A 112,653-nucleotide genomic window follows, 5' to 3' on the forward strand; every position below is an offset into this window, starting at 1 on the left:
GGTGTGGACCGCGGGGTCACCGCCGGGGCCTACGCTCTGGGCGCAGGCATCTTCTTCATCGGCTACGCACTATTCGAAATCCCCAGCAACCTGCTCCTGACCAAGTTCGGTGCGAAGGTGTGGCTGGCCCGCATCGCCATCACCTGGGGCATCGTGTCCGCGTGCTTCGCCTTCGTCCAGGGTGAGACTTCCTTCATCATCCTGCGCTTCCTGCTGGGTGTCACCGAAGCCGGCCTGTTCCCGGGCGTCATCATGTTCCTGGCGGCCTGGTTCCCGAACAAGGTCCGGGTGAAAATGTTCGCGATCTTCTACCTGGCTCAGCCGTTTTCCCAGATGATGGGCGCACCGCTGTCCGGCTGGCTGATCAACATCGGCGACCAGGTTCCCGGCGTGGCCGGCTGGCAGGTCATGTTCTTCGTTGAAGGCATGCTCGCGGTCCTGGCCGGCATTGCCGCGTACTTCTTCCTGATCAACAGCCCCCAGGACGCCAAGTTCCTGAACACGGGCGAAAAGAAGGCGCTGCTGGATGTCATGGCGCTGGAGGACACCGTCAAGGAGGAAACCGGCCCCCGCGGCGTGCTCGCCGCAATGAAGAACCGCAAGGTCTGGTACTTCACGGTCATCTACTTCTGCCTCCAGGTGGCGGTGTACGGCGTGACGTTCTACCTGCCGCAGCAGGTGGCGCAGCTGACCGGCCAGAAGGTTGGCTTCGCCGTGGGCCTGATGGCGGCCATCCCGTGGTTCTTCGGCATCTTCGCCTGCTACTTCATCGGCAAGGCAGCCAACACCATCGTCCGCCGCCGGGTGTGGGGCACGGGGCTGTTCATCTCCACCGGGCTCTGCATCTTCGGCTCGGCCTGGGCCGGCGCCAACCATATCCCGGCACTGGGCATCATCTTCATCACCCTGGCGGTGTGCAGCTTCCTGTCGATCGGGCCCATCGCGTGGTCCTACCCGACGGCGTTCCTCACCGGCACGGCGGCCGCCGCGGGCATCGGCCTGATCAACTCGCTGGGCAACCTGGGCGGCTTCGTGGCCCCGATCCTGCGCACCACGGTCAACCAGGTCACGGCGTCCGACACCGGAACCATGGGCGTCTATGCCCTCGGCGTCCTGCCGTTCCTGGCGGCCGCCATGATGTTCGCGACCAAGAGGTTCCAGAACAAGGCGGACGAACTGCTCGAGAAGTAGAACAGCGTGAAAAGCAAAGACAACGCCGTCACGTATGTCGGCGTCAGCACCAAGATGTACCTGGGCTACCGGGACACCCTGGAGTGGCTGGAGCGACTGCGGCACGAAGTGGACTCCCGTCCGGCCCTCGCGGCCGGGCGGGTTGTCCCGTTTGTGATACCGGCCTTCCCGGTGCTTCCGGCGGCTGCCGCTCTTCTTGCCGGTTCGCCAATGCTGCTCGGCGCGCAGAACTGCGGCTGGGCGGACGGCCCGTGGACGGGCGAGGTGGCGCCGTCCATGCTCGCCGAGCTCGGCGTGCGCCTGGTGGAAATCGGCCATGCCGAACGCCGCGCGCACTTCGGCGAAACCGACTCCATGGTGGCGCTCAAGGTCCGGGCCGCGGACGACGCCGGGCTGACGCCCCTGCTGTGCGTCGGCGAGGACTCCGCGGCGGAGGCGTCCGACGGCGACACGGGCGCGGCGGCCCGGGACGCCGCCGGCTTTGTGGGCCGGCAGATAGAGGCCGCCGTGGGGGGCGACTGGGAACTGGCCTCCCGCCTCATCATCGCCTACGAGCCCGTCTGGGCCATCGGCGCTGCCGAGCCCGCCAACGCGGCGTACGTGTCCGACGTCGTCAATCACCTCCGCGGCCTGCTTGCCGCACACGGGTTGCAGGAGCTTCCGGTCATCTACGGCGGTTCAGCGAAGCCCGGACTCCTGCCCGGACTGGGCGGTGTTTCCGGATTGTTCCTGGGCCGCTTCGCGCACGACGCCGGGAACTTCGGCGCGGTCCTGGATGAAGCCCTGCTGAAGTCTGGCTCGGCTGTTTCTAGCGAGCCACCGACCGCTGGCACAGCCCGATAAAACCGCCCAGCTGTTCGAGGCCCTCGGGATGTGTCGGCAGGTAGTTGGTTAATTCCGGTGCCCGCACCACCACGGCGCGCCATTTGCCGCGGGACACCGCCACGTTGATCCGGTTCCGGGAGAGCAGGAATTCCATGCCCCGTGGAGCCTCGGCCACTGCTGAACACGCCATGGACACAATCACCACGGCGGCCTCCTGCCCTTGGAACTTGTCCACGGTGCCCACCCTGACCGCTGTGTGGCCGGCTGCGTCGAGGGCGTCCCTGACCAGGTTCACCTGCGCGTTGTAGGCCGCCACCACCAGGATGTCCTCCGGCCCCAGCGGGCGGTCCCCGTTTTCGTCGTGCCAGGTCAGGCCCAGGTGCCTGCCGACCTGGTTCACCACTTCAGCGGCTTCCTCCGGGGAAGACGTGATGTTGCCGCTATGGGCGACCATCACGGTTTCGATTCCGGCAGGGACGCCCGCCAGGAACCGCAGGTCCGCGGCGCTGGCGGACTGCAGCCTGCCCTCGTAGGAAAGTTCCGAAACGGCAGAGCACAGCGGCGACGCCATGCGCCAGGTGTCCGCCAGGAAGTAGCCCAGCTCCGGCGGAAGCGTGGCACGGCCTGCAGAGATCCAGCCCAGGGCGGATTCGTTGACCGGCTCAGGGTGGGTGCCCTGGCTAACCTGGGGAAGCTGTTGCGGATCGCCTAGCAACAGCAGCCGCGGGCTTGCCTGGGCGACGGCCAGGGTGTTGGCGAGGGAGAACTGCCCGGCCTCGTCGATCACCAGAAGATCCAAGGACCCGGCAGGCACGGTGGAGCCAGTCATGGTCCAGGCGGTGCCGCCCACCAGGGCGCCGCCCGGAGAACTGAGCAAGCGGTCCACGTCGGCGGCAGCGCGGTGGTCCCATGGCAGGGAACCGTCGTGCTTGACGTCCTTGGCGACCCTCCGCGGGTCCACCCCAGCTTTTTCCACGGCGGTGCAGAGCAGGTTCTCCACCACCGCGTGCGACTGGGCAACGACGCCCACCTTCCAGCCCCGGGCCACGAGCCGTGCAATGACGTGGGAACCCACATGGGTCTTGCCGGTGCCCGGCGGCCCCTGGACGGCCAGATACGAGTGGTCGAGGGCCTGCACGGCTGCCGTGATCGCATCGATGAAGCGGTCAGCGCCGCCCGCCGGTTCGGGAAGGGGCCCGCCTGTCGCCAGCCGCGGCGGAACCCGGCGCACCAAATCCAGTGCCGGATGCTTCCGGAAGACAGGCTCTCCAAGGTGCCCCGCAGAAGCGTCCGGAAGGCCCGCGGCGACCTGGTCAGCCAGCAGGGCCAGCGCCTCTTCCAGGCCCTTGGTGGCAACAGGCTGGTCTTCGGTGAGCGCGATGGGCAGGTTGTTATGCGGTTCGATCTTCCGGTGCAGCCGGTCCCGGATCACTACGGTATCCCTGCCGTCCTTATGGCCGAGCTCCAGAACCTCCGTCCCGAACCACCCGTTGCGGCCCGAGCCGTCGCTGCCGGTGCCCTCGAGGCCCGCGGGCAAAGGACGGTCATACATCCGGAACCATTTGCTGCCTTCGCGGAGGTCCGATCCGGCGCTGACTGTGCCGGTCAGCTGTACCCTGCGCTCGGGGAGCCTGGTGCCCACCTTGTGCCAGTCGTCGAGGATGCGGGCTTCCTCGACGAGGAAGATATTGCGGTCCTGCTGGTGGGTGTCAGGTCCGCTCTCGCAGCGGTCAAAGTGGGCCCACCAAAAGGCCTTGCGCTCGCGGCGGTGGTAGCTCACGGCCGCCTCCACCATGGCGACGGCTTGAACGTCGGCCTCCGCGCTGCCGAACTCCTTCCCGGCGGTGCGGAATTCCGCCGCCCGGTCCAGAAAAGCCCTGATGGCGAGTTCGGAACGCCCGAGCACGGCACCGTCGTCGGAATCAGGCGCCGCCCGGCCTAAATTTCCTGTGGGTCCTGAATGTCCCGCGGGTTCCAAGTTTCCGGCGGCCCCGCGTTCGGTTGTGCTGCCGCCCCCGCCCCCGGTGCCGTCCGGCCTGGCGTCCGGTGCGCCGCCGATTCCGCGCTCGGCAGCCAGCCGCAGCAGCCAGTCGCGGAGCCCCAGCGTGGAGAGGCAGTCATATTCGTTGTAATCCGAGATGCCGGCGAGGATGGCCGCTGCGTCCTCGGCAAGACCGGCGTCGCGCGCCTCGCAGTAATCTGCATACGCCACCACCGATGCACCTGCGTCCTTCACGTCTCCCGAGCGGAGGTTGCTGCCCATGTAGAGCGGCTCGAGCTTCTTGATGCTGTACGAGTTTTCCGAGATCCGGATGCTGTTCCGTACGGTCTGGTACAGGTCCACGAGGAGCCCGTCCCGCAGCCACGTGTCCACGGTGTCCTCACCCGCGACATGCATGACCGAGAGTTTGCGCAGGGCCGTCTTCTCGTAGGCGGCGTAGTGGTACACGTGCATGTCAGGGTACCGGCGCCGCCTGTCCTCCACGTAGTCCAGGAAATCGAGGAAGGCCTGCTTTTCCGCCGCGCGGTTGTGGGCCCAGAACGGCTTGAACACGGTCCGGCCATCCGGTTCCGAAGGCGCTTCGATAACCCCGAACAGATACTCCAGGCCCCAGATTCCCGTGGCGGCGTCCTGCCACAGCGGGTCCCCTTCGAAGTCGAAGAAAATATCTCCGGGGCTCGGCGGGGGCAGTTCTGCCAGCGTGTTCTCCGGGACGACCCGGTAGCTGATGCTGAGCTGTTCACCGTCCTTGACGTAGGTGACGGAACCCTCCGCCGTGCCCGCGTTGCTCTGCATCCGGGCCTGGTCCTGCATTCGCAGCAGGGACGGGGTGGCGCCGGGCAACGTCGCGTCGGCCAGCTGCCTGACGGTGAAGATCCCCTGCCCGTGGAGTTTCTTCCGCTGTGCCGAGTTCATCCGCGCCACCAGCAGGAGATCGTCCGTGGCTTTGACTTGTTCCTTGCAGTAGTCGCACCGGCCGCAGGCAACAACTCCGGGCGCACCCCAGCCGACGGTGTCGGGCTGGTTCCGGTGGCCGGCCGTGAGGGCCAGGAACCTTTCCCGCCGCTCGCGGAAGACGGGGAGAATGTCCGCCAGCTTGTGGCTGCTGCGGACATAGTCGAACCCGCCTCCGTCCGTCTCCACTGTGGCACCGAGGACCAGCGTAACTACCGGGTCGGGTTCGATTCCGGCGTGAAGCAGCTGGTCTCCGTAAGCGGCAAGCTGGAGCAGCGCCGTCACTTTGGCATGGCGGGCCAGTTTGGTGTCGTACACGGCGTAGCTGCCGTCGTCCTGTTTGACCAGGAAGTCGGAACGGCCGTGGAAGCGGCCGTCAAAGAACGCCGCCTGGAAAACGACGTCCGCCCCCGACCGCAGCGCCTCGATGGATTCGGCATGCTTGGCCTGCAGGGTGGCGCGGTCCATGGCGGTGGCGGCCGCGACGTCGTACACGCCGCGGCCGGTGGCGGGATTCCATGGACCGAACTCGTCAAGGAAATTGGCCAGGACTTTGTGTTCGTGGATGTCCCCGAGCTTCGCTGTGCGCGCCAGCATTTCGTCAGGCTCGAACTCGGCTTTGGGGGAGCGGCCCAGTTTTTCGTCCAGCTTGCGGAGCAACTGGTATTCGCACGTTGCGGCGATCACCAGATCGCTCGCGGAGAAGACCAGGTCCTGCGCCTGGTCCGGTACTTCCGGTTCAAGAAGAAACACTGCGCCTCATTGCCGTAGATATTGCGGTGCCGGTTGGTGGGGTTTGCCGCTGATGCCTTATTGCCAAGCTACCAAAGGGCCCTGACAATTTGGCTTGGGCCCTCCCCGTTCGGCTCTGCCGCGGCACGCCAGCCTCTGGCCGGGCAGGCACGGTCGGCGTAAGGTCTGAGGAACATGACTGAACAGCAGCCTTTTGAAGTCGTCCAACGCTTTCCGGATTTTGAAGTGCGCCGTTACCCGGCCCACGCCGTCGCCGAAGTGAAGGTCAACGCGCCCTTTGACAGTGCGGGCAACGCCGCTTTTCGGCTTCTTTTCGGCTACATCAGCGGTAACAACACCGCACGCGAGTCCGTGTCCATGACCGCCCCGGTCCTGCAAAGTCCCGCGCCATCCCGGAAACTGGCCATGACGGCGCCGGTGGTCCAGAGCGGTACCCCCGGCGATAGCGAATTCGTTGTTGCATTCGTTCTTCCCGCCGGTATCTCGGCGGCAACAGCTCCCGTTCCCAACAATCCCCGAGTGGAAATCCGGGCCGTGCCGGGCTCGGTGGCTGCGGTCCTGGGATTCTCCGGCAGGGGGACCGAAGCGGCGTTCGAGAAGCGGAACAGTGCCCTGCAGGAAGCCCTGGCGCAAGCCGGTCTCAGGCCAGTCGGAGCGCCGCGGTTCGCACGCTTTGACCCGCCGTTCAAACCCTGGTTTCTCAGGAAGAATGAAGTGGTCCAGGATATCGAGGAGTCGGCGGGACTTGCCGGCCACAGGGGAGGGCCGCATGAGCAACCCACAAGGTGACCACGCCGCCACCGGGGAAGCGGCCTTAGCCGCTGCCACGTACGATGAGGCAGCCTTCGAAGCAGCTGTCCGGGCCGCGGAACAGAGCCTCAGTGAGGGCGGCATCCCCATCGGGGCGGCCCTCGCGAGGGGGAGTGAGGTGATCGCCAGCGGCCACAACGAGCGGGTCCAGCACGGAGATCCCATCGCCCACGGCGAGATGGCCGCACTCCGTGCTGCCGGACGCCAGAAGAGTTACCGCGACACCACGCTGTACACCACCCTGGCGCCATGCGCGATGTGCACCGGGACGATCATCCAGTTCAAGATTCCGCGGGTGGTGGTGGGGGAGGCCAGGACATTTCCTGGCGAATTCGAGCTCCTGCGCTCGCGGGGTGTTGAAGTGCTGGTGCTGGACGACCAGCGCTGCGTGGACATGATGCTCGCTTTCCAGCGCGACTCCCCGGAGTTGTGGGCTGAGGACATCGCCGAGGACATCGCCGACGACGAACCCTCGGACGCTGACCGCGTTCCACGGATAGTTCCAGGGAAAGTTCCAGGGAAATAGGGCGAGACGGAACACGGACACGAGGCGGACACATGGACCGAGACCGCATGGCCTTGAGGGCAGTGAAGTCGTTTCACACGCTGGCCTGGTTCCTGATCGAAGCCTGCATGGCCTACGTCCTGTACGCGGGCATCCGCGGTCGCACGGACAGGCGGGCCGGGGTGGCGGCGTCCGTGGTGGCCGGCGAGACGCTCATTTTTGCCGCCTACGGGTTCCACTGCCCGCTGACCGCCGTGGCCAAAAGGCTTGGTGACGAGACGGGTTCGGTAACGGATATCTACTTGCCCAAGTGGTTCGCACGGAACCTCCCGGCCATTCACGTGCCGCTGATCCTCCTGGCGGTCGCCCTGCACCGCCGGAACATCGTCGCCGGGCGGGCGCGCGGACAGTCGGTCTTGCTGACCGGGCGGGCCGCCCGCTGATCAAGCCTGCAAGCTAGAGGAAGGCCTCGCGGCCCGTCCCCTCCCGCACCAGTAGTTTGCCGTCTTCGATGGACACCAGGAGGCTCTTGGGTTTGCCACTGAGTTTCACGCCCCCGGACAGGCCCCGGCTGGTCACGTCGACCCCGATGGTGGCCCCGCGCGCCGGAACCTCGATGGCGACTTCCTCGGCTATGCCAAGCAGCGGATTGGTGGAGAGCTCGGTGTCGCGCCTCGCCTGCTTGCCGTTGACGAAAACCGTGACGTTGTCCTCCTTAAAGCCGCCCTGAAGGATGATGAGCAACTCCTGCATCGTGGACCGCCTCCGTAGATCGCCGGGCTCCCCCAACTGCCACTACATCACTTCTTTCCCTTTGTGGATAGTCCCAGTTTTGGCCGGTTGGGGGTGGTTGAGGGAGGACGCAGCGACACAGTGTCGGTCCGGTAGGGCAAAATGTTCTGGGTGAACCACATCCCGCAGCGCCCTTCCCCGTCCCCCGCCAAAACTGCTGATTCCACGGCAGACCACATCGCGGCCCAGATCGCCGACGAACTGGGCGTCAAGGCGTGGCAGGTGAAGGCCGCGGTGGAACTGCTCGACGGCGGCTCGACGGTCCCCTTCATCGCCCGGTACCGCAAGGAAGCGACCGGGACGCTGGACGACACCCAGCTCCGCGACCTCGAGGAGCGGCTCCGGTACCTCCGCGAACTGGAGGACCGCCGTCGGACGGTCCTTGAAGCGATAGCCGCACAAGGCAAGCTGACGCCGGAACTGCAGGCCGCCGTCGTCGGTGCCGATACCAAATCCCGCCTGGAAGATATTTACCTTCCCTTCAGGACCAAGCGGCGGACCAAGGCGCAGATCGCCCGTGAGGCGGGGCTCGAGCCGCTCGCCGACGCGCTGCTCAAGCGGCCGGAACTGGACCCGGAGCGCGAGGCCGCCAAATACCTGAACGCTGAACATTCCATCGAGGACGCCGCGGCGGCGCTGGCGGGCGCCCGGTCCATCCTGGTGGAGCGCGTGGCGCAGGACCCGGACCTGGCCGCGACGCTGCGCGAACGGCTCTGGACGCAGGGCCGCATGGTGTCCCGCGTGAAGAAGGGCCAGGAAGCCGAAGGCCAGAAGTTCAAGGACTACTTCGAGTTTTCGCAGGCGCCGTCCGGGATGCCGTCGCACCGCGTACTTGCGCTGCTCCGCGGGGAAAAGGACGGGGTGCTGGAGCTGGACCTCGCCGAGGCTGAGCCGTCCGACGACGACGCCCTGGCCGCCGCCCGCGGCCGGTACGAATCCGCCGTGGCCAGGTTCCTCGGGGTTGCGGACCGCGGCCGGCCAGCCGATGAGTGGCTGCTGCAGACCGCGCAGGTGGCGTGGCGCTCGCGCGTGCTGGCCCGGCTGACCGCCGATCTGCGCGGGCGGATGTTCGCCGCAGCCGAGGACGAGGCGGTGCGGGTGTTCGCCGCCAACCTCCGCGACGTGCTGCTTGCCGCGCCGGCGGGCAACCGTGCCACCCTGGGGCTTGACCCGGGCCTGCGCACCGGTGTGAAGGTGGCAGTGGTGGACGGGACCGGCAAGGTAGTGGCCACCGACACTGTGTACCCGCACGCCCCGGCGCGGAAGTGGGACGAGGCCCTGGCAACACTGGTGCGGCTGGCGCGCCAGCACGCCGTCGAACTGGTGGCGATCGGCAACGGGACGGCCTCACGCGAGACCGACAAGCTGGCCCTCGAGCTGATCAGGAAGCTGTCTGCCGAGTCCCCGGCGGGGCAGGGCGGCGCCGGAACCCGGGCGCCGGAAAAGCTCGTGGTATCCGAAGCCGGCGCCTCGGTGTATTCGGCGTCGGCGCTTGCCGCGGCCGAGCTGCCCGGCATGGACGTCTCCCTGCGCGGCGCGGTATCCATCGCCCGGCGCCTGCAGGATCCGCTCGCGGAGCTGGTCAAGATCGAACCGAAGTCAATCGGCGTCGGGCAGTACCAGCACGACGTCACGGCCGCGAAGCTGGACCGCAGCCTGGACGCCGTGGTGGAGGACTGCGTGAACGCCGTGGGCGTGGACGTAAACACGGCGTCACCCGCGCTGCTGAGCAGGGTGGCCGGCGTCGGACCGCTGCTGAGCGAGAACATCGTGGCGTACCGGAACGAGCACGGGCCATTCGCCAAGCGCAGCGAGCTCAAGAAGGTGCCGCGGCTGGGGGCCAAGGCATTCGAACAGTGCGCGGGCTTCCTGCGGATCACCGGCGGAGCGGAGCCGCTGGACGCGTCCAGCGTGCACCCGGAGGCCTACCCGGTGGCACGGAAGATCCTCGCCGCCGCAGGCGGCAGGGCATCCGTAGGAGGGGCAGGTACTGGCAGCCTTGCTTCGCTCAACCCGCAGGACTTCGTGGAAGGCGCCTTCGGACTGCCCACGGTGCAGGACATTATTTCTGAGCTGGAGAAGCCCGGCCGGGACCCGCGACCGGCCTTTGCGGCGGCCAAGTTCTCGGAAGGGATCGAGAAGATCTCCGACCTCCGCCCGGGCATGATTCTGGAAGGCACCGTCACCAACGTGGCCGCGTTCGGGGCGTTCGTGGATGTCGGGGTGCACCAGGACGGACTGGTGCATGTTTCCGCGCTGGCCAACCGCTTCGTATCCGATCCGCGCGAAGTGGTGAAGTCCGGCCAGGTGGTGCGGGTGAAGGTTCTTGAGGCCGACCCGGAGCGGAAGCGCATCTCGCTCACGCTAAGGCTCGACGACGAACCGGCACCTGTCGGCGGCCGGCCGGCTGCTGCTGGTGCCAGGCCGGCTGCTGCCGGGCGGCCGGGGAACGGCGCACCGCGGCAGGAATCCGGCACGCCCCGGCAGGGGAGTGAGGGCCGCCAGGCGCGGGGTGAGGGCAACCAGGCGCGGAACGGCCGTTCGGATGCCAAGCGTACGCCGCCGCCCAAGCCCGCACCGGTCAACACCGCGATGGCCGAGGCACTGCGGAAGGCCGGACTGGGCAAGTAGCTGCACATCCGGCGCCGCTGTTAATCCGTTGTCCCGCTGCCGGCTGTGGCTACAGTGGTCCCCATGACTTTCACGCGGCCCGATCCGTTCACCACGCGCCCCACCCTCCGGGGAACCTTCGGGATGAGCGCTTCCACGCACTGGCTGGCCACCGCGGCCGCCCAGGCGGTGCTGGAACGGGGCGGGAACGCGTTCGACGCCGCCACCGCCGGGGCGTTTGTGCTCCACGTGGTCGAGCCGCACCTGAACGGTCCGGGCGGGGACATGACCGGAGTGTTTGTCACGGCTGAGGAACCTGGCAATCCGGTGGTCCTGATGGGGCAGGGTCCGGCCCCCGCCGCAGCGACGCCCGGGCACTACCGCTCGGAAGGGTTGGAGCTTGTGCCGGGTTCGGGCGCCCTGGCGGCGGCGGTGCCTGCCGCCGTCGACGCCTGGCTGGTGCTGCTGCGCGACCATGGAACGTGGGAGTTGCAGGCGGTGCTCGAGTACGCGATCGGGTACGCGCGGGACGGCCACCCGATGCTGGGAAGGGTTGGGGCGACGATAGCGGCAGTGTCCGAGCTGTTTACGGAGCACTGGCCCACGTCGGCCGAGCTGTGGATGCCCGGGGGAAGAATCCCCGCCGAGGGGGAACTGGTCCGGAATCCGGCCTACGCTCAGACTCTTGAACGGCTGGTGGAGGCGGGAGCCGCGGGGTCCACGCGGGAAGCGTGCATCGACGCCGCACGCCGGGAATGGGGCGAGGGTTTTGTAGCGGAGGCCATGGTGCGGTCCGTGCAGACGCCGCACCGCCATTCGTCCGGGACTGACCACCGTGGCGTGCTGGCAATGGATGACCTCGGGGGATTTGAAGCGGGCTACGAAGCCGCAGCCACTGTTGGGTTCAGGGGACACACCATCGCCAAGACGGGCCCGTGGGGACAGGGGCCGGCGCTTCTGCAGACCCTGGCGATCCTGGACGGGTTCGCGGACGAGTACCTTGATCCGTCCACCGAACGGGGCGCGCACACCATCCTGGAGGCCCAGAAATTGGCGCTCGCCGACAGGGAGGCCTACTACGGCGACGCTGACGTTCCGCTCGACTACCTGCTGTCTGCCGGGTACGCCGCGGAGCGCCGGCAGTTGATCACGGAACGGGCATCGCATGAGTTCCGGCCCGGCCGGGTTCCGGGACACGAACCGTTTATCCCGCCGCTGCGGACGGAGTACGTGCCGCCGGCGGTCGTGAACGACGACGACGGGCCGGGCCTTCGCGGGAGTGCCGGCGCCGGCGTGGGTGAGCCGACGGTCCTGGCTAGCGGCGAAATGCGTGGCGACACGTGCCACATCGATGTAGTGGACCGCTGGGGCAACATGATCTCGGCGACTCCGTCGGGCGGCTGGCTGCAGTCCTCCCCGGCGATCCCCGAGCTGGGTTTCTGCCTGGGCACCCGGCTGCAGATGACCTGGCTCGAACCCGGAACACCGTCCACGCTCACCCCGGGGAAGCGTCCCCGCACCACCCTGACGCCCACCCTCGTGCTGCACAACGGCGCGGCTGTTACAGCGCTGGGTTCCCCGGGCGGTGACCAGCAGGACCAGTGGCAGCTCCCATACCTGCTGCGGACCATCGTGGGAGGCTACTCTCCGCAGCAGGCCATCGACGCGCCGACGTTCCATACGACGTCGATGCCGGGGTCTTTCTGGCCCCGCACCTGGGAGCCCGGCGGCGCAGTGGTGGAGGACAGGCTGGGTGAGGACGTCATCGCCGGTCTTGAGCGCCGCGGCCACCGGATCACACGCGCCGGAGACTGGACACTGGGACGGCTGTCCGCCGTTGTCCGTGATCCCCGGACGGGAGTCCTGCAGGGTGCAGCGAACCCGCGCGGTGCGCAGGGGTACGCGGCGGGGCGGTAGGGTTTCCGCCCTCACGAAGGACCACCCATGCTTGGGTTCACTCTTTCATGACGATATCGACCGAGATTTCCACTGCCGGAACCGTCCCCCTGTTCTCGAGCCAGTGGGTGGTATTCCGGTCCTCGGGCCATCCCACTCCGGGCCCGTAGTCTGTAGCGACGCCGTTTCGATGGTCGGTGATCGTTCCCTGCAGGATGTAGACGGTGCCAGGGCGGCCCACGTGGTCGTGGATCGGGCCGAACACGCCGCCGGGCTCGATAGTCACCATTCGCGTTCGAAGCTGGCGCCCTTCCATGCCCTCGATCTCGGAGGCTAGGTCAACCGTTGAAAGTACCTCCACCGTGACACCTTTTGTCTCAGGTGCCGCCTGTTGGTTGCTCATGGTGCTCTCTTCTCTGTGCGTCCTTGCACGTTCGGGACTGTTGCTGGCGGTCCACGCCGGACCGTCATCGCCCGCACCCGCATGCGCCGCCCCTCCGGCTCCGTCCCCCCACATTAGGAAGTTAACAGGGCTCCGAACAGTCCCTGGCCCGAAAACCCAACGAAGTACCCAGTAGGACATCTCGTAAGAGCGTCGGGCCGGCATGGTGCAGCGTCAATCGAGTCTGAAGTAGTTGTTTCGTTGGGGTTTTTGGTGTGGGTCGATGTGGGGTGGCGGGATGAACCACGGGATCCCGGTTTTGACCTGGATCTGCCACTGTTCCTTGTGGATCAGGTGGTGGTGATGGGAGCAAAGCAACGTGCCGTTCTCGGTGCTGGTGGTTCCGCCGTGTGACCAGTAAGTGATGTGGTGGGCTTCGCACCACGGGGCGGGGATGGTGCAGCCCGGGAACGCGCAGCCTTGGTCGCGGGCGGTGAGGGCTTTGCGGATGTGGGGCGGGAAGATCCTGGTGGTCCGGCCGATGTCCAGGACGCGGCCCTCGCTGCCGAGGAGGACGGGGATGATGTCGGCGTCGCAGGCGATCTTCCGGACCGTGGCGGCCGTGACGGCCCCGGTGAACGTGAACGAGCCCGTGCCGGGGATGCCGGGGATGGTCCCGGTGCCCGTGGTGCCGGGGATGCCTCCGGTGCCGTTTGGCCTGTCGCTGTTCTGGTCGAGCCGGTCGAGGCGGTCCAGGAGGTCGCGGTAGTCGATGGTGACCATGACCTGGGGACGCAGACCGCCGGCTGCGGGGAGGTTTCCGGTGGCGAGTGTGGTTTTGGCGGCGCCGACGAGGCCGTCCAGGAGCTGCTGGGGCCGGGTCCGCCGGTCCAGATGTTGTTCGCCTGGTTGGGTGCGGGGGTTGGTGGCGGTGTTCATCACGGTCAGGAGGGGTTCGTATTGGTCCGGGGTGGCGAAGAATTCCACGTGGTGCAGTCCGCGGCGGGGTTTCCGGATGAAGACGCCCTGCCGGTGCCGGAGTTCCTCCTCGGAGGGTTCGCTGCCGTCCTGGTCGGCCGCCTCAACCAGTTGCCGGGCAACGCGGGCGAGGAAATCGGTGTCCTGTTCGGCCGCGGTGCGGGTCAGGGTGTGTTCCATCCTGGCCATGGTCTCCGCAGGGGCGTGATGCCGGACCCGGTCCAAGGCGACGGTGATGATCGTCGCGGAACGGGAACCCACCGACCCGGACGCCACGGCCGCGGCGAGCACGGGACGTTCCGGAGGCTGGGGGTGGCCGGTGATCCCGGCCCGGGGCAGCACGGCCTCGGCCAGGGCGAGCCGGCGGCGGTCTTCGCCGGCACCGATCCGCAGTCTTATACGCAGGAACTCGGTGGTGTTCCGGCACCCGTCACCGGCCGGATCCGGATCGTTGGACTTCGGCGGTTCTGGGCTTGGTCCGGGACCCGTGGCCGTCTCGACCTGGCCGGTCACCGTTTCATTGGCATGCGTCCCGGTCGCCCAGCAGATCGGCCCATGCACGGCCGTCTCTTCGCCCCACCCGGTGGTCCAGCCAACGGCCGCACCCGAACCCGAGCCAGCCCGCGCAGCAGCTGCAGCAGCACTGGCCTCCCGCCGCGACCGGTCCACTGCCCCGGCAGCAACCACCTGCAAATATTCAGCGGCCCGGGAGATGTCCTCCACCCGGGCGGCGAAGTCAGCAGCCTCCTGGAAACCCACCACTGCAACGTCCGTGACCGCCGTCGAGCTCAAAGCCGCCAGCAGCGCGAAGCACCGGTCCAGATCACCGGAACCACCGCCGTCGAACGCTGTGGCCGCCGGCTGAGGGGATACCGCGGGAACACTCCGCAGGCCACGGCCCGAAACGGGGTGACCGACAGCACCAGATGCGTCAGCGGCGGCGGGCATTTTGGCCCAGTGCAACGCCCGTCCTCCTGCTGCAAGTTCCCCCGTGACTTCCATGGGGTAACTCTGCCAAAGACCTACGACAAAATAGCGGCGTCACGAACGCCGCAGACTCCGCACTCGCCGAGGCAGCGACTGCCCTGGAACCCGGCCTCGCGCACCGCGGCGATGGACCCCGAGACAACGCCAATGGGCTGCTCCAGTGTCGCACCGCTGGATGCCGAAACCTTCAGGCCGACCTCCGTGGTGGCCCGGAAGATCGTTGAGCCGCGCAGCCAAGAGCGAACGAATACTTGCGCCCCTGCCGGCGGTGCTCCTCGAGGCGGCCCCCGAGGAGCGCCGCCCCCTATCCAAGCACCCGCGGCCGGCCAAACTGGGTCCGGACGCCGGGGGAGAACAGCACGGACTCCGGCGGACCTGCCACCTCGAGTCCGGCGGCGCTGATCAACCCGTCCTCCAGGACCGTCAGCTCAGCCCGGTACAGCGGCCAGGGTGAATGGGTGTTGGGGATGTACAGCGTGCGGCCGCGGAAGCGGGAGTGCAGGCCGAACCTGGCAGTGAGGTGGACGGACAGCGGATCAGCCGCGGCGTCGTCGAGTGCCGGAACCACCGCGAAGTCGCTTCGGGCACCGCGCCGGAACCGCCGCACCGAGTAGCCGGTGGACGGGCTTCCGGGATGGGCGGGACGGAAGCGGGCGTGCGACCATACATACGGAATTCCGGCTGCGCGTGCGGCCAGGACCACGGCCAGCCGGTCCGCGTCCAGGCTCAGGAAGACCACGCCCCTGGTGCCGTCCGGTTCCCGCGAGTACAGCCGGACGTTGATCTCGTTGAAGTCCCCGAAGAACGGCACTGCGGGGCCTCGTCCGATGCCCGCTTTCTGCATGCGGAAGCCGATCAGCCCCACCCACGCCGAGCCGTCGAAAACGTCCGGCGCCACCCCCGCCGGCATGAACGCTGCCGCCGCCGCTTCGGGGATGCGCCAGTGCAGGAACACCGCGTCGGTCCACCGCTGGTCCATGATCACCGGGGTGGGAAGCTCCGGCGGCTCGGGCCACGGGTCCGGCAATCCCACACCCTGCAGCTCCGGACCGGCCACTAGTTGAGTGCCCGTGTTCCCTCGGGCAGCGCGCCCCCGGCCAGGAGCCCGGCGGTGGCGTCGGCAAAGGCCGTCAGGGCAACCCGCTGGGTCCAGGGGCCGTAGGAAATGCGCGCCACGCCCAGTTCCTGGAGCTTCGCCGGGGCAAGCGATCCCGGAACGTTGATGACGGACACCTTGTTCCAGCCGATGCCGTCCACCAGGGCGGCAACGGTGGGCTCGTCCAGCAGGCCGGGAACGAAAACGGTGGTTGCTCCCACGTCGAGGAACGCGCGGCCCCGTTCGATGGCGTCGGCCAGTACGTCGGCGGGGTCGCGGTCCTTGCCCTTGAGGAAAGCATCGGTGCGTGCGTTGAGGACGAAATCGATGCCTTCGGCCTGGCCGGCCCGGGCGGCGGAGGCCATCTGGGCAACGGCGTCGGCCAACGGGCGCATCTGGTCTTCGATGTTGGCGCCAACGATTCCCACGCTGATCGCCTTCCGGATTGTCTCGCCCGGGCTGCCGTAGCCGGATTCGAGGTCCGCGCTGACCGGAAGGGTGGTGGACGCGGCAATGCGTCCCGCCGCTTCGAGCATGAGGTCCACGGGGATGTTCTCGCCGTCCTCGTAACCAAGCGAGGCCGCAATGGAGTGGCTGGCCGTGGCCAGGGCAGCGGTGCCCGGGACATCGGTGGCGACCTTGGCGGTGATGGCGTCCCAGACGTTGATGACCTGCAGGATTTCCGGTGCCTGGTGGAGGCGGAGCAGTTCAGAGGCTTTTGCGGCGTTGTTATGAGTCATCCTGCGAGCCTAACCGAGGGCGCTGACAGCGGAGAAGGCTTTCAGCCCTCAGATGATGAGCCCGACGCGCCGGCTGATGCTGCCGCGCCGGCGGGCTGTTTCTGCCAGGGCCAGCGGCCGGTGATCTCGAGCTCCAGCGAGAAACTCAGGAAGGTCCGGATGAGCACGATGATCGCCAGCACACCTACGCTCTCGAAGGTCGGCGTCACGGCGACCGTCCGGATGATGTCCGCTGCCACTAGAAGTTCAAGGCCCAGCAGGATGGAGCGGCCCAACAGCTGCCGGTAGGAACGGTATACGGAGAGCGGTTCGGAGCCAGGCGGCAGACGTCTCGGCTGGTATCCGCGCAGGGCCATGGGGATGGACACGACGGCGCCGATCACCATAACGGCGACGCCGGCAAAGTCCATGAACCGGCCAACCGACTCGATAATGTGCTGGAAATCCACTGGTCCCCCTACAAGGCGTCGGATACGGAAAAGGGCAGCGGCATCACGGGTGCCTGACGCCTTCGCCGGCGAGGATCGCGCGGTATCCCTCGCGGAAGGTGGGGTAGGCAAACTCGAACCCGGTGCTGCGGAGCAGGGCATTGCTGCACCGTTTGTTGCCGCCGCGGGACGGCTCCCCGCCGGCTGACCCGCCACCGCCCGAAACGTCCGACGACGGCCGCGGGAGTCCCAGTTCGTCGGCCAGGAAACGCTGGACCTCACCGAGCTCCGCGGGATCGTTGTCCACACCGAGGTACACGGGTCCGGGTTCGGCGGTCATGGTGCAGAGGTGCACGATTGCCGCCGCGGCGTCGTCCCGGTGGATGCGGTTGGTGTAGCGCGGTTCCGCGGGCGCCGTGGCCGCGCCGGAGCGGACCTGATCGATCAGCCGGGTCCGTCCCGGCCCGTAAATGCCGCCCAGGCGAAGCACCACGGGAGTGATGCCGGTGCCGAGCAGGCGCCGGTGCAGCAGATCCTCCGCCTCGCGGATGATGCGGCCGGAGAATCCGCCGGGTGCCGGCGTCGTGCTTTCATCCACCCAGCCGCCGTCCGCGTCGCCGTACACGGCGGTGGAGGAGACGAACACCACGCGCCGGAGCGGCGAAGGTGAGGCCGCGCCGTCGTGCTCCCGGTCACGCTCCAGCGCATCCAGGACGTTCGAGAGTCCGTCCACATAGGCGGCCCGGTAGGCCGCCTCGGTCGGGGAGCCGGCCGCAACAGCGATGACGACAGCGGTGGTGTCCGCCGGGACCGGCGGCAGCGGCGGAACGGTCAAGTCGGCAACGACACCCTCGATAGCGGGCGGAAGCTTGGCCGGCGACCGCCGCCACCCCACTACGCGGTGGCCGGCTGCCGCGAAACGCAGCCCGGCCTCGGTACCCAGATCGCCGCAGCCGGCCATAAGAACAGTCATACGGGCAAGTCTGCCAGAGCGGCGGCGTAGCCTTTGCCAGGCTTGGCGATTACGGCTAGGGCGCCGGAATCGGGAAGAACAGCCGCGGATCCTGCAGCAGGGCGGGGTAGTCGAACGAGGAGCGTTCCACGACGTCCGTCACCTGGAAGTTCCGGGCGAAACGGCCGTCCACCGTGATGGGGCGACCCTGGACCTTGCCGATCGCGAACGTGGCACCGCCATCGAACGGGACCGCTATGGCGGAATTGCCCGGGAGGGTGCGGAAGGCCTCCTCCTGCTGCTGGCGCTTCTTCGTGGGCTTCTTCACCAATTGCTTGGGCGGGCGCTTCTTGGGGTTCTTGGCAGGCCGCCGGGCACCGGAGTCGGCGTAGACGAACTCGTACTCTTCGGACTGGGCGGCGGCTTTCGCGGCGCGGCCAACCTCCGGCAGGCTGATGGTGTCGAGCTTGTCCGGGGCGGTGTCGCCCACCTGGGCACGCAGGATCCAGAGCCGGTCACCGACCGGATCCTCCGGAAGGAACTCATGCCGGGGTTCGGGCCAGACATACTCCAGGTCCGCCGGTGTGCCCGGGAATAGTTCGCTGTAAAAGCGCGGTTCCTTCTGCAGCAGCCGGGAGCGGTGGCTGAGGTGGACGTCGGGCTCACCCAGCCACGGCGGCATGGGGATCTTGGCGGCGTAGGCCGCGTGGTCCGCCTGCGGCGCGAATTCAGCGATCTTTGCCCGGGTGGTGTCCTCGCCGCCGCGGGCGATCCATTCATCGGCGATGGCCAGGCCGTACATGGTCAGCGCGGGGACGTAGCCCATCCACATGCGGATGGCCGGGTGCGACTGCCAGCCGTACTCCGGGATCACCAGCGCACGCAGGGTCTGCAGCGCCTCGACACGCTGCTTGCCGAGCCGCACGCGGTCAAGGACCGCGGCACTCTGCTGGAAATCTGGATAGGGAAGGAAAGTCTGCATCCTTCAAGTGTGGAGGTGCCGGGGTCCAAGACCAAATGGCGGCGGCCGCCACGCACCGCTGAGGCGGCGGTGTTGCAGCGGCAAACGCTGGTAGGCTGTGAGCGGCTTGAGGGCAGCGCGGCGTAGTCTACTGGACCGTATGCTGAGACGGGGGCGACAACACGGTCACAATTTCACTAAGATGACCCCAATCAAATCCCGCCTCAGTCACCCTCCGGAAGACACGAAATGACACTTACCCAAGCAGTTCCGTTCACGCCGAAGTTCGGACAAATGCTGAGCCCGGAAGCCAAAGGCATCCTGGTGCTTGATGAATTCACCATCGACCCGGAAGCGGCCCGCAAGGAGCAGCACGGCTTCCGCGCCGCCCTCGGGTCTGTTGCCCTGAAACTCCGGCGCATCGTTGCCCTCCGCCTGTTCATCGCGGTAGTGGCCATCGCCAACCTCCCCCTGTTCCTGCTGTCCACCGGTTGGTGGATCTACGCCGTGTCCCTCGCCGTTGTGGTCGGAGTCCACGCAGCGGTTTCGTGGCTCAACGCGCATGAGCCGAAGGTCCGCCAGCGCCACTCGCTGGAGCTGCACCTGCACCGCGAACGCAGCGACAACTACCGCAAGGTGCGCGATGCCGTGAAGTTTGTGATCGATTCGCCGGCGCGCATGAACGAGCACCTCTACCTCGAGCTCCTGGCAGCCAAGCGGGTGGCCCTGCACCTGCACATCGGCACTGTGGCCCTTCTGGACACCAGCGACGACTCCGCCTGGAAAGTCCGGATCGTCCGCGAACTGCCGCAGGCGGCCTGACCTAACTTAGGAAACAACACTTAAGAAACTACGACGCCGCAGCTCCCCGCCAAGGGGACGCTGCGGCGTCGTTGTCTAAAGCTCCGCTGCTTTGCCTTAGGCAGGCAGCTGCAGAACCTGGCCTTCAAGCACCAGGTCGGGATCCACGATGGTGTCCGTGTTGGCATCGGCAAGGGTCTGCCAGCCGCCGGCGATGTCCAGCTTCTCCGCGATGGTGCTGAGGGTGTCACCGGCCTCCACCGTGTAGGTTTCGCCGCTCAACGGAACCTGTGCGGCGTGGCGGGGTTCAGCCTGTGCGGGTGCCACTGCGGCAGAAGCGGCCTGGACGGGGGCTTGCGCGGCCTGTACCGGTACCTCGGCGGGGGCCGGGGTGACCGGGACGCTCGGTGCGGGTGCTCCGCCGCCGCCGCTTAGGCCCAGGCTGGCTGCACAGGCGGGCCAGGCGCCCCAGCCCTGGCTGGCCTGGACGTTCTCGGCGACGGCGATCTGCTGCTCGCGGGTGGCGTTTGCCGCCGAGCCGGTGCCGCCGTAGGCCGCCCAGGTGCTGTCGGTGAACTGGAGTCCGCCGCTGAAACCGTTGCCGGTGTTGGTGCTCCAGTTGCCGCCGCTCTCGCACTGCGCGAGGGCGTCCCACGTGCTGCCGCTCGTGGCGGTGGGGACGGCCGCGTTCGCGGCTGTGGCGGACAGTGCGAGTCCTGCCGCGGAAACGGCGGCCAGCGTCACCCCGCGGCGCGCGGCGGTCCCCAGTTTGGATTTGCCCATGGGGGTGTTCATGCGAGTGGAAGTGTTCATGAAAGTGGATGCTCCTGAGGGCCACCTGCGCTCGGTCCGTCCCCGGACGTTGTCGCGCCACTGCCCGCCCCTGACGAACTAGAGGTCATGTACGGTGTCTGCCGGCCGGGCAGTAACTGGTGGTGGCAGCACCGGGCATTCGTCGTCCCGCTCGGCGGGATCACGTTCCACGCTAGGACAGTGGCGGTGCGTTATCAAATCGAAATAGATATCCGCCACGGTGTCGCGATGTGCAGGTCGTGAATGCCGGCGCCAATCATTGATCCAGTGCCGTCGCCAGATACGGCGCCGTCCGGCTCCGGGCGGAACGCGCGACGGCGGCCGGCGTACCGGACGCCACAATCTCACCGCCGGCGTCGCCACCGGCCGGCCCGAGATCGATCACCCAGTCCGCGGCGGCCACCACGTCCATCTCGTGTTCCACCACAATGACCGTGTTTCCGGCGTCCACCAGGCCATGCAGCTGGGCCATGAGCAATTGGACATCCGCAGGGTGGAGCCCTGTGGTGGGTTCGTCCAGCAGGTAGAGGGTGTGGCCGCGGCGCGCTCGCTGGAGTTCCGTGGCCAGCTTGATCCGCTGGGCTTCGCCGCCCGAGAGCTCGGTGGCGGGCTGGCCCAGCCGGAGGTAGCCCAGGCCAACGTCGCGCAGGGTCTGCAGGCTGCGGGCAGCGGCCGGGACACCGGCCAGGAAGTCCGCGGCGGCATCCACCGTCATGGCCAGCACTTCGGCCACGTTCTTGCCGTTGTAGGTCACCTCCAGCGTCTCGGGGTTGTAGCGCGAACCCCCGCACTCGGGGCACGGGCCGTAGCTTCCCGGAAGGAAGAGGAGCTCAACGGCCACGAATCCTTCGCCCAGGCAGATCTCGCAGCGGCCGCCTGCCACGTTGAAGGAGAACCGTCCGGCGCCGAAACGGCGGGCACGTGCCTGCTCGGTGGCGGCGAATTCCTTGCGCACGGCGTCGAACAGCCCGGTGTACGTGGCCAGGTTGGACCGCGGCGTGCGGCCGATCGGCTTCTGGTCCACCCGCACGAGCCGGTCAATCCGGTCCATTCCGCTGGTTTCTGCAACGGCTTCGGAAACGATGAGCGGTTCGCCGGACCCGGCGTCCCCGGATTCCAGGTCCTCGGCGGTCACCTCCGCAGCGGCCGCAACGTCAGCCGCCTGCGGGTGCAGGTGCGCCCCCACCACCTCGGCCAGGACCTGGCTCACCAGGGTGGACTTGCCCGAGCCGGAAACGCCCGTGACCGCGGTCAGGATGCCCAGCGGGAAGTCGGCGTCGAGATCGCGAAGGTTGTGCCGGCTGATGCCTTTCAACCCAAGCCAGCCGCCCGCCGGGCGGCGCGCTCCGCCGTCGTTGTTCCCGCCGTCATTCTTATTGCCGCCGCGATTCGCGCCGCCGCCGTCCGGGAACAGGAAGGGCCTGGTAACGGACGACTCCACGTCTGCGAGCCCGGCCACGGGTCCGCTGTACAGGATCTCGCCGCCGCCTTCCCCGGCGCGCGGGCCAACGTCAACCAGCCAGTCGGCGCGCCGGACCACGTCCATGTTGTGTTCCACCACGAACACCGAGTTGCCGGAAGACTTGAGCGCTTCGAGCACAGCCTGCAGCGGTTCGGCGTCGGCGGGGTGGAGCCCGGCGGACGGCTCGTCCAGAACGTACACCACACCGAACAGGCCGGAACGCAGCTGGGTGGCAATCCGCAGCCGCTGCATTTCGCCGGGAGAGAGCGTGGGCGTGGCCCGGCCCAGGGCAAGGTAGCCCAGGCCCAGCTCCAGCAGCACGGTGATCCGCAGCAGGAGGTCGCGGGTGATGGCGACGGCCACTTCGTTGGTCTCGCCCGAGGCCGCACCACGGCTGGCCGTCCCGGCGTCCTTCAGCTCGCTGGTGGGCCGGATGACCTCGGCCAGTTCGGCCATGGGTACGGCGTTGAGCTCGGCGATGGTGCGTCCCGCGAAGGTCACCGCCAGGGCCTCGGGCGTCAGTCCGCTTCCGCCGCAGCGCTCGCACGGTCCCGTTTCCATGAACCGGAGAACGCGCTGGCGCATGGTGTCGCTCTTGGAGTCGGCCAGCGTGTGGAGCACGTAGCTCTTGGCGCTCCAGAAGCGGCCTTTGTAGGGTTTGGCCACCCGGTCCCGCTTCGGTGTCACCTCCACGACGGGCTGTTCCTCGGTGAACAGGATCCAGTCGCGGTGCTTCTTGGGCAGCTTCCGCCAGGGGATGGTGACGTCGTAGCCGAGGTGGCTGAGGATGTCGCGGAGGTTCTTGCCCTGCCACGCGCCCGGCCAGGCCGCGATGGCGCCGTCGGCGATGCTCAGCGAGGTGTCCGGGACAAGTGACGATTCGCTGACCGTGTGGGCAATGCCCAGGCCGTGGCACACGGGGCAGGCGCCGGCGGCCGTGTTGGGCGAGAAAGCATCCGAGTCCAGCTGGGCCGTGCCCGCCGGATAGGTACCGGCGCGGGAGAACAGCATACGCAGCGAGTTGGAGAGGGTGGTCACCGTGCCTACGGTGGACCGGCTGCTCGGTGTACCGCGCCGTTGTTGAAGCGCGACGGCGGGAGGCAGCCCCGTGATCAGCTCCACCTTGGGATTGTGGCCCTGCTGGATGAGGCGCCGAGCGTACGGGGCCACGGACTCGAAATAGCGGCGCTGGGCTTCCGCGAAGATGGTGCCGAAGGCGAGGGAGGACTTGCCGGAACCGGAGACGCCGGTGAACGCAACGATAGCGTCCCGGGGCACGTCCACGTCCACGTTGCGCAGGTTGTTTTCCCGGGCTCCGCGCACCCGGACGAATCCATCGGTGGGGTGGTCCGGGGTCAGGAAGGGCATATTGGAAGCCTGCTTGTTATGTTGCATTGCTTCGACTCTATCGGTGCCGGGGCGCTGCGGGCATATCCTTACCGGATGGAAACTTACGACGGCGCGCCCGAACCCGGCGGCGCGTCAGCACTCAGCGATGCTCCTGTAGACGCCCCTGACCAGCCTGTGGCGGCCCAGACCGACGCCGAAGGGGCCGTGGCGGCCCAGACCGACGCCGAAGGGGCCGTGGCCGATCTGCCCGTAAAACTTCTGCCGGTGGCGGAGCTGCACCTCCACATCGAGGGGACCCTGGAGCCGGAGCTGATCTTCGCGCTGGCCGAACGGAACGGCATCACGCTGCCGTACGCGGACCTGGACGAGCTGCGCGCCCGCTACGAGTTCACGGACCTGCAGTCCTTCCTGGACCTGTACTACGCCAACATGGCCGTTCTGCAGACGGAGCAGGACTTTGCGAACATGACCCGCGCGTACCTGGAGCGGGCGGCGGCCGCGGGAGTGCGGCACGCCGAAATCATGATGGACCCGCAGGCCCACGTGTCCCGCGGGATCCCGCTCCAGACCTGCGTGAGCGGTGTTGCCTCCGTGCTGGCGAATTCCCTGGAGGAGTTCGGGGTGTCCACCCTGCTGATCGCCGCGTTCCTGCGCGACCTGCCCGAGGAATCGGCCCTCGACGTCCTGGAGCAGTTGCTGGCCATGAACGCGCCCATCGCCGGCATCGGCCTGGACTCGGCCGAGGTGGGCAACCCTCCGGCCAAATTCGAACGGCTGTTCGCCCGGGCGAAGGAAGCCGGCCTGCACCGGATAGCGCACGCCGGCGAGGAGGGCCCGCCGTCGTACATCGTCGATGCGCTGGAACTACTGGACGTGGAGCGGATCGATCACGGCATCCGCTGCATGGAGGACCCCGATCTGGTGGAACACCTCGTGGCGGAGCGCGTGCCGCTGACCGTGTGCCCGTTGTCCAATGTGCGGCTCCGTGCCGTGGACACCCTGGCCGAGCACCCGCTTCCGGCAATGCTCGCTGCGGGACTGAACGTCAGCGTGAACTCGGACGATCCCGCGTACTTCGGCGGGTACGTGGACGACAACTTCGTGCAGCTGCAAACCGTCCTGGGGTTGTCCGAATTCGACCGGGTCCGGCTGGCTTCCAACTCCATCCGGTCCTCGTTCGCGGACGAGGAGCGCAAATCCGAGCTGCTCGCGGAGCTCGGTTACTCCTGAGTTGGCACGGGCCTGGCGGGTGGTTGCGGCGTCCATCCATAACTGCTAATCCTGAGGGCAGGTCCTGTCCGTGGGGACACCAGTTCGAAGCAGCACTGAGCAGCAAGTCCGAGTCAAGGAGGGCGCAGCATGCCCCGGAAGACCCCTCGTGTGGAAGAAGCAGACGAAAACAACCTTGAGGTGGGCAAGCCAAAGGAGTGGGCCGCGGGTTTCCCCGGCGTCTACCACTCCATGAAGCCTGCCATCGAAAAGATGGGCGTCGAACGGTCCCGCAAGACGTTGCTTGCCTTGAACCAGAAGGACGGCTTCGACTGCATGAGTTGCGCGTGGCCGGACCCCGGCCACCGCAAGACGTTCGAGTTTTGCGAGAACGGTGCCAAAGCCGTCACATGGGAGGCTACTCCCGTCCTTGTCCCTGCGGAATTCTGGCAGGAGCACCCGGTCAGCGAACTGCGGGGGATGTCCGAGTACTGGCTCGGGATGCAGGGGCGGCTGACCGAACCGGTCTACAAACCCGCGGGGGAGGACCACTACCGGCCCGTCAGCTGGGACGAAGCCTTTTCCATCCTGGGCGGCAAGCTGAAGAGCCTGGCGAGCCCTGACGAGGCCGCGTTCTACACCAGCGGCCGGACTTCGAACGAGGCAGCCTTCCTGTACCAGCTGTTCGTCCGGGCTTATGGAACCAACAACCTGCCGGACTGCTCCAACATGTGCCATGAATCCTCCGGCTGGGGCATGGGCCAGACCATCGGCATCGGCAAGGCCACCATCTCCTATGACGATTTCGCGCAGGCGGACCTGATCATCATCATGGGGCAGAACCCGGGAACCAACCACCCGCGCATGCTGACCGCCCTCGAAGAAGCCAAGGAAGCTGGTGGCGAGATCGTTGCCGTTAACCCGCTGCCCGAGGCCGGGCTGCGCCGGTATAAGAACCCGCAGAAGGTCAAGGGCATCGTGGGACACGGCACGCAGATTGCCGACCAGTTCCTGCAGATCCGGCTGGGCGGGGACATGGCACTTCTGCAGGCGGTGTCCAAGCGCGTTCTCGACGCCGAAGCCAGGAACCCGGGGAGTGTGCTGGACCACGCGTTCCTCCAGGAGCACTGCCAGGGGCTGGAGGAACTCAAGGAGCACCTCGCCGAACTGGATGAGCGCGAAGTGGTTGAGGCCACCGGACTGCGCCGCGAAGAAATCGACGAACTGGCCGAGCGCTACCTGAGGGCCGAGAAGGTCATCATCACCTGGGCAATGGGCATCACGCAGCACAAAAAGGGCGTGGCAACCATCAAGGAGATCATCAACCTCCTGCTGCTGCGGGGAAACATGGGAAAACCCGGTGCAGGAGCGTCCCCGATCCGCGGCCACAGCAACGTCCAGGGCGACCGCACCATGGGCATCTGGGAACAAATGCCGCCGGCCTTCCTGGATGCCTTGGGCAAGGAGTTCAACTTCGATCCGCCCCGGGAGCACGGCGCGGACGCCGTGGAAACCATCCGCAGGATGCGCGACGGCGACATTAGGGTTTTCGTGGGCCTTGGCGGCAACCTGGTGGGGGCCATCTCCGACTCCCAGGCAGCCGAAGGCGCCATGGAGAACACGGAGATGACGGTGCAGATCTCCACAAAGCTCAACCGCTCCCACACGGTGACAGGCAAGGAAGCCCTGATCCTGCCCACTATGGGACGCACCGAGATCGACATGCAGGCGTCCGGCCCGCAGTTCGTTTCGGTGGAGGACACCGTCTGCGCCGTCCACGCCTCCCACGGCACGGTACGGCCCGTGGCGCCGGACCTGCTCTCGGAAGTGGCCATCATCAGCAGGCTGGCCCGCGCCACGGTGGATGGGAAGATCGACGCCGACTGGGCCGGGTTCGAGCGCGACTATGACCTCATCCGCGACCACATCTCCCATGTGGTGGCGGGCTGCGAGGACTACAACCGGAAGATCCGCCAGAAGGGCGGCTTTGTGCTCCCCAACGGACCCCGGGACTCGCGCACGTTCCCCACGCCCACGGGCAAGGCCATGCTCACCGTGAACCACCTAGAGCACGTGGAGCGCCCGGCCGGCACTTTGATCCTGCAGTCCATGAGGTCGCACGACCAGTTCAACACCACCATTTACGGCCACGACGACCGCTACCGCGGCATCAGGAAGGGCCGCGACGTGGTCTTCGTCAGCCCCGAGGACATCGCCGAGCTGGGCCTTTCCGATGGCCAGCACGTGGACATCCACGGGGTCTACGAAGACAACGTGCAGCGAGTGCTCCGGAAGTTCCGTGTGGTGTCGTACCCCACGGCCCGGGGGTGCGCGGCCGCGTACTATCCGGAGGCCAACGTGCTGGTTCCGCTGGAAAGCGTGGCCGAGGGCAGCAACACCCCGGTGTCCAAGGCCGTTATCGTGCGGTTGGAGCCCAGCCTGGGGTAGTCCCGGGCGGGTCGGGTTACTGGGCGGTGCCGGCCCAGCCTTCGCTGTCCGGGCCGCCGTCGGCTCCGTGCTCGCACAGCTTCAGCGCCACTTCGGTGGCGGACTCGATGGCCTCGATGGGGCTCGCCTTCCCCTTGGCGGCGGACAGCCCGGCTGCATAGCCCACCACCACCGCGCTGATCGGACCGGCGTCGTCGTTGACTGCCTCGGAAGATTCCTTGGCCAGCCGGCGAATGAGCGCGTGGTCAAGCTCCAGGTCCAGGATCTGAAGGGCGTGGGTGAGCCTCCGGCTCCATTGGGCCAGGGCCAGGTCTTCTTCATTGAGTTCGGTCACTGTGTCTCCTTTATTGCGGTGATGGGCTCGCTTGGTAGTGGGGGGCGGCCGGGCCGGCCTTACACGTCGATCGAATCCATGTGCGGGTAGCGTGCTCCCGCCGCCACCCCGGCAGGGGCAAGCTCGTCGAGCCGGCTGAGGTCCTGGTCGGAGAGTTCAACGTCCAGCGCGCCGAGGTTTTCCTGAAGCCGGACACGCTTTTTGGTGCCGGGTATGGGGACGATGTGCTCGCCCTGTGCCAGCAGCCAGGCCAGGGCCAGCTGTGCCGGTGTGCACTTCTTCTCGTCGGCCAGTTCCTTCACCCGGTCCACCAGCTCGAGGTTGCGCGTGAAGTTCCCGCCTTGGAACCGGGGTGAGTGGCGCCGGAAATCGTCCGGCGCGAAGTCCTCCGGGGTGCGCAGCTGGCCGGTGAGGAAGCCGCGTCCCAGCGGGCTGTACGGCACAAATCCGATTCCCAGTTCCGCCAGCAGCGGGAAGACTTTCGTCTCCGGTTCCCGTTCCCACAGGGAGTACTCCGTCTGAAGTGCAGTGATCGGGTGCACAGCGTGGGCACGGCGGATGGTGTCGGCGCTGGCTTCGGACAGCCCCAGATGGCGTACTTTGCCAGCCTGGACCAGTTCGGCCATGGCACCCACAGTGTCCTCGATGGGCACGGCCTTGTCCACGCGGTGCTGGTAGTAGAGGTCGATGTGGTCCACCCCCAGGCGCTGCAGGCTCGCGTCGCAGGCAGCGCGGACGTATTCAGGACGGCCGTTGATGCCAACCCAGGTTCCGTCTTTCCGGCGCTCATTGCCGAACTTGGTGGCAAGGACAACCTCGGCCCGGCGCCCGGCGATGGCCCTGCCCACCAGTTGCTCATTGGTGAACGGCCCGTACATGTCCGCCGTATCCAGCAGGGTTCCGCCCGCGTCGAGGAAGGCCTGGATGGTGGCGGCGGATTCGGTGTCGTCGCCTGTGCCGTAGAACTCACTCATGCCCATGCAGCCGAGGCCAAGGGCGGATACGGTCAAAGCGCCAAGGGTGCGGGTCTCCATGCTGGTCTCCTCATTGAAGAAGGCGGGACTGGCGGTGTGGCTTCATGGGAAGATTGCTGACAAAAGGCAGGACGCCACTATAGGCAGGTACGTTCCGGGCCCACAACGGGTGGTCCGGAGGAGGAGGCTTCGCCCGTTTGTCAACGGGCCCAAAGTCCCGATGTTTCCGCCCCGTACCTGAGACCCTAGGATCACTTGCGCTGCATCCGGCGTCACAGTCGGTCACGACACACATTGTTAACGCCTATAGTCGCCTCCGGTTACAGTTCACTGGCAAAATGCTGAGTGATCACCTGCTCGAAAGGACAAATATGCCCACGGCTATTGCAGACACCACCACTGTTCGACTCAAATCAGTGCTCGACATCCTCGCGGAAAGCGTTCTGTCGGGCGAGACCCTCGGCGCAGGCGCGGTCCTGGCCCAGGCCACGGTCCGGGTACCGCTGAACGAGAAGGAAAGTGAACTGCTCAGCGGAGGCATCCCCCGGGGACACAAGGCACTGACCACCGCCACGAGCAAGCTCGTCAAGGCCGGCTGGCTCGTCAAGGGACGCAGCGGCTGGACCATCACCGAGGAGGGCCTCCGCGCAACGGTGGCGTTCCCGGATGCGGACTCATTTGCCACCGCACTCGCCGAGGGGACTCCGGTTCCCGCCGATGTTCCGGTCCCCACCTCGCTTCCGGCCAAGGCGGCGGCTCCGAAGGCGGCTGCCGCAAAGGCTCCCAAGGCTGCACCGAAGAAGAAGGCTCCCTCCAAGGCTGCCAAGGTGGTCGAAAAGGCCGCCGAGCTGATCGAAGACGCCGTGGCACCCGTGGCGAAGGCTGTGCGCACGCGCAAGGCTGCAGCCAAGCCGGCCAAAGCGAGCGAGGACACCCAGGCAGAGGCCCCCAGCGTGGAATCGATCGACCAGCCGGAAGCTGTGGCCATCGCCGGCGACTTCAACGTGCTGCTGGGAGCGCCCGCGAACTGGGCTCCGCAGTACGACGAAGCGCAGATGCAGCTGGATGCAGTGGACCAGCTGTGGAAGCTCACCACGGACCTGCCGGCCGGGCACTACAGCTTCAAGATCGCGCTCAACCGCTCCTGGGACGAGAACTACGGTGCATTCGGTGCCTTTGACGGCGCCAACCACGAGCTCCACCACCCCGGCGGCCGGATCACGTTCAACTACGATCACCGGACCCGGGACATCACCCTGGTCTAAGCCGCACTGGCCCAAGCGGCGCCGCGGATTATTCCTGTAGGCAGCTGACCCTGATCGGCCTAGAATCAGAGCCATCAGGGTCAGCTCCACTAAGGAGCGGTGCGGTATGGACACCGTTGAGATTTCAGGACTGCGAATCTGCTATCAGCGTGCGGGCCAAGGTCCTCCGCTGGTGCTTCTCCACGGTGCGTACGAGGACAGCCGCGTCTGGCGTCGCCAGCTGGAAGGTCTGTCCGGCGAGTTCACCGTCATTGCCTGGGATGCCCCGGGCTGCGGCCGGTCCGACGATCCTCCGCCGAACTTCTCCGGACGTGAACTGGGAGATGCGCTCGCGGGGTTCCTCCGTGAGGTGGCGCCGCGGAAACCGCACCTCCTGGGGTTGTCGTGGGGATCGGGCGTCGCCTTGGAGCTGTACCGGGGCCACCCGAACATGGCGGCTTCCCTGCTGCTGGTTTCGGCCTACGCCGGCTGGGCCGGTTCGCTGCCGCCGGAGGAAGTCGAGCGCCGGTACGCCCAGATACTCGCCGAGCTGGACCAGCCGCCCGAACAGTTCATCCCCGTCTGGATGCCCACGTTGTTCACGGAGCGGGCGGATCCCGCCGTCGTCCAAGAGGCGAGCGCAATCATGGCCGACTTCCACCCGGCCGGCATGCGGGCAATGCTGAGCGCAAGCGGCCGTGCAGACTACCGTGACGTGCTTCCCACCATCAGCGTCCCCACCCTGCTGCTCTACGGGGCAGAAGACGTGCGGTCGCCGCTGGCAGTGGCGCAGGAGATGCACCGCCAGATTCCTGGGTCAAAGCTTGTGGTGATTCCCGACGTCGGGCATTTGGTCGCGGCTGAAACGCCGGAGGCGTTCAACACCGAAGTGCGCCGGTTCCTTCACAGCATCGGCGATTAGCGTCCGTCAGCCGGATTTCAGAACCGCGTGGGGTCCGGACTCGGTGCAGGCGGCACCGGCGGCATGGGTCCCGGGTCGGGGATCGGCAGCGGGCCGGGCGCCGGTGATGGTTCCGGGCCCGGGTGCGGCCGGGGCTCTGTGGGATCGGGCCTGCTGGGCGGGAACGGGTTGTCCGGGTCAGGTGGTCCGGTGGGGCCCGGTTCCGGCGGGAACGGATCCGGCTCCGGCAGCGGTGGAATTGTCATGATGCTCTCCTTGCCTTGCTGGGTGTTGCCTTAGTTGTTGTGTTGCCGGCGGAAGACCTTCAGCTCCCAGGGCCGGAGGGGGATTTCAGCATGTGTCCCGGCTCCTTCTGACGGGTAGTTTCCCAGGATCAGCTCAGCCGGGTAGTGGCCAAGCTCAGGTTCGTCCGCGCCGGTTTCGGCATCGCCCCAGCCGCCGCCTTCGAGCTCCACGGTGCGGTCTTCCCCGGAGAAGTTGCCCAGCACCAGCAGCTGCACCCCCGGCGGCGCAGCCGCACCGACGGCCGCACCGGGCGCAGACCCCGGCAGTGACCGCCGGAAGGCGTAGACGTGTTCGTCGTCGGGCAGCAGCATGGTGAACTCACCTTCCGCCACCACGGGCTCGGCATGGCGCAGGGCGATGACCTGGCGGTAGAAGTTGAACACCGAATCCGGGTTGTCCTCCTGCTCCGCGGCGTTGATGTGGCTGGTGTTCGGGTTGACCGCGATCCACGGCGATCCGGTGGTGAACCCGCCGTGCCGGGTGGCGTCCCACTGCACCGGGGTGCGGGCGTTGTCGCGGTTCAGGGGCGCCAGGGCGGCAAGCACCTCGGCGTCGGTGTGGCCCAGGTGGGTGGTGGCTTCGCGGTGGTGGTTGAGCACCTCGATGTCGCGGTAGTCGCTGATGGCGCCGAATCTCATATTCGTCATGCCCAGTTCCTCGCCCTGGTACACGTACGGGGTGCCCCGGTGCAGGTGCAGGATGCCGGCCAGCATCTTGGCGGAAAGCTCGCGGTACTGCCCGTCGTCGCCGAAACGGGACACGGCACGGGCCTGGTCGTGGTTGCCCCAGTAGAGGCTGTTCCAGCCGCGATCGGCCAGGGCATCCTGCCAGCGGCCCAGGGACTGCTTCAGGTCGGTGAGCCGCAGTTTCCTGGGCCGCCACTTGTTGCCGTCCTCCTGGTCCAGCGCCACGTGCTCGAACTGGAAGACCATGTCCACCTCGCGTCGGGCAGGATCTGTGAAGAGAACGGCGTCCTCCACCGTGACGCCTGGCATCTCGCCTACGGTCAGCAGCGGTTTGTCCCGGCCGGCGAAGACCTCCAAGTGCATTTCGTGCAGGAACTCGTGGATCCGCGGGCCGGACATGAAGTGCGGGCTGCCGTCGCCAAACAGCATGCCGTCGGCCTTCGGCCCGTCCGGCAGGGCTGTGTCCTTGGAGATGAAGTTGATGACGTCCATCCGGAAGCCGTCCACACCGCGGTCCAGCCACCAGTTCATCATGTCGTAGACAGCGGCGCGGACCTCCGGGTTTTCCCAGTTCAGATCAGGCTGCTTCCGGGAGAACAAGTGGAGGTAATACTCGCCGGTGGCCTGGTCGAACTCCCAGGCCGGGCCGGAGAACGCCGAGCCCCAGTTGTTGGGTTCTGCGCCCGTACCGTCTTCCGGACTGTGCCGGGGCGGCCGCCACCAGTACCAGTCGCGCTTGGGGTTGTCCTTGGAGGAACGTGATTCCACAAACCACGGGTGCTCGTCCGAGGTGTGGTTGACCACCAGGTCCATCACCAGTTTCATGCCCCGCGAGTGCAGCCCGTCGGTCAGTTGCTGCAGATCGGCCAGGCTGCCGAAGAGGGGATCCACGTCGCGGTAGTTGCTGATGTCGTAGCCGTTGTCATCCTGCGGGGACGAGTAGATGGGCGACAGCCAGACGACATCCACCCCAAGCTTCTGCAGGTAGTCCAGCTTGCTGATGATGCCCGGCAGGTCGCCTATGCCGTCGCCGTCGGAGTCCGCAAAGCTGCGCGGATAGATCTGGTAGACCACCGCTTTATGAAACCAGCCGGGGTCCGTGGTTGCCTCGTCATCGTTGTCCTCGGCAGGACTGGCAGGGGGTTCCGTTGCGGGCTCCGCGTGGGTGGTCATGGCCTGGTCTCCTCAGTTGCTTGCGGCGGGTCTGATGATGGGGCTCGGTTTGATTATTGATCAGATCGGCCGGGCAGGAAAGGGTTGCTAGTTCCGTGCGGAGAGCGTCTTGTCGCGGTCTTCGAAGACTTCCTCGCCGGGGCCGGTGAACGCGCGGGACCGCTCGATCGCTTCTACGGAGCCGGTGAAGAGCTGGGAGTCCTGCGGGCCGGACTGCGGGCGGGCGTGCCCCGGGTGCCCCTGGTCAACGGACTCCACGGCGGCTTGCCGGGGAGCCTCGCGGGAGGGCGCGGGGTGCACGGGCTCCCACCGCACGTGCGGCAGCGACTCAGGATGGCCCTGCTGCAGGAAGGTCACCATGGCTTCGCGGATAAGGCAGCGCAGGTCGAAGAGCGCGGCGCTGTCCGCAGCACTCACAAGGATCCGCACCCGGACGTAGCCGTTGGTGGCATCGGTGATCTGCAGGATTCCCACGCGCCCGTCCCACAGTTCCGTTCCGTCCAGCACCGTCCGGAGTTCGGTGCGCATGTCCTCAATGGGCGCCCGCCAGTCGAGGTCGAATTCCACGGTGCCCATCACCTCGGACTGGCGGCGGGTCCAGTTTTCGAACGGCGTGGTGGTGAAGTAGGTGGAGGGCAGGATGAGCCTGCGGTCGTCCCAGATGTGGACCACCACGTACGTCAGGGTGATCTCCTCGATCCGGCCCCATTCCTTCTGGACCACCACGACGTCGTCCACCCGGATCGCGTCGGTGAAGGCGAGCTGCATGCCGGCGAACACGTTCACCAGCGACGTCTGGGCGGCGAGGCCGGCCACGATGGAGATCACGCCGGCGGAGGCAAGCAAACCGGCGCCGAGGGCCTGAATGGCGGGGAAGGTCAGCATCACGCTGCCGACCGCCAGCACCACGATCAGGGCCACGCCGATCCGGCGTGCAAGGATCATCTGGGTCCGCAGGCGCCGGGCGCGGCGGTTGTCCGCGACGTCCACGCTGTAGCGGCTGAGGACCAGTGCCTCCACGATCAGCAGCATCGCGACGGCGAGCCAGGCAAGGGAACCCATGAGGGCGATCAGCAGGAGATGGTCGACGGCGGCCCGCCATCCGCCGTCGTCCGTGGTCAGCACCAGCGCGATGCGGACGCCGATCAGGCAGAGGGCCAGGCGCAACGGAAGCCGCGCCACGCGGGAGGTGGCTTGGAGTTCGGGGCGGCGGCGGTTGAGCCGGAGGACCGTCTTGCGGATCAGCCAGGAGAGGATCAGGCCTGCTGCTACCGCGAGCGCCATGGCGAGGAAGGGCATTGCCGGGGTGAGGAATTCTTGCATTGGTTAAGCTCTATCAAGCTTCCGGGAAGCACTGAAATCCAGCCGGCCGCCAGCGTGCCGGTAACATTTGGACATCGATTGGATTTATTGCTTTAGCGGCGACCCGCCGCAGTCCACAATTGAGGAATTATTCGCGGTCTCATGAAATTCAGGAGTACAGATGCACCGCTCAGCACCCTCGGCCATCGCAGTCCCGGGGGCCCTATGCCTCGCGTTCCTGCTGGTAGCCTGCGGGCCGCCGGCCTCGTCACCGTCGACGAGTTCCCCGGCCGCCACCGCCACCTCCACCGCTTCGGCGTCGCCCACCTCCACGGCGTCGGCATCGCCGAGCGCCACACCGTCCACGTCCGCCTCTTCGAATCCCGAAGCCGGCTGGAAGTCCTACACAACGGCGGACGGACTGAGGTTCGATTACCCCGAGGAGTGGAAGGTTACCGATGCGGCCGGGGAAGCAGCCGCCGGCGGCGTGTTCGTGAAAATCACCAACGCCAACGGCAAGAATCTGGCCTCGCTCAGGACGAACATGGTCACGGGCTCCGAGTGCACCGTGAAGCAGCCGTTCGGCGTCTATGAGTCCCAGCCCCTTCCGGCACTGGAGCAGAACGGAACGGTGCCCCGGTACACCTTCGAGACCCGGACGGATACTGCCGCCACGGATCCCAAGCTGATGACCGTGTTTGCGTACGGCATCACCGCCGCGCCTGAACCGGCCGGAACGGAAGCGTGCCCCATCTTCCATTTCTTCAACTGGCCGCCCAGCGGGGCGATGTTCGGCGGCGTGTATGACCCCTTCGACACCACTCCCGGCAACGAGATGCATGTGGACACCCCCGAGGTGTACATGGGCACCCAGGAGTACAAAAACATCAAGAAGATGATCACCTCGCTGCGCCCCGCTTAGGGATCCAAGGCCACAGGGTGGACGTTGCGCACCGCGGACTGTCCGCGGTGCGCAACGTTTTGGCAGCAGATTGCCCCGCACCGCGCGGGGGGCTGCCCGCAGGGCCACAATTAATCCCCGGCTGTATGAGGAGGATTGCATGCGCCGATCAACGACGCCCGGCTGTGGATCATCCGGACCGGCACGTTCCCGCGCACCAGCTGCTGCGGGGGTATGCCTCGCAGTGCTCCTTGCGGCATGCGGGGCGCCTCCTGCTGCGCGGGAGACGGAGTCCGCGACCGCAACTCCACCCAATGGTTCCGCCAGCGCGACGTCGAACGGAACAGCGAGCGGAATCGCCACGGGTACTGCCGCCGGTTCGGACACCGGAACGACGGCCCCGCCCGGCGCGACGGCGGGCGGGGCGCCGGCTGAACCGGCGCCGTCGGGCACGTCCCCCAGCCGGCTACCATCTCCCACTGCGTCCGGCTGGAAGACATTTACGACGCCGGACCGGGACCTGGCGTTCGACTATCCGGGCGACTGGACCCTCAAGGATCCCGCTGGGAAATCGCCGCTAGGCGGAGCGCACGTGGAGGTGTTGAACGGTGCGGGGAAATCGATGGCTGTCCTCGAGACCAGGATCGTGACCGGCTCGGAGTGCGTGCAGCAGTATCCGTTTGCAGTGCTGGACTCCGAACCCATGACGGCCTTGGCCGAGAAGGGCGTGCCGGACGAGAACGCACCACGCTTCATGTTCGAGACCAGGGGCGATGCTTCGGCGCCCGCCCGGACGGCGGAAACCATTGCGGCCTACGGCATCACCATGATTCCGGAGGAGGCCGGGACGCTGGCGTGTCCCGTCTTCCTGCTGTTCCGGTGGCCGCCGAGCGGCGCGATGTTCGGGGCAGGCTACGACCCCGCGAACAACACCACCCCGGGGGACCCGTCGCTGCCGTACTGGGAGAAGGCGAAGCTGTACGTGGAGACGGGCGAGTACCGGAACATCCGGCGGATGATCACCTCCCTGCGGCTCGCGCGCTAAGGCGGCACAGGATTGCGGGGGCCGCCTGTGCGGGGGCTCCTTGAGGGGCTCCTTGACTGGCCCCGGGCGCCCGAGCAGACTCGAATCAGGACTCGGTCCGAACAGTAGTCGGGGTTCTGATGAACGCACTGGGGAAGCAGCGGCTCGCGAGCGGTGCGAAGGCTATGGCATCCGCCCTGAGTACGCTGTGCGTGGCCGTGTTTCTGGCGCTGGGTGTATTGCTGGGGCTGGGAGCCTGTACCCCCGTCCCGACTGCGGAGCCTACATCCACGGGCACCACCCCGCGGCCCACATCCGCGGGTGGACCGGCCCCAGGCGTTGACGATCCCACGGAGTGGAAACCCGGAGCGGGTCCCGGTCCTTTCCCGACCAAGTCTCCGACCACAACGCAACCCTCTGACGGCGAAGCGTCAACTCCGCCGTTCCCCACCTCAACCGCCTTCGAGCGGGCCAGACGGGCCAAGGAGATCCTCGAAACCTGTGTCAAGGGCGAGCTGACGTTCCGGCCGCCATCGCCCGTGCGCCAGGGTGAGACCCGGGAGTTCGTCCTGCACGTCACGATGGGTGATCCGGGCGCGGGCCACGAGAAGAACATTCCCGGGCCCAACCCGGTGGAGACCCGTGCGCCGATTGTGTGCGAGGAGATGCGGGCGGACCTCTCCGGCCCGGGCATGACGATTGAGCGGGCCGGAAACCCGAGCGGCGAGATGCTGGTCCCGGAACAGGGCGTAGCGGAGTGGCGTTGGTGGATCACGCCGAAGGATCCGGGACGGAAGACCATGACCCTGCAGCTCTTTGCCACTGCCGAGGAGGGGCCGGACCTGAGCCTGGAGACGTTCCGGGAGGACATCCAGGTGGAGATTGAGCTGGGCTACGTCCTGAACGCGCTGGTGAAGGACTGGGCGCAGCCGCTGGGGGTAACCATCCCGGTGCTCATCGGAGCCATTGGCGCCATCCTCGTGTGGTCGCGCTCCAGGCGCCGCAAGGCAAAGCATGCCGCCAACACAACCCCTGCAGGTTGAGCCTGCCCCGTGGCTGAGCCCCGGGGAGCGAAATCCTTGGTCGCCGCACTACATTGGAACCATGGCTGATGCTGCAGATCAGGACTCGGGGCCGGACGTCCGCCTGCGGGCGCGCGTCGAAGGTGTGGTCCAGGCGGTCGGGTTCCGGTACTGGACCGTACGGAAGGCCGAGGAACTCTCATTGACCGGAACGGTGAGGAACGACGACGACGGCACGGTGGCCGTCGTCGTCGAAGGTCCCCAGGCGGTGGTGCTGGAATTCCGCCGCTGGCTGAGGTCCGATGAAGCGCCGGGGCGCGTGGACCACGTGGAGGAGTCGGTGTCACCGGCGACCGGGGAGTTCAGCAGTTTCGACGTGGTGTACTGAGCCGGACGCCGGCTGCTGACCTTACGTGAGGCCTTCCCGTTGCAGGGCTTCGTCATGCTCGGCGTGGGCCTGCTTGATCAGGTCCATGAACTCGGTCTCGTTGCGGATGAGCCGCTTGTATTTCTCAGGGAGCTTCCGGAGCTCCGCTTCCTCGCGCACCATCTTGTTGAAGATTTCCTCGCGTTCGGCGATGCCCGTCTCATAGTTCAGGTCCACGTATTCAGTGGCGTGCCGCTTGGCGCCGGAGACCATGTTCTTGGCCTTGCCCTTGGGGCTGTAGATCGAGGCAAGGACGGTGACCACCAGGACGCCGATAATCACGGTCAGGGAGAGCCCGGTGCTGATCTCGACCACGGTCACGTGCTCGCCGCCGTTGATGAACGGCAGGTTGTTTTCGTGCAGCGCATGGAGGATGAGCTTGACGCCGATGAAGCCGAGGATCGCGGCCAGGCCGTAGGAGAGGTAGATCAGGCGGTCCAGCAGTTCATCGATGAGGAAGAACAGCTGGCGCAGGCCCATGAGGGAGAATGCCGTTGCGGTGAAGACGACGAAGACGTTCTGGGTCAGGCCGAAGATTGCCGGAATGGAGTCCAGGGCGAACAGGATGTCCGTTCCGCCGATCGCCACCATCACCAGGAGCATGGGGGTCAGGACGCGTTTGCCGTTTTCCACCGTGAAGAGCTTGTCGCCGTCGTAGTGCTGCGACGCCGGGAGGAACTTCCTGGCGAGCCGGACTACCAAGCCCTCGGAGTCGTCGTCGTGCGAATCGGGCTTGAGGAGGTTGCCGGCCGTGATCAGCAGGATGAGGCCGAAGATGTAGAACACCCAGGCAAAGCTGTTGATCAGGGCGGCGCCCAGGAAGATGAAGCCGGTGCGGGCGATCAGCGAGAAGACGATGCCGAACAGGAGTACTTTTTGCTGGTCCGCCCGGGGGACCTTGAAGCTGGCCATGATGATTAGGAACACGAAGAGGTTGTCCACGGACAGGGCCTTCTCCGTGACGTAGCCGGCGAAGTATTCCGTGCCCATGGTGGGGCCGCCGAAGACCAGGACACCGATTCCGAAGACCAGGGCAATGCCTACGTAGATCGCCGACCAGGTGGCCGACTCCCTGAGCTTGGGGGAGTGCGCCTTGCGGACGTGGAAGAAGAAGTCGAAGGCCAGCAGGCCCACAATGCCGATAATGGTCAGAATCCATACGTATAGGGGGACCTGCATGCTGCGTGCCTTCCAGTCGGTGGGGTTGATATCAACCCTACCGGGCAGTTATTACCGGGCGGTGCCGGCTTACGGGCGGTGTCAGTTACTGACCGGCGTCAGCTACTGGGCGGTGTCGGCCCAGCCTTTGCTGGACGGTCCGCCGTCGGCTCCGTCCTCGCACAGCCGGAAGGCCACGGCCGCGGCCTGGGCGACCGCCGCGGCGGAAACTTCCTTGGACCCCGCCCCTCCGGCGGCAGTGCTTGTGGTTTCCGCGCTTCGAGTTCCGGCGGCGAGACCCGCCGCGTAGCCCACCATCAACGCCGTGATTGGGGCCGCTGCGTGGGTGACCGACCGTGCGGATTCACCGGCCAGGTCAAGGATCAGTTCACGGTCGAAGTCGAGGTCCAGGAGCTGCAGTGCCTGGGCGAGCCGGTGGCTCCACTGATCCAGGATCCGTGCTTCGTCGTCGTTGGCGGCCATGTTCTCTCCTCGGTCAGAAATAACGGCAGATGCCTCGAGGTTAGGCTGTAGCGAGAGCCGCTATCAAGGAGATCCCGATGACTGATGTGACCATCCGCCACAACCCGGACCGCGAGCGTTTTGAAGTTGTGGTTGCCGGCAACGTGATCGGCAAAGCCGCGTACAAAGCGTACGACGCCGGCGATTCACCGCAGCGGATTTTCTACCACACGGTGATCAACGAGGAATACGGCGGCCAGGGGCTCGCGGGCAAGCTCGCCACCGTTGCCCTTGACGAAACCGTGGCCGCGGGGCTGGGCATTGTGCCGGTATGCCCGTACATCAAGAAGTTCCTCACCAAGCACCCGGAGTATGCCGCCGCCACCGTAGCGACGACGCCGGCCCACCTCGAGTTCCTCAGTTCGGCGCTGGCGGCCCGCGCCCGGGCGTAACCGGCGCGAAGCATGCCTAGCCGGGGCGGGGGTGAGCCTGCCCGGCGCGGGGACGCGGCGCCAGCCTGTCTGAAAACGCGGTCAAGCCGCGTAGCTAGGCGGCGATCCACGATTCCCAGTCCGGGAACGGGTCGACGGGCAGGCCTGTATCGGGACCATAGCCAGCGCCAGGGGTGTGCTCCGGCGTCGCAGCAGTTTGCACCACGTCGGGTGGCCAGTGGTTGGCAGGTGGCATCCAAGGTGCTTCCCAGTCATGCTGTTCGCCGGGGTAGTGGCGTCCTGAGGGTGATTCCCAGCCGGGTGGCGCGTCGTGGCTGGCGTTGACCGGTTTCCAGCCGGTGGTGTGCCGGAGGCGGTGGTGTTTGCGGCATGGTTGGCCCAGGTTGGAGACTCCGGTGGTGCCGCCTTCGTGCCAGGGCGTGATGTGATCTGCTTCAGTGTCCAGGGACTGGTTGTTGCATCCGGGGAACGGGCATTTGCCGTCCCGGAGGCGAAGCCATTGGCGCATGGCCGTTGGAATGCGGTAGCTGGCGCGTTGGATTTCCAGCGGTGCCCCGCTGCCGGGGTCGGTCAGGACACGATGGAAAGAGGTGGCGCCGTCTGCGATGAGCCGGCGGGCCATGCTGGGTGGGATGGGCCCGTAGCCATCCATGTGGGCAGGTTCCTCCGTGGCGCCCAAGAGCGACAGCACAGGCACTGTGACCAGGACTTGCGCCTTGGGCGACGGGATGCCGTCAGCGACGCCGCCGAGTAGCCAGGCGGCCGCGGTGTCGGCCCGGAGTTGGGAAAGGTTTCGGGGTTCGGCCGGGTTTTGGAGGTCCCTGGCTGCGGCAGTGGCGCGGTTCCAAATGGATGCTGCGGTGTCCGCGGGCAAGTAGGCGGAGAGCCAGGCCATGCCGTCGCGGTCCGGAGTGTATTCCAGTCGCCGGTCCTGGGCGCTGGTCCTGTGGCGCTGTTCGATGCTGACCGGATGGTGGCGTTCCCGCCAGGTGCGTGCTTTGGCGCGGAATCGGGAGGGCACGAGGTCCCCGGGCGGACAGCCCCGGGCCGGGTTCACAGCATCGGGGTCCAGAAAATGCGCTTCCAGCGTGGCGGCTGCGGCGGGGGTCAGGCCGGTGGTTTCGTCGACGAGGACCCGGGCATGCTGCCAGGAGATGGTCCCGGCCTCCAGGGCAGCAAGCGTCAGGGGGAGTGCCTCAGTGAGCTGCCGGGTTTCCTGCAGGAAAGCTCCCGCCGTCCTTTCGGTGACGGTCAGGGCACAGGCCAATTCGGCCACCAGGCCCATCTCCGCGGCGCACCGCTCCTGGGGCGAGGCAGCGGGGGATGCCATGGCCTGGGTCGCCGCGGCGAACGTGTCGGCCAGCCTGACCTTGAAGGCGGCGGTGTGTGCTTCGATGCGGCCCACCTCGGTGAAGGCATCCAGGCAGTCGTCGGCAAGCTGCCGGAGGGGATCCGCATCCGGCCCTCCGGCGAGCCGTGAAACATCGCAGAGCCGATGCAGCGCAGCAACGGACGCCGCTAAGGCGTTGACTGCGTCGGATAGGGCGGTGCTTTGCATAAACACAGTCTGGTGGGAGGGCCTGACATTTAACGCTGCCGCGGCGCCCACCGGGCAGTGGCGTCGCCGTCGTGAGTTTTATTCCTGTCCCGCACCAAACCGCCCGGCTGGCGGCAGGTGAGCCGTGGGGCAGAATGGGGGCGTGACCTCACCGAACGTAACCGTGAACCGTAAGTCAAAACTGAAGCCGTGGGGGATGGGGAGCCTGGTGGTGACCGCGCTGGTCCTCTGCCTCGGCCCGGTTCTAATGGTGGTCGGCACGCTCCAGATCAATGCCGACGAGGACTTGGTGCGGACCGGCGAACAGGTTCCTGGAACGATCACGGAATTCCACGACAGGTCGAAGGCTTCCGATCGCAGGATGAAAGTGGAGTTCCAGTCATCCGGCGGTTCGCTCCACTATGAGTGGATCGCGGTGGACTATGAACAGCACCCGGTAGTGGGCGAAGAGGTTACGGTGGCCTACCGCGAGTCCGACCCGGGCCACGCAACAGTGCTGGGGTATGAAAGCGACGGCGTGTTTTTGAGGGGAGTCGGCACCGTCCTGACCTGTATTTTCGGGGGAATCGGAATCTTTCTCGTCATCTGCTACCTGCTGGGCGTTCGGCAGGACCGGAAGAAGCTCGACGAACAGCGAAACGAAGGCAGGCACGGAGTTAGGCTGAAATGATGGACTACCACATCCGCCAGGCCACTCCCGAGGATGCCGAAGCCGTGGTACGTATGCACACCCTGGCCCACGAAGAGTGCTACGGGCGCCAGTTATCACCGGAATTCTTCCGGGCCCGCAGGGCGAGTATTCCCGAGCGGGTTGAGCAGCGCCGACAATTCCTGGCGGCCCCTGACCCGCGGCTCATTGCCCTGGACGACAGCAATGAAGTGGTAGGGCTGGCAGACGCGGGCCCCGGCCTCGACGCGGACGGGCCCGAACAGCTGGAGGTGTATGCGATCTACATCCTCCGACGCACGTACGGCAGCGGCCTTGGCGCCGCGCTGCTGCACGCCGCCGTCGGCGATGCACCGGCGTACCTCTGGGTGCTCGAGGACAATCCCCGGGCCCGGGCCTTCTACCTCAAACACGGCTTTCGGCCCGACGGTGAACGCAAATTGCTTCCGCCGGAGTGGGAGGAGCTCCCCGTGATCCGGATGGTTCGGCCACACACGCCCTAGGCTAGCCTGCCGAATCAGCCCGCCGGTGCGGTCAGCCGCAATCCGGCCCGCCGGAGCAATGCCGTGGTAGCCTGCCGACGATGGCTGTGGATCCTACCCTGCTCGACTGGCTGCTCGACTCCGACCCGGCGCTGCGCTGGCAGGTGGAGCGTGACCTTGCGCGCGCCCCGCGTGAAGTGTGGAGCGCCACCCGGATGCGGCTTGCGACGGAAGGGTTCGCGGCCCGGCTGCTTGCGCTGCAGGATCCCGACGGCCAGTGGGCCGGCGGAGCCTTTTTCCCGCGCGATTTCGACTTCCATGGCCCCGAGGCGGCTCCTGATGCGGGTCAGCCGTGGACCGCAACGACGTGGACCCTCAACACTCTCCGCGACTGGGGCCTCGCTGCGGCCGCCCTCGCCGGCACAGCCGAGCTCCTCGCCGTCAACAGCCGCTGGGAGTACGACAACCTGCCCTATTGGGGTGGCGAGGTGGACTGCTGCATCAACGCCTACACTCTTGCCAACGGGGCGTGGCTCGGTGCGGACGTCGCCGGAATCGCCCAATGGTTCCTGGACCACCAAATGGCCGACGGCGGCTGGAACTGCGAGTGGGTGGAAGGCTCCACCCGTTCGTCATTCCTTCCACGCTCAACTCCCTGAAGGGGCTGCTGTACTACGAGGCGGCCACCGGCGGAAGTGACGGGCTGAGCGCCGCCCGCCGGGCCGGCGAGGAGTACCTGTTGCAGCGCCGGCTTCTCCGCACCCTCTCCACCGGCGAGTTTGTGGCGCCGTGGGTGACGCATTTTGCGTACCCCTTCCGCTCGTTCTACAGCGCGCTCAACGCTGTGGACTACTTCCGGGACGCCGCACTCCACGACGGTGTCCGGCCCGATCGGCGACTGTTCGACGCGATCGAGGTGATCAGAGCCGCCCGCCGCCCTGACGGCACGTGGCTGCAGGAGCGCCGCCACCCGGGACGGGTGTGGTTCGAGGTCGACGTGGGCCCCGGCGAGCCGTCGAAATGGCTGACCTTCTTCGGCACCCGGGTGCTCCAGTGGTGGGACGGGGCGGACGCGGTCTCGTAGCCGCGGGCCTCAAATGTCCGTTCGCGCTCTCCTCGACCCGCGCTGTCCCGGATGCAGGACCACCGGCCTATATCGCCCGGGAGTCCTGATGGGTACCGTGGCCTCATGCAGAAGATATCGATCGAGGCCCTGGCCCGGCAGCAGCTCGCCGCGGCGCTTGCAGCAAACAACGGGCGTGCTGCGGACACCGTCTACGGCGGCCACGAGAAGGTGCTCCGCCAGACCGTCATGGCACTCAAGGCCGGCACACAGCTGAGCGAACACCAGAACCCGGGCGATGCCACGGTCTTTGTGCTCCAGGGCAGCCTCCGCCTGCGCGCCGGCGAGAACTCGTGGGAGGGGAAGCCCGGCGACCTGTTGATCGTTCCGGACGGCCTGCACAGCCTGGAAGCCGAAGAGGACTCGACGTTTCTTTTCACCGTCGCGAAGGGCGCGAAGCAGGGGCCCAACTAGCTGGCAGTTAACGTCGTCAAAAGCGCTTTTGACGACGTTAACTGCGACCCAGTTGGGGGAGGCGCAACCTGGCCGCACCGGCACACCGTAACCAAGTTCGGACTCCTGCGCCGACATAGGCAAGACTGTTTCCGTGAGCAACAAACCCCGGACAGCCCTCGCCGTTGCCGGCCTCAGCCTGGGCACCTCGCTGAACCCGCTGAATTCGTCCATGATCGCCGTCGCCCTGGTGGTGCTGCGCGCGGATTTCGGGCTCGACGTCGCCACGGTCACCTGGGTGATCACCGCCTTCTACCTCACCTCGGCGGCGGGCCAGCCGCTGATGGGACGGCTGGCGGACCGCTTCGGGCCGCGGCGCCTGTTCAGCTTTGGAATGATCCTCGTCGCGGTCACCTGCGCGCTGGCTCCGTTCGCTCCCAACTTCGCCCTGCTCTGCGTTGCCCGGGCACTCATGGCCCTGGGCACGGCCACAGCGTACCCGAGCGCCGTCGTCATTGTCGGGGCACTGGACCGGGCCGCCAACGTGAAGTCCACCCGGCCGCTGGGCCGGATCCAGATGGCCAACACCTCCGCGGCGGCCGTCGGACCCGTAGTGGGCGGGCTGCTGGTTAGCCTGGTGGGCTGGCAGGCGCTGTTCCTGATCAACGTCCCGCTGTCCCTCGCGGCGCTCCTCATCGTCCGGAAATTCGCCCCGGTGGACGAGGACCGGGAACGCGGCAGCGCCTCCGAACTGCTGCGCGACTCCGACATCCCCGGCATCCTGGGCTTCGTGGGATCCCTGACGCTGGTCATGATGGCGCTCCTGAACGTCCTGCCGGACGCGCGCTGGTGGCTGCTGGCCGGCGGCACGGTGCTGGCAGCCCTCTTCGTCTGGCGCGAATTGAAGTTCAGCCCGCCGTTCCTGGACCTGCGCCTGCTCGGACGGAACCGGCCGCTGCTCCTGGTTTACCTGGGCTTCGCGGTGTTCAACGGCATCTACTATTTCGCTTTCTTCGGCCTGCCCCAGCTGCTGCAGGAAGCGGGCGGTTACGATCCCGGCGTCGTGGGTCTCCTGATGCTGCCGCTGGCAGCGATGTCCGTGATCGCGACGCCGTTCGCGGTCCGTGCGATCGATCGTTTCCGGGTGCGGCGGGTGCTGATTGCCGGGGTGCTGTTCCTGGTGGTTGCCGCGGCAGCCATGTGGCTGTTGACAGCCTCTTTCGCCATCCCGCTGGTGCTGGCGCTTACCGCGCTGATGGGCATTCCGTGGAGCGTGGTGAGCATCGCGTCCAGCCAAGGCATGTACATCTCCACCCAGCCGCAGGAGCGCGGGGTGGCCGCCGGCATCTTCCAGACCTGTCGGTACCTGGGCGCCATCACGGCAACGGTGATGATCGGCATCTTCTACGGCACCGGCGTGAACCAGGCCAACTGGGGCCTGATGGTGCTCACCATGCTGGTGCTGGGCGCGGTGGCCTTCGGCGTGACACTGCTGTGGCGCGAACGGAAATGAACTGTGGGGCGCAGCCCAAAATAAGCTCCGAAACGAGCGACAAATTGGCCTCCGAGGGGCCACCATCAGCATCCTCGTTCCTTGTTCCCACGCCATATTGACACCCGGATTGCGCGGGAATACTGTCTGCCTTAACGGGGTCTTCCACCCCGTTTCTCATCATTTTCGGCGCTGACTCTGGGCCGCTTCTGCTTGGCGCCGGCGCCAGCGAGGAGGGTCCCATGTCTTGGGAAATTTCCGGAAAATACGTTGGCAACTGCACTTGCTCGTTGATCTGCCCGTGCCCGGTGGACGGCGTACCCACAGGCCCGGACGGCCAGTGCCGCGGCCTCAACGTTTTCCACATCGCGACCGGGGCAATGGATGAAACGGACCTGTCCGGCGTCGACTTCGCGTTCTTCAACTGGTTCCCCACCCACCTGGCCGCAGGTGGCTGGAAAGTAGGGGCCGTCGTCGACGACGGCGCTTCAGATGCCCAGGTGGACGCCTTGGAGCGGATTCTCCGAGGCCAGGCCGGCGGGCCGTTCGGTGATCTGGCTGCGCTGTACGGCGAATGGCTGGGGCTGGAACGCGCGGGTGTCTCGTTCTCTGACGGGGAGACTCCGTCCGGCTCGGTGGCGGGCCGCGTAGTGGTCACTTTCGAGCCGTTGCCCGGGCCCGACGGCGGCGTGACCACCGTGAAGAACGCGATGTTCGGCTTTGCCCCGGAGTTCCGGATCGGCAAGGGGCCAGGGCATCCGGAACGTTTTGGCATGGAGTTCGACGGCGTGTACGGCGAGACGTCCGACTTCACCTTTGCCAGTGAAATGGCCGAGGGCGCTCCCAAGGGCCGCGGCTAGGGCCGGCCGATGTATCACCGGAAGCCGTTCAGGAAAGCGGGCATGCCCGCATCGGCGCATGCCCACCCTCGGGCATACGCCGGTGCGGGCTCCCGGACCGACCCCCGGGAGGCCGGGCTTGTCGCCGCCTTGCTGGTCCTGGCAGCGGCCAGCTGGATCTTTACCTCAACCCAGCTGAACGGGATGGACATGGGCCGCTGGACGGACCCGGGGCCGCTGGGGTTCTTCGTCGCCACATGGGTGGTGATGCTGGCGGCCATGATGTTCCCGTCAGTGGCGCCCATGGTGGTGGCCTATGACCGGATCCAGCGGCACCGGAGAACAACGGGGCGGTACGCGCCTGCCGGGGCAACAGCGGTGTTCGTGGCAGGCTACCTGCTGGCATGGACCGCCTTCGGTCTGGTGGCCTACTCGCTGTACATGTCCGTTACGGCGCTGGCTCCCGGGCTTTTCGGTGCGGACCAAGGCGGCCGCTACCTGGCAGCGGGGGTGATCCTGCTGGCGGCCGTATATCAGTTGACGCCCGCCAAGAACGTCAGCCTGATGAAATGCCGGACGCCCTTGGACTTCATCCTGCACCGCATGCGGCCCGGCTACCGGGGCGCGCTGGTGATGGGCGTGGAGCACGGGGTCTGGTGCGTCGCGTGCTGCTGGGCGCTGATGGTTGCCCTTTTCGCCCTCGGGGTGATGAGCATCGGCTGGATGGCGGTGATCGGTGCCTTCATCGCCGCCGAGAAGATGCTGCCCTGGAAACGGTTGGCCAACCGCTCTGTTGCGGTGGCGCTCGCCGTGATTGCGCTCGGGGTTGCCCTCACACCCGCGGTGGCAGGCGGGATGGGGATGTAACCTGCCGTCTCCGCCAGAGCGTGGGCGGCCATGGACCGGGGGATTCTTGACTGGTCTCATCCGAACAAAGGAGCCGAAAATGGCCGAGGGAACTGGACTCCTCAGGCGGTTCTACGAAGAAGTGCTGGTGGGCGGAAACCTTGCCCTGATCGATGAATTCGTGCTGGACGACATTCAGGACCATGTGGAACCGATGCCCGGGCAGCCGGACGGAAAGGACGGCGTGAAGTTCTACACCAACGTCATCCGCACGGCGTTCCCGGACCTCAGCGTCAAACTGGAACCGGCATTCGCCGACGGCAACCTGGAGGCCTCCCACGTTGTGATGTCCGGAACGCACAAGGGGGAGTTCCTGGGTATTCCGGCAAGCGGCAAAAGCGTGCAATTCAGCAACACCGACATCATCCGGATCGATGACGGGAAGGTGGCCGAACACTGGGGATCCTCCGACACGCTGAGCCTCATGCAGCAGATCGGGGCAGCGCCGGCCTGAACGGACGCTGCCCACGCCGGCACCAGCCCGGCGCCGCTCCCGCCGGGCTAATGCCCGACGCCGGGGCTCACCACGTGCGGCACCGTCCTGTGGCGGTGCCGCACCCCTAGGCGTGCGATGCCACGGCAGGTGCCTCTGTCGACGCTGCAACAGGCGCAACGTACCCGGCTTCCTTCGGGCCGGGCGGGTAGGCGTGCCTGCGTCCGGTCACCATGATGACCAGCGCGGCGACGACCGGCACCGCAGCCGCAACGGGCACCAACAGCGGTCCGGCCGTGGTGAGGGCGGCCGCGCCGTACAGCGCGCCGATGGTGATGCCCAGCTGGATGGTCAGCACCGTGAGGCCGTTGGCGGCTTCGCGGTACTCCTTGCCGGCACGGAGGATGGCGGACTGATTGTAGATGCCGATCGCGCCGAAGGCCGCTCCCCACACCCCCATGAGCACCAGGGCTCCGGGGACCGTTCGCCCGCCCAGCGGAAGGAGGAGGAACGCGGCGGCGATGACCGCCGTCGTAATCAGCAGCGAGCGGCGCGGCCGCATGTCCACCGTGATGCCGGCGATCCAGATGCCCACCAGTCCGGAGAACCCCAGGACGGTGAGGGAGACGGTGATGCTGTAGTCGGGCAGGCCGGCCTCGCGGAGGAACGGCGCGATGAAGGTGAACAGTGCGAAGTGCGCCATGAGCATCAGCGGCCAGGCGATGGCCACCGATTTCACGCCGGGCTGGCCAATGGCCTTCCGCAGGGACGGCCGGGGGGCGTCCGGGAGCCGACGGACGGCGGGCAGCAGCCACATGGCAAGTCCCGCGAGGACCACGCCGGTGCCCGCCAGCAGCAGGAAGGATGCGCGCCAGCCAATCAGCCCGCCCAGCGCGGTGCCGAGCGGCGCGCCAATGGCGAGGCCCAGGCTGTTGCCGCTGAAGACGATGGCCATCGCCTTGCCTACCTTGTGGGCGGGGACAATGCGGGCAACGAAGGGCGCCATCGCGGTCCAGAGCAGGCCGTGCGCTATGCCGCCCACCAGCCTGGCGGCAAGGGCTGCGCCGAAGTCGGCCACCAGGCCCACCAGGGCGTTGCTGATGGCGAAGGTCAGCACGAGCGCCACCAGGAGTGTGTGCCGGGGGATGCGGGCCAGCAGCATGGCCACCGGGATGACCGTCGCAACGATGATGGCGGCGTACCCGGCGGTGAGATAGCCGGCCACGGGTTCGGACACATTGAGGCCGGCGCTGATCTGGGGGAGTAGGCCGGAGGGCAGCAGTTCGGTGGTGATGGCGGTGAAGCCGATCATCGACAGCACCAGCAGCGCGCCGAAGGGCATGCGGTCGCGTGCGGAAGCGGAGGTCGCGGGAGACACGGGTGTGGATCCTTATCAGGGAGAGGGGGAGGAACGCGGCGCCATTTGCCGGTGTCCTCCACTCAAATTACCTGATTTATTTGGCGTGAGGCAGGGTCTGCCAGACCCACCCTGACGGGAATATTTCGGCGTTGCCGGGCCACGGCAGCCGGGCAGTGACGAAGCCACCCAGGGAAGGGCATTGAGGTGGGTCTGTGGGCGCGGCGCCTATGGACTTTGCGGAACCCGTTGTTCGCGCGCGGATGAGAGCCTACGCTGTGCCCACGGCCCCACCCCGGGGACCGCTTCCAGACAGGAAAGACCATGACCAAGTATCTTTTTGAAGCGAATTACGTGGGCGAGGGAATCAAGGGGCTCATGCGCGAAGGCGGTACCAAGCGGCGTGAGGCGCTGGTCCAGGCCCTCGATTCCGTAGGAGGATCGCTCGAGAGCTTTTACTACGCCTTCGGGGACACTGACGTCCTTGGCGTGTTCGAGGTCCCCAGCTCGGCTGACGCCGCCGCCCTTTCGCTGATGATCAATTCGACGGGCAGCGTGAACGTCCGCCTGAAGCCGCTCATGACGCCGGAAGACATCGACGACGCAGCCAGGAAGACACCGGCGTACCGGGCCCCCGGGCAGTAACGCGGCGGCGCGCGGGGAAGCACGACGGCGGCACCGGCCCGGGTGCCGCCACCCGCCTCAGGTGGTAATCACCTCGGCTGCAAATCACCTCAGGTGTACATCAGCGAGCCGGGCGTGGTGAGGAGCTCGCCGGTTTCCAGCCAGGTCTTGAGGCCGGAGAGGATCATCGGCCAGCCTCCGAAGAGCTGGTCGTTGGCACCCTCGCGGAGCTGGTCGTGGGTGACCGTCAAGCGGCACGAATCGCCCACCGGCTCGATCTCCCACGTCACCCGGGACGTGCCCTCGGCCTTGACGTCCTCGCCCCAGAGTGCGCGCATGCTCTGGACGAGCCGGCGCGGCGGGTCCACTTCCAGGTTCTCGCCCTCGCCCAGGAGGTCGCCGGATTTGGGGTTGCCCATCTCGAAGCGGGACCCCGGCGTCCAGTCCGAGGTGATGACGGACCCGAACTGGTATTTGCTCCGGATCTCGCTGTCCGTGATGGCCTCCCAGAGCCGTTCCGGGGTGGTCTTGATATAGATTTCGAAGATCTTTTCCATGGGACTTTCCAATCTGGTTTTGAGGTCGCTGAGGCCAGCGGCCCATGGCTCGGCATATTTGCTCACCCACCGGTCGTGGACCAGGCGGATGGGTACCGGATTCAGGAAGTGGAGTTTCTCGCGGCCACGCCGGCGGGTCACCACCAGGCCTGCCTCCTCCAGGATCCTGAGGTGCTTCATGACGCCGTAGCGCGTCATGTCGAAGTGTGCCTCAAGGGCGTGGAGGGTCTGCCCGTCGTTCCGGAAAAGTTCGTCCAGGAGGTCGCGGCGGGTGGCGTCGGCCAAGGCCTTGAATACGGCGTCCACAACTCCAGAATAGGTGACTGATTGGTCACATGTCTAGGGGTTCCGCTAGCCCATGGCCGCCTTGGTGGCCTCAGCCGGCGGCGGGCTGCTCGCGCAGGATTTGCTCGCGCAGGATGTCCGCGTGCCCGCAGTGCTGGGCGAGCTCGCGCAGCATGTGCAGGTACACCCAGCGAAGCGGCAGCGGGCCGCGGCGGTTGCCGCGGAGCACGTCGTCGAGCTCCAGGACCGACGTGGCGCGGACGGATGCTTCCCACGCTTCGCGGTGGGCCCGCCGGACGGATGCGATGGTGTCCCGGTCATCGAGGATGAACGATTCATCCGGGGTGGCCGGGATGCCTATCTCGGCGCGGGACCGGCACGTGATGGCCTCATCGAACCAGACCTTCTCCACGAAGGTGGCATGCTTCACCAGGCCCAGCAGCGTGGTCCGGGACGGCACCAGGGAGCGGCGCGCCTGCTCCTCTGTCAGCCCGTCCAGGCAGGCATTGAGCATGCTGCGGTGCTCATTGATGAACGCCTCGAACTGGACGCGGGCTGGCTGGTTGATGACGTCTTCAGCGAAGGTGGCGGGGAGGGCAGGCATGTGTGAAGTATCGCAAGGCCGTCAAGGCGGGGCAACGGCCCGGCTGTTGTTCTCCGTGGACGACGGGGTCCTTCCGCCTACGAGGCTGAGCGACGGTTGCGTGCCAGGCGCACCAGCTGGCTGAAGGCAAAAACAAAGACGGCCTCGATCAGCATCATCAGCCCGAGCAGCAGCCACTGCCCCTGGCTGATGAACACGACGGCGCCGGTGAGGACCAGCACGGTTCCGAGGACCAGCGCATACACGGCGAAGCCGAAGGCCACCTTGGCGCTGCGCACGCCGGTGCGGAAGCCAAAGCCCATCGGCTGTCCGCCGGGCAGCCCCTCAACGCGGTCGGGGGCTGCGGGTTGGAGCTTGTCGAACTCTTCCCACGGATCCCGGCTCTGGTCCTGTTCGGTCATAACTCCATTATCCCGCGCGCCGCCCGGCCCTATGCCCTGGCGACCCTTCCGTGCAAGCATGGGCCTCACCGACACACAGCGAGGGGACCTGATGAAATCCAACGAATTGCTGCTGGACGCCTTCGGCCGGATCCGGGAGACGGTGGAAGCAACCCTTGACGGGGTGGACGACGCCGTCCTTGCCCGCCGCCCCGCCGGTACCGGGAACTCCATTGCGTGGCTGATCTGGCACCTCGGCCGGGTGGAGGACGCGCAGGTGGCCTCGGCCGCCGGGCTGGACCAGGTGTGGACGTCGCAGGGGTTTGCGGGGCGCTTCCAGCTGCCGCTGCGCGAGCATGACACCGGCTACGGCCATTCGAGCGCCCAGGTCGATTCCGTGAAGGCCCCGGCGGCGCTGCTGCTCGAATACTACGACGCCGTCCACCGGCAGACCGCGGACTTCCTGCATACCCTCGGCGACGACGATTTCGACCGCGTGGTGGACACCGGCTGGGATCCGCCGGTCACCCTCGGGGTACGGCTGGTCAGCACGATTGCCGACTGCTTGCAGCATGTGGGGCAGGCCGCCTACGCGAAGGGCCTGAAACACTGACGGATTGAGGGGAAGCGCCTATTTGGCGGTGAGGTTGATGCTGACCTGCCAGGTGTCTTCCAGATCCGGGTCCGGGTCGATGCACACCCTTGAGGTGCTTCCATCCTTCAGTTTGTCCTCAAGGCAGCCGCTGAACAGGCCCATGGGCGGCCCGGAGGTTTTCATTCCCAGCCGGGAGGCGGCGTCCGCCAGGCCAACCTTGTGGGGGACCGCCCAGGTCGCGCTCAGCCGGACGCAGGCGATATCGACCGACAGGCAGCCGCTCTCCACCTTCGGGTCAGAACGCCCTACGAGTTGCCAGTCACTTTCCGGCAGGTTGTCGGCCTTGGCCATCATCGCCCGGGCTTTGTCCTCATGGCTGCCGCCATTGTTGATGAGGCTCGCCACAGAGGCGCAGCCGGCGAAGAGAACGGCAATGATAAACGCGGTCGCAACTCCAATGCCACCAAGAACCCAGCCGAGCCTGCCCTTCTTCCGCGGAGGCTGGAACTGCTGCGGTGGCGGTCCGTACTGAGGGCCGTAGCCCGGCGGTTGTGCCATTTGTTGTCCCCCTGATTTCGCCTGACAGCCGGTCCTGACTCTACCGGCTGAGGCACACAGGCTGGGGCCACCCCTCCCCGGCATCCTGCGGACGCACGCGAAAGACGCACACGAAAAACCCACACGAAAAACCTGACCTACTGGTTGTGCGTCGCCCACAACTGCAGCCACACGAGCAGGCGCGTCTCGGGATCATCCAGGTCGATGCCGAAGAGGGCGTGCACCCGGGACAGGCGGTAGCGGACGGTGTTGACGTGCACGTCCAGCGCCTTGGCGGCCTCGATCGCGTTGCCGCCGCAGCTCAGGTAGGCATAGATGGTCTCTTCGAACGATTTCTTATGGCGTTCGTCGTACCCGGCGATCCGGAGCGCGTGGGTCCCGGGCAGCTGGCCGGACGCCGTCAAGGACGAGGCGATCTGGCGCAGCTGCAGGCGGGAGCCGAGGGAGTCGTCGTCGGCCACCACGTCGTCGGAGTCGGCGGATATCCGTCCCTCGACGACGTTGCGGACCAGCTCGGACAGGACCAGTTCCGCGTTGACCCGGGACTCCGCGAGCCGGTCGATCGTGGCCGCGGCGCCCAGCGCGGCCAGGACGGGGCGTGAGAGGAGCCGCCGCGCGTTCTGGACGATCTTGAGGAGCGCGCCGCGTTGGAACTGCAGGGACGATTCAGTGCTCTGTGGCAGGACGATATACACGATGCCGTCCGAAAGCCCGCAGACCGCGGAGGGCAGCCGGATGGCGCAGGCGGTCCGGATGGTGTCGAACAGCCGGAGGCGCGACTGCAGCGTTTCGGCAGCGATGGCGTCCGCCGGCCAGACGCTGAGCGCGGCCACGCGGATGGATGCCGCCGAAATCCCCAGCCGGATGGCGGCCAGTTCGGCGCGCTCGGGTTCGAACAGCAGCGGCTTGACCAGGTCCATCTGGCGCGTGAGGTTCGAGACGTAGGTGGTGCGCTTATGCAGGATATGAAGCGCGGCAACATTGGCGGCTTCACGCAGGATCCGGTTTGCGTCCTCGTTGTGGTGGTCGGCGCGCTCCAGCAGCCAGAGCGATCCCAGCACGGCGCCGCCGGCCCTGATGGCAATGGCCGTGCGCCGGAGCCGGGGGTCCTCCGTCGCCACATCCAGTGCGTCGCTGGCTGCATGGACGCGCCGGTAGTCCTTGTCCGTTTGCTCGGAATGCGGAACATGCAGGCGCAGGATAGAGCGCCGCCGCGTCTCGTCGATGGGTTGGTCCGGGAGGGTGGAATAAGCCAGGATCGTCTGGTCCGGATCGGCGATCGCAATGGCACCGCCGGCCTGGGCCGCAACGGTGTTGGCGAGGTCGAACAGGTCCCCGGGCCGGATGTCCACCAGGGTGCGGCCGGACTGCCGGTGGGGTATGACGGCGGCGTCCATGATCTCTGCCAGCTGGTTCCACGGCACGGAGTCGGAAGCGCGGAAGAGGGCCATCCCCGTGTCCCTGGCCGCTGCCCGGAGGGCGGTGTCCGCTTTGCCGTTGGTCTTGTAGACGATGGCCACGTAGCCGGCGTCCTTGAGCTCCTGGACCTTGGCCCGCAGGCGCTTTCCGGACAGCGAGAGGCCGATGGCCAGGGCAACAGCGCCGGGGAACGTGGCGGGAGCCGCCGTCGAGTCATACAGCACCGAGCCCGCGACGGCCTGCTGGTCATCGGCCGGCATCTCCACGACGGTGACGATTTCCGATCCGGCCGAGCGCGCCACGTCCGCGAGGGTGGGCTGGGATTGGCTCTGCGCCCCGGGGAACATCCCTGCGCCGTGACCAGGCATGACTGAGCTATCCACCGGACCTGCGGCGTCGGGGACTACGACGCACGTTGCTGGACACGGGCGGCCCGGAGCACGGTAACGGTCAGCCAGGTGACGGCGCTGCACACCCCGGCACCCCAGGCGATGTCAGTCACGGCCACCAGGACGGGGAAGTCCTTCAGCACGGCCAGGGCGGTCAGGGCCCAGGTTGCGTAGGTGAAGAAGCCGAACAGGGCGGCGCCCGTCACCCGTTGCCGCATGGTGGCGCCGGCATCGTTGGGCCGGATGCCGTAGTGCACGATACCCACGACAAAGATCAGGTAGAAGACGACGGCGCCGGCGAGGTTGACGCTGGGCGCCAGCAGGTCCCCGATCTGGCTTTCGTACTGCCTGTTCGCCACGGTGAGGATCCAGGCAACGTCGATGACGGCGAACACCACGGCGGCCGCCGCATAGGCGAGCAGCCACTTCTTGACTCGGACGTTCATGCTTGGCTCCTTGGCTGGGCGTACAGGGTCTCGACGATGTGCCGGGTGCGTTCGGTGAAGGCTGTGCGCTTGAGCTTCATGGTGGGCGTCACTATACCGTTGGCCTCACTGAGGTCGGTGAGCAGCAGCACGAAGCGGCGCACCTGCTCGGACTGCGCGATCTTCGCGTTGGCGGCACTGACGGCGTTGCCGACCGTGGCGAGAAGCCGCGCGTCCTCGATCCGGACCGCGCCGCCGTCGTCCGGTATCCGCAAGCCGGCCAGGTCCGTGATGCCTTCGCGCGCCGCCCAGGCCGCCACGGAATCCGGATCCAGCAGCACGAGTCCGCCGAGGTATGGTTTGCCCTCTCCCACCATGACGGCATGTGCCACCAGGGGGTCGCCCTCAACGTAGCCTTCCCAGATGGCGGGTGAGATGGTCTTGCCGCCCGCGGTGACAATGACGTCCTTGAGCCGGCCCGTTAGCGTAAGCCGGCCCGTGCCGTCGATCGCGCCGAGGTCTCCGGTGCGGAAGAACCCGTCCGCGAAGGCGTCCGTGTTGTCGGAGGGTTTGCGGTAGCCGGCAAAGACGCCCACGCCGCGGGCCAGCACCTCGCCCTGGTCCGAGATCCGCACAGTGGTTCCCGGCATGGGGACGCCCACGGACCCTGACAGGATCGCCCCGGGCATGTTCCCGGTCAGCGGAGCGGTGGTCTCGGTGAGGCCGTAGCCCTCGATCACCGGCAGGGACAGGCCGCGGAAGAACAGGGACAGTTCGGCGTCGAGGGCGGCCGCGCCGGACAGCAGGTAGCCGAGCCGCCCGCCCATCAGCTTCCGCAGCCGGGCATAGAACAGGCGGTCGTACAGGGCATGCTTCAGCCGCAGCCCCGGCGCGGCCTTGGCCCCGGGGCCGGCGTCGCGGGCTTCGGCAAACCGGCCCCACTCCACCGCTGTGCGCTGCGCCGAAGCCCACACGCGGCCCAGGTGCTTCTTCGCCGCGGCATCCGCAGCGGACGCCCTGATCTTCTGCAGAACGCGGGGGACCACCACCAGGAACGTGGGCCGCAGGACGCCCAGGGCGGGAACGACGTCACGGGGATCGGACAGGTGCGCGATGCGCATGCCGTTGGCCAGGCAGATCAGCTGCAGTCCGCGGGCCAGCACATGGGCCATCGGCAGGAAGATGATGGTGTTCCCGCCTTCGCGGACCACTTCCGTGTAGGCGGCCCCCACGTTCAGCACCTGGCCCACGAAATTGCCGTGGGTAATGAGGGCGCCTTTCGGTGCGGCGGTGGTGCCGGAGGTGTAGACGATGGTGGCCACCGAGTCGAGGTCCGCGAGCAGGCGCCGCTCTTCAACCGCGGCATCGGAGATCCCGGCGCCGCGGACCACGAGCTCAGCCAGGTCCGCGCCCGGTCGGGCGTCCATCGTCCAGACACCCAGGCCGGGCACGCCGGCCTGCTCGAATCCATGCTCGAGCAGGGCCGCGTGCCCGGCGGTGCCGGCAATCGCGAGGCGCACGTCTGCGTCGCCGAGGATGGCGGTCACCTGGGGAGCTGCCGACGTCTCGTAGACGGGGACGACGACGGCGCCGGCGAACCACGCTGCCATGTCGGCCAGCGCCCACTCGTAGCGGGTGGGGGACATGATGGCCAGCGATTCGCCGGGCTGGAGTCCGACGGCGATGAGGCCCTTGGCCAGGGCACGCACCTCGTCCACGAACTGGCGGGTGGTCACCCGGTGCCACGGTTCCGTGATTGCCGCATTGGCGGCGCGCACCTCGAAGGCGACGTGGTCCGGGGAGGTCCGGTACCTCTTCATGAGCAGCTCGGTCGCGTTCCGGTGAACGGACGGCTCAACGAGCAGCGGGGTGGTGAATTCTCTCATTGGCTGTCCCTTTCGGAAAGTGTGCGGAGGTGGTCACGCATCAGGTGCCGGGCGACGTCGAGGAAATCCGCCACGGCGCTCTGCTGGGCGTCGGGCAGGGCCTTGAGGTGCTGGTCCGTGGCGGTCATCAGGGGCCGCATCAGGGCCGTGATTCCTTTGGAGGATTCCGGGGTGGTGCTCACCTGGACCTGGCGGCGGTCGTCCGCGCCGCGGTGCCGGGCCACGTAGCCGCGGCTCTCCAGCCGGTTCACGATGGCAGTGGTGGTGGCCGGAGTTGCGCCGAGGTCCTCGGCGAGCTTGCCCACCGTGACCGGTCCGGACCGTTCGAGCGCCGACAGGGCGCGGAAGTCGGTCAGGTTGATCCCCATCCCGCGGGCGAGCTCGCGCTCGGTTTCGTTGGCGAGGCTGAACAGGCCCTGCAGTGCCACGGCGGCCGGGTGGTAAGGCGTTGCCCCGAGGCCCTCACCTGCTTGCATTTGCATGTATCCACCCTACTCAATAAAGTTATATGTTCAAACAGGATTGAATAGTAGGCTGGCTAGCGGATTGACTCCCGGGTGCTCTTGTCGGATTTCGTGCCGGCGTCTGAAAGGAAGCTTTGATGAAGGAATCGGACCGTAAGGCGCTCATCAGTCTCCCGGTGGTTGTGGTCATCGGGGCGTTGGTTGCCGTGGCCGGCAGCCAGGCCGGCGCAACACTGGGCGGTTTCCCCCTGTTCGCCGTGGGAGTCGGGGCTGCCTACCTCATCCAGTGGCTGGCGTTCATCCCCGCCTTCAAGGCGCAGACCGAGAAGTTCTACGACCTCACCGGCGCCCTGACGTACATCTCCATCACCCTCCTCCTGGTCCTGCTCACCCCGGGCGTGGATGCCCGGGGGCTTCTGCTCGCGGCAATGGTGGTGGCGTGGGCCGCGCGGCTGGGAAGCTTCCTGTTCCGCCGGGTCAGCAGGCACGGCAAGGACGACCGCTTCGACGAGATCAAGCCCTCGTTCCTCCGCTTCCTGAACACCTGGACCATTCAGGGGCTCTGGGTGGTCCTCACGGCGGCGGCTGCCTGGATTGCCATCACCAGTGCCACCCGTGTGGCGCTGGACGGGTGGGCCCTCGCGGGCTTTGTGGTGTGGGCAGCCGGCTTCGGCATCGAGATCGTGGCGGACAACCAGAAGGGCCGGTTCAAGGCGGACCCCGCCAATGAGGGCAAGTTCATCTCCACCGGGCTGTGGTCCAAGTCCCGCCACCCCAACTACTTCGGCGAGATTGTGCTGTGGATCGGTGTGCTCCTCATCGCCATACCGGTGCTGGAAGGCTGGCAGTGGGTGGCCCTGCTCTCGCCGGTGTTTGTGGCGCTGCTGCTCATCAAAGCCAGCGGCATACCGCTCCTGGAGAAGAAGGCCGATTCGAAGTGGGGCGGCCAGGCCGAATACGAGGCGTACAAGAAGAACACTCCGGTCCTGATCCCCAAGCTGTAGGAACCGGCGCCGCCAGCCAGCAAACCTGCATTGGTAGTTGCTGCCAAGAAATAACCCGGCAATTTGTCGTTTCCTCCATAGTGGCCCGGGGTCCCGCTTCGTACGCTGAACCACAACGTACGCACGCAGTGGGAAGGCCGTCATTGAAATTTAGCGAAGCCAGGCAGCTCGTCCAGGTCAAAGCCCCCGTGATATCCCGACGACGCCGAGTGCTGGCCAACGCTTTTAATGTGGAGGAATACCGGAAAGCAGCACAGAGAGTCCTGCCGGCCGGGATTTTCGATTATCTCGATGGCGGTTCCGAAGACGAGGTGACGCTCCGCCGCAACCGCGCGGTCTTCGATTCCTGGGCGCTCATGCCCAGCTGGGGCCCGGTCTCGGGGCCGGATACCAGCACCACGCTGCTGGGAAAGAGCAGTGCCCTGCCCCTGACGCTGACGCCCACCGGGGCTACGCGGCTGTTCCATCCCGAGGGGGAGCTGGCCGTCGCGGCGGCCGCCGACCGGGCCGGGATCCCGTACGGGCTGGCCGGGCTGAGCACCGTGTCCATGGAAGCCATTGCGGAAAGCCACCCGTCCCTCGACCGTTGGTTCAACTTCGGGCTCACCTCCGACGCCCAAGCCCTGAAGGACAAACTGGCGCGCTGCGAAGCCGCCGGATTCACCACCCTGATTGTCGGCGTCGACACCCGGGCGCTGGGTGCCAGGGAACGGGACCTGCAGAACGGCTTCACCGCGCCGCCGGCGCTGACGCTCTCCACCATCGCGGACATCGCCCGCCGGCCGTCGTGGTGGATCAATTTCCTGGCGGCGGACGGCATCAGCTTCCCCAACCTGGATCCGCGCAGTGCCGCGGCCACCTCGGTGGTCACCCCGTCCATGTGGCAGCACATCCTGGGCCACTCGGACGCCACCAGCGGCTGGAAGGAACTGGAGGCCCTGCGGCAGGCGTGGCACGGCAAGATCGTGCTCAAGGGCTGCGTCAACCCGGCCGACGTCGACAAGGCCGCACGGATCGGGCTGGATGCCGTCCAGCTCAGCAACCACGGCGGCCGCCAGCTGGACCACATGCTCAGTCCCATGGATGTGCTGCAGGAGTCCCGCCAGCGGGTGGGCGATTCGATGGAGATCTATGTGGACTCGGGCATCCGCCGGGGGAGCGACATCCTCAAGGCGCTGGCGCTGGGTGCCGATGCCTGCTCCATCGGGAGGGCCTACCTGTACGGGCTGGTGGCGGCGGGCTCGCCCGGCGTCGGGCGGATCATCGAGATCTTCTCGGATGAACTCCGGCGTACCATGACGTTAGTAGGCGTTTCCAGCATTTCCGAGGTGAAAGCCCGGGGCGGGGAGATTCTCCGGGACATCCGTCATTCCGGCGAAATCCTTGAAACAACAGCGTCAGGTACCACGCACTAACGAGTTCCCACCAAGTACACAGTGCACTTCTCCCGCGGCGTTGCGGGAGCTACCAGAAATCCCTGAACAGCTAAGGAAGCCATGCGCACCCGATACCTCATCCCCGTCCTCACCATAGCCACCGCGCTCACGCTCTCCGGCTGTGTCGACAACAGCGCGCCACCCGCCACCGGCGGCGCATCCGGCACCGCTGACACCATCGACGTGAAGAAGAACGATTCCGTTGCCGCGATGCTGCCGGAGAAGATCAAGAAGGCCGGCGTGCTGAACGTGGGCATGGCCAACAACTACCCGCCCAACGAGTTCAAGGATGACAACGGTGCCCCGGCAGGATGGTCCGTGGACCTCACCAACGCCCTGGGCAAGGTCATGGGCCTGAAGGTCAACTTCGACATCGGCACGTTCGACAACATCCTTCCGGCCGTGCGCGCGGGCAAGGACGACATGGGCATGTCCTCTTTCACGGACACACTGGAACGCGAAAAGCAGGTGGATTTTGTGAACTACTACTCCGCCGGCATCCAGTGGGCCGCGCCCAAGGGCAAGACCGTGGACCCCAACAACGCCTGCGGGCTGAAGGTGGCCGTGCAGGCAACCACGTATGAGGACACGCACGAGGTGCCCGCCAAGTCGAAGGCCTGCACCGACGCCGGCAAGCCCGCCATCACCATCTTCAAGTACGACGCGCAGGACCAGGCCACCAACGCCTTGGTGGTGGGACAGGTGGACGCGATGAGCGCCGATTCGCCCGTGACCCTCTACGCGATCTCCAAGACCAAGGACAAGCTGCAGACCGCCGGGGACGCCTTCGAAGTGGCGCCGTACGGGATCCCCGTGGCCAAGGGCAGCGAATTTACGCCGGCACTCCAGAAGGCGCTCCAGGCGCTGATCGACGACGGCACCTACACCAAGATCCTGTCCAAGTGGGGAGTGGAAGCCGGCGGCATCAAGGCGGCGGACCTCAACGTGGCAGCCAAGGGGTGATACGGCATGAGCGAGCCGGAACCCGGCCGGATGATTGAGGCGGAGCCCGCCAGGAAGCGCCGGGCCGGCAGGGCAGTGGACGACGACGGCGCGCCGCCGGAAGCGATCGTCGCCATCCCGCTGCGCCACCCGTGGCGGAACGTGGTGGCAGTGCTCCTCATCATCGGCTTGGCCGTCTTTGTGCTGGATGCCGCCCAGCGCCCGGACTATGGCTGGGCGGACGTGGGCAAGTACATCTTCGACCGCCGGATCAGCCAGGCCGCGTGGGTCACGCTGTGGCTGACGATCTATGCGATGATCGGCGCGATCGTGATCGGCCTGCTGCTGGCCATCATGCGGCTTTCGCCCAACCCTGTGCTGAAGAGCATCGCCTGGCTGTATATCTGGATTTTCCGGGGCACCCCGGTGTACGTGCAGCTGGTGTTCTGGGGCATCGTGGCGCTCATCTATCCGGTGTTCACGCTGGGCATCCCGTTCATGGACCCGTGGGTCACCATCCCGAACGAGGTGTTCACCAACCTCTTCATCACCGCGGTGATCGGCCTGGCCCTCAATGAGGCCGCCTACATGTCCGAGATCGTCCGCGCCGGCCTGCTGTCGGTGGACGAGGGGCAGGCGGAGGCGTCGACGGCGCTGGCCATGTCCTGGGGGCAGACCATGCGGTACGTGGTGGTCCCGCAGGCGATGAAGATCATCATTCCGCCTACCGGCAACGAGGTCATCTCGATGCTCAAGACCACCTCGCTGGTGGCCGCGATCCCGTTGAGCGTTGACCTCTACGGGGTGTCCCGCGGTATCTCCGCCGTGACGTTCACGCCGGTGCCGCTGCTGATTGTGGCGTCGCTCTGGTATCTGCTCTTCACCTCGGTGCTGATGGTGGGCCAGCACTTCATTGAAAAGCGGTTCTCGCGCGGAACCGGACGGGCCAAGACCGGCAAGGAAAGCACGACGGCGGGACCGGCGGCGGTTTCCGGCGTGCCGGGCGGTCCCGGCGCCCCCGGTGTACCCGGCGGACCGCTGGGCAATGACTTTGGAGGAAAAGGATGACGGACGCGCCGATGGTGCTCGCGGAGCGGGTGTCCAAGAATTTCGGCACCAACAAGGTGCTGCGCGGGATCAGCCTGGAGGTGGACCCGGGAGAAGTGCTCTGCATCGTGGGGCCCAGCGGCTCGGGCAAGTCGACGTTCCTGCGCTGCATCAACCACCTGGAGCGGGTTGACGGCGGCCGGCTGTCGGTGGACGGCCAGCTGGTGGGCTACCGCCAGAAGGGGGACAAGCTCTACGAACTGAAGCTCAAGGAGGCAGCGTTCCAGCGCCAGGAAATCGGCATGGTGTTCCAGCGGTTCAACCTGTTTCCGCACCTGACCGCGGTGGAGAACATCACCCTGGCACCGATGCGGGTGAAAGGGATCTCCAAGGCCAAGGCGACCGCCCGGGCCATGGAACTGCTGGAGCGCGTGGGCCTGGGGGACAAGGGTGATGCCTTCCCGGCGCACCTGTCCGGCGGCCAGCAGCAGCGCGTGGCCATCGCCCGGGCCCTGGCCATGGACCCGAAGCTGATGCTGTTCGATGAGCCCACCAGTGCACTGGACCCGGAACTGGTGGGCGAGGTGCTGGACGTTATGAAGGAGCTGGCCAAGAGCGGCATGACCATGATCGTGGTGACGCACGAGATGGGCTTTGCCCGCGAGGTGGCGGACACCCTGGTGTTCATGGATGAAGGAGTGGTGGTGGAGGCCGGGCCGCCGCGGCAGGTCCTCAGCGATCCGCAGCACGAACGGACCAAGGCGTTCCTGTCCAAGGTCCTCTGACAACGTTTTGCAGCCTTCCTGCTCGAATAGCACCGTGATCGTGTCCTCCTCGTGCGGCGTCGTCGTAATCCTCTGCGTAGCCGCGCATCAACTCGATAACGTGCGCGGGTCATTGAGGAGGGCGGGCAGCGGTGGGAAAATGGTCGGAGCACCGCACGTGAGCCGCAGTGGCTCCTCTCGACAGTTCGGCACGCTTGCCGGGCACCTGGGTTTGGCCGTTTCATGGAAGGGCCTCAGCTATGACCGTTCAGCCCCCGAAAAAGCGCCGCCTCCGCGTCACGGACGTCAACGTCGTTCACCATCCCACCCTGAGGAAGGCGCTGGGCGGCACCATCGTCGGCAACACCATGGAATGGTACGACGTCGGCGTGTTCGGTTATCTGATCACCACCATGGGCCCGGTGTTCCTGCCCGAAGCGGACAAGGCCGTGCAGAACCTGTTCCTCCTCGGAACCTTCGGTGCCACGTTTATTGCCCGGCCTTTGGGCGGCGTCTTCTTCGGCTGGCTGGGTGACAAGATTGGCCGCCAGAAGGTGCTGGCCATGACCCTGATGCTGATGGCGGCCGCGACGTTCGCCGTCGGCCTCCTCCCGGGCTACGCGGTGCTGGGAATCTGGGCCGCGGTCCTGCTGGTGGTCACCAAACTGGTGCAGGGCTTCTCCACCGGCGGCGAGTACTCCGGAGCCACAACGTTCGTGTGTGAGCATTCCCCGGACAAGCGCCGCGGCTTCTTCGCCAGTTTCCTGGACATGGGCAGTTACCTGGGCTTTGCCCTGGGAGCGGCGCTGGTCTCGGTCCTGCAGCTGACCCTGGGCCAGGACCAGATGGAGGATTGGGGCTGGCGCATTCCCTTCCTGATCGCCGGTCCGCTCGGCATTGTGGCGATCTACTTCCGGATGAAGATCGAGGAATCGCCCGTCTTCCAGGCAACCCTGGAAGCGGAGCAGGAATCAGCCCGGCACCCTGAGACGGGGGAGGTGCTCGGTGCCATGGGCCCGGCAGGAGTCTTCAGGACCTACTGGCGCAGGATCGTGCTGGCCATGATCCTCGTGGCGGCCGCCAATACGGTGGGCTACGCACTCACCTCCTACATGCCGACGTACCTGACCAGCAACAAGGGGTACGACGAGATCCATGGAACGCTGCTCACCATCCCTGTCCTGGTGGTCATGTCCCTGTGCATCCCGCTCACCGGCCATCTCTCGGACAGGATCGGACGCCGCCCCGTGCTGTGGATCGGCGCGGTCAGCACCGTGGTCCTGGCCATCCCCGCGTTCAGCCTGATCGCGGTGGGAACTGTCCCGGCCACCCTCGCGGGCCTGGCCCTGGTGGCCTTCCCCGTCACGTTCTACGTGGCCAACCTCGCGTCTGCTTTGCCGGCGCTGTTCCCGACGGCCCACCGTTACGGGGCCATGGGCATCGCCTACAACTTCGCCGTCGCCATCTTCGGCGGCACCACCCCGTTCATCATTGCCTCCCTCATCCAGGCGACCGGCAATGACATGATGCCCGCCTACTACCTGATGGCCACCTCGGCGATCGCCGTGGTCACCATCTACTTCCTGCCGGAATCCGCCCGCCGGCACCTGCCCGGGTCGATGCCAAGCGTGGACTCGGACGAGGCAGCCCGCGAGCTGGTGGCCACCCAGGACGAGAACCCGCTGCTGGACATGGACACTTTGCCTTTTGACAGCAGCTACGAGGCTGCGCGCGCGTCGCACGCGGGCCATACGGGAACGACGCCGGGCGGTTGAGCTGAGGGCCCTGGTGCCGCGGTCAACGGCCTCACCTCCCAGTGGAGGATGAGGTCACGGGGTGCCCCGAATACAAGCTGACTGCGGTCCGCCTGTCCGGGGCCGGCTGACGGCGTCCACACGGCGAGCGGTTACTAGTCCGAGGACAGCCCAACTGTCTTCCCGTCCGTCGGCGTCACCCGGATGCGGGCGATGCGGAGCCGGTCCATCGCGAGCACCGTCAGCATCTGGCCCGGCACCTCCACGCGATCCCCGACCACCGGCAGGCGGCCCAGACGGGAGATGACGAACCCGGCCACTGTCTCGTAGCGGCCCTCCGGGAGGGTGATGCCGGTGGCAGCCGCGAATTCCTGCAGGATCAGGCCGCCGTCCACGTCGACGGATCCGTTGGCCATGGTGACGCGGTCCTCGTGGTCGGCGCCGGTGTCGTACTCGTCGTAGATTTCGCCCACCAGTTCCTCCACCAGGTCCTCCAGCGTGACGATGCCGTCCGTGCCGCCGTATTCGTCCACCACCAGCGCGATGTGGTGGCCCAGCCGGCGCATCCGGGACAGTGTGGGCAGCACCCGGTTGGTACCCGGCAGGGGGAGGAGCGCGCGGACAATGTCCTTCACCATGTGCTGATCCTGCTGTTCATCCCGTGGCATCAGGTCGCGGATGTGGACGAAGCCCAGGACGTCGTCAGGGGTCCTGCCGATCACGGGGAACCGCGAATACGGGCCGTCCCGGACCATGCTGCGTGCGTCGGCGATACTCATGGTGCCGTCGATGAACGTCACTTCGGTGCGGGGGCGCATGACCTCCTGCAGGGTGCGGTCCCCGGCACCGAACACGTCGGTCAGGATGTGCCGGCTGCTTTCTTCCAGCAGGTCGCTCTCCGCCACCATGTCCCAAAGTTCCTCGGAGCTGATGCCCTCGCGTTTGGCATGCGGGTCGCCGCCAAAAAGCTTGACCACCGCGTCAGTGGAAACGGACAGCAGCCAGATGACGGGCCGCATGATTTCGGACAGGACCACCAGCGGCGGGGCCAGGACCCTGGTGAAGCCGACAGCGCTCTGCATGGCAAGCCTCTTGGGCACCAGCTCACCCAGCACCAGCGACAGATACGCCACCAGCAGCGTCATGCCGATAAAGGCCACCGGCTCGGCCGCGGCGCCGAACCCCACGCGTTCCAGGACGGGTTCGATGTCCGGTGAAATGGTGGACGCGCCGTACGCCGCCGAGAAGAAGCCGGAGAGCGTCACGCCGATCTGGACGGTGGAAAGGAAGCGGTTGGGGTTGCGGGCCAGCGCGGCAGCCCGGGCGCCGCGTTTGCCGGCCTTCTCGATCCGGCGCACCTGGCTTTCCCGGAGGGAAATGAGCGCCATTTCGGTGCCGGCAAAGACGCCGCCCAGCAGCACAAAAAAGAGAACCAAGGCGAAGTTGACCAACGTGCCGCTGTCCATAACCTGACATTACCGAACGTGGTCAACAACGGGTCACGTCGCGAGGGTCAGCAGTTTCCCGTCCGTCACGGCCTGGCGGGACAGCGTTTTGTAGCCCGCCGTCTCGAACAGGACCGTGATCGTGTCCTCTTCATGCCGCATCACCAGGCCCGGCCCCCATTCCTTGTGGCGGACGGCGGCCTGGAGCGGGAAGGGGTCACCGCCCGCGGCGGCTGCGGCGTCGTCGTCGTAATCCTCCTCGTAGGCGGAACCGTCGGTGCAGGTATCGCAGTTGCCGCAGGGCTCGGGGAGGTCCTCGCCGAAGTAGCCCAGCAGGAACTGGCGGCGGCAGGCGTCGGTCTCGGCGTAGCCGCGCATCATGTCGATGCGGGAGCGGTCCACGCGCTGGCGTGCTTCGGCGTGTTCGACGGCGCGTTCCACCACCGCGGGCAGTTTGGCGCCCGCGTCCAGCCGGATGCCGCGCTTGCCGGTGCGGACGGCCCGGGTTTCCTGGAGCTGGTTCAGCAGTCCGGTGAGCTTCCGCGGGGAGAAGCCGGTCTGCTCGGCGAGGACCTTCTGCTTCACGGGCCCGCCGGCGTCGCGCAGTGCCTGGAGAACGGCCAGGAGGGATTCCTTGTCCGGCGTGTGGGTGCCGAAGAACGTGCGGAGGCCCAGGTCCTCGGAGCGGTAGTGCAGGACGGCGGAGGCGGGCTGGCCGTCGCGCCCGGAGCGGCCGATCTCCTGGTAGTAGCTGTCCAGCGAGTCGGGGATGTCGGCGTGGATGACGAAGCGGACGTTGGGTTTGTCGATGCCCATGCCGAAGGCGGTGGTGGCCACCACCACGTCGAGCTCGTCGTCGAGGAACTGCTGGTGGACTCGGTCGCGCTCGCCCTGCTTCCGGCCGGCGTGGTAGGCCTCGGCGCGCAGGCCCAGGGCGGTGAGCTCCGCGGCGTAGGCCTCGGTGTCCTTGCGGGTGGCGGCGTACAGCAGGCCGGGCCCCTTCAGCTCGGCCACCTGCCGGGTCACGGCGCGGCGCTTGTCCTGGTCCTTGTGGTGGCGGATGACTTCGAGCCTGATGTTGGGCCGGTCGAAGCCGTGCACCAGGACCAACGGGTCCGTCATGTGCAGGCGCTGCTGGATTTCCTCGCGCACCGGGGGAGAGGCGGTGGCGGTCAGGCCGACGACGGGCGGGTTGCCCAGCTGCGCGCGGACCTCGCCGAGGCGCAGGTAGTCGGGGCGGAAGTCGTGGCCCCAGGAGGAGACGCAGTGGGCCTCGTCCACCACGAACAGCGGGATATCCAGGGCCGCGAGGCGGTCGACGGTTTCGGCCTTGGCGAGCTGTTCGGGGGCGAGGAACACGAAGACGGCGTCGCCGCTCGCCGCGGCGTCCCAGGCGGCGTTGTTTTCGGCATCGCTGTGGCCGGAGTTGATGGCGACGGCGGCGTGCCCGCCGAGGATTTCGAGGAGGCCGTCCAGCTGGTCCTCCTGCAGGGCGATCAGCGGGGAAACCACGACGGCGGGACCGCGGCTTGCGCTGTCCTGGTGCAGTTGGAGCGCGGCCACCTGGTAGATGGCGGACTTGCCGTAGCCGGTGGGCATCACGGCGAGGACGTCCCGGCCGGCGACGAGGGCGCGCATTCCGGCGAGCTGGCCGGCACGGAGATGGGCGAGTCCGAAGGTGTCCGCCGCGAGCCGGCGGAGTTCTGTGCTGGTGGGTTCTGCGGGGGCAAGCGCCTCGGCCATGATGGCAGCTCCGTGGGGTGGTGCGATCCGATGGCCGGGCGTCTTCAGCCGAGGGCTCCAGCATAACGCGTGCCGGCATTGGCGCCCCAGGAGCTGAGGAGTGCCAGTCCTGCTGCGACCGCTGCACTGAGCACCACCGCGCCCAGCCAGAGCGATACCGGCCAGCGGATCCCGTCCGCCACTGCGAAGGCCGCCAGCTGGCCCGTCCACACGAGGGCCGCGATTCCGGCTGCCACCGCGGGCAGCCGCCGGTCCAGCCAGTCCTGGGGCAGACGGGCCAGCAGCACGTCCGCCAGGATGGCGGCGGCCGTGGCCCCGGCAGCTCCGGCCGCCGCGACGGGGCGGAAGCCCACCATCGCGACGGGCAGCCACGCGGCAGCTGCCACCAGCATGGTGACAATCCCCCGGGCTGGGCGCCGGGCCGCGGAGAGCGTGAAGAGGAAGGGCGCCAGGATCAGCGCCGTTGTCAGCAGGTAACTGGTCAGGCCGATGACCACCGGCATCTCCGCCTGCAGGCGGCCAGGGGTGCCCACCGGCATCGGGATGAAGAGCGCAGTGGGACCGGGCCGGACAAAGGCGGAGCAATAGATGAGGAAGAACGCTCCCAGTCCCGTCATCAGGACGACGGCGAACAGTGCCGCCGGGGTCCACTCAAAGTCCCTGGCGCGGCGGCCTGTCCGGGCGCTTCGAACCGCGGTGCCCAGAATGAGGAAAAGACTGAAGCCAAGCAACAGGTGGGTGGGACTGACCAGCGCGTCCAGCGTGACCTCGATGCCCAGGAGTTCATGCCAGAGCAGGTCCAGGCCGCCGGCCACCGCGAAGAGGACGAGGCCCACAACGGTCCCGCGATAGCCGGGCGGCAGGGCCTGCGAGAGCGGCTGCCCGGGTTTCCGGTTCCGCCAGATCACGGAAGCCGTCCATAGCCCGGTGGCCACCATTCCGGAGTAGAGCGCAGCGTGCCACGGCGTAAAGAAGGTTTCCAGGCTGGGGAGGTTCAGGTGCGCCCAGCCGTCCAGGAAGACGGCCAGCACCAGCCAAACACCAAAGAGCTCTGTGATGAGGTCCCGGCGTCCGTTGATCACAGGGGTTTCTGCGGCATCGAGCATCATTGCCCACTTCCACGGAGGTGTTCGGTGATGGGATGGTACTGCTCCGGATGGGCGCCCACAAGCTATTTTGCGGGGGTAACCGTCGCTTCGTAGGTGAGGATTTCCGTGCCGTTGCCTTCTTCGGCATCGTCCGGCGCCACGTGCATGGTCAGGTGGTTACCTTCCGCCGTGAGCTTGAAGGGGTTCCGGGTGGCGGCGTGACCGGCCGTGGACCACTTCTGGAACGGCACATCATGCAGGGTCGTCTTCTTGGCAAGGTCGATCAGGGCCATGCCGCCCAATTCATAGGTGGCCGCCGTGCCGCCTGCCGCCGGAGTCTGGGGCAGATTGGCGACACCTCCGCACACGGCCTGGGATCCCGCCACGTACTGGCAGTCCTGGTAGTCGATGAAGTGGTTCGGGTTCTGCCATGTACTGAGCTGCTTGCCCTTGAGGTTCCATTCGGCGAACCGCCGGGAGCCCCAGGTGTTGCCGACCAGATGCCCGGTCTGCCGGTCCATGACGATGCCGCCAAAGTGGTCGGGGACCTCGAACTGCTTCTGCGCCTCGAGGGTTGCGGCGTCAATGCTGTAGATGATCGAGCTGCTGTTGGGCCGGTACTGCGCCACGCTTACCCAGATGTTCTTCCCGTCGAAGTCCAGCCCGCCCGGGTGGTACATGTCGCCTTCGCCCAGGGTGATGTCCTTCTGCAGGTTCCCGGCTTTGTCCATCACAAACAGGTGCCCGACGCCCTTCCCGGCCGTGCGGTCGTACCCGTCGCGCGGGGCAGGGTATTTGACGGTGGGCTCAGTTATTTCCACGGACGACAGGAAGATATGGTCCTCCGTGTAGGCGATGCCTTGGGGATGGAATGTGGGGAAGCCGAGCTTCAGCTTGCCCGTCATCTCCCAGTTGGTGGAGCGGTCCACCGCCTGGAAGCTGTCGGCCAATGCCGTGTCTGTGTGTCGGTCACTGTCGCCGGACTGGGGCGCAGCCTGCGCGGCAATGGCGCTTCCTGCAGCGATGACGATGACGGCAGCGGCGGCTGTCAGGGCGCCGCGGGTGCGAATGCGGTTCATGGGGATGCCTTTCAAAAGTGAGGTGCGGGACGGTGTGCGGGGCGTTCTTCCCTAGACGGCGCCCGGTTCCAGCGAGTACTGCTTCGGCAGCTTCATCGAGTGCTCGGCCATGACCTGACGCAGCCGGTCGGGATAGTCGGTGATGATCCCGTCAACGCCGGCGGAGATGAGGGCGCGCATGGTCGGCTTGTCGTCGACAGTCCACGGAATGACCTGCATCCCGGCGGCGTGGGCACGGTTGACCATGTCCGCCGTGACGTAAGGGACGTATCCCGGGTCCGCCACGGTTCCGTTTTGGGGTGTTCCGTGGACCGGGGAGATGGCGTCGAACCCCAGGTGGGAGGCGGCGTTGACCAGGTCTCCGCCAAAGTCGTCCGCGTCGATGCCGCCAAGCCACGGGGAACTGCCCGGCTGGCCGGCCTGCAGGAAGTCCTTGTTGGTCAGGGCGACGGTGCGGATCTGGGGGTCGGCCTCCTGGACCAGCCGCAGTGAGCCCCAGTCGAAGCTCTGGATGGATACGCGGTGCTGCATGTTGGCGGCTTTGATTTCCTTCAGTGCGACGGCCACAAACTGTTCACGGGGAGCTGTCTGCTCCGGGGCGCCGGCCTCCACCTTCGTTTCGATGTTGAATTTCACCTGGCTGGCCCGGTAGGAGTCCACCAGCGCAAAGACTTCCGCGAGCGTCGGCATCTTTTCGCCGGGGGCGGCCTGCTGCCCGGGGAACTGGGGGAGGGTGAGGCTTCCGCAATCGAGGGTGCGCACCTGGTCGAACGTCAGGTCTTTGACGTATTTGCCGGCGTAGGGAAACAACGGGTCACCGGGCGTCACGGGTGCGGTGTCAGCGCACTTCTTGTCGCTGATCTTGCGGTCGTGAGTGATGACTTCCCGGCCGTCCTTGGTTATCTGGAGATCGAGTTCAAGAGTGGTCACACCAGTCTCGAGCGCCTTGGCAAATGCAGGAAGCGTGGATTCGACCGTCAGCCCGATTCCTCCGCGGTGGGCCTGCAGGTCAAAGTGGTTGGCGGTGCCGTTCGGGTTGGTATCGGCAGCCTGCGCCGGAAGGGGTGCCCCCAGCGCCAGGCCTGCGCACATGGCGGCCACGGTCAGCAGCTTTGCGTTGTTCATTTTGTCGGTCTCCACATCGTTGTCATGCCAGTTGACGAGCGGCATCCAGTCTGGTCATCAACCGGAAACGAGGCACTTCCTGCCGGTGGAGAAGACATGACGGACTGGTGAACTCGGAAGTGAACTCTTAGTTCGGTTGGCAGGCACAAGATCGGCTCAAGACTCCATCAAGGTTGGACCAAGATCTCCGCAGATTCATCATTTGGCTGCCGCACGGGAAATACGCTTCTGGTTAGCAAGATTTGGCTTATGCAAAAGGCCCGGCTCATTGCCGGGCCTTTATTAATGGGGGAAAAGAATGTCGAACTATGTGACCCTCCCGGGGTCCACTTCTGCCGGGGAGGGCCCGACGCCGCCGCGCAAGCCGCGCGCTTCCACTTACGTCGTCGTCGCCATCACTGCGCTTTTTATGCTCCTGGGTGCGCTCAGCGGCGGTTTGGGTGGTGCATTGATTTTCCTGGCCATTACGGTGGGACTCACCGGGCTCTATGTCATGGCGACCGGCCGCCGTTCCTGGGCGTGGCTTCCGGCTAAGCGAAAGGCGGGGGCAATCGCCCTTGCCGTCTCCTTTGCCCTGTTTATCGGCGGTGCCGTCGCCTTGCCGCGGACTTCTTCCTTGAACGTTGAGGCCGCCTCATCGGAGAGCACCGCGTCCCAGGCTTCCGCTGCGGCGAGTGCTCCTGCCAAGGCGACACCGACGCCGTCGTCCACTCCAACCGCCCAGGAGGCGGGCGAACCGCTGGATCCGGAGAGCCCTTACGTCCTGGCGCAGGGCGTCAGCGCAACGGCCCCGAAGTCCCAGCCCGCCTTTGCCACCAAGGCGGTGGACCTGCTGGCCACCCTTCCGATCAAGGGCCGGGCACCCAAGACGGGGTATGACCGCGCCCTGTTCGGCCAGGCGTGGGCTGACGTTGACCGGAACGGCTGCGACACCCGGAACGACATCCTCAAGCGTGACCTGACGGGCATCACCTACACGAACAGCGTCCCGTGCAAGGTGCAGTCCGGAACGCTGGCGGACCCGTACACGGGCACCAGCATCAGCTTCCTGCGGGGGAGTGCGACCAGCAGCAAGGTCCAGATCGACCACGTTGTGGCCCTCAGCGACGCCTGGCAGAAGGGCGCGCAGCAGCTGACCACGGAACAGCGGACAGCCTTCGCCAACGATCCGCTGAACCTGCAGGCGACTGACGGGCCCACCAACATCAAAAAGGGCGACGGCGACGCCGCCACCTGGCTGCCACCCAACAAGGGCTTCCGGTGCGAATACGTTGCCCGGCAGATTTCCGTGAAGGCTACATACAGCCTGTGGGTCACCCAGGCGGAGCACGACGCCATGGCACGGATCCTGGGGGACTGCTCGGGCCAGTTGGCGCCCACCAACGAACAGGCGCCGGTCGCTGCCGCACCGGCGCCGGCACCTGCCGCCGTTGAGCCCGCGCCCTTTGTGGCAGTGCCTGCCCCGGCAGCGCCCGCTCCCGCTGTGGTTGCGCCGGCCCCCGCTCCTGTTGCTCCGGCACCTGTTGTCCAGGTGCCCGCACCCGTTGCGCCAGCCCCGGCCGCCGTCTACTACGCCAACTGCACGGCGGCCAAGGCCGCAGGTGCCGCTCCCATCTACGCGGGGCAGGCAGGCTACCGGGCCGCCCTGGACCGCGACTCCGACGGCATCGCCTGCGAAAGCTAACCAAACCCAATCACTCCACTGTTCCAAACTTTCCAAGGGGGAAAAATGAAAAAGATGTTGACATTAGTAGTGCTAACCGGCCTCATGCTGACCGGATGCGGCGGCAAACAGGCGGCATCGTCTGCGACCGCTGTTGCAGAGGTTGCGGACGCTGTCACGGTTCCCAGCGTGATGGGCCTGACCCTGGATAAAGCCACGGATCAGCTGGAAAGCCTAGGACTCAAGGTCAAGGCGGACGACACCGTCGGCGGCAAGATGATCATGGCCAAGAAGAACTGGCAGGTGACGTCCCAGGACCCCACGGAGGGCGCGAAGGTGGCGAAGGACTCCACCGTGCACCTCGGCGTCAAGAACCTTGAGAAGGAGGCGACGGAAAAGGCCGCCGCGGACAAGGCAGCTGCCGAGAAGGCTGCAGCAGCAAAGGCCGCTGCGGACAAGGTTGCGGCTGACAAAGCAGCGGCAGACAAGGCGGCAGCTGACAAGGCTGCAGCAGACAAGGCAGCGGCAGATGCGGCTGCGGCTGCCGCGAAGTTGGCGGCCGAGCAAGCTGCGGCTCAAAAGGCAGTCCCGCAGGTGCCGGTAGCTCCCGCGGCGCCCGCACCGGCCCCGGCAGTCCAGGCGCCGGCCGCCGCCTACTATGCCAACTGCACCGCCGCCAAGGCCGCGGGAGCCGCGCCGCTGTACGCGGGTCAGCCCGGCTACAGCACCAGCCTTGACCGCGATCGCGATGGAGTGGCCTGCGAGAAATAGTCGCCGGTTCCCGCATCAGCTGTTCTGCCGTGGATACCTTCTTTCGCTGGAAGGTAACCACGGCAGACGGCTTTAAGGACAAAGATTCTTTGTCGGACAAGGAAAACTAGTGCACAGTCTCCCTCTGCCGCGGCTCCGGTTCGCGCTCCTGAGGACTCAGGATCGAGTCAGACTTGAGCGCAAGCAGTCCTGAAAGCAGTGCTGCGAACAGAATGGACGCAAACGCCATGGATGACGAAACGCCCATGAGGTACGTGGCAACCGTGAGGCTGAGGGGGCTGGAGACCGTTTCAAGAAACTGGACGGCCGTCATGGTCTTACCGAGATCAGTGGAGGGAATCTGTTGGTGGATAAGGGACGTGCGCCCCACGGTCCAGGCAATGCCTCCAGTGCAGACGACAAAAAGAGCACTGGCCACGGCAATCCACGAAGGGACGAAGAAGAGCAACGAGCCCCCAGCCATGAGCCACGAGGAACGTTGCATGAGAATGTTGGGACGCCACGTGGAAAACAGGCCGGACAGGATTGATCCGCAAAACAAGCCTGCGGCCGCGGCTGCGCCCACAATCCCCACTTCGGTAGTTGAGCCACCCAGACCAACTGAGGTCTGGAAGATAGCCAGGGTTGAGAGAGGCGCGGACAGAAAGCCGATCAGGATAACTGTCCCGGCGAAACGCCACCAACCGCGCAGTTGAGAGAGTCTCCTGTACCCAGCGGAAAGTTCCTGAATAAAGCCTGGCCGATCTGGCACGCTGCCTGGACGGTCCGGCCACGGCAGGAAGTTCATGATCAACGCGATGACGGTGAAAGAGACAGCGTCCACGGCCAGCAACCACCAGGGACCCCAGACGGCACTCAAAGCTCCGCCGATGGCCGGCCCCACGATGGAAGCCGATGTCCATGCCGTAGAGACTGATGCATTGAACTTTGCTGTGCCGTCGCCATACATTTTCGGGATGGCAACGAAGGTTGCAGTTCTTGCGAACATGTCGAGGCTGCCGCGCAGGAAGGCACCGAGTACAAGAACCCAGAATGGCGTATGCCAGGGGCCGATAAGCAGCGCCATAGCTGCAACCACCAGCGCTTGACCCCAGTATCCAATGTGGGTCATGGTGCGCGGCGACATACGGTCGGCCAGTCCTCCGATGAGCACTCCGGGAAAGGCCTTCGGCAGCAGGGATGCGACGGCAACGATGGACATCTGGGCAAGGCTGCCGCTCGTTTGAAGCACGATGAGCGGCAGGGCGATGTTGTACGCGCCGCCGCCAAGCGAGTTAACCCACATTCCTGTCAGGTGCAGGCGCCGCTGCCATGGCTTTGCTGGAGACAATTTACTTTCCTTGGTACGCGCGGAGGATGGTGGCAAGATCGGTCTGCTTTTCTACTGAGGTCAGTAGCCATTGCATGGCGGGAGCCTGCCAAAAGCTGATGTTCCAGGTACGGGCAACCATCACGTGGAAGAGGGTGGTGCAGCATGGGACCAGGATCCGCCATCTTCCGGGAAGAATGAGGGCGAAGGGCAGGGCGAGTAATTCGAGGAAGGGAATTGCCCGGGTAATGACTCGAACGGGCCGGGCAAATCTCTCTTGGGCAAATGGGTGGCCGTCAGATGCCCCTAAATGCGAGTGGTAGATGTGATTCGCATCGCCGCGTCGGACCCAGGCGTCGAAACCGTGGATCAGTTTGGACAGGCCAGCCTGGGTGTAGGGCAAATACAGAGCCACACGTGACACTGAGAGCGGCAAGTTGGCGAGCCGCGGGTCGGTCGTGGCGGGGTGGGGCCACTGGCTTACGGCAAGGACCGCCTCGATAAACGTGTCATAGGGCCATCGGCCCGGAAGGGACCGGGCATCTGCGGCACGAGTTCCAAAAAAGACTCCCAGGGCCGCGCGCCGGAGCCAGGAAGAGTGCTTTGGATCGGAACTCTGGATTACCTCGCTCGCCGCTGCTGCCAGTAGCAGGCCGGCCGCTATTCGTTGAGCCCCCAGGACGTTGCGGGAAGTGGAATCACGATCCGAATTCGCGGCCGGAGGATCGAGGGCAGCCTTATAGTCCTGCATAGCAGCCGGGCCTGGTCGCAACGTGACTGCCACTGCAGCGACGATCCACAATGCGGCAGCGCGGGCCTGCCGCAAACTTGCTGGCTTACTGCGCATCTGATGGAACATAGGTATACACGACTTCCCTTTCTTCGGGCATCCCCCGCACAGTGGTCTCCACCCAGATCTCCATCCTGGCAAGGGGGACGCTGGGTAGATGTGCGGGGGATCTAACCTCGTCAAATGACCTCCACCGCTCGCTGCGCAGTCTGCGGAGAATCCTTTGGCACAGGACTTGTTTCGGATGGTCGTTTTCATCCATGAAAACGTCTGCGAACACGGCCCCGGCCCGGAAGAACTGGGTCGGAATGCAGTTTGCAGGCCCGCAGGCTACTACCGTTCCGTCTGACAGGTGGAACTCGACGGCGAAACGGGAGAGACGGTCGCCGAACTTCGCATTGAACATGTTGTTTGATGCGATGGGCCAGAAGTTCCTGTTGGCAACGGTCGACGCCAGCGATGCGACCGTAAACGCCCCGGCCAGTGCGACCAGTGCCTTGCTGCCGTTGACGTCAGGTGCACGCAGCACAGTGGATATTCCTGGCGAAGTCTTCAAATTCCGAGGACAGTTCCAGTGAGTCGAAGACCAGTCTCCGACCGTCCAGCTGCGTCGAGCCGGTGAGTAGATAGCGGAACACTTCCATGGCGGCAATGGACGCCACGATGGAGTTAAGGGGTCCGAAGCTGGGCGCCTGGTAGGCCGAGTTGAAATTTGTCGTAGTGAGGGACGCCGTGGAGTTCGTCCGCCCGTCGTTATCTGTTGCCCCGCACAGCAGGCAGGGAGTTTCGCCCGGCCTGACGACCGGCCCCACCACCCCGCGCGTGTCCTGGTAACCGGCGCAGGTAAACGGAGTTCCGGAGATAATGGACGCTTCGTTGGACCACTCGAGCACTTCCTGGGGAGTGTCCGCGGAAACAACCACGAAGTCTGAGTCGCGAAAGATTGGCAGGAGGTCGTCGACCCCTGAGATCATTGACGTGACTTCGATGGTGTTGATTCCGGGAGCCCGAAGCGAAAGATTCTTTGCGGCCGCTTCGATCTTCGATTTGCCGACGTCTTGGGCAGTGAAGAGATACTGCCGGGTGAGGTTGCTTTCCTCGACGGAATCTCCGTCCACCAGCACGAGGGAACCGACCCCGGCCGTCGCGAGCTGCATGGCCACGTTCGTCCCGATGCCGCCGACGCCGATGAGCGCTACCGTTCGGGTGCGGAGCAAGTCACTGGCTCCCGGTCCTGTGCCGTGAGCAAGCGCGAAGTACAGATCGTGGCGGCTGTATTTCCCTAGAAGGTCGATCCTGTAGGGCACCAATATTTCGGCGTCGATGAGTTCCTCAATGATTTGCCCGGAGCTTTCGCCAAGCAGTAGTTGGGCCTCGTTGCCCAGTTCGTCAAGCGTCCGCGGTTGCGATGCAAATCCAAGCAGTTCCGCCAGCCCGTCTGGTGCGTCTTCAATTTCGATTGCATTGGGTGGTGCCAAACCGATGTGCACGGAGGTGTCTGTTGTGACGACGGGAAGCGACTGCTTGAGGGAGTAGGTCGTGGCTGCCAATTCTTGCCTCCAATTAGGAGTGGGGACCACGCAATGCGTGGTCCCCACTAATTTTTCTTTGTTCAGTTGAACACGAAGTTCAGCTTGGAACGGCGCTTGGTCAGTCGCTTGAGCTTGAGCACGTGGATCACTCCTCTTGGTTTATCAATTTGGTGGACGGATTGAATCTACGACATCTGTCACAGAATTGACAAGTCTGTTGACTGAAAATTCTTTGAACGCTGATTCGTGTTACAAAAGCAGGTTGGATGGCGTATAGAGTCGTGTGCATGTTTGAACTTGTTGTCCCGGAGGCGTCCTTCTACCCGTCGTTTGCAGAGTCCCACCGCGAGTGGGGCGGCGTCCATCAGGACGGGGCCGGGCTAATGGCAGACGACGACGTCACCACCGAGGAGGGGTTCGCCGACTGGGTCCGACGGCTGGTGGCCGCTGAGAGGGCTGCCGAGACGGGCGGCATTGTTCCCTGCACGTATCGCTGGATCACAGAGGGCCCGCGGTATGTGGGGGCGATAGCCTTCCGCCACTACCTCACACCTGCCCTTCTGAACTCGGGCGGGCATATCGGATACGGGGTCCGGCCGTCCGACCGCGGGCGGGGGGCGGCGTCGTGGGCTCTGCGCGAAATGTGTGCCCGTTTGGCTGCGCAGGGAGAGCCTGACCGCGTCCTTCTGACCTGCGACGATGCAAATACTGCGTCAGCCAGGACCATCGAGCGCAGTGGCGGCCTGCTCGAGGACGTGAGGATGGGCGGGAACGGGCGGCCATTTCGGCGCTACTGGATTGATGTGGCGGGCTCCTGAGCCAGACGGGTCATGACGGCGCAGGAGTAAAGCGGGGTTGTAATGGCACGGAGAGGCTAGTTTGTGTCCGGGTTTCCCGGCCGCCGGTGTCTGTGGTGGAGCTCGTAGCTGTCGAACACATCGGCGGAAGTGGTGCCAACGTGGCCGAATTTGCCGCGAAGGACGTCCGCGAGTCCATCGAGCGCAGCGTGGAGCATCCGTCCGGCGAACTGGAGTTCAGCGCTTTCGCTTTGCTGGGCCTGGGATGCCATCTCCTGGGCGTAGGCCACTGTGGCGGGCAGCGAGCCGCGCTGCTCAATTTCACGGAAGTAGTAGGTTTCATGGAACGCCAGCAGGTCTATGCTCACCGAAGCCACGTTTCCGGCAATTGACTCCAAGAGACCGGCAGCGTGAGCGGGGTCCAGCGCCAGGACACCTGCCGGACCGGCCGCCTCCCTAAACAAGGTTAGCTGGTGGGCAAGGGCGCGGCGGCGGTTCAGGGCCGGGAATGTCTGAAGAATCCAGGTGACTGTTGCCGTCAGCAAGCCGAAGCCGGTGACGGCCTGGAGGGCAACAACCAGCCTGAGCACCGGATGGGCTGCCACGATATCGCCGAACCCGACAGTGGAAAGAGTGACCAGGGAGATGTAGAGGGCTTCGGCGAAGTCTGCCCGCAGCGGAACCCCCGCTCCGTAGATAAAGCCGTCCGTCAGGTGGGGCAGGTAGAGCAGTGCCCAGCCGATGGCCGCCAGGCCCGCCCAGGCGCCAATGACGGCGGCCATCGCCAAGGGTGCCGCGATGAAGGAGCCCCGGCCCCGCAGTTTTCTGGACACCAGCCAGAATCCGCGCATGATCGCCCGGCCCAGCGGACCGGAACCATGCGGGTACAGAAGGGTGCGAAAGACGTCCACGAGCATCAAAAGAACCAGCCCGGCCCCCAAAACCGTCCAGAGCGTGTCCTCGAAGTCCATGCCTCATCTTAGAAGCGGTATGACAAGAGTCGTGTGCATGTTTGAACTCGTTGTCCCGGAAGCGGCCATCTAACCGTGCGCCGACGCATCCCAGCTAAACCGTCCGCGCCAGGGAGCGCCCCACGGTCCTGCCGGTGAAGAGGCAGCCGCCCAGGAACGTGCCTTCCAGTGCGTTGTAGCCGTGAGCCCCGCCGCCGCCGAAGCCCGCTGCCTCCCCCGCAGCGTAGAGGCCGGGGATGCGCTCGCCGTCGTGCGAAATAGCCTGGCCGCTGAGGTCCGTCTGGATGCCGCCCAGGGTCTTGCGGGTGACAACGTGGAGCCGCACGGCAATCAACGGGCCGGCTGCCGGGTCCAGGATCCGGTGCGGTTTGACCGTGCGGAACAGCCGGTCGCCCAGAAAGCGGCGGCTGTTGTGGATGCCCAGGATCTGCGTGTCCTTTGAGTAGGGGTTGCGGATCTCGGCGTCCCGTTCCTCGATCTGCCGGCGCAGCCCGGAGTAGTCCAGCAGCGGCTCAGGGGTGATGCCGTTCATGCCGCGGACCAGATCCGACAGATTGTCCGCCACCACAAAGTCGGCGCCGTGTTCCTTGAACGCTTCGATGGGGGCTGCGGCGCCGCTGCCCAGACGGGACCTGAGCAACAGCTTCAGGTCCCGGTTGGTGATGTCCGGGTTCTGCTCGGAGCCGGAGAGGGCGAACTCTTTTTCGATGATCCGCTGGTTCAGGATGAACCAGGAGTGGCTGTACTGCTGGATGTCCGGGGTGGTCCGCAGCAGCCGCAGGGTTCCCAGGGTGTCGTAGCCGGGCAGCACGGGGGAGGGGAGCTGCCGGCCCAACGCGTCAAACCATAACGACGACGGCCCCGGCAGGATGCGGATGGCATGGTCCGGCCAGACGGGGTTCCAGTTCTGGATGCCCTCGGTGTAGTGCCACATGCGGTCACGGTTCACCAGCCTGACGCCTGCTTGATCGGCGATGTCCAGCATCCGCCCGTCCACGTGCCGGGGCACCCCGGTGATCATCTTCGCGGGCGGCGTCCCCAGCCGCTGCGGCCACCACCGGCGCACCAGTCCGTGGTCGCCGCCGATCCCGCCGCTCGCAATCACCACGGCCTGCGCGCGCATCTCAAACTCGCCAACAGTGTCCCGGTTCGAGGCAACGCCCCGCGGCGAGGCGTCCGGTGCCAGCACGGTGCCGCGCACCCCGGTGACCGTGCCGCCGTCGAACGTCAACCCGTCCACCCGGTGCCGGAAGTGGAACTTGACGCTGCCCGCGGAAGCGGCCGCCCGGGCCTTGTCTGCGAAAGGTTCGGAGACGCCGGTGCCCGTTCCCCACGGGACGTGGAAGCGGGGGACCGAGTTGCCGTGGCCGCCGGCCCTGCCGTCGCCGCGTTCGGCCCAGCCCACCAGCGGGGTGAACTTGATGCCGTGCTCGTGCAGCCAGGAGCGTTTCTCGCCGGCGGCGAACTCGACGTACGCGCGGCCCCACTGCTGCGCCCACTCGTCCTCAGGAAGCGGGCCGTCCAGCCGGTCCCACTGCGCCGAGCCCTGCCAGTCCTGCCAGGCCAGCTCGAAGGAATCCTTCACGCCCAGGCGCCGCTGCATCGGGGTGTCCACCAGGAACAGCCCGCCGAGGGACCAGAAAGCCTGGCCGCCGAGGTTGGCCGCGTTCTCCTGGTCCAGGATCGCCACGCGCTTGCCGGCCCGGACCAGCTCGTTGCTGGCCACCAGCCCGGCCAGCCCGCCGCCGATGATGATGACGTCCGCGTCCATCAGATAACCGCCCTGATTGAAGGTAAGTGGGAGTTCAGCATCAACCTACCGGACCGTTCGTCGTAAAGTCCCTACCGCTTGGCGCGCCAATAGTACGTTTGCTGATGATTTGGGCACATGATTGCTGGAGGCAACGGGCCGTGTGGGGGGTCTTTAGCCTCTGGATCGATCTGACATTGACGTCTTCGACACGCAAGGGAAGCAAACATGGGTTGGCTTGACCGTGACCGCACCATCGCCCCGCCGGGATTCAACCGCTGGCTGGTACCGCCCGCGGCGCTCGCCGTCCACCTCTGCATCGGCCAGGCCTATGCCACCAGCGTCTACAAGACGGCGCTGGTCAAACATTTCGGGGCCAGCCTGACGGAGATCGGCGTGATCTTTTCCATCGCCATCGTGATGCTGGGCCTCTCCGCCGCGGTCATGGGCACCTGGGTGGACAGGAACGGCCCCCGCAAGGCGATGTTCACCTCGGCCATGTTCTGGGCCAGCGGGTTCCTGATCGGCTCGCTCGGCATCTTCACCCACCAGCTGTGGCTGGTGTACGTCGGCTACGGCGTGGTGGGCGGAATCGGCCTGGGCATCGGCTACATCTCGCCGGTGTCCACCCTGATCAAGTGGTTCCCGGACCGGCCGGGCCTGGCCACCGGCATGGCCATCATGGGCTTCGGCGGCGGTGCCTTGATCGCCAGCCCCGTCTCCACCGCGCTGCTCAAGCTGTACGATCCCAACTCCGGCGCCAAGGGATGGGTGGCCAGCGGCGACTCGGTCGGCAAGCTCTTCCTGACCCTCGCCGTCGTCTATCTCGCGTACATGCTCTTCGGCGCCTCCACCATCCGTGTCCCGGCCGACGGCTGGCGCCCGGCAGGGTTCGACCCCGCCAAGGTGAAGGCCGCCAAGCTGGTCACCACCGAGAACGTCTCGGCCAGGAACGCGATCAAGACCCGGCAGTTCTGGCTGGTGTGGGTGGCGCTGTTCTGCAACGTCACCGCGGGCATCGGCATCCTGGAACAGGCGGCGCCCATGATCCAGGACTTCTTCCGAAAGTCCGACGGCGTGTCCCTGGTCAGTGCCGGGGTCGCCGCCGGTTTCGTGGGGCTGCTTTCCATCGGCAACATGGCCGGGCGCTTCGCCTGGTCCGCCACCTCCGACGTCACGGGCCGCAAGCGCATTTACATGGTGTACCTGGGCGTGGGGGCGGTGCTCTACACTGTGCTGGCGCTGGCCGGCTCCAGCACCACTGTCCTGTACGTGGCGCTGGCGTTCTTCATCATTTCGTTCTACGGCGGCGGTTTCGCCACGGCGCCGGCCTACCTGCGCGACCTCTTCGGAACCTTTCAGGTGGGCGCCATCCACGGCCGGCTGCTGACCGCATGGTCCGCCGCCGGGGTGGCCGGGCCGCTGATTGTCAACGCGTTCCTGGATGCGCAGGGCAAGCCCGGACAGCTGAACGCGGCGTCCTACCAGCCGGCCCTGCTGACCATGGTGGGGCTGCTGGTGGTCGGCTTCATCGCCAACCTGCTGGTCAAACCGGTGGATGCACGGTTCCACGAACCCCGCCCCGACCGCCGTCGGCCCGAACCTGCCTTGGAGGCCTGAGATGAACACCCAAAACACCGGCGCACAGGCGCCCGTCAAAGCGGCCACCGGCCTGCTCGTCCTGGCGTGGGCCCTGGTGGGGATACCGCTGCTCTACGGAGTCTTTGTCACGCTGACCGGCGTCGCGGCGCTCTTCGGGTGAGGGGCTAGGGGACCTCGGGGCGTTAGGGGCTGACCACCCGCCCGTCCTGAATCAACACGTCCAGGTGGTCGGCGATGTCGGCCAGCACCGCGATGTCGGCAAGCGGGTCAGCGGACAGCACCAGCATGTCGGCGTCCGCGCCCGGGGCGACGACGCCGACCTGGCCTTCACGCCCCAGCAGCTGGGCCGCCGTCGTGGTTGCCGAGCGGATGGCGTCGATAGCAGGCTGGACCTTCCCCAGAAGCCGGAACTGTTCGTTCTGGTGGCGGTGCATGCCCCCGAGGAGGTCGGATCCGAAGGCCATTTTGACACCGGCTTCGTGCGCGCGGGCGATGGCTTCAAGACCGCTGCTAAGCACTGAGTCCACCTTGGCCCACATTTCCTCAGTGAGTCCGAAGTCCTTGCCCTCTTCCTTCAGCGCCCAGTACGTGACGAGCGTGGGGACCAAGAAGGCGTCCTTTTCGAGGAACAGGCGGAGGCTCTCGTCGTCGAGCAGGTTGCCGTGCTCGATTGAACGGACGCCGGCCTCAAGGGCCCGGTTGATGGCACGCGCGGTGTAGGCGTGGGCCGCAACGTAGCGGTTGGCGGCCTCCGCTTCCTCCACGGCGGCACGCATCTCCTCCATCGAGTACTGGGTGGAATCGATGCGGTCGGTGGGCGACGAAACTCCGCCGGAAGCCATGATCTTTATGTGATGGGCGCCCTTGCGCAGTTCATCCCGCGCTGCTGCCCGGACGGCGTCGACACCGTCGGCCACGCGACCGATGCCACAGCATCCACGGCCGTTGGGCTCGTGGTCTTCACCGGGGAGGCGCATGTCGCCATGGCCGCCGGTCTGGCTCAGGGCGTGCCCGCAAAAATGGATCTTGGGGCCATCCAGGAGGCCTTCCTGCTGCGCCATGGCCAGGCCAAAGTCGGCCCCGGAAAGGTCCCGGACGGTGGTGAACCCACGGCGCAGCATCTGGCCCATGATCCGTGCCGTCTGTGCGTACACGTACGACGCCGGTGTCCAGGTCAGCGACCGGAAGTCGGCGCTGGCGGCGACCACGTGGACGTGGCAATCGATAAGGCCCGGAATGACGAACTTCCCGTTGCCGTCGATCACACGGGCACCCGAGGGCGCTTCGGCGTCCGGACCGATGCTGCTGATCTTTCCGTCAATACTGACGACGTCGGCAACCGAGTAGGTGCCTGCTTCAACGTCCAAAACGCTGGCGTTGCGGATCACCAACGCAGCGCTGCCGGTCCCTTCTCTGGCGCTGTTCTGGTTGTTCGGGGTGGTGCTCATTTAGATGGTGTCCTTCCCGGGGACTTCGGTGGGATGGGCTGCAAAGGCTTCCGCGAGGTCGGCCAGGTTCCGTTTGACGACGTCGACGGCGGTTTCCACACTGTGCTCCGAGTAGCGGCCCTCGGCGTCCAGCATGGCCAGGACGCCAACGACGTTACGGTGGTCGTCGAGGACGGGAACGTTGATGACGGCTCCGCAGCCGAGGCGCTGAATGAGTTCGGAATCGGCGAAGACTTCACGCAGCGAGGCCAGATCCGCGGCCATGAACGGCATTTTGTCGTCAATTACCGTGCCCAGCCAGCCCGGTGAGATTTCCACGGTCTTCTCGCCGCCCACCGGGTAGTCTGCCGGGTGGCTGGTGAAGAGCCGCCGAAGGCTGGACCGTTCGGGAATCCATTGGAGGACCGTGAAGAGGATGACGCCGGGATCCTGCCGCATGGCATCGAAGGTCTGCTGGAACGCTGTGTCTGCTTTCACGGAGTCTGTCATTGCGCTCATCGCTGTCCTGTTTCGGCCAGTGCCGGATCATGCTCGGCCCGGGCATTGATGTCCTCCAGCGATTTGCCAGCGGTGGAGGCGCCGAAGATGACGACACCAAGGACGCCGATGGTCAGCACCACCGTTGTCATGACAAACACTCCGCCGAAGCCAAGGGCCACCGAGAAGATGCCGATGATGGACGGTGCCAGGATGCTGCCGATCCGTCCCACGGCACTGGCCAGTCCCACGCCGGTGGCGCGCATCCACGTGGGGAACAGCTCCGGAGTGTACGCGTAGACCCCCGCATAGGTGCCGTTCAGGAAGAAGGACAAGGTTGCCGCGGCCACCAGAATCATCCCCGAGTCGCTGGACTGGCTCAGCCAAAACGCGCTCAGCGCCGATCCCGCAAGGTACAGGGCGATCGTGTTCTTCCGGTCGATCCGGTCGTTGAGCCAGGCTGCGGAGAAGTAGCCGGGGATCTGTGCGAGGTAGATGATGATCGAGTATTCGAAGCTCTTGGTGACGGTGATGCCGCGGCCCACGAGGAGGGTGGGGATCCACGAGAAGAAGCCGTAGTAGGAGAACGTAATTACGAACCAGATCAGCCAAATGACGGCGGTCCGGCGGCGCATGGCCTTGGACCACATGAACTTGAGGGCGTTCCAGATGCTGATCTTCTGTTCGTGCTTGGTGATCTCTTCGCTGGCCGGCGGGAACGCGTCGAGGTTCTTGCCGGTTGCCTTCACGACGCTCTGCTCAAAGCGCTCAACCACCTCTGTTGCTTCGGCAATGCGGCCGCGGCTGATGAGGAAGCGGGGGGATTCAGGCAGGCTGCGGCGCCACCACAGCAGGAGGAGGATCGGAACGGCTGTTACCACCTGGGCCCAGCGCCAGCCGTCTTCGCCCATGGGGACGATGAAGCGGCCGATCAGTGCCGCGCCCACGAAGCCGAAGGAGAAGAATCCGGCAAGGGTTCCGATGAACCAGCCCCGACGCTTGGGCGGGATGAACTCGGACAGGAACGGCGCAATGATGACGCTTTCGGCGCCGGCCCCCAAGCCTGCAAAGATCCGTGCAATCAGGAAGACTTCGAAGTTGGGAGCCATGGCGGCCACCACAGACATCAGGCAGTAGAAGGCCAGCGCCCACAGCATCACCTTCTTGCGACCGAAGCGGTCGCCCATCCATCCGGAGAGGATTGCTCCGAAGAAGAAGCCGAGCGGGGCGGCGGAACCTACCAGGCCAAGGCTTGCGTTGCTGAGGCCCCACAGTTCCTGGATGCGCGGAAGAAGGAAGGCGACCACTGCTCCGTCCATGCCGTCGAACGAGTAGCCGAGGCCTCCGATGAGGAGAAGCTTGTAGTGTGGACGACTGAGAGTCAGGCGATCCAAGCGTGCAGTGAGAGACATGATGATTCCTGCCAAAGTGGGCCGAGTTGTACATTTTGAGGAATATGCACAAGTCTGTGCAGATGCGATGTATCGAAGCTAAGGCCAGAGTGTGAGGTAGGTCAATAGGTGAAACAAGAAATTAACTCTTCGTCGGTCACCGAGTGGCTGGACAGCCGTGTGCAGGGACGGAAGCTGGCCGCCAGGCAAATGCAGGTTATCGGCATCCTCCGGTCACAGCCCAGGCTCGCCTCCTACGGGTCCGTCAGCGACATAGCGGCAGCGGCGTCGTCGAACGCTTCCACCGTGACCAGAACCGCGCAGGCGTTGGAATTCAAGGGCTGGGCCGACTTCCAGTTCGAGCTCCGCTCGCGGTTCCTGGCGTCGCTGAGCGCCCTCGAAGTCGCGGCCGAACACAACGGACACATCAGCAGCCCCGCCCAGGCCGCCGTCTCCACCGACCGTGCCAATCTGGCCCATCTGGAGCGCACTCTCGATCCAGGTACTGTCCGCTCCATCGCGGAAGCGATCGCCGGGGCACGGCAGACCCTGATTGTTGCCGCCGGAAGCTATGCGATCCCGGGCAAGGCGCTGGAGCATAACGCGGTCATTGCCGGCTACAACGTCCGGTTGCTCGACGCTGACGTCGCTGCGCTGACGAATACCCTCGCACGGGTGACCTCGGAGGACCTGGTGATTGCGATCAGCCTGTGGAGGGTTTACGACAGCACCATGCGCGCGGTGGAGATCGCCCACAACGTGGGCGCCACCATCGCCTCGATCACGGACAGCGCCGGCTCTCCAGTGGCCGAGCATGCGGAGCATCGGATAGTCGTTCCCACCGAAGGCGCGGGCTTTTTCCCGTCGCTAACGGGTGCCGTCGCCGCAGTGCAAGCCATCGCCGTCGAACTCGCTTCCCTGGACCGTGGCCGGTCAAACAAAAACATCGCCGCGTCCGAGCGGACCTGGGACCAGATGCGGATCATGCATCCCCGTTCAAGCTCCTAAGAAGAGGAAGCCTGGAGAACAAGCCTGACAAGGGTTCTGCAATGTGAATAACATGTCGCACGGGCTGTCCGAATGTGCGAGGAATTTTCGCGGCGGCGCCGCGATTAGGTAGCCCTTGCGTTCGGAGTCCGATCGACTCTGCCCAATTGCGCCGTTTTCTGTATCTGGTATCAGCTGGCGAAAGCACCGAATTGGGAGTTTGCTACTCATTGGCGTCGTTATAACAAAACAGGAGAGACCCATCTGGACAGAAGTCACTGCAAATGGTGATTATGTCGCGCCGCCAAGGATTTCCTCAAGATTGACGCAGAATCCCGGTGGTTATATCTGCTGGAGGATACGCTCATCTGGGGGATGATCAGCGGCCTAATAATGCGCCAATCGTGATACTCCAAAGCTTCGCAAGAATAGCTACTCATTAGGAGAATCATGAAATACCGCAGCATTGCAGCACCGCTACTTCTGCCCCTCATTACATTTGGTATTTACTCCTTGGTATGGAGCGTAAAAACAAAGAATGAGATGAATAAGTTCGGCACGGTGATACCCACCGCCTGGCTGCTGATTGTGCCGATCGCCAACATCATCTGGCTGTGGAAGTACTCGGTGGGCGTCGAGGTCTTCACGCAACGAGGCCTGGGACGTCATGCCGCTTTTTGGCTGATGCTCCTCCTTGGGTCGATCGGCTCAGCCATTGTGCAGCACGAGTTCAACAGGAAAGTTTCACCGGCCCCTCTTAGCATGCAGGTTTCCGCCTGAATACGGGCCTCAACAACCACGGAACCGGGCACAGGGAGGTATGACTTTGACAACTTCAGGAACAGACAATTGGCCGCAGGGCGATCCACGGCGGTCAGAGGAACTTCCAAAGGAACGCGGCAGCTTCGATGAGAATTCGATCGCTCCCGTGGTTCCAGAATCAAGTGATTCTCCGGAACCTCAGACCAAGGTCTGCAGGAAATGCAGTGTTCAAAGTCTGACCGTCGGTGGGTACTGCCCGAGTTGCGGCGCCCCTTACGTCGCCCGACGACGCTTCGCGAATGTGAACAAGCGCCTTCTGGTTATAGCTGCAGTCGTTCTCGTTGCTGTAATCGCGGGAATCGGCATTACAGCAAACATTCAGCATACAAACCAGGTCAACGCCGAGCAGGCTGCCGCAGCGTCAGCGGCTGAAGCCGAGAACAAACGGAAGGCAGAGGCAACACGGGCATCGGAGGCCGCGGCCGCCGCAAAACAAGCCGCTGATGCAACTAAGCGTGCACAGCGGAAGCTGATAGTGACGGCCCTGGAGGAATCAGTCAAGAAGGATGCAGAGTCGCGCGTCACAAAGGGTGTCCTCGATGGGCCGATCACCAGGGCTTCCTGCACTCCGCTGGGCGGAGGTTCGTCCGATGACTTAACGGCTATCACCGGGACGTTCCAATGCATCGCAGTCAACAAGACTGAAGGGGATGGCTCGTCCTCGGGCTACCGTTTCTCGGCAACTGTCAATTGGAATGACGCCAGCTATTCGTGGCACCTGGGTAGCTGATATAAGCCAGGCCTGTGCGGTTGCTGTGGTCCAAGCGTGTCTGGCGCTGCGACTAAGGTGCGAGTTCTGAACTCCTTAGTCGGATGCTGCTGGGGTGCTCTCAATACCGAAGTGCCATAGTGCAGCGTCCAGGTTGTCCGCGCGCCACGCACGTGAGTCCGCGGCAGCGCGGATCACGGCCGACATGTTGGCGTGAGAGGTGTCCTCGATGCCTGCGGCCGCGGCTACTTTCCGAATCCGCACATCAGTAGTTCCCTCGGTTGAGAGTCCACTGAGAACGTCGATGTAGTCCAGCGTCTTGGGACTTACATGACGTACACCTGCGAGGGCATCGCGAAAAACCGGCCTTTCGGCTGGGTCAGTGAGTCTGGCCCGGAGTTCCTCCACAGTTTCGACGCCCTGATCCTCAAACACACAGGTTGAGTCATCTATCTGAGCGAGGCGGCCCGGCGAGGGCCAATCGATGACTTCCGAGAGGGTTCCCGTAGCAAGACGCTTTCGGAACCCACTTGTGGATTGTGCATCTGGCCATGCGGCAATCAGAGCGTCAACGCGCGGCTTTACGGTTGTCTCGTAATTTTGGCGTCGCTGCAAAGAGGCATCGACAATGATCGCTCCGATGGAAGCCCAACCACGGCTAACCTGAGCCGAGGCGTCGATGCCGTGGGAGTTGATGAAGGCCAAGAGTTTGGCGGTGTCGCCCTCGATAGTCATAGGTGAATACTTCCACGGAAACAAGGCGGTCTCGGAGCCCCGCCATCGGGCAGTAAGGCGGCACCCGGTTTGGCCGGCGAGTTCAAGTCGGCTGCGTGGTCACCTGGCGAGGATCGGTTGCTGCCTGGTAAGGCTGCCCTCAAGGTGAGTGCGGTCGCTGAGGCGCGTTAGTCCGCCCACGCTACGTTTGACCCGCGGCCAGGACTTCCTTGATCCGTGTCAGGTAGGGCCTCATTTGGGTTTCCCACCATTGGTCGGGGTCCTCTGCAAGGACTTCGTCTGCAGGGAGTTCAATGACCGTTCCAAGGGTGAGAGTGCATCCGGTTGAGGTCGGTTCAAGGCGATAGGTCGAGCGACTGTTCATCTCGCCTGACAAGATGGGCCTCGTTGTTGCCCACCAGGGGCTCTCTTCACCGATGACCTCGATGATGGAAACCGAACCGTCGCGGCGGATGAAGCACTGCTGTTCCCCGACGCCAACAGGTGTCCCCGGCACCGTGAAGGCCCGCTGCGCGTTAGAGAGCAACACGGCGCTCTCGGCCGGCCGGATCAAGGACCAAACAGTGCGGGCATCATGTTCGTAGGATTCAGAGACGTGCGCACTGTAGGTCTTGGTAGGTCCGGCCGCGGCAGTGGTGTCCGCGTTCGGGGCGGAATGTACCGCCCGCTTGTATCGGCGGTTGACCACGGCGGAAGCGACGAGGAGTGTCGCCGAGACGGCGGCGAGGGTCAAGATGATGCCGAGCCCTGCTGCCGGCCTGCCGTTGTAGCTGATCACTGAGGCAAGCGCGACGATGGCCAGGTAGCCGGCGGCGTAGATGATGCTGCGGAGGACTTTGATGAGCGTGATCACTTGGTCATTATGAACTGCGTCCGCCTTTGGCTTTGAGAGGCCCGCCACTGCGCGGCGGGGCCGGCCCCGAACCCGCCGGAGCCAGCGAACCCGCCGGAGCCACCGAACCTGCCGGGGCCGCCTGACCCCAGGAGGTGAGGATGGTGCCTAAACCTGTGATGTCCCGTCAGCCGCAGGCCGCTTCCACAGCACGACCGCGAGGATAGCTACCCAGAGCAGGAACGCGCCAATGCTGATCCGCTCGCTGATGCCCAGCACGATGTTCGGTCCCGGGGCCGCAGCGAATGCGACCACGCCCATGACCGTAGAAGCCGCAAGCGAGACGATGGAGTAGGCGCGCATCCGGCCGTGGAACCCCGCAGCCACGAAACACATTGCCGAGACCATGAGGGCGAGCTGAATGTTCGTGACGAGGATATGCATGGGAACGGAAGCATCGTCCCCGAGCGTCAGCGGGTAGAGGGCGCCCATGATGTTCCACAGCCCGTACCCGGTGAGCAGGGCGCCGCTGATGCGCAGAGCGCGGTTTCCGCGCACGGAGTTCCAGACGCCCACCCCGAATGCTGTGAACAGAACCGTGTAGAGCCACGTGAAGGGCAGCAGGACGTCCCGGCCGGGGGAGCCGACGGCAAACAGCTCGCTCACCATCTGTTCGGTGCGTCGGTACCCGTCCCACATGGACGCCGCCACGCCATCTGTGGCAATCACGTAGAGCAGCGAAGACAGCGCTCCTGCCGCGAGCAGGGCCTTGCGGGTCACATCATGGCGCTGAGTTCCGTGCGTCGCGGCCCGCCTGCGCAACGGGAGCCGGCGCTTGTCGATTGACATGTCCGGATGTCCTCAGAGCTCGCGGTCTGGCAAAGGCTCGGTGCAGGGCCCGCGGGCGTTCGTCCCAGCGCCTATCTGTTCTAAGCTTTGGGCCGGCTGCCGCAGGTTGATAGGGCCGAACGGCCTTGACGGGCAGGGGGCCCGGTCAAGACGGGCGTATGTGAGGCCGATGATGGTGGGGGCGAAGGTCAGGACATGGAACAAGTCCGCGTCCTGCGGAACCCGATGAGCAGCCGTTCGCGTTTGCCCCCAATAGCGTTCCCCACGGAAGGTTCCGTTCAGATGCGAATCAGTACATTCCCGATCAAGCTCTTAAGAAGAAGATCGGAAACGTAAGGGGTCGCACGGCTGCCTGGCAAATGCCCGGGGCAGTTTATTCGGAGCGTTACCGACGCAAGTCTTCCTGAGGCCGTTCTTCCCCGGGCAGTTGCTCCTCCAAGTGCCAGTAGAGCGTAAAACGAGGTGTCTGTTTTCTCGTGCTGTTAGCGGTGAAATCGGAGTCGAGTTGGTGGATGACGTCTGGTTGCTGCCAACCGCTGATACTTTCGGGTGTCTCCTCTTTCAACCGGGCCAGCAGACGCTCCTTGACAGGCTGGGTGGCTTGGCTAACGACGTCCTCCATGGCGGAAATCAACCTCGAGAGTTGATGTGCAATGGCGCAAGGCAGGGGGTGAATGAGCGAGATGCCCATTACGTCGACGGCTTGGCCCGATGGATCCAAGATCGCGACAGGCAGCGGCATGACCAGGGTCGATTGCGAATGCGCAATCGTGGTATTCCGATACTTCCGAATGACGTCGTGAACCGGCCGTAGCGCGGGCGGAATCCCTGGAATTCCGCTTATTTCGTCGAGGCGGGCGCGAACGCTGGACTCTATGAACGGGCGGATGTAGGCAGTCACTGCGTGCGACGTTAGGGGTCCCCATAATTCTGAGCCCTCACCGGCGGCAAAGGCGCAAGACAGTGTATGCGAGGCCTCTGAAAGGTCGCTGGCGTGGCTGGTCAGTTCCGCTAACAGTCTTGCATCGGGCGAATCAGGGAGAACCGCTATCCGCTGTCCAAGGCTTGTCACGAAGTTATTGCTCCTATTTCCTAAATGCGAAGGTGCCGTTTAAAGAGCTTAGAGAACGTTGCCTTGGCGGCCGGGATGCTGTTCGGCCTGCGGGGCGCTGCGGTCACCCACGGGTAGGTGGCGGGAATGGCTGAGAACGGAAGTGGAGCCCGAGGTACCCTCAGGCTCCACTTCCTAATAACCGTTCGTCGTCAGGCTGTCACGCACAGCGTTCGGGTGTAGGCGATCCTGCCGCCTGCCACTCTTTGAAGTTGATGTCGCGGTATTCGAAGCGGCCATCGTAGGTGATGATGCTGCTGCTCCTCCACGAGTATGTGCAGAAGCGGTCGCCTGGATACTTGGCCACAACCTGTGGCGTGGGGAAGCCCTCGGCAAGCCAATCCCCGTAAGCAATCTTGTACCCGTCTCCCGTTGTGAGACTCCACATTTGAGAGATGGTATTCGACCAGGACAGTTTCTGGAAACCTTGGTTGGTCCTGTACTCGGGCTGACGATACCCCGAATCCACCCACTCACTGTAGGACAGTTTGTGAACGACGTTGTCGGGGGACGTGGCAAAAATTTCGGAACCGGTGTCCCACTTGTGGTATCTCGTACCCTCGATATAGCCGGCGATTCGCGGATTAGGGAAGCCGGCCCGCTGCCATTGATCGTACGCAAGTTGCGTCCACACCCATCCACCCTCGAAATAGGAGACGGCGTAGATTGCAGGGGCCCACGGGTACCTGACGTAGTCAGTGGGAGCCGGGATCGGCTTGGGGAATCCGGCGTTCTGCCACATGGAGTAGCTCGCGGTGAACGTATATGGCGTGCTGTGGTAATACAGGGTGCCGGAGTAGGGCACGCTGTAAAAACCCTGCTGCTGGTAGGCCTGGGCAGGGGCAGCAGTGGTGAGAAGTCCTAGCGTCAGCAGGATGACGGTCAAAGCTGAAGCGAAGAGCTTCTTGGTTGGCCGACGGCCTGCCGGGGCCTCCGGAGCTGATTCGGTCATTATCACCTCTATCTTTCAGCCGACCCGCATGTGGCCGGCATCGTTTCATTGGGCAGTGCACCCAACTATTTCGTTACGTGGACTACAACTGCCTTGTCCGTTGACTGTTCGACACCGGCGTTATCAATGCCCGTGATCGTCCAATTGCTGAGCAACAGGACGGTCTTTCCCGTGTCAGAGTTGTAGATCACTTTCTTGAAGCCCAGAGCCGACAGGTCATCATCAAGTGCCTCTGCATTCATTCCCGCGACGTTGCCAGGAATAATCGCAGTGGCTGCCACAGCCGGAGCAGGCGCGGCCACAGCTGCCGGCGCAACAGGTTCCGCGGCTACCGTGGCCGTTGCCGTCACGGTAGCCATCGCCGTAACGGTGGTTGTGGCTGTCTGCGTGACCGTGTGGGTGACCGTCGGCGCTGCCTGTGGTGATCCACCCGCACAACTGGAAAGGGCCAGGCACAGAAATGCGCCGCCAGCCAAACTTGCGGTGAGGTTCAATCTAATTCCCCCTGATGAATTCATTTTGAAAGTTTGATGACCAATAAAAACCACCGTCCCGTGAACTTCAAACGGTTGGACAACGGGCGCATGGCGCTTTCGCGATCACCCTATTCTTCACTAATGCTCGATACCAACAAGCTATTCGCTTGTTTCCTTGCGCAACATTGCGGGAATCTTGAGCCGATCTTGATGAAAGAAATATTGACGTGCAAATAAGTGGAACCTCCTGGTCGGCTCGAGTCGAAATTGCGGCACTATAAGAAAGGCGCAAGAAAGCTTAGGGCAGAAACCCCGACGGCGACCTAGGGATAACCGAGGACGCGGTCGGGGGTGACACGCGTGCAATTATTGCTTGAGTCGCTGCGGGTATAGCAGAGATCTCAGTGGCTCGCTGTGCCGCACCACTAGAGGCCCGTCGTGCTCGCTCCGTACTCGGCCTGCTCGGGGGTGAAGCCGTTGTAGATCAACTGGTCGACCAGCCCGGAACGAGAGAACGAGGTGAATTCCAGGTAGCTCTTGGCTTTCTTGGCTGCCTGCGCATTCCAGTCGACGGTCACGTGGTCCACGGCCCACGTTGCATCCTCAGTTGAAAACTTGTTGTACTCCAGTTGCCCGATCAGACCGGTACGCGAGAAGGCGCTGAACCCGATATAGCTCTCAGCTTTCCGCAGGGCGTTCCGCTGACTAACCGTGCCGGCCTTGGCAGCGGCTTCAGCCTCGGCCTGGGCCTTTGCCGCGGCGTCAGCTGCGGCCTTGGCGGCGGCATCCGCGTCAGCTTTCGCCTTTGCAGCAGCGTCCGCCTCAGCCTTGGATTTGGCAGCAGCGTCAGCCTCGGCCTTCGACTTGGCCGCCGCTTCGGCCGATGCTTTTGCCTCCGCCGCTGCAACAGCAGGATCCTTGGTTGGGGTTGCGCTAGCAGTGGGGCTGGCAGCCGCAGCGGACTCCTTCACTGTGGAAACGGAGGAAGCCGACGTGGGGGAAGATCCGGCACGGGCCGAGTTGACGACTATGCTCAGAAGAATGACAACGCCTGTGACGATCAAGGCGACCTTCTTGTGCCGGTCGTAGCCCTCCAGCGGAAGACCCTGCTTGTCACGGGTCTTATTGGTCAGCACGAGGATGAGGTCCACGAGGGCCCAAATGCCGAACCCGCCGATGGTGAACAGCTTCAGAAGACCGGTTCCGATCTTGCCCAGATAGAACCGGTCCACGCCGAGAACGCCGAGAAGAAGGGAGAGCAACCATGTCACGAGGAATGACTTGTTGCTCTGCTGCACCTGCCCGTAGCCGTATGCCGGAGGATAGGGTGCGATGTTTGGGGGCTGGCTCATGAGAGTCCTTTCAGAGGACACCTGACCGACGTGCGATGCGAAGCGTGCGGGGTGGGTGCGGTGACGGACGCGCATGGAGGGCACTTAGCGCAGAGCGCGGGCCGCAAAGGCGCTTCATCGCGCCGGCCGACAGTTGCAAGCATTCGCTTCCCCCAATAAAGCGTCACGGGCGTAGATGCCCGTAAAAAAGGATGCTACACGTAATTCGCCATCCCAAGTCCAATTAGTTTAAAAGTGATATCTCGGTCTTTTTTGCGATGCGCCAGCGTTCACAACCGGTTCGGCATCCAGGGCTCAAGAATCAATGAAGGCTGGGGCAAGATCAGTCCAGTATCGGTTCAAAACAGCGCTTGGGAAATAGGCTAGTTGCACAAATCAGGAATAGCGGCCGGTCGGCCAATCTCGTCATAATCAGGGCGCCGGCGCACATGCCTGCTTTGAATGCGAGGCCACGGCGAAATATCTGGGTCGGGGGAGGATGCCATGCCAAGGAGCAACGGCTAATCTGTTCACCCATCGGAGGTTGTCGGAGCTGCGCCCGCCAGCCCCATAAACATCGTCCGGTGAAGCACGTCCACGTGCTTCCGCGAGACCTCCACGGCTTCATGGAAGTCGCCGGCACGCAGGGCCGCCACTAGCGCCACGTGGTCACAGTTCGATTTGTGCAGCAGCTCGATGGGGTAGGGGATGAAGTAGGCGTAGAGCTCTGCCAGCGTCTCGTGGTAGGCCTCGACGGCGGTGCCCAGCCCTGAAGCTGTGCCCACCAGCTGGTGGAACTGCTCGTCAGCCTGGTGGTAGTCGGACCAGTCCGAGGACTCGGCCATGGCGCGGGTCAGCCGCTCAAGCTCATCCAGCTGTGTGGCCGTAGCGTTCACCGCCGCGTAGTGCGTCACCGCGCATTCGAAGAGCAGCCTCCGGTCCACGAGCCGGTTCACGGCCTGAGACTCTGCCGGTGATGCGGAGAGTTCCGCCAAAACGTCCGCAGGTGGCGAATCCGCTACGAACGTTCCGCCGGCCCGGCCCCGGCGGCGGACCACCACGCCCTGCTCCGCCAGGCTCGCCAGCGCGCGGCGGGCGGTGATCGGGCTGACGGATAGGCCCAGGGCCACGTCCTCCTGGTCGGGCAGACGCTCACCTGGTTTCAGCAGCCCCAGCGAAATCGCCATGCCGATCCGCAGCCGCACGGCATCGATGGCGCTGCGCCGGTCGATGCCGGCCAGCCTGCCGGCGCCGATGGGCGAGGTGTCGGCGGTGTCCTCCAACTGACGGGTCATATCCGCTACTTTACGGCCCAAACCCACCTCTTTCCATAATTGGATCATTCTGATCTAATATAACTCAGATCACATCCCCAACGTGGAGATAACCATGCAACGCATCCTTCCCCTCATCGCAGCCCAGGCCCGGCCGCGGCTCATCGGTGAACCCGTCTCGGCATTCGCGGACGAGGTCAAAGCCGCCCTCGCCGTCCAGCCCCACAGCGAGCTGGTGGTCTTCCCCGAGCTGCATCTCTTCGGTGACGGGGAGCCTGACCAGCAGCGCACCGAAATGCTCCAGGCCTCCGCCGAACCACTGGACGGCCCCCGCATCAAAGAGCTGAAACAGCTCGCAGGGGACCTCGGCATTTGGCTGGTCCCGGGCAGCGTGTGCGAACGCGGATCGGAAAGGCAGCTGTTTAACACCCAGCTGGTCCTGTCCCCGGAGGGAGAACTTGCCGGCTACTACCGGAAGGTCTTCCCCTGGCGCCCGTTCGAGCCCTACGACCCCGGCGACCGGTTCACCACCGTGGACCTCGCCGGTATCGGCAGGGTGGGCCTGAACATCTGCTACGACGCCTGGTTCCCGGAGGTGTCCCGCCAGCTCGCCTGGATGGGCGCCGAAGTCATCCTCAACGTCGTCAAAACCACGACGCCGGACCGCCGGCAGGAGCTTGTGCTCGCCAAGGCCAACGCCATCGTGAACCAGGTCTTCGTGGTCAGCGTCAACTGCGCCGGCCCCACCGGCAAGGGCCTGAGCATCATCGTGGACCCGGAGGGCAACACCCTCGCCGAGGCCCCCGACGACGCACCGGTGCTGCTCACGGCGGAACTGGACCTTGCCGCCGTCGAGCGCGTCAGAACCCACGGCACCGAAAACCTCAACCGACCCTGGTCCCAGTTCCGCGACGGCGAAGACGCCGTCGAACTGCCCGTCTACCAGGGCCGGATCAGCCCGGCCACCTGGGCTCCCCAGACCTTCAACGCCTAAGGAAACACCGTGACAACAACACTCACCCGCACACTGAAACTGCCCAGCCTGGTCCTGTTCGGCCTGGCGTACCTGACCCCGCTGATCGTCCTGGGGATCTTCGGCATCATCGCCGAAACCACCGGCGGGGCATCGCCGTCCGCCTACCTGGTGGCACTCGTCGCCATGCTGTTCACGGCCCACAGCTACGGGCGGATGGCCATCGCGTATCCCGTGGCCGGTTCCGCCTACACCTACGTCCGCCGCTCCATCGATCCCCGAGTGGGGTTCCTGGTGGGCTGGGCCATCCTGCTGGACTACCTGTTCCTGCCCATGGTCATCTGGCTGATCGGCGGCTCGTACCTGACCGCACAGTTCCCCGGAATCCCCATCGGTGTCTGGATCGTGAGCTTCATCCTCATCACCACGCTGCTGAACATCCTGGGCATCAAGGTGGCGGACAAGGCCAACTACGTGCTGATGGCGTTCCAGTTGCTGGTCATCGTGTTCTTTGTGGTGCTGTCCATCGGCAACGTGGTGTCCACGCAGGGCGCCGGCGGCCTGGCCAGCACCCAGCCGTTCTTCAACGACACCTCCAGCTTCACCACCATCTCCGCCGGTGCCGCTATCGCCGCATACTCGTTCCTCGGGTTCGACGCCGTCACCACCCTCACCGAGGAGACCATCGAACCGCGCAAGAACATGCCCCGCGCCATCATGCTCATCGCCCTGATCGGCGGCGGCATCTTCGTGACCGTGTCCTACGTGACCCAGCTGGTCCACCCGGGCGGGGTGTTCGAGGACTCCGCCTCCGCGGCCAGCTCCATCGCCCTGCAGATCGGCGGACAGCTCTTCGGTGCCGTGTTCCTCGCCGGCCTGGTGGTGGCGCAGTTCGCCTCCGGCCTCGCCGCGCAGGCCAGCGCCTCCCGCCTGCTGTACGCGATGGGGCGGGACTCCGTCCTGCCCAAGGCTGTCTTCGGCCGGCTCAGCGCGAAGTTCCACACCCCGGTGGTGAACCTGATTATCACCGGGATTGTCGGACTGATCGCGATCTTCCTCGACGTGGCCACCTCCACGTCGTTCATCAACTTCGGCGCCTTCACCGCCTTCACGCTGGTCAACGCCTCGGTGGTGTTCCACTACGTGCGCCAGCGCCGTGCCGGGCACCAACTGAACGCGGTGTCCTACGTGGTGGTCCCGGTGGTCGGAGCCATCATCTGCGCGTACCTGCTCTCCCAGCTGGACAGCAACGCGATTACGCTGGGACTGTCCTGGCTGGTGCTGGGCATCGTAGTCCTGGCCCTGATCACCCGCGGTTTCAAGGCGGCACCGCCGGAAATGACGGCAACGGAAAAGGCGACGGTTGAGGCTGCCGCCTGAGCTCGACCCCTGAGGTGTGCTGGCTGACAGATGGGAAGGAACCACCGTGAGAATTGCGCTCGGGCAGCTGGAGTCGGGCACCGACATCCAGGCCAACCTCACCACGATCGACCGGTTCGCCGCGGAGGCAGCGCTCGACGGCGCCACGCTGGTCGCCTTCCCGGAATACGCCACCTACGAGAAGAAGAAGGTGGACGCGACCTTCCCCGAGGTCGCCGAGCCGCTGGACGGCCCCGTCTGCCAGGAACTCGCCAGCACCGCCCGCCGCCACCGCATTGCGCTGGCGGCGGGCGTGGTGGAGACCTCGGACGAGCCGGGCAAGGCGTACAACACCCTGGTGGCTTTCGGGCCCGACGGCGGCCGGCTGGCCTTCTACCGGAAGATCCACCTCTTCGACGCGCAGGGTTTCGGGGAATCGGAGTTCATCAAGCCGGGTCCGTCCACCAGCCCGGTGGTGTTCGAGCACGGGGGAGCGCGCTTCGGGCTAATGACCTGCTACGACCTGCGGTTCCCGGAGCTGGCCAGGTCACTGGCCGACGCCGGTGCCCAGGTTCTGCTGGTCTGCTCGTCCTGGGTGCCTGGCACCCATAAGACAGAGCAGTGGCTGGCGCTGAACGCCGCGCGCGCAATCGAGAACAGCGTGTACGTGGCAGGGGTATGCCAGACGCCGCCGGTGTCGGTAGGCCGCAGCGTTCTGGTTGATCCGATGGGGGTTGTTGAAGTTGCTCTTGGACTGGAGCCTGGTGTCCGGGCGGTGGACATCTCGCTTGAGACGGTGTCTCGGGTGCGGGAGATGTTCCCGATGTTCCGGCAGCGGCGGCTCTAGTCAGGACCGAGCCCTCTAACGAGCGTGCAAATCTGCCCGGTAAGCCAGATATTGGGCAAGCGGCAAGCGGCAAGCGAGGCAGGCGGGCGGGGCGGCGGATGGCGGCCACGGCACCCCTGTATCCTGACCATGTAGGTTGAAGGGCCCCAGCGGCGATCAACCAAGCTCAGTTCGCGGCCGGATAACGGTCCGGAATCTTGGGCCGTGGCCTTGGACGTCGTGGAATCACCGCCGCAATCGTCAGTCGCCGATCGGCTCCTCTGACGCTTGGAACGGACCTTTATCACCACCCACACGCCAGCTCCTGTGGGAATCCCGACGTCGGTCCTTAACCACTCGCGCGCAGCTGCGGTGAACGAGCATGCCCTCGTGACCTGGGCCGAGGCCGGTGAAAGCAGGACCGCGCGATGGCGTTCAGCGAACGGCAGGCCGGCGCCGACGCGCGTCGAAGTGGTCTCCGACTCCCTCACGGCCGATGATGCGAACCGGATGGCGTCACAGGGTATTGCGATGCTCTGGCACGGTGACTTCCACAACGCACGGCAGATCCTCAACGCCATGGACCGCCGGACAGGCGCCGGAAAGAAGACCGCAGGCACTCCGGCCGATAAGTTCTATCGCCACCGCCAGTCCCGCTCGCACCGTGCACGCATTCTCGGCCTGCTGCTGATTCCGCTTGATCCGGGCCCGGTGGTGCCGCTGCGCCGCGCACCGGATATCCGGGAGGCCGCCGCTGAAGCGTACGGCGAAATCGGCGAATCCTCCGTTGTGTCCCTGCATGAGCTTGTCGGGGCCATTGGCGCGCACGAGTGGCGACGTAAAGGCGTCCACGTCGATGCCCTGCAGGGCCGCATCCACCCGCACTACGGCACGTTCTTCCCCACCCGGAGTGAGTATGTGGATCTCGTCGCCGCCGCTGCGCTGCCCTCTGACACGCTGGCGTTCGACGTCGGCACCGGCACCGGGGTGCTCGCTGCCGTCCTCGCGAGCCGTGGCGTCCACCGCGTGGTGGCGACGGACAATGAACCGCGTGCCATCGCCTGCGCCGCTGAGAACTTCCGGAACCTCGGTGTCCAGGACCGTGCCGAGGCCGTCCTGGCCGACATGTTCCCGCCCGGGCGGGCACCGCTCATCGTGTGCAACCCGCCCTGGATTCCGGCCACGCCGCATTCCAGCCTGGACAGCGCAGTCTACGACCCCGGCAGCAGAATGCTGTTCCGCTTCCTGAACGGACTCTCCGACCATCTGGAGCCGGGCGGGGAGGGCTGGCTGGTCCTCTCCGACCTGGCCGAGCACCTTGGCCTGCGGTCGCGTGAGGATCTGCTGACAGCCATCACGGCGGCCGGGCTGAAGGTGGTGGAACGGCTGGACACCAGGCCAACGCATCCGAAGGCATCGGACCGCGACGATCCTCTGTTCGAGGCGCGCACGGCCGAGGTCACGTCCCTGTGGCGGCTTGTTCCCCGATAGTCACAACCAGCCGCCGTCGGGAATTACGACGGCGGTCAGTCCGCGGCGCCCGCTCCGTCGAGCAACGCGCTGGTACTGCTCTGGGGCACCACCACGTGGACGGCGTTGCGCTGGACAGTGAAGTCGGTAGGCGTGACCGTCGCGATCTCGCCGTCGAGGTTTACCGGCAGCGGCGGCTCCGTGACCAGTCGTACATGCCGGCTGGTCAGGTGGTACACCTTGTCGTGTTTGATGAAGCTGCCGTCCTTGAGCAGCCGTGCAATACTCACGTGCTCCCGGAGCGGGCCGGCCAGGATGGCGTAGACGTCGAGGATGTGGTCATCGATTCCTGCCGTGGGGGAGACCGTGTTGCCGCCGCCGTAATAGCGGCCATTGCCGACCGCCACCTGAAGCAGGTTTTCCAGTTCCATCGGCTCGTGGTCGCCCTCCGGGAACTCGAGGCGGGCCCGGAACGGCTTGTGCCGGGCATAAGCCCACAGCGTGGCGATGCTGTAGGCCAATGGCCCGATGTACCGCTTCAGGCGGGGGCTCAGAGCCTCCGTCACGGCCACGGACAGGCCCACGGACGCAACGTTGAGGAACGGCTCACCGTTGGCCCGGCCGAGGTCGATGTCCACCACCTTTCCTTCGGCGACGGTGGCGCACGCCTCGGCAAGGTTGTTCGGTATCTCCAGCGTGCGGGCGAAGTCGTTGGCGGTGCCCAGCGGAAGAACGCCGAGCACAACGTTGGTGCCGGCAACCCGGCCGGCGGCGTAGCTCACGGTCCCGTCTCCGCCACCCACAACGATCAGGTCGTGCCCGTCCGCAAGCACTCGATCAAGCGTCCCGGCCAAGTCTGCCCCGGACAGGATGTGGTTCACGGCGGTGATGGGCACGCCTGCCTTGCGCATCGCGTCCACCGCAAGTTCACCTGCAGCCCCTCGGCGTGATCCGGCGTTGATGACGACGGCGGCAGAGCGGGCGTCCCGGGCGGCTTTCATGTGGGCCATGGTAGGCGGCGGACCTGTGGGTTTGCTATGGCGGGAACTACATCCAAGGCACTCAGTCCTAGTCGCTCGGCCCGCGACGCCGGGGACCTTGGACTCTACCCCCGACGCCGGCACGGGCGTCCGATGGAACCATGACAGCTGGAACCGAACCCCGCACGCAGTCTGGTCCGTCCCAGGGTCAGGCGAGGGTGCCCGGATTGCTGTGTATCCCTCACAGGGTCAGGCTCGGCGAGGCACGGATCGGCAAGGCAGTGAAAGGAAAGACAGATGGCCAGTACCGGTTCATTCTTGATTGTTGTCGGTTTTGACGGTTCCGAATATTCCCAGGCTGCACTGGACTGGGCCATGGATGAGGCGCGGCAGCGCAATGGCCACCTCCGCCTGGTCACAGCCTGGCATAAGCCGCCGATGGCGTGGTATCCAACTGTCCTGGAGACGGCGGCAGGTGAGATTGCGGCCGAGGATTCTCCGGAGCAAGTCGCACGGACCCGCCAGGGTGAGGCGCTGAAGACCGCCACAGACGGAGGCGTGACCGCGGCTGGAGAGCTAGTAGACACGCCTTCACCTGCTTCGGCAATTCTGGACGCTGCCAAAGACGCGGACCTTATTGTCGTCGGCTCCCGGGGTCATGGGGGATTTCCGGGCTTGCACCTGGGCTCGGTCTCCACCCAGGTTGTCACCCATGCTCAGTGTCCCGTCCTGGTGGTTCACCGTAAGGCGTGATCCTTCTGGAGCTTGCTGCTCCGGGGTGGCGGCACCGGCACTGTTTGGAACGCCCGAATCCCCGGGAGAATTGGCTCTTGCGCCACCGGAAAACTAGGCGTAACACTGTTAATACGTTCTTCGAAAGAAGGGCGGGAACGAACAACAGGGAACCCTGGAACACACTGTGGATCTGATCCACGTGGTCTGCCGATGACGAGGCAGGAAGAACCAGAATTCCCACAAGTTCGGGAGATGATGTTCGTCATAACGGAATCAAAACAGTCGAAGCCCCTTCAGCATTGCTGGTGGGGCTTCCCCTATTGTGCGTTCGCCGGCGGCGAGGTCGCGTCGCTGTGGCGGCTTCTTCCCCGCTTCCCCGCTAGCCCGCCACCGCCGCCTTCGCCTCTTGCTTGGCCTGCATCCATTCGCTCATCCACGGCGCCCGGACGCTCGACGTAATCCGGCAGTCGGCCACGAAGGTTCCCTTGGCGCCGGCGTCGATCCAGTCCTGTAGCGCCGAGAGGTCTGCCAGTGAACGGATGATCGCGGACTCAGCTCCCAAAGCACGGGCGACGCCGCTGAAGTCCACTTCGGGGATCAGCATCGGCTTTTCGGTCAGGCCCTTGGAGCCGTACTGGTGGATCTCCGCTCCGTAGGCAGCATCGTTGTAAATGACGACGACGGCGCTGTCCGCCGCGCCGATCAGCGATTCGAGGTCGGCCAAGCCCATCAGGAAACCGCCGTCACCGGAAGCCAGCACCAGGGTGCGGCCGTCCTCCACCGCACGGGCTGCCCCGACGGCGCTGGCAAGGCCCAGCCCGATGGTCTGGAAGGCCGTGCCCACCATCACCAGGTCCTGCGGCCGCGGGATTTTCCAGTACATGGGGGCCCAGCCGAGGAAGTGCCCGCCGTCCTGGACCACGGTGCGGCGCTCCGGCAGCACGGCATCCAATGCGATGGCAAGGGAGCGAGGGTCCAGCCGGCCATCCGCAGTCTCGTCGGAGCCGGGGTGGTGGGCCGGTCCTTCGGCCAGACGCTTGCGGGCTTCCGCCCGCCACGCTTCTGCTGAAGCCTCGCTGTCCAGCAGCTGGAGGATGCGTCCGGCGGCGGACTTGGCGTCTGCGCTGACGAACAGGTCCACCCGCGGGTGCGTGGGCTGCAGGGCGGAATCGATCTGGATCACCGTGCTGTCAGGGCCGAGCAGGTGCCCGAACCGCAGGGTGAAGGGGCTCAGGCTGGCCCCGGCCACGAGAACCACATCCGCCTCGCCCATAAGCCCGGCGGCGGTGTCCGTGCCGAAGCCGCCCGCGACGCCGAGGTACCCCTCGCCCTGGAGGAGGTTGAGCGCCAGGGCGGTTCCGGCGCTCAGCGCGCCCAACCGGTCGGCAAGCTCGCGGAGCTCCGGGCCGGCACCGGCGAGGTGCGCACCGCGGCCGGCGAGGATCAGCGGCCGCTTGGCCCCGGCGAGCAGGCGGGCCACCTGCCCAAGGCCGGCGCCGCCGTCGTCCGTTACCTGGGGTGCCAACGGCGCCGGAAGCTCTTCATCTGCCGCCTCGAGTGCCGCGAGGTCGTAGGGAATGGCAATCACGACGGCGGTGCGCTTGGTGAGTGCGTACTCCACCGCCTGCCGGGCGATGGAGCCCGCGGCGTCGCGGGTGACGGTGAAGGTGGCCGCGCCGAGGCCAGCGGCGATTGCTGCCTGGTCCACGTCCTGGGGCCGGGCGCCGGTGCTCGGAGCCTCACCGGTGACCAGCACGACGGGGATCTGCGCCTGGACCGCCTCGGCCAGGGCGGTGAGCGCGTTGGTGTAGCCGGGGCCGTAGGTGGTGGTGCCCGCTGCGAGGCGTCCGGACGCACGGTAGTAGGCGTCGGCCGCGGCGATGGCGGCCCCTTCGTGCCGGACGGGGGAGAAGCGGAGGCCCAGCTTCTCCGCGGCGTCCAGGAAGTAGACGTTTCCGTTGCCCATGACACCGAAGAGATCGGTGAGGTAGCTGCTGAGAACCTGCGCCACGCGGCCTGAGACGGTAAGAGTAGTCATGCAGGAATCTTGTGGGCTAAGTCACGGATCGGCAAGAGAGTGTGTTTTGGATGGGATATTTGGCAGCCAGAGCTAGCTAAGAGTGAAAATTTGCCCACCTGTGGCGTGGATCACCGGCAACTAGTTGGAAGGGCGGGTTTCCTGCTCGGAGAGCCGGGCCAGGAGGCCGTCGTAGCGGGGCGGCATGAGTTCCAGCACGGAAATGGCCGTGCTGGTCCGCTGGATTCCCTCGATTTCCAGGATCTCGTTGGTGATCCGGTAGAGATCGGCCGTACTGCGGGCCACCACCTTGGCCATGAGGTCCGCGTCTCCGGTGGTGGCGTGCACCTCGATGACTTCCGGGATCGCGGCGAGTCCGTCTTCCACCGCTCCTGTCCGGGTCTGGCTGATGGACAGCGAGAGGAAGGCCATCAGGTCATAGCCCAGCGCGGCGGGATCCAGCCTCCGGCTGAATGAGCGGAGGGCGCCGCTGCGCTCGAGCCGTGCCAGCCGGGCGTGGACTGTGTTCCGTGCGACGCCGAGCGTGCGGGAGCGACTGTCAGCAGTTACCTGGCGAAGGGAGATCGGCGTGAGCTCCTTGATGTTGTCTGTATGCAAATACGTCACCGGGCGTTGGAGAGCACTCCGAGGGCCTGCAGATCGACGAGAGATGTCAGTCAAGGGTTTCGTCTACGCCAGAACTGCATTATTCGGACTCCTCAGGCGCTGGTCTTGATTCGTCATCGAAGAGCTGAAGAACCTGAGGGGCATACCAGAACTTTGTGCCGCCCCGACCGAAGGATCCTAACGTGCTGAGCCACTGGCGCCGTTCCAAGGACCTGAGCAGGTTCAAAGCTCCCTGGTTCGATACGTTTAGCTGCATTTGAACTTGGGCGGCGGTAACCACAGGGTTCTCAAAAAGCATGTCTACGACCTCTGGAGCGCGGCTGCGAACACCAGATAGGTCGGCTCGGTACTTTTCCCTGAGTTCCAAAAGGTGAAGTGCCCGGGCGAGCCCATCCTCGGCCTGAACATGCACAGCCGTGAGGAAGAACTGCAGCCATTCCTGGATCTCGCCCTTTTCGCGAACATTTTGCAGTCGGTCGTAGTACTCCGTGCGGTTTGCAGCGAAATAGGCGCTGACGTACAAAAGGGGAGCCGACAGCGCGCGCTCCTCCTCTAATAGGAGTTGAATCAGCATCCGGCCGACACGACCGTTGCCATCGCGGAATGGATGAATTGTCAAAAACTGATAATGAAGCAGGGCGATGCGTATCAGCAAAGGCAGTCGTGGCGGCCTCGCATGCCAAGTCTCCCAGTCCTCCAAATTCTCAATCATTGCCGGTCCGATCGGCGGAACGAATCGAGCAGTTTCTGGGCCCTTTGTGGGTGAACCGAGCCAAACAGGAGTGGTTCGCCATTGCCCAGGCGACATGTCTGAGTGGTTCCCCACGAGGATGGCATGAACGCGCTGAACGAGAGAGAGGTCGACTTTTTGATCACGCACATATTGAAGTCCTTCATCGAGCGCGTGCCTATAGGCCTCTATCGCGCGGACGTCCTGGACGTAGGCTCTGGGGTTTCCTGCCTCGGATTCGTACACGTCCGTCAGTGTCGCTTGTGTGCCTTCGATTCGCGAGCTTGCTACGGCTTCCCGTGCCGCGTACGGCCTGCTGATGAGTTCGGGATTGCGAAGCAGGCGCGCCACACCGTCGAGCCGCCCAACCGCCCCGTCCGCTTTCGACAGCGCCATCTGTGTTTCATCGCTGAGTTCTACGTCCTTTGGCAACGGGGCGGGCAAGAACCAGTTGAAGCCGTTGCTTGCATCCTTCTGCACACTTCCGAACACGGAGGTCTCAAAGTTCGAAGCTTTCATACCTCTAACTTACAACACAAAGGGGTGATATATTGGATGTAGATGGATTTGTGACCTTGAATATTGGACCTTAGGAGGCAGCCCAGTGGGGAAGACTGCTGTAATCGTGGACAGCCGAAACGTGCTTGGGCAGGTTTCGGCTGTGATGGGGCAGCGACATCGGCCCACTGTAGGTGGCGTCCGCGCGAGCCTTGCCATGGTCGGCTTCGACGTGTCCCACGTCCACGTCGGGCTGGCGCTGGCGCGCGACAAGGACATCAATACTCTCGCCGCTCAGCACGCTTCGAACGATAAATACAAACAGTCGATCGAGTCTGACCCGGACGCCGAAGTCCTCCTCGGAGAACTCCACGTGAAGAACAACAGCGACGGGACAACTCGCGTCGAGGAGAAAATCGTCGACGGCGCATGCAACGTGTGCATCACCAAGTACGTCGACGCCATCCTGCATGGAAGATCTGACGTTGAATCAGTGGTCGTCCTCAGCAAAGACATCGACCTCAGCCCCTCCGTAGACTACGGACTGCAGGTCGGGGTGCCCGTATATGTCGCAGCCACCGATGTAGTTCAGCGCCGGCCTCACCCGCATCTTCTTCTCACGCCCCTGTTGCTGGAGGTTATGGCAGACCTCAACCCGGCCGCGAGCGGGCACGCGCTGCGCGAACTGGCCGCCATGGCGTTGACTGAACAGGTAGCCATGGACTGGACGCCGCGGCCAGGAAAGAACTCCGGTATGTACACCCACCCGACCGGGCTTGAAGGAATTGCCAAGAGCAGCCTCAAATCTGCTCTCTCCGGCGATCCCGTTAGACTCTACGCCGTCGACGTCGACTTCGCCGTTGCGAGCCACGCCGGATTCCCGGTGCTCGTCCTCGATTCAAAGCCGGCTGCCCATCCACCTGTCGAGAGACTCACCGTTGTAGGCCGGTCCAGCCTTCTCACGGTCAAGCTGAAAGGCGAAGGAAACTCAGTCATGTCGTCGTCGTTCCCGGCCGGTGGCGTAGTGCCCGGCGACACCGTGGTACGACACCTTACGACGGGAAGGCTGATCGGCAGGCTGGGGGCGGTGATGTCCGATCGGGCCTTTGACCCTGATGTGATTCACGTCATACGGGTTGCAGCGGCCCTGCCTAAAGGCGGCCATCTGGGAACCGATGCTTCAAACAGGCGCGGTCTCATCCTCGGAACGGGTGACCACAAGCCTGGCGCGCGATTCGCGGCCGTCCAAATTGATGCGAAGACCAAGGGGCCCGTGTGGGTCGCCCTGGGTTCGCCCCTACCTCCCGGAGCTTAAAGCAGAAGAGGCGACTTGCGTCGCCTCTTCAGTTAAAGCGGGCCCATACGTCCCGCACTGAGTATGTAACGATACTAGGTGCGCGCTGCTGTTCGAGTCAATTCGAGTCTATAAGTGGTGCCGTTCAGATTCAGGTGCAGCAAGGGCGCGGCCATGTAGATGCCGGATCGAGCGCGTGAATGTTTGGTCCGTCCTCGTTGGCCTCCAAAACAATTCTTTGCAGAACTGACGCGTGAGGATCGTTCGCCGGAAGGGGAGTGGAGGGTGCAAACATTGCGAGAGCAGGACTTTCCCAAAGAGCTCAGGACTTGGCGTTCAACGCAGTGTTGGTCACCCGTACCAGTTCGCATGGTTCGCCTGATATCTCGAAGGCTCCGTCGACTGGGAAAGGGGGCTTTCTTCGCAACCATTTATTGCGGGCCGTAGAATGCTTGAGTCGGCCAGGACGTCATCAACGCAACCGTCCTTAGAAGCCAAAAGCGCCGACGAGCTACGTGCAATCTGTGGGCTGTCTGGTCACGTCGCCTCCGCTCCGGGCTCCGAGCTTGCCATCCCCTACTGCTGGATGATGTCTCTCTGGCGACGACTGTGCCGCTCGCGTTGCAGTACATCGTCCGGGTACTCCGGCGGGTGCCGTCCTTGCTGTCGGGCAGCACCCCATCCCTGATTCGGATAACTGGACCGCCGTCAGATGATGCGCCTGGTTTCTTAGATCGCAGATCTCTTCCGGTGCGAATCCCACGAGGTCTCCGTAGACTGTGTTGTTGTCCGATCCCACGCTGCCGCCAAAGGGCCGCGCGTTCCGCGGAGTCTCTGACATGCGGTCGACGGGAGCCTGGACGTGAATCTGGTGCGAGTCGTCGTCTACGACTGCCAGGAAGGTGCCCAGTGCCATAACGTGAGGGTCACCTATGATTTGTCTTCTGCATCGTGCTCCGGGCCTGCAGCGACACCGGCGGCGTTGAAATTGGAAATGACAGCAATTCGCAGGAGAAAATCCTGTGCCCATTTGTCACCCACCATTTAGTTCGCGCTGCGGGATTCCTGCTCGGAGAGCCGGGCCAGGAGGCCGTCGTAGCGGGGCGGCATGAGTTCCAGCACGGAAATGGCGGTGCTGGTCCGCTGGATGCCGTCGATTTCCAGGATCTCGTTGGTGATGCGGTAGAGATCGGCCGTGCCGCGGGCCACCACCTTGGCCATGAGGTCCGCGTCTCCGGTGGTGGCGTGCACCTCGATGACTTCCGGGATCGCGGCGAGTCCGTCTTCCACCGCGCCTGTGCGGGTCTGGCTGATGGACAGCGAGAGGAAGGCCATGAGGTCATAGCCCAGCGCGGCGGGGTCCAGCCTCCGGCTGAATGAGCGGAGGGCGCCGCTGCGCTCGAGCCGCGCCAGCCGGGCGTGGACCGTGTTCCGTGCGACGCCGAGCGTGCGGGAGAGTGCCAGGGCGCTGGCTTCCGGATCCTTGTCGAGGGCCAGGATGATCCTGCCGTCGAGCGAATCCAGGGTGCGAGGGGTCGGGATGGTCATATTTTCACCACAGTCATTAGAAGTTGAGCAGAAGTCCCAATGGGTTGAGGGTATCTTGCATTGTGGGCCGGATCACAACCATGATCGGTCCTCATGACCCGTGATCAGCTCCTCACCGCACCGGATGCCGCGCTTCCCACCCTTCGCGGCGCCGTGTCCGGACTTCCGTCCTACGTCCCGGGCCGGCGCGGCGCCGGCGTGGACATCGCAGCCCTCGCCAGCAACGAAAGCCACTACGCTCCGCTGCCTGCTGCCGCGGCTGCGGTGGCCGAAGCGGCCGGCACCATGAACCGCTACCCGGACAGTGCCGCCGTCGAACTCCGCGAACGGCTCGCCGGGCACCTGGGCGTCACCGCCGGGGAGGTCGCGGTGGGACCCGGCAGTGTGGGCGTCCTCCAGCAGATCATCACCGGACTGTGCGACGCCGGCGATGAAGTGATCTTCGCCTGGCGCTCCTTCGAGGCGTACCCCATCCTGGTGGAGCTGGCAGGCGCCCGGCCGGTCCGCATCCCGCTGGACGATGCTGAGGGCCACGACCTCGACGCCATGGCCGTGGCCGTCACTGACCGCACCAAGGTGATCCTGCTCTGCACTCCCAACAACCCCACCGGCGTGCCGATCAGCCACGAGCGCGTCGTGGCTTTCCTGCAATCCGTCCGTTCCGACATCCTCGTGGTGATCGACGAGGCCTACGTGGAGTACGCCGAAGCGGGCAGCGGCCCCGATTCCCTGGCGCTCTACCGCCAGTACCCGAACGTCTGCATCCTGCGCACCTTCTCGAAGGCCTACGGGCTCGCTGGCTTGCGCGTGGGATACGCCGTGGCTGCGCCGGCCATTGCCGAGGGACTGCGGCGCACCGCCCTTCCCTTTTCCGTGAGCGCGCTGGCCCAGAAGGCGGCCATCGCTTCGCTGGACGCGGGGGAGGAGATGGAAGCAAGGGTGGCCGCCGTCAGGCAGGAGCGCACACGGATGGCCGCCCAGCTGGAAGCCCAAGGCTGGAAACTGCAGCCGACCCAGGGCAATTTCCTGTGGATCCGGGCCGATGACCACCTCCGGGCGAGGCTAGTGGACGCGTTCGACCGCGCAGACATCCTGGTCCGGGCGTACCAGGGCGACGGCGTGCGGATCACCGTTGCCGATCCCGCCTCCAACGACCGCGTGCTCCGGCTTTTGGCAGCCCACGCGGCCTGAACACTCACTGACCTTCTTCCGACCCGTTCCACCTACAACCAGAGGAATCCCCAATGGAACAACAGACAAAGACGTCTGCCCGCGCCCTCGGCGCGGCCCTTAAACCGCGCCAGCTCACCATGATGGGCCTGGGAAGCGCCATCGGCGCGGGCCTCTTCATCGGCTCCGGTGCGGGCATCCAGGCTGCCGGCCCGGCGGTGCTGATCTCCTACCTCGTGGCCGGCACGCTCATCATCCTGGTGATGTGGGCGCTCGGCGAGATGGCCGCCGCCAACCCGGACAGCGGCGCCTTCTCCGTCTACACCGCCAAGGCCTACGGGCCGGTGGCCGGTGCCACCGTGGGCTGGCTGTGGTGGCTGCAGCTGGTGGTGGTCATCGCGGCCGAGGCGCTCGGCGCGGCAGGCCTGCTCACGACCATCTTCCCGGCCCTGCCGGTGTGGCTGATGGCGTTCGTGTTCATCGTGGTGCTCACCGCCGTGAACCTCACCAGCGTGAAGAACTTCGGCGAGTTCGAGTTCTGGTTTGCGCTGCTGAAGGTGGCGGCCATCGTCGGGTTCCTCCTGGTGGGCGCTGCCCTGCTCTTCGGCTGGCTGCCGGGCGTGCAGTCGCCGGGCCTCTCCAACTTCACCGGAGCCGGCTTCGCACCCAGCGGTTTTGCCGGCATTGCCACGGCACTCTTCGTGGTGGCATTCGCGTTCGGCGGCACCGAGATCGTTTCCGTGGCGGCAGCTGAGACCGCGGAACCTGCCCGCAGTGTGAAGAAGGCAGTCCGGACGGTGCTGTGGCGCATCCTGGTCTTCTACATCGGTGCCATCTTCGTGATCGCGGCCGTGGTCCCCGTCGGTTCGGCGGGGCTGAAGAGCCCGTTCGCCGCGGTGCTGGATGCGGCCGGCATGCCCGGCGCGGCCACCGCCATCACCCTGGTAGCTGTGGCGGCTCTGCTCTCGGCCCTCAACGCCAACCTCTACGGTGCGTCACGGATGGCGTACTCCCTCGCGGAGCGGGGTGAGGCACCACGCTTGCTTGCCTCGGTGTCCAAGGCGCGTGTGCCGGTTGTTGCAGTCCTGGCCAGCGTTGCCTTCGGCGTTGTCACGGTTGTGCTGGAGCTGGCCTTCCCCGAGAAGGTCCTTCCGGTCCTGCTCAATATCGTGGGCTCGACGTGCCTGCTGGTGTGGACGTCCGCGCTCCTCGCCCAGCTGGCGCTGCGCCTCCGCGCCGACCGCGAGGGAACAGAACTTCCCCTGCGGATGCCCGGCTTCCCGTGGCTCACGGTGTTTGGTCTGGTCATCCTCGCTGCGATCTTCACGGTGGGCTTCATCGGCGAGGATTCCCGTCCCCAGCTCCTGAGCACGTTTGCGCTCGTAGCTCTTTTGGCGGTGGCGTGTTGGGTGCACCACCGGAACGGGAAGGTTTCGGGGCATGTCGAGTCTTCGGAGAGCGCAAAGCTCCCGGTGCTTATCGACTGAACCACGGGCTGCGGACTCTTTCGTAGGTTCGGTGCACGCGGAGGGCGCGTCCGGTCTGACGGGCGCGCCCTCCGTCCTGTTGTGCCGGGCTGGCCGTGGTGAGCATGAGATCGGCCGGGTGACGGGTTGCGTGGTGGGCTGCCTGCTAGCCGGTCCGTCAGAAAGGTACAGGGCTATGTATTTTGGGCAGACGGTCGTCGCTTGGTCGAGGAGTTTGCACGCGCCGCGACCTAGTAGGCCTGGATCCATGAATAGAATCGCCATGGATCCAAGTGCGGCACGGCCGGATTCTCGCCTGTACGCCGCGTTCACGCCTCGTGAGAGGTGCAACCAAAGGAGTAAGCGATGGCCGATATCGAAAGCATCACGTTGGAGGCGGAGCTCGTCGGAGAGGACGCCACGCGTGATATCGCAAAGGCGGTGAGTGCTCGTCACACCATTGCTCGTAAGTACGTCATGAGGCTCCGTCGGCGGCACCCGGAGGCGACGCCGGCCGAGGTTATCCAGATGTTGGAGCGTCACTACGCGACGTCGATCACCACCGCTGGCGCCCTTATCAGTGCCGGTGCGATCGCCGCTGACATTGGGATCGCAATGATCCCTGGAGTAGGGGCAGCGGCGGCCGGTATGAAAAGTGCAGGTCAACAGGCCGCCAAGAAGACAGTCCAAAATGCCGCCAAGAGCGCTGCGAAACAAGCCGCAAAAAACATGGCGATGAGTACTGCGAAGAACGGTGCACAACGGGCTGCGGCGCTACTTCCAGCCGGCGATGAGCAACTGCAATTCGAAATAACGGCGGTTTTCGCGCTCGCTATTGCCGATATCCACGGGATGGATCTCGACAAAGATCAAGCTCTTGCCCTCGTCTACGGACTTTCAAATGAACGCGTTAGCCAGAAACAGATCGCGACGATGGCCACAGACCTATCGAGCTCGGCGGTCGAAGGTGTCGTCGTAGGTGGCAACACTGCTGCGGCAGGTCGCGCGGATTGGTCGCATTGGGCGAATACGCTCGCCGATAGCCTTCCTGGCGGCGCCGCGCAGAGTCTGGTTCGTACCATTGAGACCGGTGAGCTAGACACCGTCCGCCAAAATTTGAGCGGAAAGCAGCAGGCCACGATCGAATATGGCGTCGGAGCCATAACGGGAGGCGTCACGCGCTTCGTGTTCGGCCGCGACGTCGTGAACGCGGCCCGGGCCGCGTTCGCCGAAGCTCCGGAGGTGTTCCCCGAGCACCTCGTCATTCCTGCCGGGCCCGAGGCAGAGGATGGCGATGCCGACCAGAACCGAGCTCTCGCAGCCATGGAGGACGCCGCGAAGCTGACGGGGAATTGGATTGCGGGTACTGCCACCACGGTGGGAGGCGGCGTCGCAACGGGCGCTGCGGCAGTCGGTGCAGGGGTGGCAACCGCGGCCGACACCGTGTCACGGGTGTTCCGGAGCGTAGACATCGACGGCGACGGAATTCCGGACGAGCCCCAGGCGCTCACAGCAGTCAAGGGTGTCGGCGGTGCCATCGCAGGAACGGCAGGCAACATCGGTGGGAACGTGGCGGGACTCTTCAAGCGGAAAAAGCGCGGCGAACACGCGACGGACGGGCCGGATGCAGGAGTCGACGAAGCGGTCAAGGAGTAAGCCTGAGGTTGGGTCTGCCGAGCGCGGTGGAGTTGGGCGTCCGCGAAGCGAGCAGTCCAGCATTACCTATTGTGGCAAGCCTCGTAGACACGTTGGGAACCAGCTGGCTCGTCGGGGCGATGGTCCATGCCGCGAGATCCGGGACCGGAATGGCGCGTCGTAGTCGACCGCCTTTCGCATCCATATATGGTTCGAGGGGACTTGTCACGGTTGTCTGGTGCGGCTAGACAACCCCGCGTAATTTCGAGGGTCTCGATGTCGAACGAAACTGGAGATTGAATCGTCATGAAGTTTTTCAAAGCACGGGTGTTGCTTTGGCCGGCCTTGCTGCTTTTGGTGCTGCTGGGCGGGGGAGCGGTCGCCGCATTCGCATCCGGCGGACTTAACGCCCTCGCCCTTAAGTCCCTGTTCAGCAGCAGCTCCAGCGAACGTGATTCCCAGGTGGTTCAGGCCGTCACGCGCGTGCAAGAGGTTGCCTTGCTCAGCCTTCACATCGAGGGCATCGACAGGTACGAAAGCAATAGCGAAGTTTTCGGCGTTGCCATCCCGGC

At 65.5% G+C, this 112,653-nt stretch carries 105 protein-coding genes and 1 pseudogene (2 of these 106 only partly in view); 51 read left to right on the forward strand and 55 right to left on the reverse strand.

Annotation, left to right across the window (positions count from 1 at the left end; translation table 11 throughout):
* A protein-coding gene (locus tag ACFVWT_RS13435; RefSeq protein WP_390248476.1) for an MFS transporter crosses the window boundary here: on the forward strand, positions 1–1,191 show its 3' portion. 159 nt of this gene lie to the left of the window's left edge; the window shows 1,191 of its 1,350 coding nt (coding positions 160–1,350); the start codon falls outside the window, past its left edge; it ends in the stop codon at positions 1,189–1,191.
* 6 nt (positions 1,192–1,197) lie between these two features.
* On the forward strand, positions 1,198–2,034 hold the full coding sequence (locus tag ACFVWT_RS13440) for a triose-phosphate isomerase family protein (RefSeq protein WP_390248478.1): 837 nt from the start codon (positions 1,198–1,200) through the stop codon (positions 2,032–2,034).
* Here the strand turns inward: ACFVWT_RS13440 and ACFVWT_RS13445 are convergent.
* Positions 2,000–5,725: a TM0106 family RecB-like putative nuclease gene (locus ACFVWT_RS13445; protein WP_390248480.1), complete on the reverse strand. Its 3,726-nt coding sequence runs from the start codon at positions 5,723–5,725 to the stop codon at positions 2,000–2,002. The genes ACFVWT_RS13440 and ACFVWT_RS13445 overlap by 35 nt on opposite strands.
* A gap of 174 nt (positions 5,726–5,899) precedes the next feature.
* On the opposite strand from ACFVWT_RS13445, the gene ACFVWT_RS13450 reads away from it, so the two are divergent.
* Genes ACFVWT_RS13450 through ACFVWT_RS13460 form a run of 3 tightly spaced genes read left to right on the forward strand, consistent with a single transcriptional unit; the run spans position 5,900 to position 7,483 of the window.
* Positions 5,900–6,514 carry an SOUL family heme-binding protein gene (locus ACFVWT_RS13450; protein ID WP_390248482.1) on the forward strand — a complete coding sequence of 205 codons (615 nt, stop codon included), beginning with the start codon at positions 5,900–5,902 and terminating at the stop codon, positions 6,512–6,514.
* Complete coding sequence (locus ACFVWT_RS13455) at positions 6,495–7,061, forward strand: nucleoside deaminase (RefSeq protein ID WP_390248484.1); 567 nt, start codon at positions 6,495–6,497, stop codon at positions 7,059–7,061. The genes ACFVWT_RS13450 and ACFVWT_RS13455 overlap by 20 nt, the downstream gene beginning before the upstream one ends.
* A gap of 32 nt (positions 7,062–7,093) precedes the next feature.
* Entirely contained in the window at positions 7,094–7,483 is a 390-nt protein-coding gene (locus tag ACFVWT_RS13460; RefSeq protein ID WP_390248486.1) for a hypothetical protein, read from the forward strand.
* Between the two features lie 13 nt (positions 7,484–7,496).
* Here the strand turns inward: ACFVWT_RS13460 and ACFVWT_RS13465 are convergent, their stop codons facing one another.
* Positions 7,497–7,793 carry a hypothetical protein gene (locus ACFVWT_RS13465; RefSeq protein WP_390248488.1) on the reverse strand — a complete coding sequence of 99 codons (297 nt, stop codon included), beginning with the start codon at positions 7,791–7,793 and terminating at the stop codon, positions 7,497–7,499.
* 141 nt (positions 7,794–7,934) lie between these two features.
* On the opposite strand from ACFVWT_RS13465, the gene ACFVWT_RS13470 reads away from it, so the two are divergent.
* Positions 7,935–10,463, forward strand: coding sequence for a Tex family protein (locus tag ACFVWT_RS13470; RefSeq protein WP_390248490.1), 2,529 nt, complete (start codon positions 7,935–7,937; stop codon positions 10,461–10,463).
* A 63-nt stretch (positions 10,464–10,526) separates the two neighbouring features.
* Positions 10,527–12,359: a gamma-glutamyltransferase family protein gene (locus ACFVWT_RS13475; protein ID WP_390248492.1), complete on the forward strand. Its 1,833-nt coding sequence runs from the start codon at positions 10,527–10,529 to the stop codon at positions 12,357–12,359.
* A 37-nt stretch (positions 12,360–12,396) separates the two neighbouring features.
* On the opposite strand, the gene ACFVWT_RS13480 is transcribed toward ACFVWT_RS13475, so the two are convergent.
* The 7 genes from ACFVWT_RS13480 to ACFVWT_RS13510 all read right to left on the reverse strand — a co-directional run bounded on the left by ACFVWT_RS13480 (position 12,397) and on the right by ACFVWT_RS13510 (position 18,883).
* Positions 12,397–12,741, reverse strand: coding sequence for a cupin domain-containing protein (locus tag ACFVWT_RS13480; protein WP_390248494.1), 345 nt, complete (start codon positions 12,739–12,741; stop codon positions 12,397–12,399).
* A 213-nt stretch (positions 12,742–12,954) separates the two neighbouring features.
* Positions 12,955–14,700 carry a DUF222 domain-containing protein gene (locus tag ACFVWT_RS13485; RefSeq protein WP_390248496.1) on the reverse strand — a complete coding sequence of 582 codons (1,746 nt, stop codon included), beginning with the start codon at positions 14,698–14,700 and terminating at the stop codon, positions 12,955–12,957.
* A 289-nt stretch (positions 14,701–14,989) separates the two neighbouring features.
* Positions 14,990–15,664, reverse strand: a complete 675-nt coding sequence (locus ACFVWT_RS13490; RefSeq protein WP_390248797.1) for a DUF2071 domain-containing protein — start codon at positions 15,662–15,664, stop codon at positions 14,990–14,992.
* Positions 15,665–15,741: 77 nt separating this feature from the next.
* A complete protein-coding gene (locus ACFVWT_RS13495) occupies positions 15,742–16,521 on the reverse strand; it encodes an isocitrate lyase/phosphoenolpyruvate mutase family protein (RefSeq protein ID WP_390248498.1) in 780 nt (259 codons plus the stop codon).
* 41 nt (positions 16,522–16,562) lie between these two features.
* A complete protein-coding gene (locus ACFVWT_RS13500) occupies positions 16,563–16,970 on the reverse strand; it encodes a DUF1622 domain-containing protein (RefSeq protein ID WP_390248500.1) in 408 nt (135 codons plus the stop codon).
* A gap of 43 nt (positions 16,971–17,013) precedes the next feature.
* Positions 17,014–17,922 carry an SDR family oxidoreductase gene (locus ACFVWT_RS13505; RefSeq protein ID WP_390248502.1) on the reverse strand — a complete coding sequence of 303 codons (909 nt, stop codon included), beginning with the start codon at positions 17,920–17,922 and terminating at the stop codon, positions 17,014–17,016.
* Positions 17,923–17,977: 55 nt separating this feature from the next.
* Positions 17,978–18,883 carry an MSMEG_6728 family protein gene (locus tag ACFVWT_RS13510; protein WP_390248504.1) on the reverse strand — a complete coding sequence of 302 codons (906 nt, stop codon included), beginning with the start codon at positions 18,881–18,883 and terminating at the stop codon, positions 17,978–17,980.
* 228 nt (positions 18,884–19,111) lie between these two features.
* On the opposite strand from ACFVWT_RS13510, the gene ACFVWT_RS13515 reads away from it, so the two are divergent.
* Positions 19,112–19,684, forward strand: coding sequence for a hypothetical protein (locus ACFVWT_RS13515; protein WP_390248506.1), 573 nt, complete (start codon positions 19,112–19,114; stop codon positions 19,682–19,684).
* A 96-nt stretch (positions 19,685–19,780) separates the two neighbouring features.
* On the opposite strand, the gene ACFVWT_RS13520 is transcribed toward ACFVWT_RS13515, so the two are convergent.
* Together ACFVWT_RS13520 and ACFVWT_RS13525 are read right to left on the reverse strand one after the other, a co-directional pair.
* Positions 19,781–20,476 carry a transglycosylase family protein gene (locus tag ACFVWT_RS13520; protein ID WP_390248508.1) on the reverse strand — a complete coding sequence of 232 codons (696 nt, stop codon included), beginning with the start codon at positions 20,474–20,476 and terminating at the stop codon, positions 19,781–19,783.
* Between the two features lie 256 nt (positions 20,477–20,732).
* Complete coding sequence (locus tag ACFVWT_RS13525) at positions 20,733–23,333, reverse strand: ABC transporter (protein ID WP_390248510.1); 2,601 nt, start codon at positions 23,331–23,333, stop codon at positions 20,733–20,735.
* Between the two features lie 48 nt (positions 23,334–23,381).
* Here ACFVWT_RS13525 and ACFVWT_RS13530 point away from each other — a divergent pair, with 48 nt between their 5' ends.
* Both ACFVWT_RS13530 and ACFVWT_RS13535 read left to right on the forward strand, forming a co-directional pair.
* Entirely contained in the window at positions 23,382–24,518 is a 1,137-nt protein-coding gene (locus ACFVWT_RS13530; protein ID WP_390248512.1) for an adenosine deaminase, read from the forward strand.
* 129 nt (positions 24,519–24,647) lie between these two features.
* Positions 24,648–26,945 carry an FdhF/YdeP family oxidoreductase gene (locus ACFVWT_RS13535; protein ID WP_390248514.1) on the forward strand — a complete coding sequence of 766 codons (2,298 nt, stop codon included), beginning with the start codon at positions 24,648–24,650 and terminating at the stop codon, positions 26,943–26,945.
* Positions 26,946–26,961: 16 nt separating this feature from the next.
* Here ACFVWT_RS13535 and ACFVWT_RS13540 read toward each other — a convergent pair whose 3' ends face one another.
* Entirely contained in the window at positions 26,962–27,279 is a 318-nt protein-coding gene (locus ACFVWT_RS13540; RefSeq protein WP_390248516.1) for a DUF6457 domain-containing protein, read from the reverse strand.
* Between the two features lie 59 nt (positions 27,280–27,338).
* Positions 27,339–28,313: an aldo/keto reductase gene (locus ACFVWT_RS13545; protein ID WP_390248518.1), complete on the reverse strand. Its 975-nt coding sequence runs from the start codon at positions 28,311–28,313 to the stop codon at positions 27,339–27,341.
* Positions 28,314–28,624: 311 nt separating this feature from the next.
* On the opposite strand from ACFVWT_RS13545, the gene ACFVWT_RS13550 reads away from it, so the two are divergent.
* Together ACFVWT_RS13550 and ACFVWT_RS13555 are read left to right on the forward strand one after the other, a co-directional pair.
* Positions 28,625–29,518, forward strand: coding sequence for a glycosidase (locus tag ACFVWT_RS13550; RefSeq protein ID WP_390248520.1), 894 nt, complete (start codon positions 28,625–28,627; stop codon positions 29,516–29,518).
* A 106-nt stretch (positions 29,519–29,624) separates the two neighbouring features.
* A complete protein-coding gene (locus tag ACFVWT_RS13555; protein ID WP_390248522.1) occupies positions 29,625–30,419 on the forward strand; it encodes an alpha/beta fold hydrolase in 795 nt (264 codons plus the stop codon).
* A 17-nt stretch (positions 30,420–30,436) separates the two neighbouring features.
* Here the strand turns inward: ACFVWT_RS13555 and ACFVWT_RS13560 are convergent, their stop codons facing one another.
* The 3 genes from ACFVWT_RS13560 to ACFVWT_RS13570 form a co-directional block, all read right to left on the reverse strand.
* Positions 30,437–30,664, reverse strand: a complete 228-nt coding sequence (locus tag ACFVWT_RS13560) for a hypothetical protein (RefSeq protein ID WP_390248524.1) — start codon at positions 30,662–30,664, stop codon at positions 30,437–30,439.
* 30 nt (positions 30,665–30,694) lie between these two features.
* Positions 30,695–32,563 carry an alpha-glucosidase gene (locus ACFVWT_RS13565; RefSeq protein ID WP_390248526.1) on the reverse strand — a complete coding sequence of 623 codons (1,869 nt, stop codon included), beginning with the start codon at positions 32,561–32,563 and terminating at the stop codon, positions 30,695–30,697.
* Between the two features lie 87 nt (positions 32,564–32,650).
* Positions 32,651–33,886 carry a mechanosensitive ion channel family protein gene (locus ACFVWT_RS13570; protein WP_390248528.1) on the reverse strand — a complete coding sequence of 412 codons (1,236 nt, stop codon included), beginning with the start codon at positions 33,884–33,886 and terminating at the stop codon, positions 32,651–32,653.
* Between the two features lie 160 nt (positions 33,887–34,046).
* Here ACFVWT_RS13570 and ACFVWT_RS13575 point away from each other — a divergent pair, with 160 nt between their 5' ends.
* The 4 genes from ACFVWT_RS13575 to ACFVWT_RS13590 all read left to right on the forward strand — a co-directional run bounded on the left by ACFVWT_RS13575 (position 34,047) and on the right by ACFVWT_RS13590 (position 37,200).
* Positions 34,047–34,787, forward strand: coding sequence for a hypothetical protein (locus ACFVWT_RS13575; protein ID WP_390248530.1), 741 nt, complete (start codon positions 34,047–34,049; stop codon positions 34,785–34,787).
* 139 nt (positions 34,788–34,926) lie between these two features.
* Complete coding sequence (locus tag ACFVWT_RS13580; protein ID WP_390248532.1) at positions 34,927–35,811, forward strand: hypothetical protein; 885 nt, start codon at positions 34,927–34,929, stop codon at positions 35,809–35,811.
* Between the two features lie 119 nt (positions 35,812–35,930).
* A complete protein-coding gene (locus ACFVWT_RS13585) occupies positions 35,931–36,833 on the forward strand; it encodes a hypothetical protein (RefSeq protein WP_390248534.1) in 903 nt (300 codons plus the stop codon).
* A gap of 61 nt (positions 36,834–36,894) precedes the next feature.
* A complete protein-coding gene (locus ACFVWT_RS13590; protein ID WP_390248536.1) occupies positions 36,895–37,200 on the forward strand; it encodes an acylphosphatase in 306 nt (101 codons plus the stop codon).
* 21 nt (positions 37,201–37,221) lie between these two features.
* On the opposite strand, the gene ACFVWT_RS13595 is transcribed toward ACFVWT_RS13590, so the two are convergent.
* Together ACFVWT_RS13595 and ACFVWT_RS13600 are read right to left on the reverse strand one after the other, a co-directional pair.
* Positions 37,222–38,418, reverse strand: coding sequence for a TerC family protein (locus ACFVWT_RS13595; RefSeq protein WP_390248538.1), 1,197 nt, complete (start codon positions 38,416–38,418; stop codon positions 37,222–37,224).
* 102 nt (positions 38,419–38,520) lie between these two features.
* Positions 38,521–38,880: a DUF6457 domain-containing protein gene (locus ACFVWT_RS13600; RefSeq protein WP_390248540.1), complete on the reverse strand. Its 360-nt coding sequence runs from the start codon at positions 38,878–38,880 to the stop codon at positions 38,521–38,523.
* Between the two features lie 77 nt (positions 38,881–38,957).
* Here ACFVWT_RS13600 and ACFVWT_RS13605 point away from each other — a divergent pair, with 77 nt between their 5' ends.
* Entirely contained in the window at positions 38,958–39,311 is a 354-nt protein-coding gene (locus tag ACFVWT_RS13605; protein WP_390248542.1) for a GNAT family N-acetyltransferase, read from the forward strand.
* A 94-nt stretch (positions 39,312–39,405) separates the two neighbouring features.
* Here the strand turns inward: ACFVWT_RS13605 and ACFVWT_RS13610 are convergent, their stop codons facing one another.
* A complete protein-coding gene (locus ACFVWT_RS13610) occupies positions 39,406–40,869 on the reverse strand; it encodes a DUF222 domain-containing protein (protein ID WP_390248544.1) in 1,464 nt (487 codons plus the stop codon).
* A 142-nt stretch (positions 40,870–41,011) separates the two neighbouring features.
* Between ACFVWT_RS13610 and ACFVWT_RS13615 the strand changes: the two genes are divergently transcribed.
* From ACFVWT_RS13615 to ACFVWT_RS13650, 8 genes and pseudogenes are all read left to right on the forward strand, one after another.
* On the forward strand, positions 41,012–41,539 hold the full coding sequence (locus tag ACFVWT_RS13615; protein ID WP_390248546.1) for a DUF3592 domain-containing protein: 528 nt from the start codon (positions 41,012–41,014) through the stop codon (positions 41,537–41,539).
* Complete coding sequence (locus tag ACFVWT_RS13620; protein ID WP_390248548.1) at positions 41,539–42,039, forward strand: GNAT family N-acetyltransferase; 501 nt, start codon at positions 41,539–41,541, stop codon at positions 42,037–42,039. The genes ACFVWT_RS13615 and ACFVWT_RS13620 overlap by 1 nt, the downstream gene beginning before the upstream one ends.
* A gap of 80 nt (positions 42,040–42,119) precedes the next feature.
* Positions 42,120–43,102 (forward strand): annotated as a pseudogene (locus ACFVWT_RS13625) (squalene cyclase).
* 105 nt (positions 43,103–43,207) lie between these two features.
* A complete protein-coding gene (locus tag ACFVWT_RS13630) occupies positions 43,208–43,555 on the forward strand; it encodes a cupin domain-containing protein (RefSeq protein WP_390248550.1) in 348 nt (115 codons plus the stop codon).
* 133 nt (positions 43,556–43,688) lie between these two features.
* On the forward strand, positions 43,689–45,047 hold the full coding sequence (locus ACFVWT_RS13635) for an MFS transporter (protein WP_390248552.1): 1,359 nt from the start codon (positions 43,689–43,691) through the stop codon (positions 45,045–45,047).
* 221 nt (positions 45,048–45,268) lie between these two features.
* Entirely contained in the window at positions 45,269–45,886 is a 618-nt protein-coding gene (locus ACFVWT_RS13640; RefSeq protein WP_390248554.1) for a DUF1326 domain-containing protein, read from the forward strand.
* A gap of 42 nt (positions 45,887–45,928) precedes the next feature.
* Entirely contained in the window at positions 45,929–46,732 is an 804-nt protein-coding gene (locus ACFVWT_RS13645; protein ID WP_390248556.1) for a DUF2182 domain-containing protein, read from the forward strand.
* Positions 46,733–46,811: 79 nt separating this feature from the next.
* Positions 46,812–47,225: an ester cyclase gene (locus tag ACFVWT_RS13650; protein WP_390248558.1), complete on the forward strand. Its 414-nt coding sequence runs from the start codon at positions 46,812–46,814 to the stop codon at positions 47,223–47,225.
* Positions 47,226–47,331: 106 nt separating this feature from the next.
* Here ACFVWT_RS13650 and ACFVWT_RS13655 read toward each other — a convergent pair whose 3' ends face one another.
* Positions 47,332–48,582: an MFS transporter gene (locus ACFVWT_RS13655; protein WP_390248560.1), complete on the reverse strand. Its 1,251-nt coding sequence runs from the start codon at positions 48,580–48,582 to the stop codon at positions 47,332–47,334.
* Between the two features lie 303 nt (positions 48,583–48,885).
* Here ACFVWT_RS13655 and ACFVWT_RS13660 point away from each other — a divergent pair, with 303 nt between their 5' ends.
* Complete coding sequence (locus ACFVWT_RS13660) at positions 48,886–49,206, forward strand: GYD domain-containing protein (RefSeq protein ID WP_390248562.1); 321 nt, start codon at positions 48,886–48,888, stop codon at positions 49,204–49,206.
* An 89-nt stretch (positions 49,207–49,295) separates the two neighbouring features.
* On the opposite strand, the gene ACFVWT_RS13665 is transcribed toward ACFVWT_RS13660, so the two are convergent.
* The 3 genes from ACFVWT_RS13665 to ACFVWT_RS13675 all read right to left on the reverse strand — a co-directional run bounded on the left by ACFVWT_RS13665 (position 49,296) and on the right by ACFVWT_RS13675 (position 51,032).
* On the reverse strand, positions 49,296–50,048 hold the full coding sequence (locus tag ACFVWT_RS13665; RefSeq protein WP_390248564.1) for an ArsR/SmtB family transcription factor: 753 nt from the start codon (positions 50,046–50,048) through the stop codon (positions 49,296–49,298).
* Between the two features lie 70 nt (positions 50,049–50,118).
* Positions 50,119–50,631 carry a DinB family protein gene (locus ACFVWT_RS13670; RefSeq protein ID WP_390248566.1) on the reverse strand — a complete coding sequence of 171 codons (513 nt, stop codon included), beginning with the start codon at positions 50,629–50,631 and terminating at the stop codon, positions 50,119–50,121.
* 77 nt (positions 50,632–50,708) lie between these two features.
* A complete protein-coding gene (locus ACFVWT_RS13675; protein ID WP_390248568.1) occupies positions 50,709–51,032 on the reverse strand; it encodes a hypothetical protein in 324 nt (107 codons plus the stop codon).
* Positions 51,033–51,123: 91 nt separating this feature from the next.
* Here ACFVWT_RS13675 and ACFVWT_RS13680 point away from each other — a divergent pair, with 91 nt between their 5' ends.
* Entirely contained in the window at positions 51,124–51,624 is a 501-nt protein-coding gene (locus ACFVWT_RS13680; RefSeq protein WP_390248570.1) for a DUF664 domain-containing protein, read from the forward strand.
* Between the two features lie 18 nt (positions 51,625–51,642).
* Here ACFVWT_RS13680 and ACFVWT_RS13685 read toward each other — a convergent pair whose 3' ends face one another.
* The 5 genes from ACFVWT_RS13685 to ACFVWT_RS13705 form a co-directional block, all read right to left on the reverse strand.
* Positions 51,643–52,164 (reverse strand): hypothetical protein, encoded by a 522-nt coding sequence (locus tag ACFVWT_RS13685; RefSeq protein ID WP_390248572.1) that lies wholly within the window; start codon positions 52,162–52,164, stop codon positions 51,643–51,645.
* 137 nt (positions 52,165–52,301) lie between these two features.
* Positions 52,302–53,951, reverse strand: a complete 1,650-nt coding sequence (locus ACFVWT_RS13690) for a PucR family transcriptional regulator (RefSeq protein ID WP_390248574.1) — start codon at positions 53,949–53,951, stop codon at positions 52,302–52,304.
* Between the two features lie 35 nt (positions 53,952–53,986).
* Entirely contained in the window at positions 53,987–54,418 is a 432-nt protein-coding gene (locus tag ACFVWT_RS13695) for a DUF2177 family protein (RefSeq protein ID WP_390248576.1), read from the reverse strand.
* Entirely contained in the window at positions 54,415–56,283 is a 1,869-nt protein-coding gene (locus ACFVWT_RS13700) for an AMP-dependent synthetase/ligase (RefSeq protein WP_390248578.1), read from the reverse strand. The genes ACFVWT_RS13695 and ACFVWT_RS13700 overlap by 4 nt, the downstream gene beginning before the upstream one ends.
* Positions 56,280–56,765, reverse strand: a complete 486-nt coding sequence (locus tag ACFVWT_RS13705) for a MarR family winged helix-turn-helix transcriptional regulator (RefSeq protein WP_390248580.1) — start codon at positions 56,763–56,765, stop codon at positions 56,280–56,282. The genes ACFVWT_RS13700 and ACFVWT_RS13705 overlap by 4 nt, the downstream gene beginning before the upstream one ends.
* A 119-nt stretch (positions 56,766–56,884) precedes the next feature.
* Between ACFVWT_RS13705 and ACFVWT_RS13710 the strand changes: the two genes are divergently transcribed.
* The 6 genes from ACFVWT_RS13710 (at position 56,885) to ACFVWT_RS13735 (ending at position 63,715) form a co-directional block, all read left to right on the forward strand.
* A complete protein-coding gene (locus tag ACFVWT_RS13710) occupies positions 56,885–57,751 on the forward strand; it encodes a DUF1295 domain-containing protein (protein ID WP_390248582.1) in 867 nt (288 codons plus the stop codon).
* Between the two features lie 143 nt (positions 57,752–57,894).
* The gene (locus ACFVWT_RS13715) at positions 57,895–59,166 is read left to right on the forward strand and encodes an alpha-hydroxy acid oxidase (protein ID WP_390248584.1); all 1,272 of its coding nucleotides are present in this window, start codon (positions 57,895–57,897) and stop codon (positions 59,164–59,166) included.
* 81 nt (positions 59,167–59,247) lie between these two features.
* On the forward strand, positions 59,248–60,150 hold the full coding sequence (locus tag ACFVWT_RS13720; RefSeq protein WP_390248586.1) for an ABC transporter substrate-binding protein: 903 nt from the start codon (positions 59,248–59,250) through the stop codon (positions 60,148–60,150).
* 6 nt (positions 60,151–60,156) lie between these two features.
* On the forward strand, positions 60,157–61,197 hold the full coding sequence (locus ACFVWT_RS13725) for an amino acid ABC transporter permease (RefSeq protein ID WP_390248588.1): 1,041 nt from the start codon (positions 60,157–60,159) through the stop codon (positions 61,195–61,197).
* Positions 61,194–61,961 (forward strand): amino acid ABC transporter ATP-binding protein, encoded by a 768-nt coding sequence (locus tag ACFVWT_RS13730; RefSeq protein WP_390248590.1) that lies wholly within the window; start codon positions 61,194–61,196, stop codon positions 61,959–61,961. The genes ACFVWT_RS13725 and ACFVWT_RS13730 overlap by 4 nt, the downstream gene beginning before the upstream one ends.
* A 239-nt stretch (positions 61,962–62,200) precedes the next feature.
* Positions 62,201–63,715 (forward strand): MFS transporter, encoded by a 1,515-nt coding sequence (locus tag ACFVWT_RS13735; RefSeq protein WP_390248592.1) that lies wholly within the window; start codon positions 62,201–62,203, stop codon positions 63,713–63,715.
* A gap of 134 nt (positions 63,716–63,849) precedes the next feature.
* Here the strand turns inward: ACFVWT_RS13735 and ACFVWT_RS13740 are convergent, their stop codons facing one another.
* The 5 genes from ACFVWT_RS13740 to ACFVWT_RS13760 all read right to left on the reverse strand — a co-directional run bounded on the left by ACFVWT_RS13740 (position 63,850) and on the right by ACFVWT_RS13760 (position 70,174).
* Positions 63,850–65,160 carry a hemolysin family protein gene (locus ACFVWT_RS13740; RefSeq protein WP_390248594.1) on the reverse strand — a complete coding sequence of 437 codons (1,311 nt, stop codon included), beginning with the start codon at positions 65,158–65,160 and terminating at the stop codon, positions 63,850–63,852.
* Positions 65,161–65,193: 33 nt separating this feature from the next.
* Complete coding sequence (locus tag ACFVWT_RS13745; RefSeq protein WP_390248596.1) at positions 65,194–66,882, reverse strand: RecQ family ATP-dependent DNA helicase; 1,689 nt, start codon at positions 66,880–66,882, stop codon at positions 65,194–65,196.
* 44 nt (positions 66,883–66,926) lie between these two features.
* A complete protein-coding gene (locus tag ACFVWT_RS13750; protein WP_390248598.1) occupies positions 66,927–67,991 on the reverse strand; it encodes a hypothetical protein in 1,065 nt (354 codons plus the stop codon).
* 62 nt (positions 67,992–68,053) lie between these two features.
* The gene (locus tag ACFVWT_RS13755) at positions 68,054–69,049 is read right to left on the reverse strand and encodes a DUF6454 family protein (RefSeq protein WP_390248600.1); all 996 of its coding nucleotides are present in this window, start codon (positions 69,047–69,049) and stop codon (positions 68,054–68,056) included.
* Between the two features lie 51 nt (positions 69,050–69,100).
* Positions 69,101–70,174 (reverse strand): glycerophosphodiester phosphodiesterase, encoded by a 1,074-nt coding sequence (locus ACFVWT_RS13760; protein WP_390248602.1) that lies wholly within the window; start codon positions 70,172–70,174, stop codon positions 69,101–69,103.
* A gap of 298 nt (positions 70,175–70,472) precedes the next feature.
* On the opposite strand from ACFVWT_RS13760, the gene ACFVWT_RS13765 reads away from it, so the two are divergent.
* Together ACFVWT_RS13765 and ACFVWT_RS13770 are read left to right on the forward strand one after the other, a co-directional pair.
* Positions 70,473–71,858, forward strand: a complete 1,386-nt coding sequence (locus ACFVWT_RS13765; RefSeq protein ID WP_390248604.1) for a DUF1524 domain-containing protein — start codon at positions 70,473–70,475, stop codon at positions 71,856–71,858.
* Between the two features lie 45 nt (positions 71,859–71,903).
* Complete coding sequence (locus ACFVWT_RS13770; protein ID WP_390248606.1) at positions 71,904–72,608, forward strand: excalibur calcium-binding domain-containing protein; 705 nt, start codon at positions 71,904–71,906, stop codon at positions 72,606–72,608.
* A gap of 106 nt (positions 72,609–72,714) precedes the next feature.
* Here the strand turns inward: ACFVWT_RS13770 and ACFVWT_RS13775 are convergent, their stop codons facing one another.
* The 4 genes from ACFVWT_RS13775 to ACFVWT_RS13790 all read right to left on the reverse strand — a co-directional run bounded on the left by ACFVWT_RS13775 (position 72,715) and on the right by ACFVWT_RS13790 (position 76,257).
* Positions 72,715–73,938, reverse strand: a complete 1,224-nt coding sequence (locus ACFVWT_RS13775; protein ID WP_390248608.1) for an MFS transporter — start codon at positions 73,936–73,938, stop codon at positions 72,715–72,717.
* 1 nt (position 73,939) lies between these two features.
* Positions 73,940–74,332: a hypothetical protein gene (locus ACFVWT_RS13780; protein WP_390248610.1), complete on the reverse strand. Its 393-nt coding sequence runs from the start codon at positions 74,330–74,332 to the stop codon at positions 73,940–73,942.
* 421 nt (positions 74,333–74,753) lie between these two features.
* Positions 74,754–75,236, reverse strand: coding sequence for a hypothetical protein (locus ACFVWT_RS13785; RefSeq protein ID WP_390248612.1), 483 nt, complete (start codon positions 75,234–75,236; stop codon positions 74,754–74,756).
* Complete coding sequence (locus ACFVWT_RS13790; protein ID WP_390248614.1) at positions 75,220–76,257, reverse strand: HesA/MoeB/ThiF family protein; 1,038 nt, start codon at positions 76,255–76,257, stop codon at positions 75,220–75,222. The genes ACFVWT_RS13785 and ACFVWT_RS13790 overlap by 17 nt, the downstream gene beginning before the upstream one ends.
* A 269-nt stretch (positions 76,258–76,526) precedes the next feature.
* On the opposite strand from ACFVWT_RS13790, the gene ACFVWT_RS13795 reads away from it, so the two are divergent.
* Positions 76,527–77,057, forward strand: coding sequence for a GNAT family N-acetyltransferase (locus ACFVWT_RS13795; protein WP_390248616.1), 531 nt, complete (start codon positions 76,527–76,529; stop codon positions 77,055–77,057).
* A gap of 56 nt (positions 77,058–77,113) precedes the next feature.
* Here ACFVWT_RS13795 and ACFVWT_RS13800 read toward each other — a convergent pair whose 3' ends face one another.
* Together ACFVWT_RS13800 and ACFVWT_RS13805 are read right to left on the reverse strand one after the other, a co-directional pair.
* Positions 77,114–78,007, reverse strand: a complete 894-nt coding sequence (locus tag ACFVWT_RS13800) for a potassium channel family protein (RefSeq protein WP_390248618.1) — start codon at positions 78,005–78,007, stop codon at positions 77,114–77,116.
* A 94-nt stretch (positions 78,008–78,101) separates the two neighbouring features.
* Positions 78,102–79,778: an FAD-binding dehydrogenase gene (locus ACFVWT_RS13805; protein ID WP_390248620.1), complete on the reverse strand. Its 1,677-nt coding sequence runs from the start codon at positions 79,776–79,778 to the stop codon at positions 78,102–78,104.
* A 207-nt stretch (positions 79,779–79,985) separates the two neighbouring features.
* On the opposite strand from ACFVWT_RS13805, the gene ACFVWT_RS13810 reads away from it, so the two are divergent.
* Together ACFVWT_RS13810 and ACFVWT_RS13815 are read left to right on the forward strand one after the other, a co-directional pair.
* Positions 79,986–81,377 (forward strand): OFA family MFS transporter, encoded by a 1,392-nt coding sequence (locus ACFVWT_RS13810; RefSeq protein ID WP_390248622.1) that lies wholly within the window; start codon positions 79,986–79,988, stop codon positions 81,375–81,377.
* A gap of 1 nt (position 81,378) precedes the next feature.
* On the forward strand, positions 81,379–81,519 hold the full coding sequence (locus ACFVWT_RS13815) for a hypothetical protein (RefSeq protein ID WP_390248624.1): 141 nt from the start codon (positions 81,379–81,381) through the stop codon (positions 81,517–81,519).
* Between the two features lie 22 nt (positions 81,520–81,541).
* Here the strand turns inward: ACFVWT_RS13815 and ACFVWT_RS13820 are convergent, their stop codons facing one another.
* From ACFVWT_RS13820 to ACFVWT_RS13830, 3 genes are read right to left on the reverse strand one after another with little or no spacing between them, the layout of a single operon-like run.
* The gene (locus tag ACFVWT_RS13820; protein ID WP_390248626.1) at positions 81,542–82,807 is read right to left on the reverse strand and encodes an amidohydrolase family protein; all 1,266 of its coding nucleotides are present in this window, start codon (positions 82,805–82,807) and stop codon (positions 81,542–81,544) included.
* Entirely contained in the window at positions 82,808–83,305 is a 498-nt protein-coding gene (locus tag ACFVWT_RS13825; protein ID WP_390248628.1) for a GAF domain-containing protein, read from the reverse strand. It lies immediately after the preceding gene.
* Positions 83,302–84,696: an MFS transporter gene (locus tag ACFVWT_RS13830; protein ID WP_390248630.1), complete on the reverse strand. Its 1,395-nt coding sequence runs from the start codon at positions 84,694–84,696 to the stop codon at positions 83,302–83,304. Before ACFVWT_RS13830 ends, ACFVWT_RS13825 begins: the two co-directional genes overlap by 4 nt.
* 108 nt (positions 84,697–84,804) lie before the next feature.
* Between ACFVWT_RS13830 and ACFVWT_RS13835 the strand changes: the two genes are divergently transcribed.
* The 3 genes from ACFVWT_RS13835 to ACFVWT_RS13845 all read left to right on the forward strand — a co-directional run bounded on the left by ACFVWT_RS13835 (position 84,805) and on the right by ACFVWT_RS13845 (position 87,214).
* Positions 84,805–85,683: a MurR/RpiR family transcriptional regulator gene (locus tag ACFVWT_RS13835; protein ID WP_390248632.1), complete on the forward strand. Its 879-nt coding sequence runs from the start codon at positions 84,805–84,807 to the stop codon at positions 85,681–85,683.
* 429 nt (positions 85,684–86,112) lie between these two features.
* Entirely contained in the window at positions 86,113–86,442 is a 330-nt protein-coding gene (locus ACFVWT_RS13840; protein WP_390248634.1) for a DUF4234 domain-containing protein, read from the forward strand.
* A gap of 40 nt (positions 86,443–86,482) precedes the next feature.
* Entirely contained in the window at positions 86,483–87,214 is a 732-nt protein-coding gene (locus tag ACFVWT_RS13845) for a hypothetical protein (protein WP_390248636.1), read from the forward strand.
* Between the two features lie 75 nt (positions 87,215–87,289).
* Here the strand turns inward: ACFVWT_RS13845 and ACFVWT_RS13850 are convergent, their stop codons facing one another.
* The 8 genes from ACFVWT_RS13850 to ACFVWT_RS13885 form a co-directional block, all read right to left on the reverse strand.
* Positions 87,290–87,928, reverse strand: a complete 639-nt coding sequence (locus ACFVWT_RS13850; protein WP_390248639.1) for a hypothetical protein — start codon at positions 87,926–87,928, stop codon at positions 87,290–87,292.
* Positions 87,929–88,109: 181 nt separating this feature from the next.
* On the reverse strand, positions 88,110–88,781 hold the full coding sequence (locus ACFVWT_RS13855; RefSeq protein ID WP_390248641.1) for a hypothetical protein: 672 nt from the start codon (positions 88,779–88,781) through the stop codon (positions 88,110–88,112).
* Between the two features lie 147 nt (positions 88,782–88,928).
* Positions 88,929–89,609, reverse strand: coding sequence for a DUF998 domain-containing protein (locus ACFVWT_RS13860; protein WP_390248643.1), 681 nt, complete (start codon positions 89,607–89,609; stop codon positions 88,929–88,931).
* Between the two features lie 385 nt (positions 89,610–89,994).
* Positions 89,995–90,510: a hypothetical protein gene (locus ACFVWT_RS13865; RefSeq protein ID WP_390248645.1), complete on the reverse strand. Its 516-nt coding sequence runs from the start codon at positions 90,508–90,510 to the stop codon at positions 89,995–89,997.
* 370 nt (positions 90,511–90,880) lie between these two features.
* Positions 90,881–91,672 (reverse strand): hypothetical protein, encoded by a 792-nt coding sequence (locus tag ACFVWT_RS13870; RefSeq protein WP_390248647.1) that lies wholly within the window; start codon positions 91,670–91,672, stop codon positions 90,881–90,883.
* 65 nt (positions 91,673–91,737) lie between these two features.
* On the reverse strand, positions 91,738–92,220 hold the full coding sequence (locus ACFVWT_RS13875; protein WP_390248649.1) for a hypothetical protein: 483 nt from the start codon (positions 92,218–92,220) through the stop codon (positions 91,738–91,740).
* Positions 92,221–92,573: 353 nt separating this feature from the next.
* Positions 92,574–93,500, reverse strand: coding sequence for an Ltp family lipoprotein (locus ACFVWT_RS13880; protein ID WP_390248651.1), 927 nt, complete (start codon positions 93,498–93,500; stop codon positions 92,574–92,576).
* Between the two features lie 509 nt (positions 93,501–94,009).
* On the reverse strand, positions 94,010–94,774 hold the full coding sequence (locus tag ACFVWT_RS13885) for a FadR/GntR family transcriptional regulator (protein ID WP_390248653.1): 765 nt from the start codon (positions 94,772–94,774) through the stop codon (positions 94,010–94,012).
* Between the two features lie 94 nt (positions 94,775–94,868).
* Here ACFVWT_RS13885 and ACFVWT_RS13890 point away from each other — a divergent pair, with 94 nt between their 5' ends.
* From ACFVWT_RS13890 to ACFVWT_RS13905, 4 genes are all read left to right on the forward strand, one after another.
* Entirely contained in the window at positions 94,869–95,747 is an 879-nt protein-coding gene (locus ACFVWT_RS13890; protein ID WP_390248655.1) for a carbon-nitrogen hydrolase family protein, read from the forward strand.
* A 9-nt stretch (positions 95,748–95,756) separates the two neighbouring features.
* Complete coding sequence (locus ACFVWT_RS13895) at positions 95,757–97,106, forward strand: APC family permease (RefSeq protein WP_390248657.1); 1,350 nt, start codon at positions 95,757–95,759, stop codon at positions 97,104–97,106.
* Positions 97,107–97,152: 46 nt separating this feature from the next.
* A complete protein-coding gene (locus ACFVWT_RS13900) occupies positions 97,153–97,932 on the forward strand; it encodes a carbon-nitrogen hydrolase family protein (protein ID WP_390248659.1) in 780 nt (259 codons plus the stop codon).
* A gap of 267 nt (positions 97,933–98,199) precedes the next feature.
* A complete protein-coding gene (locus ACFVWT_RS13905) occupies positions 98,200–99,402 on the forward strand; it encodes a methyltransferase (RefSeq protein WP_390248661.1) in 1,203 nt (400 codons plus the stop codon).
* Positions 99,403–99,437: 35 nt separating this feature from the next.
* On the opposite strand, the gene ACFVWT_RS13910 is transcribed toward ACFVWT_RS13905, so the two are convergent.
* On the reverse strand, positions 99,438–100,382 hold the full coding sequence (locus ACFVWT_RS13910; protein WP_390248663.1) for a lipid kinase: 945 nt from the start codon (positions 100,380–100,382) through the stop codon (positions 99,438–99,440).
* A gap of 276 nt (positions 100,383–100,658) precedes the next feature.
* On the opposite strand from ACFVWT_RS13910, the gene ACFVWT_RS13915 reads away from it, so the two are divergent.
* Positions 100,659–101,114 (forward strand): universal stress protein, encoded by a 456-nt coding sequence (locus tag ACFVWT_RS13915; protein WP_390248665.1) that lies wholly within the window; start codon positions 100,659–100,661, stop codon positions 101,112–101,114.
* Between the two features lie 361 nt (positions 101,115–101,475).
* Here the strand turns inward: ACFVWT_RS13915 and ACFVWT_RS13920 are convergent, their stop codons facing one another.
* From ACFVWT_RS13920 to ACFVWT_RS13930, 3 genes are all read right to left on the reverse strand, one after another.
* Entirely contained in the window at positions 101,476–103,134 is a 1,659-nt protein-coding gene (locus ACFVWT_RS13920; RefSeq protein ID WP_390248667.1) for a thiamine pyrophosphate-binding protein, read from the reverse strand.
* A gap of 120 nt (positions 103,135–103,254) precedes the next feature.
* Positions 103,255–103,731 carry an Lrp/AsnC family transcriptional regulator gene (locus ACFVWT_RS13925; RefSeq protein WP_390248669.1) on the reverse strand — a complete coding sequence of 159 codons (477 nt, stop codon included), beginning with the start codon at positions 103,729–103,731 and terminating at the stop codon, positions 103,255–103,257.
* An 88-nt stretch (positions 103,732–103,819) separates the two neighbouring features.
* Positions 103,820–104,989, reverse strand: coding sequence for a Fic family protein (locus tag ACFVWT_RS13930; protein WP_390248671.1), 1,170 nt, complete (start codon positions 104,987–104,989; stop codon positions 103,820–103,822).
* An 85-nt stretch (positions 104,990–105,074) separates the two neighbouring features.
* Here ACFVWT_RS13930 and ACFVWT_RS13935 point away from each other — a divergent pair, with 85 nt between their 5' ends.
* Entirely contained in the window at positions 105,075–106,283 is a 1,209-nt protein-coding gene (locus tag ACFVWT_RS13935) for a hypothetical protein (RefSeq protein WP_390248673.1), read from the forward strand.
* Positions 106,284–107,306: 1,023 nt separating this feature from the next.
* Here the strand turns inward: ACFVWT_RS13935 and ACFVWT_RS13940 are convergent.
* Entirely contained in the window at positions 107,307–107,810 is a 504-nt protein-coding gene (locus ACFVWT_RS13940; protein ID WP_390248675.1) for an Lrp/AsnC family transcriptional regulator, read from the reverse strand.
* 93 nt (positions 107,811–107,903) lie between these two features.
* Between ACFVWT_RS13940 and hisC the strand changes: the two genes are divergently transcribed.
* The 4 genes from hisC to ACFVWT_RS13960 form a co-directional block, all read left to right on the forward strand.
* Positions 107,904–109,001: a histidinol-phosphate transaminase gene (gene hisC, locus ACFVWT_RS13945; protein ID WP_390248677.1), complete on the forward strand. Its 1,098-nt coding sequence runs from the start codon at positions 107,904–107,906 to the stop codon at positions 108,999–109,001.
* Positions 109,002–109,054: 53 nt separating this feature from the next.
* Positions 109,055–110,467 carry an amino acid permease gene (locus ACFVWT_RS13950; protein WP_390248679.1) on the forward strand — a complete coding sequence of 471 codons (1,413 nt, stop codon included), beginning with the start codon at positions 109,055–109,057 and terminating at the stop codon, positions 110,465–110,467.
* Positions 110,468–110,812: 345 nt separating this feature from the next.
* On the forward strand, positions 110,813–112,102 hold the full coding sequence (locus tag ACFVWT_RS13955; protein WP_390248681.1) for a hypothetical protein: 1,290 nt from the start codon (positions 110,813–110,815) through the stop codon (positions 112,100–112,102).
* Between the two features lie 285 nt (positions 112,103–112,387).
* A protein-coding gene (locus tag ACFVWT_RS13960) for a hypothetical protein (protein ID WP_390248683.1) crosses the window boundary here: on the forward strand, positions 112,388–112,653 show its beginning. Its footprint extends 361 nt past the window's final position; 266 of the gene's 627 nt are visible here — the first part of the coding sequence; its start codon is at positions 112,388–112,390; the stop codon falls past the right edge of the window.

This window comes from Arthrobacter sp. NPDC058288, from assembly GCF_042880995.1.
Lineage (GTDB): Bacteria > Actinomycetota > Actinomycetes > Actinomycetales > Micrococcaceae > Arthrobacter.

Bases quoted from the DNA above. Each gene is read 5' to 3' on its own strand.
- ACFVWT_RS13485 (WP_390248496.1), bottom strand. From the start codon at position 14,700: ATGGAAGTCACGGGGGAACTTGCAGCAGGAGGACGGGCGTTGCACTGG.
- ACFVWT_RS13735 (WP_390248592.1), top strand. From the start codon at position 62,201: ATGACCGTTCAGCCCCCGAAAAAGCGCCGCCTCCGCGTCACGGACGTC.
- ACFVWT_RS13530 (WP_390248512.1), top strand. From the start codon at position 23,382: ATGGAAACTTACGACGGCGCGCCCGAACCCGGCGGCGCGTCAGCACTC.
- ACFVWT_RS13505 (WP_390248502.1), bottom strand. From the start codon at position 17,922: ATGACTGTTCTTATGGCCGGCTGCGGCGATCTGGGTACCGAGGCCGGG.
- ACFVWT_RS13915 (WP_390248665.1), top strand. From the start codon at position 100,659: ATGGCCAGTACCGGTTCATTCTTGATTGTTGTCGGTTTTGACGGTTCC.
- ACFVWT_RS13560 (WP_390248524.1), bottom strand. From the start codon at position 30,664: ATGACAATTCCACCGCTGCCGGAGCCGGATCCGTTCCCGCCGGAACCG.
- ACFVWT_RS13575 (WP_390248530.1), top strand. From the start codon at position 34,047: ATGCACCGCTCAGCACCCTCGGCCATCGCAGTCCCGGGGGCCCTATGC.
- ACFVWT_RS13845 (WP_390248636.1), top strand. From the start codon at position 86,483: ATGACTTTGACAACTTCAGGAACAGACAATTGGCCGCAGGGCGATCCA.
- ACFVWT_RS13525 (WP_390248510.1), bottom strand. From the start codon at position 23,333: ATGCAACATAACAAGCAGGCTTCCAATATGCCCTTCCTGACCCCGGAC.
- ACFVWT_RS13910 (WP_390248663.1), bottom strand. From the start codon at position 100,382: ATGAAAGCCGCCCGGGACGCCCGCTCTGCCGCCGTCGTCATCAACGCC.
- ACFVWT_RS13570 (WP_390248528.1), bottom strand. From the start codon at position 33,886: ATGCAAGAATTCCTCACCCCGGCAATGCCCTTCCTCGCCATGGCGCTC.
- ACFVWT_RS13620 (WP_390248548.1), top strand. From the start codon at position 41,539: ATGGACTACCACATCCGCCAGGCCACTCCCGAGGATGCCGAAGCCGTG.
- ACFVWT_RS13660 (WP_390248562.1), top strand. From the start codon at position 48,886: ATGACCAAGTATCTTTTTGAAGCGAATTACGTGGGCGAGGGAATCAAG.
- ACFVWT_RS13450 (WP_390248482.1), top strand. From the start codon at position 5,900: ATGACTGAACAGCAGCCTTTTGAAGTCGTCCAACGCTTTCCGGATTTT.
- ACFVWT_RS13750 (WP_390248598.1), bottom strand. From the start codon at position 67,991: ATGATGCTCGATGCCGCAGAAACCCCTGTGATCAACGGACGCCGGGAC.
- ACFVWT_RS13810 (WP_390248622.1), top strand. From the start codon at position 79,986: ATGGGTTGGCTTGACCGTGACCGCACCATCGCCCCGCCGGGATTCAAC.
- ACFVWT_RS13595 (WP_390248538.1), bottom strand. From the start codon at position 38,418: ATGCAGGTCCCCCTATACGTATGGATTCTGACCATTATCGGCATTGTG.
- ACFVWT_RS13720 (WP_390248586.1), top strand. From the start codon at position 59,248: ATGCGCACCCGATACCTCATCCCCGTCCTCACCATAGCCACCGCGCTC.
- ACFVWT_RS13470 (WP_390248490.1), top strand. From the start codon at position 7,935: ATGTTCTGGGTGAACCACATCCCGCAGCGCCCTTCCCCGTCCCCCGCC.
- ACFVWT_RS13680 (WP_390248570.1), top strand. From the start codon at position 51,124: ATGAAATCCAACGAATTGCTGCTGGACGCCTTCGGCCGGATCCGGGAG.
- ACFVWT_RS13760 (WP_390248602.1), bottom strand. From the start codon at position 70,174: ATGAACAACGCAAAGCTGCTGACCGTGGCCGCCATGTGCGCAGGCCTG.
- ACFVWT_RS13805 (WP_390248620.1), bottom strand. From the start codon at position 79,778: ATGGACGCGGACGTCATCATCATCGGCGGCGGGCTGGCCGGGCTGGTG.
- ACFVWT_RS13510 (WP_390248504.1), bottom strand. From the start codon at position 18,883: ATGCAGACTTTCCTTCCCTATCCAGATTTCCAGCAGAGTGCCGCGGTC.
- ACFVWT_RS13930 (WP_390248671.1), bottom strand. From the start codon at position 104,989: ATGAAAGCTTCGAACTTTGAGACCTCCGTGTTCGGAAGTGTGCAGAAG.
- ACFVWT_RS13590 (WP_390248536.1), top strand. From the start codon at position 36,895: ATGGCTGATGCTGCAGATCAGGACTCGGGGCCGGACGTCCGCCTGCGG.
- hisC (WP_390248677.1), top strand. From the start codon at position 107,904: ATGACCCGTGATCAGCTCCTCACCGCACCGGATGCCGCGCTTCCCACC.
- ACFVWT_RS13600 (WP_390248540.1), bottom strand. From the start codon at position 38,880: ATGGCCGCCAACGACGACGAAGCACGGATCCTGGATCAGTGGAGCCAC.
- ACFVWT_RS13520 (WP_390248508.1), bottom strand. From the start codon at position 20,476: ATGAACACTTCCACTCGCATGAACACCCCCATGGGCAAATCCAAACTG.
- ACFVWT_RS13705 (WP_390248580.1), bottom strand. From the start codon at position 56,765: ATGCAAATGCAAGCAGGTGAGGGCCTCGGGGCAACGCCTTACCACCCG.
- ACFVWT_RS13585 (WP_390248534.1), top strand. From the start codon at position 35,931: ATGAACGCACTGGGGAAGCAGCGGCTCGCGAGCGGTGCGAAGGCTATG.
- ACFVWT_RS13550 (WP_390248520.1), top strand. From the start codon at position 28,625: ATGCCCACGGCTATTGCAGACACCACCACTGTTCGACTCAAATCAGTG.
- ACFVWT_RS13725 (WP_390248588.1), top strand. From the start codon at position 60,157: ATGAGCGAGCCGGAACCCGGCCGGATGATTGAGGCGGAGCCCGCCAGG.
- ACFVWT_RS13685 (WP_390248572.1), bottom strand. From the start codon at position 52,164: ATGGCACAACCGCCGGGCTACGGCCCTCAGTACGGACCGCCACCGCAG.
- ACFVWT_RS13795 (WP_390248616.1), top strand. From the start codon at position 76,527: ATGTTTGAACTTGTTGTCCCGGAGGCGTCCTTCTACCCGTCGTTTGCA.
- ACFVWT_RS13580 (WP_390248532.1), top strand. From the start codon at position 34,927: ATGCGCCGATCAACGACGCCCGGCTGTGGATCATCCGGACCGGCACGT.
- ACFVWT_RS13480 (WP_390248494.1), bottom strand. From the start codon at position 12,741: ATGAGCAACCAACAGGCGGCACCTGAGACAAAAGGTGTCACGGTGGAG.
- ACFVWT_RS13770 (WP_390248606.1), top strand. From the start codon at position 71,904: ATGAAAAAGATGTTGACATTAGTAGTGCTAACCGGCCTCATGCTGACC.
- ACFVWT_RS13455 (WP_390248484.1), top strand. From the start codon at position 6,495: ATGAGCAACCCACAAGGTGACCACGCCGCCACCGGGGAAGCGGCCTTA.
- ACFVWT_RS13515 (WP_390248506.1), top strand. From the start codon at position 19,112: ATGACACTTACCCAAGCAGTTCCGTTCACGCCGAAGTTCGGACAAATG.
- ACFVWT_RS13800 (WP_390248618.1), bottom strand. From the start codon at position 78,007: ATGGACTTCGAGGACACGCTCTGGACGGTTTTGGGGGCCGGGCTGGTT.
- ACFVWT_RS13820 (WP_390248626.1), bottom strand. From the start codon at position 82,807: ATGAGCACCACCCCGAACAACCAGAACAGCGCCAGAGAAGGGACCGGC.
- ACFVWT_RS13920 (WP_390248667.1), bottom strand. From the start codon at position 103,134: ATGACTACTCTTACCGTCTCAGGCCGCGTGGCGCAGGTTCTCAGCAGC.
- ACFVWT_RS13815 (WP_390248624.1), top strand. From the start codon at position 81,379: ATGAACACCCAAAACACCGGCGCACAGGCGCCCGTCAAAGCGGCCACC.
- ACFVWT_RS13670 (WP_390248566.1), bottom strand. From the start codon at position 50,631: ATGCCTGCCCTCCCCGCCACCTTCGCTGAAGACGTCATCAACCAGCCA.
- ACFVWT_RS13885 (WP_390248653.1), bottom strand. From the start codon at position 94,774: ATGACCCGTCAGTTGGAGGACACCGCCGACACCTCGCCCATCGGCGCC.
- ACFVWT_RS13830 (WP_390248630.1), bottom strand. From the start codon at position 84,696: ATGTCTCTCACTGCACGCTTGGATCGCCTGACTCTCAGTCGTCCACAC.
- ACFVWT_RS13695 (WP_390248576.1), bottom strand. From the start codon at position 54,418: ATGAACGTCCGAGTCAAGAAGTGGCTGCTCGCCTATGCGGCGGCCGCC.
- ACFVWT_RS13850 (WP_390248639.1), bottom strand. From the start codon at position 87,928: ATGACTATCGAGGGCGACACCGCCAAACTCTTGGCCTTCATCAACTCC.
- ACFVWT_RS13650 (WP_390248558.1), top strand. From the start codon at position 46,812: ATGGCCGAGGGAACTGGACTCCTCAGGCGGTTCTACGAAGAAGTGCTG.
- ACFVWT_RS13890 (WP_390248655.1), top strand. From the start codon at position 94,869: ATGCAACGCATCCTTCCCCTCATCGCAGCCCAGGCCCGGCCGCGGCTC.
- ACFVWT_RS13950 (WP_390248679.1), top strand. From the start codon at position 109,055: ATGGAACAACAGACAAAGACGTCTGCCCGCGCCCTCGGCGCGGCCCTT.
- ACFVWT_RS13675 (WP_390248568.1), bottom strand. From the start codon at position 51,032: ATGACCGAACAGGACCAGAGCCGGGATCCGTGGGAAGAGTTCGACAAG.
- ACFVWT_RS13765 (WP_390248604.1), top strand. From the start codon at position 70,473: ATGTCGAACTATGTGACCCTCCCGGGGTCCACTTCTGCCGGGGAGGGC.
- ACFVWT_RS13880 (WP_390248651.1), bottom strand. From the start codon at position 93,500: ATGAGCCAGCCCCCAAACATCGCACCCTATCCTCCGGCATACGGCTAC.
- ACFVWT_RS13535 (WP_390248514.1), top strand. From the start codon at position 24,648: ATGCCCCGGAAGACCCCTCGTGTGGAAGAAGCAGACGAAAACAACCTT.
- ACFVWT_RS13700 (WP_390248578.1), bottom strand. From the start codon at position 56,283: ATGAGAGAATTCACCACCCCGCTGCTCGTTGAGCCGTCCGTTCACCGG.
- ACFVWT_RS13460 (WP_390248486.1), top strand. From the start codon at position 7,094: ATGGACCGAGACCGCATGGCCTTGAGGGCAGTGAAGTCGTTTCACACG.
- ACFVWT_RS13940 (WP_390248675.1), bottom strand. From the start codon at position 107,810: ATGACCATCCCGACCCCTCGCACCCTGGATTCGCTCGACGGCAGGATC.
- ACFVWT_RS13730 (WP_390248590.1), top strand. From the start codon at position 61,194: ATGACGGACGCGCCGATGGTGCTCGCGGAGCGGGTGTCCAAGAATTTC.
- ACFVWT_RS13490 (WP_390248797.1), bottom strand. From the start codon at position 15,664: ATGGACCAGCGGTGGACCGACGCGGTGTTCCTGCACTGGCGCATCCCC.
- ACFVWT_RS13640 (WP_390248554.1), top strand. From the start codon at position 45,269: ATGTCTTGGGAAATTTCCGGAAAATACGTTGGCAACTGCACTTGCTCG.
- ACFVWT_RS13605 (WP_390248542.1), top strand. From the start codon at position 38,958: ATGACTGATGTGACCATCCGCCACAACCCGGACCGCGAGCGTTTTGAA.
- ACFVWT_RS13465 (WP_390248488.1), bottom strand. From the start codon at position 7,793: ATGCAGGAGTTGCTCATCATCCTTCAGGGCGGCTTTAAGGAGGACAAC.
- ACFVWT_RS13745 (WP_390248596.1), bottom strand. From the start codon at position 66,882: ATGGCCGAGGCGCTTGCCCCCGCAGAACCCACCAGCACAGAACTCCGC.
- ACFVWT_RS13545 (WP_390248518.1), bottom strand. From the start codon at position 28,313: ATGGAGACCCGCACCCTTGGCGCTTTGACCGTATCCGCCCTTGGCCTC.
- ACFVWT_RS13555 (WP_390248522.1), top strand. From the start codon at position 29,625: ATGGACACCGTTGAGATTTCAGGACTGCGAATCTGCTATCAGCGTGCG.
- ACFVWT_RS13755 (WP_390248600.1), bottom strand. From the start codon at position 69,049: ATGAACCGCATTCGCACCCGCGGCGCCCTGACAGCCGCCGCTGCCGTC.
- ACFVWT_RS13740 (WP_390248594.1), bottom strand. From the start codon at position 65,160: ATGGACAGCGGCACGTTGGTCAACTTCGCCTTGGTTCTCTTTTTTGTG.
- ACFVWT_RS13840 (WP_390248634.1), top strand. From the start codon at position 86,113: ATGAAATACCGCAGCATTGCAGCACCGCTACTTCTGCCCCTCATTACA.
- ACFVWT_RS13955 (WP_390248681.1), top strand. From the start codon at position 110,813: ATGGCCGATATCGAAAGCATCACGTTGGAGGCGGAGCTCGTCGGAGAG.
- ACFVWT_RS13475 (WP_390248492.1), top strand. From the start codon at position 10,527: ATGACTTTCACGCGGCCCGATCCGTTCACCACGCGCCCCACCCTCCGG.
- ACFVWT_RS13495 (WP_390248498.1), bottom strand. From the start codon at position 16,521: ATGACTCATAACAACGCCGCAAAAGCCTCTGAACTGCTCCGCCTCCAC.
- ACFVWT_RS13870 (WP_390248647.1), bottom strand. From the start codon at position 91,672: ATGACCGAATCAGCTCCGGAGGCCCCGGCAGGCCGTCGGCCAACCAAG.
- ACFVWT_RS13645 (WP_390248556.1), top strand. From the start codon at position 45,929: ATGCCCGCATCGGCGCATGCCCACCCTCGGGCATACGCCGGTGCGGGC.
- ACFVWT_RS13860 (WP_390248643.1), bottom strand. From the start codon at position 89,609: ATGTCAATCGACAAGCGCCGGCTCCCGTTGCGCAGGCGGGCCGCGACG.
- ACFVWT_RS13690 (WP_390248574.1), bottom strand. From the start codon at position 53,951: ATGCCTGGTCACGGCGCAGGGATGTTCCCCGGGGCGCAGAGCCAATCC.
- ACFVWT_RS13710 (WP_390248582.1), top strand. From the start codon at position 56,885: ATGAAGGAATCGGACCGTAAGGCGCTCATCAGTCTCCCGGTGGTTGTG.
- ACFVWT_RS13825 (WP_390248628.1), bottom strand. From the start codon at position 83,305: ATGAGCGCAATGACAGACTCCGTGAAAGCAGACACAGCGTTCCAGCAG.
- ACFVWT_RS13610 (WP_390248544.1), bottom strand. From the start codon at position 40,869: ATGCAAAGCACCGCCCTATCCGACGCAGTCAACGCCTTAGCGGCGTCC.
- ACFVWT_RS13630 (WP_390248550.1), top strand. From the start codon at position 43,208: ATGCAGAAGATATCGATCGAGGCCCTGGCCCGGCAGCAGCTCGCCGCG.
- ACFVWT_RS13565 (WP_390248526.1), bottom strand. From the start codon at position 32,563: ATGACCACCCACGCGGAGCCCGCAACGGAACCCCCTGCCAGTCCTGCC.